Source organism: Roseovarius sp. B08 (assembly GCF_051417955.1).
In the GTDB taxonomy this organism is placed as follows: Bacteria; Pseudomonadota; Alphaproteobacteria; order Rhodobacterales; family Rhodobacteraceae; genus Roseovarius.
The window spans coordinates 2,415,578-2,526,185 of the sequence record NZ_JBPRLW010000001.1 but is presented as its reverse complement, the minus strand read 5'-3'; the positions used below and the strand labels follow the sequence as shown (position 1 = coordinate 2,526,185).

General features: G+C 62.8%; 112 protein-coding genes and 1 tRNA gene (1 of these 113 only partly in view). 67 read left to right on the top strand and 46 right to left on the bottom strand.

Annotated features, from left to right (window positions below):
• The first annotated feature begins 59 nt into the window (after positions 1-59).
• From ACSQ76_RS12790 to ACSQ76_RS12740, 11 genes are all read left to right on the top strand, one after another.
• Positions 60-869 carry an N-formylglutamate amidohydrolase gene (locus tag ACSQ76_RS12790; protein ID WP_437156881.1) on the top strand — a complete coding sequence of 270 codons (810 nt, stop codon included), beginning with the start codon at positions 60-62 and terminating at the stop codon, positions 867-869.
• A complete protein-coding gene (locus ACSQ76_RS12785; RefSeq protein ID WP_437156880.1) occupies positions 866-1,444 on the top strand; it encodes a TRAP transporter small permease subunit in 579 nt (192 codons plus the stop codon). Before ACSQ76_RS12790 ends, ACSQ76_RS12785 begins: the two co-directional genes overlap by 4 nt.
• Positions 1,444-2,769 carry a TRAP transporter large permease gene (locus tag ACSQ76_RS12780; protein WP_437156879.1) on the top strand — a complete coding sequence of 442 codons (1,326 nt, stop codon included), beginning with the start codon at positions 1,444-1,446 and terminating at the stop codon, positions 2,767-2,769. Before ACSQ76_RS12785 ends, ACSQ76_RS12780 begins: the two co-directional genes overlap by 1 nt.
• Positions 2,770-2,829: 60 nt before the next feature.
• Complete coding sequence (locus ACSQ76_RS12775) at positions 2,830-3,867, top strand: TRAP transporter substrate-binding protein (RefSeq protein ID WP_437156878.1); 1,038 nt, start codon at positions 2,830-2,832, stop codon at positions 3,865-3,867.
• Positions 3,868-3,930: 63 nt separating this feature from the next.
• Entirely contained in the window at positions 3,931-5,295 is a 1,365-nt protein-coding gene (locus ACSQ76_RS12770) for a glutamine synthetase family protein (RefSeq protein ID WP_437156877.1), read from the top strand.
• 2 nt (positions 5,296-5,297) lie between these two features.
• Positions 5,298-6,677 carry an aldehyde dehydrogenase family protein gene (locus ACSQ76_RS12765; protein ID WP_437156876.1) on the top strand — a complete coding sequence of 460 codons (1,380 nt, stop codon included), beginning with the start codon at positions 5,298-5,300 and terminating at the stop codon, positions 6,675-6,677.
• A 1-nt stretch (position 6,678) separates the two neighbouring features.
• Positions 6,679-7,824 carry an iron-containing alcohol dehydrogenase gene (locus tag ACSQ76_RS12760; RefSeq protein ID WP_437156875.1) on the top strand — a complete coding sequence of 382 codons (1,146 nt, stop codon included), beginning with the start codon at positions 6,679-6,681 and terminating at the stop codon, positions 7,822-7,824.
• A 149-nt stretch (positions 7,825-7,973) separates the two neighbouring features.
• Positions 7,974-9,038: an extracellular solute-binding protein gene (locus tag ACSQ76_RS12755; protein ID WP_437156874.1), complete on the top strand. Its 1,065-nt coding sequence runs from the start codon at positions 7,974-7,976 to the stop codon at positions 9,036-9,038.
• Between the two features lie 60 nt (positions 9,039-9,098).
• Positions 9,099-10,190, top strand: a complete 1,092-nt coding sequence (locus tag ACSQ76_RS12750) for an ABC transporter ATP-binding protein (protein WP_437156873.1) — start codon at positions 9,099-9,101, stop codon at positions 10,188-10,190.
• Positions 10,190-11,047, top strand: a complete 858-nt coding sequence (locus ACSQ76_RS12745) for an ABC transporter permease (RefSeq protein ID WP_437156872.1) — start codon at positions 10,190-10,192, stop codon at positions 11,045-11,047. The genes ACSQ76_RS12750 and ACSQ76_RS12745 overlap by 1 nt, the downstream gene beginning before the upstream one ends.
• Positions 11,048-11,050: 3 nt before the next feature.
• A complete protein-coding gene (locus ACSQ76_RS12740) occupies positions 11,051-11,899 on the top strand; it encodes an ABC transporter permease (protein ID WP_437156871.1) in 849 nt (282 codons plus the stop codon).
• A gap of 85 nt (positions 11,900-11,984) precedes the next feature.
• Here ACSQ76_RS12740 and ACSQ76_RS12735 read toward each other — a convergent pair whose 3' ends face one another.
• Together ACSQ76_RS12735 and ACSQ76_RS12730 are read right to left on the bottom strand one after the other, a co-directional pair.
• On the bottom strand, positions 11,985-14,459 hold the full coding sequence (locus ACSQ76_RS12735) for a vitamin K epoxide reductase family protein (protein ID WP_437156870.1): 2,475 nt from the start codon (positions 14,457-14,459) through the stop codon (positions 11,985-11,987).
• Between the two features lie 110 nt (positions 14,460-14,569).
• The gene (locus ACSQ76_RS12730; protein WP_437156869.1) at positions 14,570-14,935 is read right to left on the bottom strand and encodes a hypothetical protein; all 366 of its coding nucleotides are present in this window, start codon (positions 14,933-14,935) and stop codon (positions 14,570-14,572) included.
• A 248-nt stretch (positions 14,936-15,183) separates the two neighbouring features.
• Here ACSQ76_RS12730 and ACSQ76_RS12725 point away from each other — a divergent pair, with 248 nt between their 5' ends.
• On the top strand, positions 15,184-15,453 hold the full coding sequence (locus ACSQ76_RS12725; protein WP_306128947.1) for a hypothetical protein: 270 nt from the start codon (positions 15,184-15,186) through the stop codon (positions 15,451-15,453).
• A complete protein-coding gene (locus ACSQ76_RS12720; RefSeq protein WP_437156868.1) occupies positions 15,450-16,811 on the top strand; it encodes an APC family permease in 1,362 nt (453 codons plus the stop codon). Before ACSQ76_RS12725 ends, ACSQ76_RS12720 begins: the two co-directional genes overlap by 4 nt.
• A gap of 104 nt (positions 16,812-16,915) precedes the next feature.
• On the opposite strand, the gene ACSQ76_RS12715 is transcribed toward ACSQ76_RS12720, so the two are convergent.
• The 3 genes from ACSQ76_RS12715 to ACSQ76_RS12705 are packed head-to-tail and all read right to left on the bottom strand — an operon-like array spanning position 16,916 to position 20,570.
• The gene (locus ACSQ76_RS12715) at positions 16,916-19,105 is read right to left on the bottom strand and encodes a xanthine dehydrogenase family protein molybdopterin-binding subunit (protein WP_437156867.1); all 2,190 of its coding nucleotides are present in this window, start codon (positions 19,103-19,105) and stop codon (positions 16,916-16,918) included.
• Complete coding sequence (locus ACSQ76_RS12710; RefSeq protein WP_437156866.1) at positions 19,102-20,073, bottom strand: FAD binding domain-containing protein; 972 nt, start codon at positions 20,071-20,073, stop codon at positions 19,102-19,104. Before ACSQ76_RS12710 ends, ACSQ76_RS12715 begins: the two co-directional genes overlap by 4 nt.
• Complete coding sequence (locus ACSQ76_RS12705) at positions 20,070-20,570, bottom strand: 2Fe-2S iron-sulfur cluster-binding protein (protein WP_306128951.1); 501 nt, start codon at positions 20,568-20,570, stop codon at positions 20,070-20,072. The genes ACSQ76_RS12710 and ACSQ76_RS12705 overlap by 4 nt, the downstream gene beginning before the upstream one ends.
• 319 nt (positions 20,571-20,889) lie before the next feature.
• Between ACSQ76_RS12705 and ACSQ76_RS12700 the strand changes: the two genes are divergently transcribed.
• Together ACSQ76_RS12700 and ligD are read left to right on the top strand one after the other, a co-directional pair.
• Positions 20,890-21,717, top strand: a complete 828-nt coding sequence (locus ACSQ76_RS12700; protein WP_306128952.1) for a Ku protein — start codon at positions 20,890-20,892, stop codon at positions 21,715-21,717.
• Positions 21,714-24,164 carry a DNA ligase D gene (gene ligD / locus ACSQ76_RS12695; RefSeq protein ID WP_437156865.1) on the top strand — a complete coding sequence of 817 codons (2,451 nt, stop codon included), beginning with the start codon at positions 21,714-21,716 and terminating at the stop codon, positions 24,162-24,164. Before ACSQ76_RS12700 ends, ligD begins: the two co-directional genes overlap by 4 nt.
• Positions 24,165-24,231: 67 nt before the next feature.
• On the opposite strand, the gene ACSQ76_RS12690 is transcribed toward ligD, so the two are convergent.
• Positions 24,232-25,086: an SDR family oxidoreductase gene (locus ACSQ76_RS12690; protein ID WP_437156864.1), complete on the bottom strand. Its 855-nt coding sequence runs from the start codon at positions 25,084-25,086 to the stop codon at positions 24,232-24,234.
• A 155-nt stretch (positions 25,087-25,241) separates the two neighbouring features.
• Here ACSQ76_RS12690 and ACSQ76_RS12685 point away from each other — a divergent pair, with 155 nt between their 5' ends.
• The gene (locus ACSQ76_RS12685; RefSeq protein ID WP_437156863.1) at positions 25,242-25,793 is read left to right on the top strand and encodes a DUF421 domain-containing protein; all 552 of its coding nucleotides are present in this window, start codon (positions 25,242-25,244) and stop codon (positions 25,791-25,793) included.
• A gap of 39 nt (positions 25,794-25,832) precedes the next feature.
• Here the strand turns inward: ACSQ76_RS12685 and ACSQ76_RS12680 are convergent, their stop codons facing one another.
• From ACSQ76_RS12680 to ACSQ76_RS12670, 3 genes are all read right to left on the bottom strand, one after another.
• The gene (locus tag ACSQ76_RS12680) at positions 25,833-26,951 is read right to left on the bottom strand and encodes a PqqD family protein (RefSeq protein WP_437156862.1); all 1,119 of its coding nucleotides are present in this window, start codon (positions 26,949-26,951) and stop codon (positions 25,833-25,835) included.
• Between the two features lie 156 nt (positions 26,952-27,107).
• Positions 27,108-27,434: a hypothetical protein gene (locus tag ACSQ76_RS12675; protein WP_437156861.1), complete on the bottom strand. Its 327-nt coding sequence runs from the start codon at positions 27,432-27,434 to the stop codon at positions 27,108-27,110.
• A gap of 72 nt (positions 27,435-27,506) precedes the next feature.
• Positions 27,507-28,847: a S8 family serine peptidase gene (locus tag ACSQ76_RS12670; RefSeq protein ID WP_437156860.1), complete on the bottom strand. Its 1,341-nt coding sequence runs from the start codon at positions 28,845-28,847 to the stop codon at positions 27,507-27,509.
• Positions 28,848-29,028: 181 nt separating this feature from the next.
• Between ACSQ76_RS12670 and ACSQ76_RS12665 the strand changes: the two genes are divergently transcribed.
• Positions 29,029-29,553, top strand: coding sequence for a sigma-70 family RNA polymerase sigma factor (locus tag ACSQ76_RS12665; RefSeq protein ID WP_437156859.1), 525 nt, complete (start codon positions 29,029-29,031; stop codon positions 29,551-29,553).
• Positions 29,550-30,257: an anti-sigma factor family protein gene (locus tag ACSQ76_RS12660; RefSeq protein ID WP_437156858.1), complete on the top strand. Its 708-nt coding sequence runs from the start codon at positions 29,550-29,552 to the stop codon at positions 30,255-30,257. Before ACSQ76_RS12665 ends, ACSQ76_RS12660 begins: the two co-directional genes overlap by 4 nt.
• 769 nt (positions 30,258-31,026) lie before the next feature.
• Here the strand turns inward: ACSQ76_RS12660 and ACSQ76_RS12655 are convergent.
• Genes ACSQ76_RS12655 through ACSQ76_RS12630 form a run of 6 tightly spaced genes read right to left on the bottom strand, consistent with a single transcriptional unit; the run spans position 31,027 to position 42,093 of the window.
• Positions 31,027-32,337 carry an McrC family protein gene (locus ACSQ76_RS12655; RefSeq protein WP_437156857.1) on the bottom strand — a complete coding sequence of 437 codons (1,311 nt, stop codon included), beginning with the start codon at positions 32,335-32,337 and terminating at the stop codon, positions 31,027-31,029.
• Positions 32,334-34,952 (bottom strand): AAA family ATPase, encoded by a 2,619-nt coding sequence (locus ACSQ76_RS12650; protein WP_437156856.1) that lies wholly within the window; start codon positions 34,950-34,952, stop codon positions 32,334-32,336. Before ACSQ76_RS12650 ends, ACSQ76_RS12655 begins: the two co-directional genes overlap by 4 nt.
• A gap of 58 nt (positions 34,953-35,010) precedes the next feature.
• Complete coding sequence (locus ACSQ76_RS12645; RefSeq protein WP_437156855.1) at positions 35,011-35,295, bottom strand: hypothetical protein; 285 nt, start codon at positions 35,293-35,295, stop codon at positions 35,011-35,013.
• Positions 35,295-38,438, bottom strand: a complete 3,144-nt coding sequence (locus ACSQ76_RS12640) for a UvrD-helicase domain-containing protein (protein WP_437156854.1) — start codon at positions 38,436-38,438, stop codon at positions 35,295-35,297. The genes ACSQ76_RS12645 and ACSQ76_RS12640 overlap by 1 nt, the downstream gene beginning before the upstream one ends.
• Positions 38,435-41,026 carry a PD-(D/E)XK nuclease family protein gene (locus tag ACSQ76_RS12635; protein WP_437156853.1) on the bottom strand — a complete coding sequence of 864 codons (2,592 nt, stop codon included), beginning with the start codon at positions 41,024-41,026 and terminating at the stop codon, positions 38,435-38,437. The genes ACSQ76_RS12640 and ACSQ76_RS12635 overlap by 4 nt, the downstream gene beginning before the upstream one ends.
• Positions 41,027-41,049: 23 nt before the next feature.
• Positions 41,050-42,093: a helix-turn-helix transcriptional regulator gene (locus ACSQ76_RS12630; RefSeq protein ID WP_437156852.1), complete on the bottom strand. Its 1,044-nt coding sequence runs from the start codon at positions 42,091-42,093 to the stop codon at positions 41,050-41,052.
• A 153-nt stretch (positions 42,094-42,246) separates the two neighbouring features.
• Here ACSQ76_RS12630 and ACSQ76_RS12625 point away from each other — a divergent pair, with 153 nt between their 5' ends.
• The 7 genes from ACSQ76_RS12625 to ACSQ76_RS12595 all read left to right on the top strand — a co-directional run bounded on the left by ACSQ76_RS12625 (position 42,247) and on the right by ACSQ76_RS12595 (position 56,267).
• Complete coding sequence (locus ACSQ76_RS12625; RefSeq protein WP_437156851.1) at positions 42,247-43,440, top strand: metallophosphoesterase family protein; 1,194 nt, start codon at positions 42,247-42,249, stop codon at positions 43,438-43,440.
• Positions 43,437-46,829 (top strand): AAA family ATPase, encoded by a 3,393-nt coding sequence (locus tag ACSQ76_RS12620; RefSeq protein ID WP_437156850.1) that lies wholly within the window; start codon positions 43,437-43,439, stop codon positions 46,827-46,829. Before ACSQ76_RS12625 ends, ACSQ76_RS12620 begins: the two co-directional genes overlap by 4 nt.
• Positions 46,830-46,910: 81 nt before the next feature.
• The gene (locus ACSQ76_RS12615) at positions 46,911-49,916 is read left to right on the top strand and encodes a BPTD_3080 family restriction endonuclease (protein ID WP_437156849.1); all 3,006 of its coding nucleotides are present in this window, start codon (positions 46,911-46,913) and stop codon (positions 49,914-49,916) included.
• On the top strand, positions 49,913-50,839 hold the full coding sequence (locus tag ACSQ76_RS12610; RefSeq protein WP_437156848.1) for a hypothetical protein: 927 nt from the start codon (positions 49,913-49,915) through the stop codon (positions 50,837-50,839). The genes ACSQ76_RS12615 and ACSQ76_RS12610 overlap by 4 nt, the downstream gene beginning before the upstream one ends.
• Entirely contained in the window at positions 50,836-53,721 is a 2,886-nt protein-coding gene (locus tag ACSQ76_RS12605) for a site-specific DNA-methyltransferase (protein ID WP_437156847.1), read from the top strand. The genes ACSQ76_RS12610 and ACSQ76_RS12605 overlap by 4 nt, the downstream gene beginning before the upstream one ends.
• 1 nt (position 53,722) lies before the next feature.
• On the top strand, positions 53,723-54,130 hold the full coding sequence (locus ACSQ76_RS12600; RefSeq protein WP_437156846.1) for a GIY-YIG nuclease family protein: 408 nt from the start codon (positions 53,723-53,725) through the stop codon (positions 54,128-54,130).
• A 115-nt stretch (positions 54,131-54,245) separates the two neighbouring features.
• The gene (locus ACSQ76_RS12595) at positions 54,246-56,267 is read left to right on the top strand and encodes a 3'-5' exonuclease (protein WP_437156845.1); all 2,022 of its coding nucleotides are present in this window, start codon (positions 54,246-54,248) and stop codon (positions 56,265-56,267) included.
• A 96-nt stretch (positions 56,268-56,363) separates the two neighbouring features.
• Here ACSQ76_RS12595 and ACSQ76_RS12590 read toward each other — a convergent pair whose 3' ends face one another.
• Both ACSQ76_RS12590 and ACSQ76_RS12585 read right to left on the bottom strand, forming a co-directional pair.
• Complete coding sequence (locus ACSQ76_RS12590) at positions 56,364-56,930, bottom strand: hypothetical protein (protein ID WP_437156844.1); 567 nt, start codon at positions 56,928-56,930, stop codon at positions 56,364-56,366.
• A gap of 167 nt (positions 56,931-57,097) precedes the next feature.
• Positions 57,098-59,272, bottom strand: a complete 2,175-nt coding sequence (locus ACSQ76_RS12585; protein ID WP_437156843.1) for a hypothetical protein — start codon at positions 59,270-59,272, stop codon at positions 57,098-57,100.
• A gap of 213 nt (positions 59,273-59,485) precedes the next feature.
• On the opposite strand from ACSQ76_RS12585, the gene ACSQ76_RS12580 reads away from it, so the two are divergent.
• The 5 genes from ACSQ76_RS12580 to ACSQ76_RS12560 all read left to right on the top strand — a co-directional run bounded on the left by ACSQ76_RS12580 (position 59,486) and on the right by ACSQ76_RS12560 (position 64,605).
• The gene (locus tag ACSQ76_RS12580) at positions 59,486-59,854 is read left to right on the top strand and encodes a helix-turn-helix domain-containing protein (protein ID WP_437156842.1); all 369 of its coding nucleotides are present in this window, start codon (positions 59,486-59,488) and stop codon (positions 59,852-59,854) included.
• Positions 59,855-60,119: 265 nt separating this feature from the next.
• Positions 60,120-62,048 (top strand): site-specific integrase, encoded by a 1,929-nt coding sequence (locus ACSQ76_RS12575; protein ID WP_437156841.1) that lies wholly within the window; start codon positions 60,120-60,122, stop codon positions 62,046-62,048.
• Between the two features lies 1 nt (position 62,049).
• Entirely contained in the window at positions 62,050-63,432 is a 1,383-nt protein-coding gene (locus ACSQ76_RS12570) for a hypothetical protein (protein WP_437156840.1), read from the top strand.
• A 397-nt stretch (positions 63,433-63,829) separates the two neighbouring features.
• The gene (locus tag ACSQ76_RS12565; RefSeq protein WP_437156839.1) at positions 63,830-64,231 is read left to right on the top strand and encodes a hypothetical protein; all 402 of its coding nucleotides are present in this window, start codon (positions 63,830-63,832) and stop codon (positions 64,229-64,231) included.
• Entirely contained in the window at positions 64,231-64,605 is a 375-nt protein-coding gene (locus ACSQ76_RS12560) for a hypothetical protein (protein WP_437156838.1), read from the top strand. Before ACSQ76_RS12565 ends, ACSQ76_RS12560 begins: the two co-directional genes overlap by 1 nt.
• A gap of 375 nt (positions 64,606-64,980) precedes the next feature.
• Here the strand turns inward: ACSQ76_RS12560 and ACSQ76_RS12555 are convergent, their stop codons facing one another.
• Entirely contained in the window at positions 64,981-65,679 is a 699-nt protein-coding gene (locus ACSQ76_RS12555; protein ID WP_437158200.1) for a hypothetical protein, read from the bottom strand.
• Between the two features lie 146 nt (positions 65,680-65,825).
• On the opposite strand from ACSQ76_RS12555, the gene ACSQ76_RS12550 reads away from it, so the two are divergent.
• Together ACSQ76_RS12550 and ACSQ76_RS12545 are read left to right on the top strand one after the other, a co-directional pair.
• Positions 65,826-66,935 carry a cyclic GMP-AMP synthase DncV-like nucleotidyltransferase gene (locus ACSQ76_RS12550; RefSeq protein ID WP_437156837.1) on the top strand — a complete coding sequence of 370 codons (1,110 nt, stop codon included), beginning with the start codon at positions 65,826-65,828 and terminating at the stop codon, positions 66,933-66,935.
• A 448-nt stretch (positions 66,936-67,383) separates the two neighbouring features.
• Positions 67,384-67,593 carry an SEC-C metal-binding domain-containing protein gene (locus tag ACSQ76_RS12545; protein ID WP_437158199.1) on the top strand — a complete coding sequence of 70 codons (210 nt, stop codon included), beginning with the start codon at positions 67,384-67,386 and terminating at the stop codon, positions 67,591-67,593.
• Positions 67,594-67,788: 195 nt separating this feature from the next.
• Here ACSQ76_RS12545 and ACSQ76_RS12540 read toward each other — a convergent pair whose 3' ends face one another.
• Positions 67,789-69,621 (bottom strand): hypothetical protein, encoded by a 1,833-nt coding sequence (locus ACSQ76_RS12540; RefSeq protein ID WP_437156836.1) that lies wholly within the window; start codon positions 69,619-69,621, stop codon positions 67,789-67,791.
• 11 nt (positions 69,622-69,632) lie between these two features.
• Between ACSQ76_RS12540 and ACSQ76_RS12535 the strand changes: the two genes are divergently transcribed.
• Positions 69,633-70,007 (top strand): hypothetical protein, encoded by a 375-nt coding sequence (locus tag ACSQ76_RS12535; RefSeq protein ID WP_437156835.1) that lies wholly within the window; start codon positions 69,633-69,635, stop codon positions 70,005-70,007.
• A 200-nt stretch (positions 70,008-70,207) separates the two neighbouring features.
• On the opposite strand, the gene ACSQ76_RS12530 is transcribed toward ACSQ76_RS12535, so the two are convergent.
• Both ACSQ76_RS12530 and ACSQ76_RS12525 read right to left on the bottom strand, forming a co-directional pair.
• Positions 70,208-70,282 (bottom strand) — tRNA-Asn (locus tag ACSQ76_RS12530).
• Positions 70,283-70,352: 70 nt separating this feature from the next.
• The gene (locus ACSQ76_RS12525) at positions 70,353-71,255 is read right to left on the bottom strand and encodes an MBL fold metallo-hydrolase (RefSeq protein WP_437156834.1); all 903 of its coding nucleotides are present in this window, start codon (positions 71,253-71,255) and stop codon (positions 70,353-70,355) included.
• Between the two features lie 46 nt (positions 71,256-71,301).
• On the opposite strand from ACSQ76_RS12525, the gene ACSQ76_RS12520 reads away from it, so the two are divergent.
• On the top strand, positions 71,302-72,606 hold the full coding sequence (locus ACSQ76_RS12520) for an ATP-binding protein (RefSeq protein WP_437156833.1): 1,305 nt from the start codon (positions 71,302-71,304) through the stop codon (positions 72,604-72,606).
• 40 nt (positions 72,607-72,646) lie between these two features.
• Here ACSQ76_RS12520 and ACSQ76_RS12515 read toward each other — a convergent pair whose 3' ends face one another.
• The 24 genes from ACSQ76_RS12515 to ACSQ76_RS12400 form a co-directional block, all read right to left on the bottom strand.
• Positions 72,647-75,700, bottom strand: a complete 3,054-nt coding sequence (locus ACSQ76_RS12515; RefSeq protein ID WP_437156832.1) for an efflux RND transporter permease subunit — start codon at positions 75,698-75,700, stop codon at positions 72,647-72,649.
• A 4-nt stretch (positions 75,701-75,704) separates the two neighbouring features.
• Entirely contained in the window at positions 75,705-76,763 is a 1,059-nt protein-coding gene (locus tag ACSQ76_RS12510; protein ID WP_437156831.1) for an efflux RND transporter periplasmic adaptor subunit, read from the bottom strand.
• Between the two features lie 205 nt (positions 76,764-76,968).
• Positions 76,969-77,274, bottom strand: a complete 306-nt coding sequence (locus ACSQ76_RS12505; protein ID WP_437156830.1) for an SH3 domain-containing protein — start codon at positions 77,272-77,274, stop codon at positions 76,969-76,971.
• A gap of 122 nt (positions 77,275-77,396) precedes the next feature.
• Entirely contained in the window at positions 77,397-78,488 is a 1,092-nt protein-coding gene (locus ACSQ76_RS12500; protein ID WP_437156829.1) for a tyrosine-type recombinase/integrase, read from the bottom strand.
• Between the two features lie 2 nt (positions 78,489-78,490).
• Positions 78,491-78,661 carry a DNA-binding protein gene (locus ACSQ76_RS12495; protein WP_437156828.1) on the bottom strand — a complete coding sequence of 57 codons (171 nt, stop codon included), beginning with the start codon at positions 78,659-78,661 and terminating at the stop codon, positions 78,491-78,493.
• Between the two features lie 240 nt (positions 78,662-78,901).
• A complete protein-coding gene (locus ACSQ76_RS12490; RefSeq protein ID WP_437156827.1) occupies positions 78,902-79,276 on the bottom strand; it encodes a hypothetical protein in 375 nt (124 codons plus the stop codon).
• On the bottom strand, positions 79,276-79,581 hold the full coding sequence (locus ACSQ76_RS12485; RefSeq protein WP_437156826.1) for a hypothetical protein: 306 nt from the start codon (positions 79,579-79,581) through the stop codon (positions 79,276-79,278). The genes ACSQ76_RS12490 and ACSQ76_RS12485 overlap by 1 nt, the downstream gene beginning before the upstream one ends.
• A 152-nt stretch (positions 79,582-79,733) precedes the next feature.
• Positions 79,734-79,925 (bottom strand): hypothetical protein, encoded by a 192-nt coding sequence (locus ACSQ76_RS12480; protein WP_437156825.1) that lies wholly within the window; start codon positions 79,923-79,925, stop codon positions 79,734-79,736.
• Positions 79,909-80,088, bottom strand: a complete 180-nt coding sequence (locus tag ACSQ76_RS12475; RefSeq protein ID WP_437156824.1) for a hypothetical protein — start codon at positions 80,086-80,088, stop codon at positions 79,909-79,911. Before ACSQ76_RS12475 ends, ACSQ76_RS12480 begins: the two co-directional genes overlap by 17 nt.
• The gene (locus ACSQ76_RS12470; protein ID WP_437156823.1) at positions 80,078-80,404 is read right to left on the bottom strand and encodes a hypothetical protein; all 327 of its coding nucleotides are present in this window, start codon (positions 80,402-80,404) and stop codon (positions 80,078-80,080) included. The genes ACSQ76_RS12475 and ACSQ76_RS12470 overlap by 11 nt, the downstream gene beginning before the upstream one ends.
• On the bottom strand, positions 80,401-80,745 hold the full coding sequence (locus ACSQ76_RS12465; RefSeq protein WP_437156822.1) for a hypothetical protein: 345 nt from the start codon (positions 80,743-80,745) through the stop codon (positions 80,401-80,403). Before ACSQ76_RS12465 ends, ACSQ76_RS12470 begins: the two co-directional genes overlap by 4 nt.
• Positions 80,746-80,807: 62 nt before the next feature.
• On the bottom strand, positions 80,808-81,128 hold the full coding sequence (locus ACSQ76_RS12460) for a hypothetical protein (protein ID WP_437156821.1): 321 nt from the start codon (positions 81,126-81,128) through the stop codon (positions 80,808-80,810).
• 271 nt (positions 81,129-81,399) lie between these two features.
• Positions 81,400-82,398 (bottom strand): DUF2303 family protein, encoded by a 999-nt coding sequence (locus tag ACSQ76_RS12455; RefSeq protein WP_437156820.1) that lies wholly within the window; start codon positions 82,396-82,398, stop codon positions 81,400-81,402.
• Positions 82,399-82,433: 35 nt separating this feature from the next.
• Positions 82,434-82,622 carry a hypothetical protein gene (locus ACSQ76_RS12450; RefSeq protein ID WP_437156819.1) on the bottom strand — a complete coding sequence of 63 codons (189 nt, stop codon included), beginning with the start codon at positions 82,620-82,622 and terminating at the stop codon, positions 82,434-82,436.
• Positions 82,615-83,034, bottom strand: coding sequence for a hypothetical protein (locus ACSQ76_RS12445; protein WP_437156818.1), 420 nt, complete (start codon positions 83,032-83,034; stop codon positions 82,615-82,617). The genes ACSQ76_RS12450 and ACSQ76_RS12445 overlap by 8 nt, the downstream gene beginning before the upstream one ends.
• 22 nt (positions 83,035-83,056) lie before the next feature.
• Positions 83,057-83,398, bottom strand: coding sequence for a hypothetical protein (locus ACSQ76_RS12440; protein WP_437156817.1), 342 nt, complete (start codon positions 83,396-83,398; stop codon positions 83,057-83,059).
• A gap of 14 nt (positions 83,399-83,412) precedes the next feature.
• Complete coding sequence (locus tag ACSQ76_RS12435; RefSeq protein WP_437156816.1) at positions 83,413-83,646, bottom strand: hypothetical protein; 234 nt, start codon at positions 83,644-83,646, stop codon at positions 83,413-83,415.
• A gap of 4 nt (positions 83,647-83,650) precedes the next feature.
• Positions 83,651-83,944 (bottom strand): hypothetical protein, encoded by a 294-nt coding sequence (locus ACSQ76_RS12430; RefSeq protein ID WP_437156815.1) that lies wholly within the window; start codon positions 83,942-83,944, stop codon positions 83,651-83,653.
• Complete coding sequence (locus tag ACSQ76_RS12425) at positions 83,941-84,129, bottom strand: hypothetical protein (RefSeq protein ID WP_437156814.1); 189 nt, start codon at positions 84,127-84,129, stop codon at positions 83,941-83,943. The genes ACSQ76_RS12430 and ACSQ76_RS12425 overlap by 4 nt, the downstream gene beginning before the upstream one ends.
• A 233-nt stretch (positions 84,130-84,362) precedes the next feature.
• Positions 84,363-85,034, bottom strand: a complete 672-nt coding sequence (locus ACSQ76_RS12420; protein WP_437156813.1) for a hypothetical protein — start codon at positions 85,032-85,034, stop codon at positions 84,363-84,365.
• Positions 85,031-85,309, bottom strand: coding sequence for a hypothetical protein (locus ACSQ76_RS12415; protein WP_437156812.1), 279 nt, complete (start codon positions 85,307-85,309; stop codon positions 85,031-85,033). The genes ACSQ76_RS12420 and ACSQ76_RS12415 overlap by 4 nt, the downstream gene beginning before the upstream one ends.
• Positions 85,309-85,524, bottom strand: coding sequence for a hypothetical protein (locus tag ACSQ76_RS12410; protein ID WP_437156811.1), 216 nt, complete (start codon positions 85,522-85,524; stop codon positions 85,309-85,311). The genes ACSQ76_RS12415 and ACSQ76_RS12410 overlap by 1 nt, the downstream gene beginning before the upstream one ends.
• 400 nt (positions 85,525-85,924) lie before the next feature.
• Entirely contained in the window at positions 85,925-86,233 is a 309-nt protein-coding gene (locus ACSQ76_RS12405) for a helix-turn-helix domain-containing protein (RefSeq protein ID WP_437156810.1), read from the bottom strand.
• 425 nt (positions 86,234-86,658) lie between these two features.
• Positions 86,659-87,048, bottom strand: coding sequence for a hypothetical protein (locus ACSQ76_RS12400; protein WP_437156809.1), 390 nt, complete (start codon positions 87,046-87,048; stop codon positions 86,659-86,661).
• 77 nt (positions 87,049-87,125) lie between these two features.
• Between ACSQ76_RS12400 and ACSQ76_RS12395 the strand changes: the two genes are divergently transcribed.
• The 31 genes from ACSQ76_RS12395 to ACSQ76_RS12245 all read left to right on the top strand — a co-directional run bounded on the left by ACSQ76_RS12395 (position 87,126) and on the right by ACSQ76_RS12245 (position 108,342).
• Complete coding sequence (locus tag ACSQ76_RS12395) at positions 87,126-87,614, top strand: DUF1937 family protein (RefSeq protein WP_437156808.1); 489 nt, start codon at positions 87,126-87,128, stop codon at positions 87,612-87,614.
• On the top strand, positions 87,611-87,952 hold the full coding sequence (locus ACSQ76_RS12390; RefSeq protein ID WP_437156807.1) for a hypothetical protein: 342 nt from the start codon (positions 87,611-87,613) through the stop codon (positions 87,950-87,952). The genes ACSQ76_RS12395 and ACSQ76_RS12390 overlap by 4 nt, the downstream gene beginning before the upstream one ends.
• Complete coding sequence (locus ACSQ76_RS12385) at positions 87,945-88,256, top strand: hypothetical protein (RefSeq protein ID WP_437156806.1); 312 nt, start codon at positions 87,945-87,947, stop codon at positions 88,254-88,256. Before ACSQ76_RS12390 ends, ACSQ76_RS12385 begins: the two co-directional genes overlap by 8 nt.
• Positions 88,253-89,056, top strand: coding sequence for a DNA-methyltransferase (locus ACSQ76_RS12380; RefSeq protein WP_437156805.1), 804 nt, complete (start codon positions 88,253-88,255; stop codon positions 89,054-89,056). Before ACSQ76_RS12385 ends, ACSQ76_RS12380 begins: the two co-directional genes overlap by 4 nt.
• Positions 89,053-89,445 (top strand): hypothetical protein, encoded by a 393-nt coding sequence (locus tag ACSQ76_RS12375; RefSeq protein WP_437156804.1) that lies wholly within the window; start codon positions 89,053-89,055, stop codon positions 89,443-89,445. Before ACSQ76_RS12380 ends, ACSQ76_RS12375 begins: the two co-directional genes overlap by 4 nt.
• On the top strand, positions 89,445-89,987 hold the full coding sequence (locus ACSQ76_RS12370; RefSeq protein WP_437156803.1) for a hypothetical protein: 543 nt from the start codon (positions 89,445-89,447) through the stop codon (positions 89,985-89,987). Before ACSQ76_RS12375 ends, ACSQ76_RS12370 begins: the two co-directional genes overlap by 1 nt.
• On the top strand, positions 89,987-90,193 hold the full coding sequence (locus ACSQ76_RS12365; RefSeq protein WP_437156802.1) for a ribbon-helix-helix protein, CopG family: 207 nt from the start codon (positions 89,987-89,989) through the stop codon (positions 90,191-90,193). Before ACSQ76_RS12370 ends, ACSQ76_RS12365 begins: the two co-directional genes overlap by 1 nt.
• Positions 90,190-90,522 carry a hypothetical protein gene (locus ACSQ76_RS12360; RefSeq protein WP_437156801.1) on the top strand — a complete coding sequence of 111 codons (333 nt, stop codon included), beginning with the start codon at positions 90,190-90,192 and terminating at the stop codon, positions 90,520-90,522. Before ACSQ76_RS12365 ends, ACSQ76_RS12360 begins: the two co-directional genes overlap by 4 nt.
• The gene (locus ACSQ76_RS12355; protein WP_437156800.1) at positions 90,519-91,121 is read left to right on the top strand and encodes a hypothetical protein; all 603 of its coding nucleotides are present in this window, start codon (positions 90,519-90,521) and stop codon (positions 91,119-91,121) included. The genes ACSQ76_RS12360 and ACSQ76_RS12355 overlap by 4 nt, the downstream gene beginning before the upstream one ends.
• A 192-nt stretch (positions 91,122-91,313) precedes the next feature.
• Positions 91,314-91,895 carry a hypothetical protein gene (locus ACSQ76_RS12350; RefSeq protein ID WP_437156799.1) on the top strand — a complete coding sequence of 194 codons (582 nt, stop codon included), beginning with the start codon at positions 91,314-91,316 and terminating at the stop codon, positions 91,893-91,895.
• Complete coding sequence (locus tag ACSQ76_RS12345) at positions 91,892-92,683, top strand: hypothetical protein (protein WP_437156798.1); 792 nt, start codon at positions 91,892-91,894, stop codon at positions 92,681-92,683. The genes ACSQ76_RS12350 and ACSQ76_RS12345 overlap by 4 nt, the downstream gene beginning before the upstream one ends.
• A gap of 178 nt (positions 92,684-92,861) precedes the next feature.
• A complete protein-coding gene (locus ACSQ76_RS12340) occupies positions 92,862-93,185 on the top strand; it encodes a hypothetical protein (protein ID WP_437156797.1) in 324 nt (107 codons plus the stop codon).
• Positions 93,175-93,597, top strand: coding sequence for a hypothetical protein (locus tag ACSQ76_RS12335; protein ID WP_437156796.1), 423 nt, complete (start codon positions 93,175-93,177; stop codon positions 93,595-93,597). The genes ACSQ76_RS12340 and ACSQ76_RS12335 overlap by 11 nt, the downstream gene beginning before the upstream one ends.
• A gap of 57 nt (positions 93,598-93,654) precedes the next feature.
• Positions 93,655-95,034, top strand: coding sequence for an ISL3 family transposase (locus ACSQ76_RS12330; protein ID WP_437156795.1), 1,380 nt, complete (start codon positions 93,655-93,657; stop codon positions 95,032-95,034).
• Positions 95,006-95,389 carry an XF1762 family protein gene (locus ACSQ76_RS12325; RefSeq protein WP_437156794.1) on the top strand — a complete coding sequence of 128 codons (384 nt, stop codon included), beginning with the start codon at positions 95,006-95,008 and terminating at the stop codon, positions 95,387-95,389. Before ACSQ76_RS12330 ends, ACSQ76_RS12325 begins: the two co-directional genes overlap by 29 nt.
• 174 nt (positions 95,390-95,563) lie before the next feature.
• Positions 95,564-95,983, top strand: a complete 420-nt coding sequence (locus ACSQ76_RS12320) for an HNH endonuclease (protein ID WP_437156793.1) — start codon at positions 95,564-95,566, stop codon at positions 95,981-95,983.
• A 37-nt stretch (positions 95,984-96,020) separates the two neighbouring features.
• On the top strand, positions 96,021-96,509 hold the full coding sequence (locus ACSQ76_RS12315; RefSeq protein WP_437156792.1) for a hypothetical protein: 489 nt from the start codon (positions 96,021-96,023) through the stop codon (positions 96,507-96,509).
• Complete coding sequence (locus tag ACSQ76_RS12310; RefSeq protein WP_437156791.1) at positions 96,509-98,257, top strand: terminase large subunit; 1,749 nt, start codon at positions 96,509-96,511, stop codon at positions 98,255-98,257. The genes ACSQ76_RS12315 and ACSQ76_RS12310 overlap by 1 nt, the downstream gene beginning before the upstream one ends.
• Complete coding sequence (locus ACSQ76_RS12305; RefSeq protein ID WP_437156790.1) at positions 98,250-99,596, top strand: phage portal protein; 1,347 nt, start codon at positions 98,250-98,252, stop codon at positions 99,594-99,596. The genes ACSQ76_RS12310 and ACSQ76_RS12305 overlap by 8 nt, the downstream gene beginning before the upstream one ends.
• Positions 99,593-100,318: a head maturation protease, ClpP-related gene (locus ACSQ76_RS12300; RefSeq protein WP_437156789.1), complete on the top strand. Its 726-nt coding sequence runs from the start codon at positions 99,593-99,595 to the stop codon at positions 100,316-100,318. The genes ACSQ76_RS12305 and ACSQ76_RS12300 overlap by 4 nt, the downstream gene beginning before the upstream one ends.
• 74 nt (positions 100,319-100,392) lie before the next feature.
• The gene (locus tag ACSQ76_RS12295) at positions 100,393-101,640 is read left to right on the top strand and encodes a phage major capsid protein (protein WP_437156788.1); all 1,248 of its coding nucleotides are present in this window, start codon (positions 100,393-100,395) and stop codon (positions 101,638-101,640) included.
• A 74-nt stretch (positions 101,641-101,714) separates the two neighbouring features.
• Complete coding sequence (locus tag ACSQ76_RS12290) at positions 101,715-102,377, top strand: hypothetical protein (RefSeq protein ID WP_437156787.1); 663 nt, start codon at positions 101,715-101,717, stop codon at positions 102,375-102,377.
• A 12-nt stretch (positions 102,378-102,389) separates the two neighbouring features.
• On the top strand, positions 102,390-102,986 hold the full coding sequence (locus ACSQ76_RS12285; RefSeq protein ID WP_437156786.1) for a head-tail connector protein: 597 nt from the start codon (positions 102,390-102,392) through the stop codon (positions 102,984-102,986).
• An 8-nt stretch (positions 102,987-102,994) separates the two neighbouring features.
• Positions 102,995-103,366 carry a phage head completion protein gene (locus tag ACSQ76_RS12280; RefSeq protein ID WP_437156785.1) on the top strand — a complete coding sequence of 124 codons (372 nt, stop codon included), beginning with the start codon at positions 102,995-102,997 and terminating at the stop codon, positions 103,364-103,366.
• Positions 103,356-103,796 (top strand): HK97-gp10 family putative phage morphogenesis protein, encoded by a 441-nt coding sequence (locus ACSQ76_RS12275; protein ID WP_437156784.1) that lies wholly within the window; start codon positions 103,356-103,358, stop codon positions 103,794-103,796. The genes ACSQ76_RS12280 and ACSQ76_RS12275 overlap by 11 nt, the downstream gene beginning before the upstream one ends.
• Positions 103,796-104,203, top strand: coding sequence for a tail completion protein gp17 (gene gp17, locus ACSQ76_RS12270; RefSeq protein WP_437156783.1), 408 nt, complete (start codon positions 103,796-103,798; stop codon positions 104,201-104,203). The genes ACSQ76_RS12275 and gp17 overlap by 1 nt, the downstream gene beginning before the upstream one ends.
• 1 nt (position 104,204) lies before the next feature.
• Positions 104,205-104,639 carry a phage tail tube protein gene (locus ACSQ76_RS12265; protein WP_437156782.1) on the top strand — a complete coding sequence of 145 codons (435 nt, stop codon included), beginning with the start codon at positions 104,205-104,207 and terminating at the stop codon, positions 104,637-104,639.
• Position 104,640: 1 nt separating this feature from the next.
• On the top strand, positions 104,641-105,015 hold the full coding sequence (locus ACSQ76_RS12260) for a GTA-gp10 family protein (protein WP_437156781.1): 375 nt from the start codon (positions 104,641-104,643) through the stop codon (positions 105,013-105,015).
• Between the two features lie 14 nt (positions 105,016-105,029).
• Positions 105,030-105,332 carry a hypothetical protein gene (locus tag ACSQ76_RS12255; protein WP_437156780.1) on the top strand — a complete coding sequence of 101 codons (303 nt, stop codon included), beginning with the start codon at positions 105,030-105,032 and terminating at the stop codon, positions 105,330-105,332.
• A complete protein-coding gene (locus ACSQ76_RS12250) occupies positions 105,329-107,716 on the top strand; it encodes a phage tail length tape measure family protein (RefSeq protein WP_437156779.1) in 2,388 nt (795 codons plus the stop codon). The genes ACSQ76_RS12255 and ACSQ76_RS12250 overlap by 4 nt, the downstream gene beginning before the upstream one ends.
• Complete coding sequence (locus ACSQ76_RS12245; RefSeq protein ID WP_437156778.1) at positions 107,713-108,342, top strand: hypothetical protein; 630 nt, start codon at positions 107,713-107,715, stop codon at positions 108,340-108,342. The genes ACSQ76_RS12250 and ACSQ76_RS12245 overlap by 4 nt, the downstream gene beginning before the upstream one ends.
• A 236-nt stretch (positions 108,343-108,578) precedes the next feature.
• Here the strand turns inward: ACSQ76_RS12245 and ACSQ76_RS12240 are convergent, their stop codons facing one another.
• Positions 108,579-108,908: a hypothetical protein gene (locus ACSQ76_RS12240; protein ID WP_437156777.1), complete on the bottom strand. Its 330-nt coding sequence runs from the start codon at positions 108,906-108,908 to the stop codon at positions 108,579-108,581.
• 43 nt (positions 108,909-108,951) lie between these two features.
• Between ACSQ76_RS12240 and ACSQ76_RS12235 the strand changes: the two genes are divergently transcribed.
• Positions 108,952-109,386 carry an N-acetyltransferase family protein gene (locus ACSQ76_RS12235; RefSeq protein ID WP_437156776.1) on the top strand — a complete coding sequence of 145 codons (435 nt, stop codon included), beginning with the start codon at positions 108,952-108,954 and terminating at the stop codon, positions 109,384-109,386.
• Positions 109,387-110,608 carry the start of a phage tail protein gene (locus tag ACSQ76_RS12230; RefSeq protein ID WP_437156775.1) on the top strand. The gene runs 3,188 nt beyond the window's last position, so the window shows 1,222 of its 4,410 coding nt (coding positions 1-1,222); its start codon is at positions 109,387-109,389; its stop codon lies beyond the right edge, outside the window.

Genomic DNA, 110,608 nt, shown 5'->3' with positions numbered 1-110,608 from the left:
AAGTCTGAAGCAATTGTTACAAGCTATCCCAGTAGCGTAATTTCGTCTACGGAAATTTCTTGACAGTTTTCCGGCCGCTGACACTAATGGCCGGTGTGAATGGATCGACACCATACCAGATTCTGGACGCCGGTGACGGGCCCGTCGCCGAGGTGGTCAACCCCGGCGGGCAGGCGCCACTGTGTCTTGTGTGCGAACATGCCAGCGCCGTCATTCCGCCCGCGATTGGTACGCTTGGACTGGCGCCCGAAGATCGGTTTTCGCACGCGGTGTGGGACATAGGAGGCGAGGCGCTGTCGCGGGCGTTTTCCCTGCGGCTGGACGCGCCGCTGGTTCTCGCGACGGTCTCGCGTCTGGTCTACGACCTGAACCGCCCGCCAGAGGCACCGGATGCGATGCCGTACCAGAGCGGCGAGATCGAGGTGCCAGGAAATCGCGACCTCAGCGACGCCGAGAAAGCCGCGCGCACGGCACAGGTCTATGATCCGTTTCATGAGACGCTATCCGACGTACTTGATGGATTTGAGACGCCGCCCGCGCTCGTCACGATACACAGCTTTGCACCGGTATGGCATGGCACGCCCCGCAGGACGCAGCTGGGCTTGCTGCATGATGCCGACGCGGGGCTTGCGACGGCGATGCTGACGGCCGCTGACGACACGCTGGTCACCCATCTGAACGAGCCTTACTCGGCCCGTGACGGGGTCACTCACACGCTTGCGCGCCATGCCACCGCGCGCGGGCTGAGGAACGTCATGCTCGAGGTGCGCAACGATCTGCTGGGCGAGACTTCGGACGTGGACCGGATCGCGACCTATTTGGCGAATCTGCTGACCATCGCGCTGGCCCGAAAGGCCGCGACCGCATGACCGGGATCATGCTGACATATGTCGCGGTCGTCGACCGCATGAACCGCTGGATCGGGCGGATCGTGATGTACGGGATATTCGCGATGATGGCGATCCTGCTGTGGTCGTCCTTCACCAAGCTTGGCAGCGATATCGGGCTGGATATCAACCCCTCGCTCTGGACGCTGGAAATGGCGCAGTTCGCGATGGTCGCCTATTTCATTCTCGGCGGTCCGTACTCGATCCAGATGGGCTCGAACGTGCGGATGGACCTGCTCTATGGCGAGTGGAGCGACCGGCGCAAGGCGCAGGTCGACGCCTTTACCGTGCTCTTCCTGATCGTCTACCTGGCCTTCCTGCTGTGGGGCGGCTGGGACAGCCTGATGTATTCCTTCCAGTATGGCGGCGAGCGCAGCAACAGCGTCTGGCGGCCTTACCTGTGGCCGATCAAGCTGATCATGGTCGTTGGCATCTTCCTGATGCTGCTTCAGGCCGTCAGCGAATTCTTCAAGGATATCCTGCGGCTGAAGGGGCATGACATGGGCCCCAAGGACGAAGACAGCTCTGACGCCCGGCCCGAGGGGACCCGCACCTGATGCCCTATGAAGCCATCGCCGCGCTGATGTTCGCATCCATGATGCTGATGCTGCTGACCGGCCAGCGGGTCTTCGGCGCCATCGGGTTCGTCGCCGTCATCGCGGCCTTCTTCCTGTGGGGGGACAGAGGCGGGTACGACCTTGGCTTTGCCGCTGCGATCAAGGTGATGAAATGGTATCCGCTGCTGACGCTGCCGATGTTCATCTTCATGGGGTATATCCTGTCCGAAAGCCGCATTGCCGATGACCTCTACCGGATGTTCCACGTCTGGATGGGCGGGCTGTCGGGCGGTTTGGCCGTGGGCACGATCGGGCTGATGGTGCTGATCTCGGCCATGAACGGGCTGTCGGTGGCGGGCATGGCCATTGGCGCCACCATCGCGCTGCCGGAACTGCTCAAACGAGGCTACGACAAGCGGATGGTCACCGGGGTGATACAGGCGGGCTCATCGCTTGGCATCCTCGTGCCGCCCTCCGTGGTGCTGGTGCTGTATGCCATGATCGCCCGCCAGCCCGTGGGGCAGTTGTGGCTGGCCGGCGTGCTGCCGGGGCTGATGATGGCGGCAATGTTCGTGCTTTACATCGTGATCCGCTGCCGCCTGAATCCGACGCTTGGGCCGATCCTGCCGAAGGAAGAGCGCGACATCCCCATGGGCGAAAAGATCCGCCTGCTGGGCGCGGGGCTGCTGCCGCTCTTCATCTTCTTCACCATGATGGTGCCTTTCGTGAACGGCTGGACCAGCCTCGTGGAATCCTCGGCCATAGGTGCCATTGCCGCCTTCCTGGCCGCCGTGGCCAAGGGCCGCATGACGCGGCAGGTGTTCGAGACCTCGGTGCGCAAGACGCTGGGTATCTCCTGCATGTTCATGTGGATCATCCTGGCGGCATTGGCCTTCGGCTCGGTCTTCGACGGGCTGGGCGCGGTCAAGGCGATCGAGAGCCTTTTCACCGAACAGCTGGGCCTCAGCCCCTGGATGATCCTGATCCTGATGCAGCTGTCGTTCATCCTGATGGGCACGTTTCTGGACGACACCGCGATGCTGGTGATCGTGGCACCGCTCTACGTGCCGCTGGTCGGCGCGCTCGGCTTCGACCTGATCTGGTACGGCGTGCTCTACACGATCACCACGCAGATTGCCTACATGACGCCGCCCTTCGGCTATAACCTCTTTCTGATGCGCGCCATGGCGCCGCCCGAGATCACGCTGAAGGACATCTATACCTCGATCCTGCCCTTCGTGCTGGTCATGGTGGTGGCGCTGGCGACAATCATGACCTTCCCCGAAATCGCGCTTTGGCTGCCGGGGTATGTCTATGGAAATTAACAACAGAGACCTTGGTCACAAGGCGTTCGAGCAACTGAACCTAACAGAGAGGGTATAACAATGACGACAAGACGTAATTTCCTGAGAGCGGCCGGTGTGGCCGTACCGGCGACGCTTGCAACCCCTGCGATCGTCAAGGCGCAATCCGCGATCAAGTGGCGCTTCCAGACCTATGCCGGCAGCGCGCTTGGCGAGCAGGTGACCAAACCGGCCATCGACTACATCAACGCCAATTCGAACGGCGAGCTGGAGATCGAACTGTTCTATGCTGACCAGATCGTTCCCACCGGCGAGCTCTTCCAGGCGCTTCAGCGCGGCACGATCGACGGCGTCCACTCGGATGACGACTCGATGGCCTCGCCCACGCCGCTGCGCATGTTCGGCGGGTATTTCCCCTTTGCGACCAAGCACATCCTCGACGTGCCGGTGCTGTTCAACCAGTACGGCCTCGCCGATATCTGGCGCGAGGAATACGGCAAGGTCGGCGTGCAATGGCTGTCGGCGGCAGGGCAGGACCCCTGCAACTTCAACACCAAGAAGGAAATCACCTCGGTCGACGACCTCGACGGGCTGAAACTCTACACCTTCCCCACGGCGGGCCGGTTCCTGGCCAAATTCGGCGTCGTGCCGGTGAACATTCCCTACGAGGACGCCGAGGTCGCCGTGCAGACGGGCGAGCTTGACGGCATGGCCTGGTCGGGCATCACCGAGGATTACACGGTGGGTTGGGCCGACGTGACCGACTACTTCCTGACCAACAACATCTCGGGTGCGTGGATCGGTTCGTGGTTCGCCAACCAGGAACGCTGGGCCGAACTGCCCGATCACCTGAAATCGGTCGTCATGGCCGGGGTCGAGGCCGGGCACACCTACCGCAACCAGTGGTACTGGGGGGGCGAGGCCGCGCTGCGCGCCAATGGCGAGAAGCTGGAACTGCGCTCGGTGCCAGCGTCCGAATGGGCCGAGGTGGAAAACGCCGCCAAGGAATTCTGGGACGAAGTCGCCCAGGAAGGCGAGGTTCACGAGAAGATCGTCGGCATCTTCCGCGAGTACAACTCGGTCATCAACCAGGCCGGCGTGCCCTACAACTTCGAGTAAGCCAGCCCAAAGACCCGGAGCGCCTTTTCCCAAGGCGCTCCGTTCATTTCAAGGAGAACACACATGACCGCCACTCTCAGCTTCGACACTCTCAAGAAGCTTGCCTCGAAAGGCGAGATCGACACGGTGCTCGTCTGCCTCGTGGACATGCAGGGGCGGCTCATGGGCAAGCGGTTCCATGTCTCGAACTTCCTCGACTCCGCGCATGAGGAAACCCATTGCTGCAATTACCTGCTGGCCACCGACCTCGAGATGGCAACGCCCGATGGCTATGCCGCGACCTCGTGGGAAAAGGGCTATGGCGACTACGTGATGAAGCCGGACCTCGCGACGCTGCGCCGCCTGCCGTGGCTCGACGGCACCGCGCTGGTGCTGTGCGATATAATCGACCACCACACGCACGAGCCTGTCCCGCACAGCCCGCGTCAGATCCTGAAGGCCCAGATCGCGCGCGCCGAGGCGTTGGGCTTTACCCCCATGATGGCGACGGAACTGGAGTTTTTCCTGTTCGAGAAATCCTTCGACGAGATCAGCCGCGAAGGCTTTCGCAGCCTGACGCCGATCAGTGGCTACAACGAGGACTACAATATCTTCCAGACCACGAAGGAAGAGCATGTCATGCGCCCGATCCGCAACCTGCTGTTCGAGGCGGGTGTGCCGGTCGAGAACAGCAAGGGCGAGGCGGAAACCGGACAGGAAGAACTGAACATACGCTATGCCGACGCGATGCTCTGCGCCGATCACCACACGATCGCCAAGCAGGCGGTGAAGGAAATCGCGAACCAGCACGGCCACGCCGCCAGCTTCCTGCCCAAGTGGCATGCCGACAAGGTAGGTTCCGCCGCGCATATCCACCAATCGCTGTTCAAGGGCGACACGCCCGCGTTTTATGATGCGGACGCCGAACTGACCATGTCCGACACGCTGAAAAGCTATGTCGCGGGCCTGCTGAAATACACCACCGACATCACCTACTTCCTCGCGCCCTACATCAACAGCTACAAGCGCCTGATGCCCGGCACCTTCGCCCCCACCAAGATCGCGTGGAGCATCGACAATCGCACCGCCTGTTACCGGCTGGTGGGGGATGGCACCAAGGGCGTGCGCATCGAATGCCGCACGCCGGGTTCGGACATCAACCCGTACCTTGCCTGTGCCGCGCAACTGGCCGCCGGGCTCTGCGGCATCGAGGAGGGGCTGGAGCTGTCGCCCCCCGTCACCGGCGATGTCTACAAGATGGACGATGTTCCGATGCTGCCCCACACCCTGCGGGCCGCGACGGAAACGCTGCGCAAATCCGACATGCTGCGCCGGGTGATGGGCGACGAAGTGGTCGACCACTACACCCGCGCGGCCGAGGTCGAGCAGGAGACGTTCGACGCGGTCGTGACCGACTGGGAAATCGCGCGCGGATTTGAAAGGGCATGAGCATGAGCAAGACGGTTGACCTGATCTCGCCGATCGACGGATCGGTTTATATCACGCGGGATGTGATGCCCCGCGACGCGGCGGTGGCTGCCACCGACAAGGCCCGGGCCGCGCAGGCGGACTGGGCCGCAAGGCCCTTGGCCGAGCGTGTGGCCGCCCTTCGCAAGGCCAATGAGATCATCGGGCAGGATACTGACCGCATGGCGCTTGAACTGGCGCACCAGATGGGCCGCCCCGTGCGCTATGGCGGCGAATATGGCGGCTTCAGCGAACGCCTGAGCTACATGGCCGAGGTGGCCGCCGAAGGTCTCGCCGAGGATATCATCGAGGACAGCGACACCGCCCGCCGCGTCATCAAGCGCGTCCCTTGGGGTGTCGTGCTGGTCGTGGCGCCGTGGAACTATCCCTACATGACGGCGATCAACACGGTCGCGCCCGCGCTTATCGCGGGCAACAGCGTCATCCTCAAACATGCCAGCCAGACCTTGCAGGTGGGCGAGCACCTGGCCGAGGCGCTGCACGCGGCGGGCGTGCCCCGGGACGTGTTCCAGAACGTGGTCATCGACCACGACACGACCGACGCGCTGATCGCGGGCCGCCACGTGGATTTCGTGAACTTCACCGGCTCGGTCGGGGGCGGGCAGGCGATGGAACGCGCCGCCGCGGGCACCTTCACGCCGGTCGCCACCGAACTGGGCGGCAAGGATCCGGGCTATGTGCGCGCCGACGCCGACCTCGAGGCCGCCGTCGACGGGCTGATGGACGGCGCGATCTTCAACGCGGGCCAATGCTGCTGCGGGATCGAGCGGATCTACGTGGCCGAACCCCTGTTCGACGCCTTCGTGGAAAAGGCCGTCGCCTGGGTCAAGGCGCAGAAACTGGGCAACCCGCTCGACCCCGAAACCACCCTCGGCCCGATGGCCAATATCCGCTTCGCTCGCGAAGTCCGCGCGCAGATTGCCGAGGCGCTGGAGGACGGGGCGACGGCGCATATCGACCGGATGGAGGCCGATGACGGCGAGAACACCTATGTCACGCCGCAAGTCCTGACGAATGTCACCCATGACATGCGGGTGATGCGCGACGAATCCTTCGGCCCCGTGGTCGGCATCATGTCCGTGCCCGATGACGAGACCGCGATCCGCCTGATGAACGACAGCCGCTTCGGCCTGACCGCCTCGGTCTGGACACGCGACAGCGCCGCGGCGGAACGCATCGGCGACCGCATCGAGACCGGCACCGTCTTCATGAACCGCTGCGACTACCTCGACCCCGCCTTGTGCTGGTCCGGATGCAAGGATACCGGCCACGGCGCGGGGCTGTCGATACTCGCCTACCAGGCCCTCACGCGGCCCAAATCCTATCACCTGAGAAAGATCTGACATGGCTCTTACCGGAAACTGGTCCTATCCCACCACCATGCGCTTCGGCGCCGGACGAATTGCCGAGATCGGCGAGGCCTGCCGCGCCGCGGGCATCGCGAAACCGCTGCTGGTCACCGACCGGGGGCTGAAATCCATGGATATCACGACCCGCACGCTCGACCTGATCGAGGCCGCCGGGCTGGGCCGGGCGATCTTTGCCGAGGTCGATCCCAACCCCTCGGACGCGAATGTCGAGGACGGGCTGAAATTCTACCGCGACGGCGGCTTCGACGGGGTCATCGCCTTTGGCGGCGGCTCTGGCCTCGATCTGGCCAAGACGCTGGCCTTCATGGCCGGACAGACGCGCCCGGTCTGGGATTTCGAGGATATCGGCGACTGGTGGACCCGCGCCGACCCCGATGGCATCCACCCCATCGTCGCCGTGCCGACCACCGCCGGCACCGGCTCGGAAACGGGGCGTGCGTCGGTCATCACCAATTCGGCCACGCACGAGAAAAAGATCATCTTCCACCCCAAGATGCTGCCCGCCATCGTCATCTGCGACCCCGAACTGACGGTGGGCATGCCCAAGCACATCACCGCCGGCACCGGCCTCGATGCCTTCGCCCATTGCGTCGAGGCCTATTCCAGCCCGCATTACCACCCGATGAGCCAGGGCATCGCGCTGGAAGGGATGCGGCTGGTCAAGGATTACCTGCCGCGCGCCTATGCCGACGGCACCGACATCGAGGCACGGGCGAACATGATGAGCGCCGCTGCCATGGGCGCCACGGCGTTTCAAAAGGGGCTGGGGGCCATCCACGCACTCAGCCACCCCATCGGCGCGCATCACCACACCCATCACGGCACGACCAACGCGGTCTGCATGCCCGCCGTCCTGCAATTCAACGCCCCCGCCATCCGCAACCGTTTCGGCCCCGCTGCGGCCTATCTGGGCATCGAGGGCGGGTTCGACGGCTTCTGCGCCTTCGTGGATCAGCTGAACGACAGCCTCGGCATCCCCAGGACGCTTACCGACCTGGGCGTGACCGACCCCGACCTCGACACGCTGGTCGACGCGGCGCTGCGGGATCCGTCAACCGGCGGCAACCCGATCGAGATGACGGCGGAAAATACGCGTAAACTTTTCGAGGCTTGTCTTTGACGCAAAAGGAAAAAGCGACCGGGCAGGGGGCCTGACAAGAAACTGTCAAGAAACTCAGGGATAAGGCACCGAGTCGTCAAAGAGTTTGACCAAATGGTCAATGCTGACCATCCTGCACGCAAACAATCATCCACCAGAGGGGGACACCCATGAAAAAGACTTTGCTCACGACAACCTGCCTGGCCGTGTTCGGCCTGTCGCAGGCCGCCACCGCCGACACGCTGCGCCTGCTGACCTGGGGCGGCTACGCGCCCGACGAGGTCGTCGAGATGTTCGAGGAACAGACCGGCCACACCGTCGAGGTGACCAAGTCCAACAACGAGGAAATGATCGCCAAGCTGCGCGCCACGGGCGGCGGCGGCTTCGACCTTGCCCAGCCCTCACAAGACCGGATCATGGGCCCGCAGATGGAATTCGGCATCTACAAGCCCATGGATATGTCGAAAATCGACGAGTCGCTCTTCATCCCCTCCATGCTGGAAGCCACCAAGGGCAACACCACCGTCAATGGCGAGGTCTATGGCGTGCCGCATGTCTGGGGCACCTCCGGCCTGGTTCTGAACACCGCCGAGGCGGGCGACGTGGTCAAGGACTACACCGACCTCTGCGACCCCGCGCTGGAAGGCAAGGTGTCCTATCGCCTGAAACGCCCCACCTTGATCGGCTTTGCCTTCGCCATGGGCGAGGACCCGTTCGCCGCCTATGACGATGAGGCGAAGTACAAAGAGATCATGGAAAAGGTCGAAGCCAAGCTGACCGAGTGCAAGTCTAACGTCAAAGCCTACTGGAGCGGCGGCGACGAGTTGATGAACCTCCTGCGCTCGGGCGAAGTCACCGCGTCGATGGCCTGGGACACCGGCGGCTGGAAGCTGAACGAGGACAATGCCGACATCACCTTCGTCGCGCCGGAATCGGGTGCGCTTGGCTGGATCGACACGTTTGTTCTGCCCGCCAAGGGCCAGGCCGACGACGTGGCCTACGAGTGGATCAACTTCGTGATGCAGCCCGAGGTATCGGCCAAGATCACCGCGGCGGCGGGCAACTTCACCGCCTCTGCCGGTGCGGACGAGTATGCCGAGGACGCGCTCAAGGCCAAGTACCAGGACAGCTTCCCGCCTGAGGCCGTCGACAACATCAAGTGGTACCCGCCGGTTCCCGCCGGCCTGGAGGCCATTGAAGGCGAGGTTCTGGACCGCGTCCAGGCCGCCAACTGATCGCCCATGAAAACGCGGCACCCTCACACCGGGGGTGCCGCCCTGTGAACGGCCCCCTGCATGACCCCTGACCTTGAATGCGCCGACCTGATAAAGCGTTTCGGCGACACGACCGCCGTCAACGACGTCTCGTTCTCCGTGCCGCCGGGCAGTTTCTTTTCCATCCTTGGCCCCTCGGGCTGTGGCAAGACCACGATCATGCGGATGATCGCGGGGTTTCTGGAACCGACGTCAGGCGACATCCGCATCAAGGGCGGCACGGTTCTGGACACGCCCCCCAACAAGCGCCCGGTGAACATGGTGTTCCAGCACCTCGCGCTCTTTCCTATGATGACCATCGCCGACAATATCGGCTACGGGCTGCGGCGGCAGGGCATGGCCAAGGCCCAGATCGCGCGCAAGGTGGACGAGGCGCTGGACCGGATCGGCCTGCCCGGCATCGGCGCGCGCAAGGTCGATGAGCTGTCCGGCGGGCAAAAGCAACGCGTCGCCATCGCCCGCTGTATGGTGCTGGAACCAGATGTGCTGCTCTTGGATGAACCCCTGGGCGCGCTTGACCTCAAGCTGCGCGAGCACATGAAGATCGAGCTGAAGGCACTTCAGGCGGCCTTCGACACCACCTTCGTCTACATCACCCACGACCAGTCCGAGGCGCTGGTGATGTCCGACCAGATCGCCGTGATGAACGCCGGACGGTTCGAGCAGGTCGGCACGGGCCAGGACCTCTATTACAGGCCCGACACACCCTTCGTTGCCGGGTTCATCGGCGAGGCGAACCGCTGGACGGGGCGCATCGACCGCGTCGAAGGCACAATGCTGGAGATGCGGACCGATTCCGGCCTTGCCATGCGCGCGACCGCGGCCCAGGCGCTGGCCAAGGGCGACACCGCGGAGATCTTCGTCCGGCCCGAGTCCGTCCACATCGCCGCCAGAGCCGAAGCCTTGTCGCAATTCGACAACCGCTTGCAGGGAACCGTGACAAGCCTCCTGTTCAACGGCGCGGCCTCGCGCGTTCTGGTGCAGGACGACGCGGGCGAAACGCTCGAAGTGACGCTGCCCCAGACCGGGGAATTCGCCAACCTGAAACGCGGCGACATGGTGCATATCGGCTGGGGCGCGGCGCAGGCGACCTGCTTTGCCGGGGCGGCCTGATGCGCGCCGAGGCCCGGATCGGGTTCATCCTGCTGCTGACGCCGCTGGTGCTGTGGCTGGGGCTGCTGATCGTCATCCCGCATATCGACATGTTGATGATCTCGCTGCGCGAACGGATCAGTTTCGGGGTCTACGAACCCAGCCTGATGCAATACGACAAGGCCCTGACCGAGCCGCTCTACCTGCGCACCTTCTGGCGCACGGCGGTGATGTCGGTGCTGGCCACGGCCATCACCCTGCTGATCGCCTTTCCAGTTTCCTATTACATCGCCAAGATGGCACGCGGCCGGTTGCAACAGGTGCTGTTTATGCTCTGCCTGATTCCGTTCTACGTCTCGGAACTGGTGCGCACCTTCGGGTGGATGATCCTTTTGCGCGAGACCGGCCTTATCTCGAACCTGCTGCAATGGGCGGGGCTGGCCGATCAGCCGGTCGAGATGCTCTACAACGACGCGGCCATGATGGTGGGCCTCGTCTATACCTCGATGCTTTTCATGGTCGTCCCGCTGGTCACGACGCTGGAAAGCCTCGACGACAGCGTGGTCGAGGCGGGTTACGACCTTGGCGGCAGCGGCCTGTCGGTCCTGCGCGAGATCATCATCCCGCACGCCATGCCGGGCATCGTCTCGGGCTGCATCGTGGTCTTCATGCTGTCCTTGGGCAATTACCTGACGCCGACCATGCTGGGCGGCAAGGACAGCCTGTGGTTCACCGAGATGATCTACAATCAGTTCATCGTCCGCTCCAACTGGGAGCTGGGCGCGGCCTTCGGCTTCATGCTGCTGGTGCTGTCCTCGGTGATCGTGTGGGGCATGCTGCGCCTGACGGGCCGCACCCTGCAGGAAACGATGGGGTAGGCCATGATCCCGACCATCCCCCGCTCCCGCAGCTTTCGCGTCCTCTACGGCGGCTATGTCCTGCTGTTCTTTCTATACCTTGCGCTGCCCCTCACGGTCGTCGCCGTCTTCGCCTTCAACGACAGCCAGTTTCCGTCGCTGCCGTGGGAAGGCTTCACCTGGAACTGGTTCTTCGGAGAGGACCGCCCCCAGATCGGCGTCTTCCACGAACGCGGCATCCTGCGCGCGGTGGGCACCTCGGCCTTTGTGGCGGTCTGTGTCGCCTTTCTGTCGGTGAGCGTCGGGACCACGAACGCCTTCCTGTTCAACCGCTACGAATTCCGCGGCAAGGGTGCGCTCTATGTGCTGATGCTGCTGCCGCTGGTCATTCCCGGGATCGTGCTGGGTATCTCGATCCTGGTTTTCTCCTCGACGCTCGCAAACGGGATCTGGAACGCGGCGGAGGTGGATATTCAGGCCCTGCGCCCCGGCTTGCTTCTGGTGATCCTTGGTCAGTTCTCCTTTATCACCACCATCGCCACGCTGGTCATAACCGCCCGCCTGCAAAAGTTCGACCGCACTCTGGAAGAGGCCGCGCTGAACCTCGGGGCCACGCGCCTGACGGCCGTGCGCACGATCACCATTCCCTTCCTGATGCCCGCTATGGTCGGCGCGCTGGTCGTGGCCTTCCTGATGAGCTTCGAGAACTTCAACACGACGCTTATGCTGGTCGGCTCCGACGCGCCTCTGACCATCGCCATGTTCGACCGGCTGAAAGAAGGCTCGACGCCTCTTCTCAACGCGGTTTCCCTGTTGTTGATGCTGGGCTCATCGCTACTGGCGCTGGTCGTGATCCTGTTCCAGCGACGGTAGTGGTATCGATCGCAAGGACGCGGTGCATCAGTGGGCGCTGAACGTCCGAAGGGTCTTGCGGGTTTCTGCCGATGTTTCCATTCGCTTATACCACCACGCGCGACCAGTCGCCGTAGGTGTGGCGGACCGGCCCGCGTGGCAGGCTGGCGACAATGAGCGCGACACCCGCCGCGATATCGGCCCCGCTCTGCAGCCAGCTCGCCTCCATCACCAACGCGCAGATGACCAGCGCCGCGCCGAGGCAGACGTTGAGCAGGCGCACGGCGCGGATGCTTTCGGCCGTGGCGCTAACGGCGATGGTCACGGCCAGCGCGCCGATCAGGTGGTCGGTGTTGGCCAGTGTGCCGTCTGTCCCCAGCGTCAGCCGGGTGAACATCAGCCAGGTGCCGATCGCCACGCTTGCGGTCAGCCCCCAGGTCACGCTCACACCGCCGCCCAGCATGTCGCGCACGATCGCGCCCGTGGGCCGCTCAAAGCTCTCGTCGCGTCGTTCGTCCGGGCCATCATCGGTATCGCCGGTCAGGAAAACCCGCAGGATCGGTGCGCCGGCCTTTTGGCGACGGCGCAGGAACTGGCATGTCGCGATCAGCTCGTCCACCGCATAGGGGATCTGCAGCAGCATGGCCGCGGCGGTAATCAGGCAAAGGGTGCACCACGTGCCCAGCAACAGAGGCTGGATGATGATGAAGGTGATCGAGACCACGCCCAGCGGCACGATCATGATGCCGAAGATCAGCACCAGCCAGGGCATCGTCCTCCATCGCCGCGCCGAGCCGATGAAGCCGATAAGTATTTCCAGAAGGTAGGTCAGCGCGCCAAGGCCCGCATCCGGCACCGGCCAGGCCTCGGAAATATCGGAGGTGATGATCTCCTCGGTACCGTTCTGCGGATTCTCGGGGCTGCCCGCGAAGAACGGCTCCCATACCGCGTCGACATGGCCCAATTGGTAGGCGGCGAGATAACGCGAGACGAAGAGCCCGATGAACGCCAGCCCGATGACGGGCAGCCGCTGGGTCCAATCGGAAGGAGAGTAATCCCAGCCGGGCGGCACGGTCGGGCCCGTGGTGGCGGCCATTGTACCCACCCCCGGCGCGGGTCGGGTGCAAACCGCGAGGCCAAAGATCGCCGCACCGGCCAGCGTGCCGTTTAGGTAGGCCGCCGCGCTTTCGGTCCAGAACACCAGCGGCGCGGTCATGATCCAGGCGGCCACCGCCGCCACGCCCCAGCGCACCAGAGCAGCGCGCCAGGACAGGGCGAGGAAACTGCCGATCATCACCAGAAAACCCGCGGCGATGTCGCTCACCAGCATCCCGGTCAGGCCGGTGTAGCCCAGGATCACCGGTGCGGTGATCATCCACGCTCCCAGCCCGATATTGAGAAATTGCGCCCAGATATTGCGGGCATGCGCACTTCGGAATTCCTCCTCGCGCCGCTTTCGCAGCGCCTCGGGATTGTCGCGATCCCCGGCCGCCTGAAGCCAGTGTGGTTTGGTCAGTCCGTTGGCGTCGTACCAGCCTGCCGGATCTTCCTTCAGCGCGGCGATCATCGCGGGCAGCTCCTCGCGGAGCGAATGTTTCGGCGTCCACCCCAGCAGGTCCTCGGCGCGGGAGATGTCCAGTTCGTAATGGTCGTCCGCCATGCGGATCATGAACGGCTTGATGAAGGGCGTCTCGCCCTGGTCGAAGTCATCCGGCACCACCGGCTCGGCCTTGACCTGCGCCCAGGCCCCCGCGGCGGCAATGGGCTTGGGGACCGAGAGCGTCTGCCAATTCTCGGTGCCGTGGATCAGCTGCGCGATCCGCCGTTGCAGCGCGTCATAGCCCATGGCCTCGCGCTCGCCGATCAGGATCGTCACCTCCTCCGGTAGGTCGCCGCGGCGGTCGACGGTGCGGGCAAAGGCCTCGAGCATGTCGTCCTTGTGCAGGAAAGCCTGCCCGGTGGAGAGGTCGCCGGAATAGGCGTGGGATTTCGGATCGCGCTCGTAAATACGGCGGATTTGCTCGGCCAGGGTCGGCACGGCCGATTGCTCGTCATAGAGCCCGGCGAGGTGCAACAGAGCATACGGCATTCCGCCATGCGCATCGCGGATCACCTCCTCGGTGCGCGCCTTCGAGGCGGGATAGGCCCAGCCCGGCTCCACCGGGGTATCCTCGGTGATCGGGATGCCTGGCGAAGAGGGGCGGTGCACCAGCATGGTGCCCGAGTAGACAAAGCGCTCGACGTGAAATTCCTGCAATGCGCGTAAGAGGTTGCGGGTGCCTTTTTCGTTGACCTGCTCGTAGAGTGGGCTTTCTTCGCCCGAGAAATCGAAATAGGCGGCGAGGTGGATGACCGCAGCAATCTGGTCGCCATGCTGCGTACGCACCTGTGCCATTGCGCCGTGAACCGAGTCGGCATCCGTGATATCGAAGGCGAAGATGTCCTCGCCGTCTTCGAGGTCCAGGCCGACCACCCGGTAATCGTCGGCCAGCCGCCGTGTCAAAGCGCCGCCGAGATTGCCGGCCGCACCAGTGATCAGAACCAGCGGTTTTTCCGATGCGCGCTCTGTCCTTTCGCTCATTTCGTTCCTCTTGCTGCACCATACGGCAGAAACCTCGACTGCGCCGGATCAGGTGCGCCCACTGTGATCGGTTCCAGGATTCCAACGCGGGGCCGTCCGCCGCGTTCCGATCACGCGGCAATGACCGCGGCCGTCACAGCCGCAAGTGCAAGAATTGCAGTGACGATCAGCCAGGCGCGCGGTCGCGATCCGGCGCCCTGCAGGTCCGCTGGCCCGCGCTTGCGGTCGGCTTTCGCGGAGCGGCTCGCTTCCTGCTGCATGGCGGTGGAAACCTGCACCGCACTCGGCGGTGTTCCCGCCGCTTCATCATCGGTGCCCAGTGGCGCGGCGGCGGGGTCCCGGAAGGCGACCTTGTCGCCACTCGCGCCTCTGTCGATCCGATCGCGCAGTCGTGCCGCGCCTGCCGCGCCAGAGTGCTCCTCGGCCACGGCTGTCTCGCCGGAGTCTCGGTCTTTTTGATCACGTTCGGCGCTCATCAGAACCTCATTCAATCGCGCTAATGCGTTGATTCAGGGAACTGACCTATGCCGACAATGTTCCGATGCCCTGTCGCGCCACAGGCGCGGTTTTGCGCCGGGCCAGGAGCCGATCATCCCCATTCCGGCCTCGCTTTGGCCGCGGATCGTGGCGACTGAGCGGAAAGCTGCCGCCGCGCGTTCGCCTCGCACGCACCGCCGGGAACTGCCTGCACGACCGGCGGTTTTCCCTGCAGGAGGTCTCGGCCATGTCGCAGGAAATCACCCGTCGGTTGCGTACGCGATCCGGAGGCTGGATCGGGCCCCAGGAGTTGCACGAGGTGCTCGCCGAAGAAGCATACTCCGGCGCCGACAGGGAGAGCTTCCTGAACTCCGTGCTGACCGAGTTGGCGGCGGAAAGTGCGGGCCACGGCGCCCCCGGTGATAGCGGTGCGGCATTGCTGGCGGAAGTGCGCGCCATCCTCGAACAGGAACAGGATAAACATGGGCGGCGACCCATTGCGGAGGACCTTCCGTGACCGGCGACGCCGCAAAGGTCGGCGCGGCAGAGCCGGCGGCCGGAAGCGGCAAGCTCAAACGTGCAATCGGCCCCGGTCTCCTGCTCCTGTTCATCGTGGGCGACGTGCTTGGCACCGGCATCTATGCCCTGACCGGAAAGGTCGCCGAAGAAGTTGGTGGCATTGTCTGGATGCCCTTCCTCGTGGCCTTCGTCGTGGCCACGTTGACGGCCTGCAGTTACCTGGAACTCGTCACGAAGTATCCCAAAGCCGCCGGGGCGGCGCTTTACACGGAAAAAGCCTTCGGTATCCATTTCGTCACCTTCCTCGTCGCCTTCGCCGTCATGTCCTCCGGTCTGACATCCTCCTCCACCGCCGCCCGTGCGTTTGCCGAGAATTTTTCGACCGGGTTCGGGCTGGAGCTGGGGGCCTTTGCCGTCACACTGATTGGACTGGCCTTTGTCGGAGCGATTGCCCTGATCAACCTGCGCGGCGTCGGCGAAAGCGTGATGGTCAACGCGGTGTTCACGTGCATCGAGCTGACGGGGCTGATCATCATCGTGGTGATCGGCATGATGGTCTTTGGCGCCGGGCAAGCCGATATCGGCAAGGCCTTCGAATTCGGCGAGAACGAGGACGGGGTCTTCTGGCCGGTGATCGCGGGGACCACGCTGGCGTTCTTCGCCATGGTCGGTTTCGAGGATTCCGTGAACATGGCCGAGGAAACCAAGGAGCCCAGCCGCATCTTTCCCAAGATACTTTTTTGCGGGCTGGCCATCGCGGCGCTTCTCTATGTCGTGGTGTCGATCGTCGCGGTCTCCATCGTCCCGATCGAAGATCTGGCAGAGGGCGACACGCCGCTTCTGAAGGTCGTCGAGGCGGGCGCTCCGGGCTTTCCGCCGTGGGTCTTCGGCCTGATCACGATGGTCGCAGTGGGGAATTCCGCGCTGATCAACCTGCTTATGGCCAGTCGCCTAGTGTACGGCATGAGCGAAGAGGGGGTTCTCCCTCCTGTCCTTGGAAAGGTGAACCGGGCGCGGCAGACGCCGGTGACGGCGATCATTTTCACGACACTCCTGGCGGCGGGGCTCATCACATTCGTCGGCGCGGTGCCGGAACTGGGCGGCACGACGGCGCTTCTGCTGCTCGGCGTCTTCACGGTCGTCAACATAGCGGTGCTGGTGCTGAAGCGCGACAAGGTCGAGCATGACCATTTCCGTACCCCGGTCTGGGTGGCCGTAACCGGCGCCGCGACCTGCGCCTTCCTCGTCGGACCATGGACGGGCCGCGATCCGTCCCAATACCTGATCGCGGCCGTACTGATCGGGATCGGCGTGGTGCTGTGGGTCATAACGCGGCTGTGGATGCGCAAGTCATAGCCCCTGCGCATTGTATCCGGTGCATCATGTCAGACGATCTGCTTCTCCGTTCCGCCGCGCAAGGCAACGACGTCCACAGTGCTAACCGGCGCGGGCCCCGGCTGTCATGTCAGCCCTGCCAAGAGGCGATCAGGTGTGGCGGGCAGATCGCGGACCCTGACGCCACACGCGTGGTGGATGGCGTTCAGGATTGCAGAGCCCGAGCCGCAGATTCCCAGCTCGCCGATGCCCTTGGCCGCGAGCGGGCCGGCCCAGGGGTCGGCATCCTCCAGCAACTGCACGTCCAGGTGCGGCACATCCGCATGGACCGGCACGTGATATTCCGCCAGATCGCGGTTCACGATGTGGCCGTCGCGCCGGTCGTGCGTCATGTTTTCCGTGAGCGCCAGGCCCAGACCCCAGGCCATGCCGCCCTGCGCCTGCGACCGCGCCGTGCGCTGGTTCAGCACACGGCCCACCGCAAAGGTGCCATGCATCCGGCGCACCCGCACCTCGCCAGTAATGTCGTTGACGGCGACCTCCGAGAAGACTGCGCCCCAAGTGGCCTGGCGCACCTTTTCCAGCGCTTCACCGGGCTCGAGCTTGCCACGACCGCTTACGGCTTCGCCCCCAAGCAACTCGACCAGTGATCGCCTGCTGTTGCCGCAGATCGCAAAACCATCGACCAGCGTCAGATCCGCAGCATCGCAACCCATGAGGCCGGCGATGTGCCGCCGGATCTCCTCGCACGCGAGCCAGACGGCGGTGCCTGTGGAGGCCGCACCGACAGAACCACCGGACCCCGAGCCGGGGGGCAGGTCGGTGTCGCCAAGCGTCACATCCACATCCTGCACGGCGAGCCCCAGCCCTTCGGCGGCGATCTGGCCCAGGATCGAGTAGGAGCCGGTGCCGATATCGGTCATGTCCGTCTCCACCACGGCGCGACCTTCCGGCGTAAGCCGCACTTGCGCCTCGGCGTCCATCACCATGTTGACCCGGACGGCCGCGGCCATGCCGGTGCCAATCCACCATTCGCCTTCGCGGTGCTGGCGCGGCTGGGTGGGGCGATCCTGCCAGCCAAAGCTGTCACGCCCCCGTGTCAGGCAGTCCGCAAGCCGGTGCGAGGAGAAAGGGGTGTCGCTAACGGGGTCCGTCTCGGGAAGGTTGCGCAGGCGAAGCTCGACCGGGTCGAGCCCGGTTTTCTGGGCAAGCTCGTCCATCGCAACCTCGAAGGCGGTCACCCCGACCGCCTCGCCTGGCGCCCGGACCGAGCCGGCGGCAGGGCGGTTCAGGCGAACGAGTTCCGAACGCAGCAGCCGGTGAGGCGCCGCATAGGTGAAGTAGCTGCCTTGCAGCACCGGCTCGGCGAAGGCCTCTCCCGGCAGGTTGGAGAGCCGCGCCTCGTGACCGATGCCGGTCAGCTTTCCATCCCGGCCGGCAGCGAGGCGAATGCGCTGCCGGGTCTCGGTACGGCGGGTGTTGACCTCGAAGACCTGCCGACGATGCTGCACCACGCGCACCGGCTTGCCCAGTTCGCGCGCGGCGAGCGCTGCGGCGACGCATTCCGCCGAGATCCCCAGCTTGGAACCGAAGCCACCGCCGACGAAGGGCGCGCGCAGGCGGACTTTATCGGATGCAATCCCAAGGCTGTCGGCCAGTTCGTCGCGATTGTAGCGCAGCATCTGTAGGGAAGCGTGAAGGGTTATGTGATCGCCATCCCATTCCGCGACGGCGGCGTGCGGCTCCATGGCGGCCGAAGTGAGGGCAGGGGTGGTGTAGGTTTCATCGACCAGCACCTCGGCTTCGGAAAAGGCGGCCTCGGGCTCGCCGGTGACGGACTCCTCCTGCATGTCGTCATCCGCCTCGCCATTCTTCGGCAGGACGGGCAGGCTGGCTCCGTTGCAGGAAACCTTGAGACGGTTGGCGGCGTGCCAGGCGGTCTCGAAACTTTCAGCGACGACAAGGGCGACCGGCTGCCCCACGTAGTCTGCCGTTTCAACACCTTGGACCGGCGCTTCGCCCGCGGTGCCCTGGGCGGCGTTGCGGATCATGCGCGCGTCCTGCAGGACCAGCTTGACGCCGGGCATCGCCCGAACCTCCTCCACATTCTCAAGCCGCACGGCACCGAGCCCGGGCGCGCGCTTCAGAAAGCCGTGCAACAGACCCTCCGGCAGATGCTCGGCGGCGTAGCGTGCGGCGCCAGTCACCTTGCTGCGCCCGTCGCGCCGCTCCATATCGGCGCCTATAACGCCGTCTTGCGACGGTTTCGCAAGGTCATCGTTCTCGGGGCCGTCTATCTGATAATCGAGCGTCATCGTGTCACCTCCGTCAGCACCGCTTTCAGCACCCGCTGTGCCAGTGGCTTCTTGAATTCGAGCCCCTCGCGCAGCTCTGCGTTCCGCATCAGCACCTCACCTGCCTTGTCAAAGAGCGCGTCCGAAGGTCGCTCTCCCCTCAGCAGCGTGTCCACCTCGGCATCGCGCCACGGCTGCGTGCCGACGCCGCCAAAGGCAAGCGCGGCACTGGCGATCTTACCGTTCTCCATTCGCAGCACCGCCGCGGTGGAGACCAGGGCGAAGGCGTATGAGGCGCGGTCGCGTACCTTGCGGTAGGCCTGCCTGTCACCCGTAGGCGCGGGTAGGCGGATGGCGGTGATAAGCTCGCCGGGCTCCAGGGTCGTTTCGATATGCGGGGTCTCTCCGGGAAGCCGGTAGAAGTCGGGCAGGCCGGCCGTACGCGTGCTGCCGCCCGAACCGCGGATGACCACCTCGGCGTCCAGCGCCCGCATGGCCACGGCCATGTCGCTGGGATGCAGCGCGATGCAATGTTCCGAGGTGCCGAGCACGGCGTGGTTGCGTAGTTCGCCCCCGATGGCGGCACAGCCAGAACCGGGGTCACGCTTGTTGCAGGCGGCGTCGACGTCCTGGAAATAGGGGCAGCGGGTGCGTTGCAACAGATTGCCAGCGGTGGTCGCCGTGTTGCGGAGCTGCGGCGAGGCACCGGCCAGAAGCGCGCGGGAGAGCACGGACCAGCGGCGACGGATGCGCGAATCGTCGGCAAGGTCGGAGTTGCGCACCGTGGCGCCGATCTCGATCCCGTCGTCGGTTTCCTCGATCCGGTTTAGGCCGAGATGATTGACGTCGACCAGCCTGTCGGGGGTCATGACCTCCAGCTTCATCAGGTCGAGCAGGTTGGTCCCGCCGCCGATGAAGGCGGTGCCGTCGCTGGCGTCGTTCAGGGCGGCCTCGGCGGTGTCCGGGCGGTGATAGTCAAATGGTCTCATTTCGTCGCGGCCTCCTCGATGGCAGCCACGATGCCCGAGTAGCACGCGCAGCGGCATAGGTTTCCGCTCATACGCTCGGTGATCTCCTCGCGGGTCAGACGCATTTCGCCCTCCAACTCGCCGGTGACATGGCTGGCGCGCCCCGCGCGCACTTCCTCCAGCATGGCCGTGGCCGAGCACAACTGCCCGGGGGTGCAATAGCCGCATTGCATCCCGTCGTGGTCGAGGAAGGCCTGTTGCAGCGGCGAGAGGCTTTCACCGTCCGCCAGCCCTTCCACGGTCACGAGTTCAGCACCATCGTGCATGACCGCGAGGGTGAGGCAGGCGTTGATCCGCCGGCCATCGGCGATGACGGTGCAGGCCCCGCACTGGCCATGGTCGCATCCCTTCTTCGAACCTGTCAGGCAAAGGTGATCGCGCAAGGCGTCGAGAAGTGTCACCCGCGGGTCCAGATCTAGCTGATGACGGGTGCCGTTTACGGTGAGGGTGGTTTGCATCCTGATGTCCTTGCTGTCGGGGCCGCCGGCGCGGGGCGCGGGGCAGGGGTGGCGCGGAGGGCTGCCGCAGAGGCGGTCGGTCCCGCGCCGAGACGCAGGACATTGACGAAAGGGAAACAGGCGCGTGGGCGAATTGTTCCGCCGGGGCCGCAGACGGTCGGCATGGCGCAGTTCGGTGCCGCAGGTGAGCGATGAAATCGGCCGGCGCAATTCTCAGGTCTTTTATCCTGCTTTGCGCTTTTTTGAAGTTGAACCCGTGGAAGGGTTCGGGCGTTAAGCCTCGGACGAAGGACGCTTGACTGCAGGAAAGACACGAAACATGGCATCGCGCGCATTGTGGAAAGGACAGCTTCGCCTGTCGCTGGTCTCAATACCGGTGGAGATTCACTCGGCGCGAAATTCCTCTTCGCGCGTGTCGTTCCGGCAAATTCACGGCCCGTCCGGCAAGCCGGTGCGCTACCAGAAAACCGTGCAGGGTGTCGGTCCGGTCGAGAACGATGACATCATGAAGGGCTACGAGACCGAGGGCGGCGATTACATCCTGCTCGACAAAGACGAGATCGACGCCATCAAGCTCGAGACGAAAAAGACGCTGGAACTGGTCCAGTTCGTCGAAACCTCGGAAATCGCGCCTATCTGGTTCGACCGGCCCTATTATGTCGTGCCGTCCGACGAACTGGCAGAGGATGCCTACCGCGTGGTCCGGGACGCGCTGCGACAGACGAAAAAGGCGGGCCTGGGCCAACTGACCATGCGCGGCAAGGAATACCTGTGCGCCATCCGCCCCTGCGGCGACGGCCTGCTGATGGAGACGCTGCACTACGAGGAGGATATCCGCGACGCCGACCCGCTGTTCTCGGGGATCGAGGACGACGCTCCGGACAAGGAACTCCTGGAGGTCGCCACCCAGCTTATCGACAAGAAGACCGCGCCCTTCGACGCTTCGGCCTTTGAAGATCACTATGCGGCGGCCCTAAAGGACCTGATCGCGGCCAAGATGAAATCCAGGAAGACACCCCGCGCCAAGGCCGCGGATGACGGCGGCGGCGCCGATGCCGAGAATGTCGTCGACCTGATGGATGCGCTGAAGAAAAGCCTCAAGCAGAGCAAGGGCGGCAAGACCACCCGCCGCAAGAAGGCCTCATGAGATCGCTCGACGCATACGAGAAGAAACGGGATTTCGACATCACGCCCGAGCCCCGCGCCGAGCTTGTCGACGCCGGGGGAGACAGGCTTTCCTTCGTGGTCCAGAAACATGATGCCAGCCGACTGCATTATGATTTCCGGCTGGAGTGGGGCGGTGTGCTGCTCTCATGGGCGGTCACCAAGGGCCCCTCCGGCGATCCCTCGCAAAAACGACTTGCGGTGCGAACCGAGGATCACCCCGTTTCCTACGGCGACTTCGAAGGCACCATTCCAAAGGACGAATATGGCGGTGGCACCGTCATGCTGTGGGACAACGGCTGGTGGGAGCCGCTGCACGACCCCGAGGAGGGACTGAAGGCCGGCAAGCTGCATTTCCGCCTGCATGGTGCCCGGATGAAAGGTGGCTGGGCGCTGGTGCGGATGCGCGGAAAGAAGAGCGAGAAGCGCGAAAACTGGCTTCTGATCAAGGAACGCGATGATTTCGCCGGGCGCTCGGCCGACGCGCTGATCAACAAGCACCGAACTTCCGTGACCACCGGCCGTGCGATGCGCGCGATTGCCTCCGACAAACCCGCCGCCACACCTGCGAAACACGACAAGCCGCTGCCCCGGTTTCACAAGGTGCAGCTGGCCACCCTGCGCGACGCCCCGCCCGAAGGCGCGGGCTGGCAGCACGAGGCCAAGTTCGATGGCTACCGCTGCGTGATCGCGGTCGGCAAGGGCGGGGTGCGGCTTTTCTCGCGCAATGGTAAGGACTGGTCGGATCGGTTCGGGACCCTCTGCGAGCCGGCGGCAGCGCTGGAGTGTGGCTCGGCCCTGATCGACGGGGAGGTGATCGCCGGGGCCGGGGGAGGCGACTTTTCGACCCTCCAGAGGGCATTGAAGACCGGGGATCCGCTGACCTGTTACCTCTTCGACATCCTCGCCCTCGATGGCAAGGATCTCACCGGCAAGCCGCTGTCGGAGCGGCGCAAGGCGCTGGAAGGGCTCATGGAGGGTCAACCGCCCCGCGGCCCCCTGCGCCTCAGCCCGGTCATCGAAGGCGACGGTGCCGCCGCACTGGCCGCCATGTGCGAGGCCGGGGGCGAAGGTATCATTTCCAAGCGTACCGACGCGCCCTATCGCAGCGGTCGCAGCAAGGGCTGGATCAAGTCCAAGTGCATCCGCCGCGCCGAGTTCGTGGTCGCCGGCTGGTCTCCCTCCGACAAGAGAGGCCGGCCGTTTTCCTCGCTCATCCTGGGAAGCTACGAAAAGGGCGCGCTGGTCTATCGGGGCCGGGTCGGCACAGGCTTTGACGGTGACGACATGACGGCGCTGATGGCCGAGCTTAAGCCGCTAGCCCGCAAGACACCGCCGTTCGACGAAGACTTGCCGGACGAGGCCCGGGACGCCCGCTGGGTGACGCCAAAGCTGGTGGTCGAAGCGGAATATACCGAGTTCACCAGCGAAGGCCGGATACGCCACGGGGTCTACAAGGGGCTTCGCGAAGACAAGGAGGCCACCACCGTGAGTGCCAGCGCCGAAGCAAAATCCGACAGCGGCGACGACGAAAAGACCATTGCCGGTGTCCGCATTTCCAGCACCTCCCGAACCGTATACCCCGATGCGGGGCTGACCAAGGGCGACGTGGCCGGGCACTATGCCCGCGTGGCGGAACGGATGCTCGAGCAGACGGCCGACCGCCCGGTGGCGTTACTGCGCTGTCCCGATGGCATATCGGGCGACTGTTTCTTTCAGAAACACGCCGGCAAGGGCTTCCCCGATGGGGTCAAATCCTTGCCCATCGAGGAAAAGGACGGCGATACGGCGGATTACATGTATGTTTCGGGGGCCGAGGGTCTCCTCGGAGCAGCACAGATGGGCACGCTGGAGTTCCACGTCTGGGGCGCCCGCCGCGACCGGATCGAGCGTCCCGAGAGGATGGTCTTCGATCTCGATCCCGATGAAGGGCTTGCCTTCGACGTGGTCAAGGCGGCGGCACAAGAAGTGCGCGAAGGCCTCGAAGCGTGTGGCCTGGACGGTGCCCCAATGGTGACGGGCGGCAAGGGCGTGCACGTCATCGTACCGCTGCGTCGCATCAGTGAATGGGAGACGGTGAAATACTTCGCCAAGACGTTCGCCACCGTGCTTTCCGAACGATATCCCGATCGCTACACCGCCACCATGTCCAAGGCAAAGCGCAAGGGACGTGTGTTCATCGATTGGCTGCGCAACGAGCGCGGCGCCACCGCCATCGCACCGTACTCGCTGCGCGCCCGCCCCGGCGCCGCGGTCGCGGTGCCGGTCACCTGGGCCGAGCTGAAGGACCTGAACCGGCCCGACGGCTTTCATGTCGACGACATGAGTACGCGTTTGAAACGCCCGTGCCCGCTGCAATCGGCAACGGCGCGCGGCATCGGAACCGAGGCGGTGGAAGCGCTGGAAGACTGGTCGCGCGGCGGCGCCTGACAATCCGATGTCGCGGTTCTGTTGCTCTAAGGCCTGCCCGCCAATGGCGGCAGATGGGGCGCGTCCCTCAGATCATCGGAATGCCGCCGGTGACCTCTACCGTCGCGCCGGTCGTGTAGCTGGACAGTGGATCGGCAAGCATCACGAAGGCAGTGGCGAGTTCGGCAGGCTGCGCGGGCCGGCCGATCGGCTTGTCCTCACCGAAATGAGCTGCGGACTCCTTGGGCAGCGTCGCCGGGATCAGGGGCGTCCAGACCGGGCCGGGGGCGACACAGTTTGCGCGGATACCGCGCGGCGCCAGCATCTGCGCCAGCCCCACCGTGAAGTTCTGGATCGCCCCCTTGGTTGCGGCATAGGCCAGCAGGCCGGGGTTGGGCTTGTCGGAATTGATCGACGCAGTGTTTATGATGGAACTACCCTTTTCCATGATCGGCACCGCCGCCTTGCAAAGATAGAACATCGAGTGGATGTTGGTGCGGAAGGTCATCTCCCACTCCTCATCGGGGATGTCTTCCAGCGTGTCGAAATGCATCTGGTGCGCGGCGTTGTTGACCAGGATGTCCAACCGACCGAAGGCCTCGTGCGTGTCGCGTACCAGCGTCCGGCAGTGATCGGCGCTCTGGATGTCGCCGGCCATGACCTGCCCGCGCCGTCCGGCCTTTTCCACCAGCGCACGGGTCTCTTCCGCGTCCTCGTGTTCCTCCAGATACGAGATCATCACGTCGGCGCCTTCGCGCGCGAAAGCCAGAGCCACCGCGCGCCCGATGCCGCTGTCGCCGCCGGTGACGAGGGCGGCCATACCGTCGAGCTTGCCGGACCCCTCGTAGCTGTCCTCACCGTGATCCGGGCGGGGCTCCATCCGATCGGTGCGACCGGGCGTGCTCTGGGGTTGTTCGGGGAAGGGGGGCTTGGGATGGGTCATGGGAGTGCTCCGTGGTGGGGTCTTTGAGTCAACAGCCGCGATCATCCAATGTTCCCGCCCAAGCTGCGTTTGCCCGCATGTCGGGTCGAAAAGTGCCAAGGCCAGGAAAAAGATTAGGTAGGAGGCACAACCGAAGTCAGGAGAGGGCGAATATCATGGACTGGTCGGAAATGTTGTTTCAGGGGTGGAGCGGGATCCTTCGCACCGCGATCGTCGGCACCCTTGCCTATGCGGCGCTGATCGTTGCATTGCGGTCTTCCGGGAAACGGACCCTCGCAAAGCTCAACGCGTTCGATCTGGTGGTGACGGTGGCTCTTGGCTCGACCCTGGCGACGATCCTGCTCAGCAAGAATGTGGCGCTGGCCGAGGGCGTGACGGCTTTTTTTCTGCTGATCGCCTTGCAATACGGCGTGACGGCCCTCTCCGTGCGCTCGAAATCGTTCGCCCGGGTCGTCCGCTCGGAACCGACATTGCTGCTGCGCGATGGTGAAATCCTGCCCCGTGCGATGAGGCAGGCCCGGGTTACGCAGGAGGAACTCGAAACGGTTGTGCGTACCGAAGGGCGGTTTGATCCGAAGACCGTGTCTGCCGTCATTCTGGAATCCGACGGCTCCTTTTCGGTCATCGAAGGAACAGAGGCGACCGATAGCGCGGTATCACGGCTTTCTCAGTCCGGGGTCGCGACGCCCGAAAAACATGCCGGATAGCTGGTGTTCTCGGCACCGCTCAGAAGGTGACGTCGCCAATCAGGTCGGATTGGGCAATGGGCCGGGTTCCATCGTCACCAACCCTCTTTGCTTCATCTGACCAAGCAGCATGGCGACATCCCGTCCGATCATCTCCACAGGGGTTGTGGGAAAGGCGTCGTGCAAGGCGCGCACGATGCAGGTGCCGGTCTGATCCTGTTCCAGAAGAGTCCAGATTGCGCCACCTACAGCATTGAGCCTGAAGAAGTTCCGATCCGCCATCTGCCAGAGAAACATATCCTCGCCAATTTGCCGGGTCACCACGTCAGAAGCGCGGACAACGCGAAGCGAAAGGTCTGCCGGAGGTGCATCGGCATCAGGATCGCTCAGGGGCAAGGCCGGGGCCAACGGCGCTTTCAACCGCGGAATCCCGGCTGCTTCGAATGTCTCTCGGATCAGGGATACGGCGTCTTCCAGGTCGGAATAGACGAGTGTGAGACAGACAAGGTTTTCCGCCATCGCGGCGACCCGGTCGTAGTGCGATCCGGCGTCACCGGGATCTGCAATGTTCTGACGGATCAGAAACCCGGCTGCATCCGCGGTCGAAAGCTCGTGAAATCGCGCGCGCCTGCCGTCCTGACGGCACAGCACGATCATTGCGGCCAAGGGCGCACGGGCGCCCAGCGACGCCTGGTGCGGAAGTTTGAGGAAGCCGTAGCGTTCATCGCTGACAGTCAGGTTCGCGGCCACATGGTTTTCGAACGCGCCGCTCAGCCCCTCGGGCAACGGCAGGCGCAGTCGCGGCTGCACCCCAAGCGCCGTGGCGACGCCATTCTCGTCTACCGGCAGGATGTCGTCACAGAAAAGCGCGCAATCCGGCTCGGTTCCAAGCCGCGCGACAAGGGTTGTCTTTCCGGCCCGATAGGGGCCTGTAAAGGCCACGAGGTGCCCGTTGACCTGCACAGCCCCGCAGTGGAAGCCGAATATGCCGGGCCGTGAATCAAGGTAGCCTTGCAAGATATCGGCCACCGCTCCGCAGGTGACCCCGGCGGGGCCGAGCTTCGTCAATGGCCTGTCCGACCACCACGACTGGAACTGGAATGTGCCGCCCTCATCGCGTCGCAGGACCGTCGCGGGCGTGTCGGTATCACCTGAGGCGGCAATCTCCCAGTCGGGCATGACCGTTCGGATAGCATCATGTATCGAGGGGCATCCCTGCAATTCGACGGCATGCGATGCGGCGGGAAACACCATGCGTGAAACAGAACTGTCCGGGGCGCACGGCGTGCACGCCCCGGTACTTGGCTGTTTGACGAACCATCCGACCATCGAACCCTAGAGACCGAGATCGCGGAGAGCCCCGCGCACTGCATTGCCGAAGCTTATGCCCCGGCCGGAACGACGTCCGCCGGACGGACCCGAGCCACGGCTGCCACGGCTTCCGCCAAAGCCACCGGATCCCCGGGATCCGCCGCCAAAGCCGCCGCCGGACCCGCCGGAGCCGCCTCTTCCACCGCCAGAGCCACCGCCGCTGCCGCCGCCAGAGGCATGCGCGGCGCCGAGATGCATCATCACGGGGGCGACATAGGCCGCGCCTGTGGCCAGCCCAAGCCGCGTCAGCATACGGCGGCGCGAAATTTTGACGTTCTTTTCATCTGCCATGGTTCCTCTCCTTTGCGTTTTCCGTCGACCGCTCATGGCGGCCACGTAGGGAAAACGGAAGGCGCCGGATCTTTATTCCCCGGAGACCGGGAGAAACTCCGTATCGTGGGCGAAACATTGCCCGGGGGCTGCGACCAACCCATCGCCGAACACGGTGTCGCGCCCCGGCGCACCAAGGTCCTTGGCGCAGCGCACCATCTCTGCGACGGTCCTATCCAGCGAAACAGCCGGCGCGCGCGCACGCTGCACCGCGAGCGAAGCGGTCACGAACGGCGCAGCATAGGACGTACCCGACTTGAGCCGCCCTCCGGAAACCGAAGCGGCCGCCCAGATCCGCACACCAGGCGCGGCAAAATTGATGTACGGCCCGTGATTGGCCTGACGATACACGTCCTCTTCGCGATCGATCGCCGTCACGGCGATGACCGCCTCGAACGCGGCCGGGTAAGCCGGCTCGGCTCCCGGGCCATCATTGCCCGCCGCGGCAACCAGCGCCGTCTCGACCGCGGCTGCCCGGCTGATCATCTCCTCGAGGATCGCGTTGTACGGTCCGGAAAAGCTCATGTTGATGACATCCACATCAGCCGTCATCAACAAGTCCATCGCCGAGGCGAGTGAATAGACGTCCGCCTGCTCGCCAAGATAGCCGCGGTGGAATGCTTCGACCGCGACCAGTTCGGCGTTGGGCAGCAGTCCCGGCACGCGATAGTCCAGCCGCCCGATCAGCATCGCCGCAATCGCCGTACCATGCTTGCGCCCGGCCTCCGCCCGTTCGCCCAAGTCCGCCTGGTGGACGACGAGCTTCTGACCGCTGAGCGCTGGATGATCCTGATTGATGCCGGTATCGATCATTCCGATCCGTGGTGCATAGATGCTGGGCCAACCGGACCAGCCTATCATTTCATGCGCATCGCAGCCCTCTTCGTCACACAGAAACGCGTCTGGCGTGTAGAAGTGGTTCTCATCCATCAAGGCCCCTGGCAACAAACCGCCAAGATCGGCCAGCGCGTCCTCTATCGAACGTCCGGTCGGCGGATCCAGCCGGTACAACCGGCCCTCCAGCAGGTCGTTCGAGGCAGTGGCGCGAACTTCGTAGCCAGCGTCGATCGCAGGCGTGATGCTCATGCCCGCCGGCAAGAGCAGCAGGATTTCCGGAGGTGGCGGCGGCGATTGCGTGGGTCGAGCTGCACGCGGCCGGTTCGCCCGTGTCCTTGTCTGGCGTCGGGCCGGTCGCCAGGACTCCCTGCCGCCGCTTCCGCCACTGCCTGCGCCGCTTCCGCCTCCCAATCCGCCCGATGCATGTGCCATGCCCAGATGCGTCAGGGCCGGTGCAGTATAGGCCGTGGCACCGGCAAGCCCGATACGTTTCAGAAGCCGGCGGCGGGTCAGGTCCGGGCGGTCATCGTAAGTCATCGGCCAAAAGCTCCTGTTCAAAGGCTTGGGGACAGCACAAAAAGAGAGAACGTGCAGCGCAAGCTGATTATTCCAGACTGAATATAGATTTTCGCGCGCCGGGAGGGAATAAATCCCGCCACGGCCCGTTCTGGTTATGTAATACAGCTTGCAACCGCTCCCGCCCACAGGACACCCCCGCATGACTGACGATGTCAGACAGCAAATCATCGAACTGCTACCCAGGCTGCGGGCTTTTGCGCGGTCCCTCGCGCCAGGCTGGGATCAGGCGGATGATCTCGTGCAGCTCACGGTCGAAAAAGGTTTGCGCAATCTTTCGGGCTTCACCGAGGGCACCCGGCTGGACAGCTGGCTTTTTCGTATCATGCGCAACGCGTGGATCGACCAGCACCGCGCGCGGCGGGACGCCGTCGAAATCGGCCAGGTGGATATGGCACAGCAATTGGTGGGAGAGGACGGACGTCGGGTCACCGAGGCGCGGCTGGAACTGGTACGCGTTCGTAGGGCGATGGACGCCTTGCCTCAGGAACAAAGAGAAGTCCTCATGTTGGTTTGCGTGGAAGGGTTGCGCTACCGCGAAGCAGCGGACGCGCTGGATATTCCCGTGGGGACTGTCATGAGCCGGTTGGCCCGCGCCCGCGCTACGCTCGCATCCGAGCTGGGCATGCAGCCCGAGACCGCGCCGAAAAAAGGAGAAGCGCGATGAACACGCCAAATCACGTAGAGGTAAGTGACGAGATGCTGATGGCCCTTGCCGATGGTGAACTTGATGGCGCAACGGCTGATGACCTGCGCGCAAGGATCGAACAGGATTCCGATCTTGCGGCGCGCTACGCCTTGTTTGCCGAGACGGCCGCATCGCTGCGCGCGGCCTTTGCTCAGGGTGCCGTTCCCGAGCATCTTGTCAGGGCTGTTCGCAGCACCGCCATCACGGAAAGCCAGGACCGGTCCGGGGCCACGGTCGTGCCAATGCGCCGCCGCATCGCGTGGCCCTTGGCACTTGCGGCGTCGCTGGCAACCGGCATCGGGTTCGGCTGGACCCTGCAGGACAGGTTTGCTCCAGCCGGCGCGGCAACGCTCGAACATGCGGCCGCGGCCCTGTCCGACGTGCCTACCGGACAGACCCGGGACGTTGCCGGTCTCGGACCGGCACGTGCGCTTGCCAGCTTTGAGACCGACCAAGGCCTATGCCGTCTCATTTCGGTGCAACCGGTGGTCTCCATGCCCCGAAGGATCCTGGCATGCCGAGAAGCGGGCGGGTGGACTGTTGCCGTGAGCGTCGCGGAAGGTTCAGGCGATGGGTTCTCACCGGCAAGTGACGCGGCGACAGAAATGCTGGATCTGTACCTGGATACGATCGGTGCGGGCCAGCCCCTGGATGCGGCAAGCGAAGCGAAGATCTTGAAATAAGGATGGATGAGAGTTCTCGGGTCCTTTCATCAAGCTTATCGTCGCTTGTAAGGCCTTCTGCCGGTCGCTCTGTTCGCGATCACCTCCAACCGCCCACCGGTCATCGCTTCGCCGGATCAAGTCAGCCAAGGTTCGCCTCGAAATCATGCGATCCTGCGCGTGAGATATGCGAAGCGATACGCGCCCAAAAAAGGAAAACGGGACCTAATCAGCGACTCCGCAAATGAGCGCTATCGGGGCAGAGCTCCAAGTGAGCGTCGAGGAGCTGATTTGCTGGAAATTTGGCTCCGGCGGTAGGGGCGGGTGCCGGCCAGCAAACACCTTTGAAATCAAAGGAAAATTTCCTCCGAGTCCGGATCGAATCCGGCGGTGTGGCAACACGTGTGCCGTACGCTGTGCACGTAGTCAACAGGTACACACGTCGGCATGGCTTGTGGTGCGAGCGCTCAATGCTGCGCTCATGTTTGCACACCGTCTGCCACTCCGCCACGATGACCAACCGATCGGAGAAGACATGTAGGGGGGCGGTTCACGAAGCTGGTGGGTACGTTGTATTGGTTAAGTTCAAACCTCGCCAAAGACGTCGATGGTACACTTTTGCCTTGCTCGACAAACCCGTCGAATGCGGGAGGCAATTTGTACAGAATCGTGACGTACTTCGGCGACCAATTCGGGCAACAAAACTCAATCCCTACATATCCGGTATTGAGCCAGTTCGAGGAGTCCAGAATGACACGGCTCGACAGGTTGCTCAATCTGACTTCCGGTTTCAGATGGCCGTTACATTCGTCTGTGGGAGGAACCTCGACACGAGCGACGCCAAAGCGCCGGCAACAGATGAGTGGCTGGCCGAGACGTCGATAGTCGAGACGATGAGACGGTCCGTCCCCGCAGCCAGCGCGATGTCATACTGCCTGCAGATCAGCTCCGGCGGTAATCCATGGTGGTGGGGATAGAGCAACATGACCCGATCGCACTCGTAGATCCGCGAATAGGCCATGAGCTGATACACGTCGGACTGGCTCACCCCCTGTTTCGGGTCGTCGATCCGGGGCGTCATGCGTTTCCACTTCGTATCCAAAACCATAGCGATCCCGTTTCCGTCACGGATCAAAATGTCTGGTCGCGTGCGGAAGCGACCCGTGCCGTCCTCGTACAGGCAGTCACGGTGGCCGCCCTGCGTGGTCGCCCGAAACGCCGTGCCGGCCAAGGCGCGCTGCAGCAGCCTTGCGATATATTCCTCAAAGAGCGTGTTCATCTCGAACAGAAGGGCGTGCCCCTCTGAATGTCCGGCGCTTGTCATTTGGTAGCGTTCTCCCAGAAGTAGCCGAGCGAGAGACAACAGTTCCCGCCAACGCCCGCTGGTTCGATCGAGGACGATGCGGTCCCAGCGCAGCGCCGAGGGGGGCACCGGAGTGACGCCGGCATAGGTGAAGGACAATTCCCGCAGGCAGCGCTGGTTGTCGGCTGACGTAGACAAGCGGACAAGATGTGAGATCGCGGCCTTCATTACCTGGTTCAAGGCGATATCGGCTGAAAGCTCGTCATAACGGCAGGCGAGCCTTTGCGGCTGCGCCGCCAGCGTCGAGAACTGCCGCGTCACGTCCAGACTTCCGCGAAGCGCCGGAAGGTAGTCTTCATGCGCAATGTAGCGTCGCGGTATACCCTGCCGCACGGCTACCAGCATCTTGCGGCAGAACAACCGGATCAGGATCTCAAGCAGGGTGTCGCGCTGCCAGTCGAGGCTCGCCGCGTCCTGCGCGTCTATCCGGATATCCCGGGCGATGGCCAGCATGTGAACGAGCCTGCGGCGCAAGGTTTCGTCGGCCACATCGGCCTCGTCCATCGCCTCGATTTTGGGGAGGATCTCGAGTTGGCATCCGGGGACAGAGATCACGCCGACGACGCCACGCGCGCGCAGGTGTGTGCGCCGGTGTTCCAACACACCCTCGCCGCCGCGCCCTGCGAAGGAAGAGCGCCGCGAGGCTTCCACCAGCCGGGCGGCGTCCGCTTCGGCTATGGTCGCGTCATCCTCGCCATAGGCGATTTTCTCCCATTCCCGAAGGCTGCGGCGGATCATTCGCCGCCCAGTCCGGAATAATCGAAGCCGCCGTCGCATAGCGACCAGCGATAGCGGGGGGCGCCGTCACCGTCCTCCATGCCGGGCGGCACTTTCAGAACGTCCCGGATCATGAAGCCCCCGCGCAACATCTGCTCGTCGGAAGAAGCGTCGCCGAGCACGGCGGCGACCTTGCTCCAGTCCTCAAAGAAGTATTCGGCCAGCAGCGGAATGACCTTGTGACGCATCGCCGCGTCGACGTCCTCGCGGCTGGTGCAGTTGATGAAATAGGCGTGTCCGATCTGGTGCTCGCGGTCGTAGAGATATTCGATGCGTTCGTTGAGGACGGTCAGGATGCGCGGCAGGTCGAGTCCACATTCTCGGGCCGCATCCCGCAGTGCCTCCGGCTCCGGGAGCATCTCGCGGAACTCGAACCGGCGACGCAGGGCCGTGTCGAGGAGCGCGATCGAACGATCGGCCGTGTTCATGGTGCCGAGGATGTGGAGATTGGCCGGAACGCCGAATTCCTCTCCGGAATAGGGCAGACGCGCGGCCAGTGCATTCGGCATCCCGATCCTCTTGTCGGGTTCGATCAGGGTGATCAATTCGCCGAAAACCTTCGAGATGTTGGCACGGTTGATCTCGTCAATGATGAGGACGTGAGGCTTTGCCTCTCGCGAAATGGGCCCGCTCTCACTGTTCAAGTAGCTTTCGAGCGCTGCGACATCCAAGCGCGCTCGGTCGAGCGGATAGATTGACCGCATCGTGAATTTGCTGTCGTAGATTTCGCTCGCGGGCACCCCGGTCCTGTCGACCCAGAGCCACCTCACAGACCGGCGGTGGCAGTATTTACGGTTTTCGCGCTGGCGGTATTCGTAATCGCCGGTGATTTCACCGATCGCCCGAAACAGGCTGTTCCCCTTGGTCACGACGATGATGTCACCGATTTCCATCTGATTGCGAAAGGTGTCCATCTGGGCGACTTGGCCCGACGACAGGGATACTTCGCCCTCATCGCGACATGCCTGCAGGATCTGCTGGATGTCGGAAAATTTCTCGTCGGTGAAGTCTATGTCTTCCCAGCCGAGCAGCGTGTGGCCTTCGTTCATGGCCTCTCCGAAAAGGTAATTCTGCGCGGCGTCATTCGCTTGCGCGATCGACATCTTGAAGACCTGCCGGCCCTCGAGTGAGAGGGCATTCTCGTCCAACTCCGGCGGCGTCCCTTTCTGGGCGCGGGCCGCGATCCGGCGGAAGATTCCCGGCACGGTCTCGAGCCGGAAGCCCGATCCGGAACCCTCCTGCGTGCCCTCTGTCGTCGGCTGCCGGCCTTCGATGAACTCCTCGTAGGACATCGACTGGTGGAAGGTGACGAATTCGATCCGGTTTTCCGCGCGGAGCCGGTGATAGGCCTCTATGAGATCTTCGCGTTTGTTCGGCACTGGCTCCTGGCAAAGGCGCAGCGCCTCGGCCGCAGTCTGATAGGTTTTTCCAGTGCCGGGAGGGCCGTAGAGAATGAGGTTTATCGCTGTTTGCGGCCTACCCTCGTCATTTGTTGCGGCAATTGCGTTTTCGTTCATGGGGTCTTCGACCTCGTAATTGTGGACTACCCAAAGCGCGCTCTGGACATCGATGAAATCTCGGGGAGCCAATCCCCTTTCGGTAAATGCTTCGCGCACCGCCCTCATGAAGGCCTGTTCCAAGCGATATGTTTCGGCCAAGTTGTGGGGTGCCGGAAACTTCTCTCCGACCGCGTCCTGCCACAAGTCATCGCGAACTGTAGCCCTGATGTAGGTTCCAACGGCCGGCGAGAGATGCATCAAAAGGAATTCTCCTATCTGTCTTGCACTGTCGCGCTGATTTCCCGGAACTGCTTCGCACCAGCTATCGACAAACCTTGCAAGGGCCGTACCATGCGCCTCTTGCGGGCCGCTGGCTGCTTCGGCCATTGCAAGAAGAGCTGGACCAGTCAGGTTACGATCCGCTTTTCCATTCGGCGTTAGAGGAGCGGTGACACGCCAGTTGAGAAGGTTGCCATCGCTAAGAGCATTGACGAGATCAGCAACCCGCGCTTCAGCGTCCTGATTGCGGAGGCTTTCTTCGATGAGACGCTTGGTTGCCAGCTTGTAGGCTCTTTCACTTTCGTCGAATTCTCTGCAAGGCGGATCGAATGACTGAAAGTTCGGGAAAGCTGTCTTTAGCTTGAGTACCCAACGGTCGATTGTGTTCGGTATAAGTGCCAGCGTCAGTCCGTGCTGTTCGGGCTCCTTCGCGGCGAGATAAGGGGTGATCAATGCCTCGCCTTTCTCTGTCGGGGACATGAAGCCGTCTTCCATCCGAAGATACCCGAATTTGTCCAGCCTGCGCATGACGGCACGATCAAGCCAGATATAGCCGTCCGTCAGCTTTAAACCATCCATCGGGATCCGCCCGTTGGCGATCTGAAGGTAGGAGACGAACAGGGCGATACCGCGAGTTTTGGGCTCGCTGTCCCGACCGATGTCTCCCTCATACCACCAGTCCCGATCAAGAGCAGCGGAGTTGGGCTTCGGTTTTCTCTGCCTGCTGGCCGAGTTGGGCTTGCCGTCGATGTGAATGCAATTTTTTCTTAAAATTTTTTGAGCGTCTTCGAAGTTCAATTGGAAGGCCCTTGGTTCGATTGATCGGATTGGTGTGTTTCGGCTGTGAATTCGTATATTACGATCCCTTTGCGACACGATATATTTGCATGCCGCATTCTACGTTGGGAGCATCCGTCATGAGGTCCGCCATGAACGGCATGTTATCTTCTATACTTCCACACATGTCACGGAGCTGATCACCTTTGAATTCGGATTTCCATGTCTCACCATCGTGCATGAGGTGGTTGCGACGCAGGTAAATGCAGTTGAACTGCATTGATTGAATGGGGACAATTTTGCCAAGCCTGAGGGCGGCAACGACAGGCCGTTTGGCATCGCCGATCCATCCAAAAAAGGACATCAGGCGGGCTCTTCGATCGGCGCATCTGCGAGGCTCAGTGCGCCTTCGCTCATCCAGTGAATGGCAAGGCCTTGCACTGGTTTGTCGGGCCAGTACCTCCGGACAATCACGGCATAGGCGTCCAGCTGTGGCCGGTAGCCTGCAAAGCGCGCGTCGGGGTCGGGGCAGGGGCCGGATTTGTGATCCACGATCAGCAGGCCCTTTGGGCCCTCGGCGAGGCAGTCGAGGATTGCGTTCGTCTCCGACCCATCGGCCGCGATCTCCTGCAGGGGCAACTCGAAGTGGAGCTGGTCATAACCCTGCCCAGCCAGCCAGCCGGTCAGTGCCTCTGCCTGTTTGCCGATCTGGGCAATAGCCGCCTCGGGCAAGCCGGTGGCCGAGGCGATCCGATCTGCCAGGTCGGGACGCTCGGCAAGAACGCGGAAAGCCAGGTGCCAGGCCGTGCCACGCTCGGTTGCGCTGCCTGTGCGGGTCTCGGCGACGCCGTCCGCCAGCTGGACGGTCTTGAGTGGCGCGGCGGGCACCGGTTCGGTCTCCGCGATGGTCGAGGGGCTGCGGCGCCATGGCGTCCGGGGCATGTCCGGCCCGTCGCGTGGGACGCCGAACTGGTGACATGTGTTGGTGGCAACCTGCACAGGTTGGTCAGGTTCGTCAGGGAAACCTTCTGCGACCCGCACGGCAAAGGACTGGCCCGCGACGGTCAATGCGTCTTCTGATGTATCGAAACCGGCGCGGTCGCGCAGTAAGTCGACCATGCGCTCTGCGGTGTCGCGCGGTTTGGTCCTTTCCCGCGGCAAGACAAGGATCAGCCGATCCCGCGCGCGCGTCAGCGCGACATAGAGCTCGCGGGCCGCGCAGCGTTCATCCTCCGGGCGACGGGCCTCGGTGAATGGGGCCTGGGATTCCGGCGCGGCAAAGTCGGGCAGGTAGCCCAGTCCGGCATGGTCGAGCACGTTGTCCAGATCGTCGAAACCATCGAATTCCGCGCGCATGGTGCCGGGGCGTTCAGCGATCTTCTTGTCCAGCCCGGCGACAACGGTGATCGGCCATTCGCGACCCTTGGCGGCGTGCCAGGTGCAAATCTCGATGCCGGAGGAGGACCAGCCATCCGGGTCGGGATGGCGATCCCAGTCCTTGGCAGACTGGCCGGCGATCCAGCCGAGAAAGACCTGCGACCCTGCGCCGTGGAACCCGGCTGCGGCGCGCAGGTCCAGCGCCATGGTGTCGAATTCCTGCGCTTCGGACTCGAGGCGTGCAAGATCGGCCAGCGCCTGCGCGGGTTCCGCCAAGCCGGCCGCCCAGTCGCGCAGGGCGCCGGCGTGCAGGACGGCGGCGACCGTCTCGGCGACAGGACGTGTCGCCGCGCCTGCAGTCAGGTTGCGCAGGGCCGTGAGCGAGACGTGCGCGCCAAGCACTCCATCGACCGAGTTGCGCAGTGCGTCCTCCAGCGGCACGCGCGGCGGGCCGAGGGTCAGCCAGGTCAGCGCGGCGTTCAGGTCGTCAGGATCTGCGGCGTAGGCGAGGGCGGCGCGAGCCGCGCGCATCGCTGGCGAGGTCAGCCAGCCGTCCTGCTGGATGCGCACCGGCAGGCCGTGTGCCTCGAGTGCGGCGGCGGCGGCGCTGGCCTTGGCGTGGGTGTAGGTCAGCACGGCCACGTCGCTGGGCCGGGCGGGACGCATCACCTTTCGCGCCTTGTCCCAGACTTGCGTCCCGGCCTCCAGGATGTCGGCCACGTGATTGGCGATGCACTCCGGCGTGGTGTCCTTGCGGCCTTTCGGCAGGTGCAGCGCTTCCAGCGCGGTCTCACCTGTTGCAGCGCGTTGCGGGGTCAGCGGGTCATAGTGGTCGAACAGCGTCGGGCCGAGCGCGTTGACCATTTCCATGATGCGCGCCTCGGAGCGCCAGTTGCGGTAGAGGGGCGTGACGGTGTCTGGTCTGGCGGCCTGCAAGGCGTCGCTGAGGCGCGGGTCGGCGCCTTGGAAACCCATGATCGACTGCTTGGTGTCTCCTACGATCAGGGCTCGTTTTGCCCCGCGCGCCAGACGCCAGAGCAGGGCAAATTGCACCGGGTTGGTGTCTTGGAACTCGTCGATGACGACGCAATCGATCTCGCCCAGAACGGCCTGCAGGATATCGGGCCGAGTGCGCAGCAGGCCCTCGGCTTCGGCGATCATGTCGGCGTAGTCGATCAGCCCGGCCTTGCGCTTGGCTGCCTCGTATGCGGCGAGAACCTGCTGCGCTCCGGTGACAAGCGCGGTGAGATGGGCGCGGGCATCGGAAAGCGGGCCCGGGTGTCGTGGTAGAGCGTCTGCGGCCTCTATGATGGCTGCCGCAAGCGCGTCATAGCCTTCAGGCGTCTCGGCGCCTCGCTTGGTCAGGCGGAGGTTGCGCAGTTTCTGCCAGAGGGCCCAGTCCCGCTCCAACACCCGATCGGTTGCGCCTCGGCGCAGGTCGCGATGGTTATCCGAGAAGGATTTCACGGCCGAGCCGTTGCCCTCGAATAGAGGGGCGAGGCTGTCGGGGAAGGCGTCCAGCAGATCGCGGATCGCGCGTTGCAGTGTTGCCGTCAGCGCTGCGCCATCAGGTTCAACCGGGCCATATCCTTCGGCCAGCGCATCGAGCGCGGGCTTCAGGATCTCGGACGATTGCCCGCGAGCGCCAAGGCCACGGATCAGGTCGACCGTCTTCAGAACATTGGCGCGAAATCTGTCTTCGGCGCTGGACTGGGTAAGGAAATCCCAAGCGTAGCCGAACCTCCCCAGATCCTCCATCAGGGGCTCAAGCGCCGCGCAGCGTGTCATCTCGAGCCGGATCAGCAGATCGCGTTCCGGCTCGCTCAGCAGGCGGTTGTCGGGTGAGCGCCCGGCGGCGAAGGCGTGTTCCGTCAGCAGCCGCTGCCCCAGCGCGTGGATCGTCCCGATGTAGGCGCGGTCGATGTCCAGGGCGTCGTGAAGCCGTCCGCGGTCCATCAGTTCGCCGCGCACGCGGTCGCGCATCTCGGCAGCAGCGGCCTCGGTGAAGGTCACTGCAAGGATGCGACCGGGCGCGACCTCGCCCAAATCGACCCATTCCCCCAGCGTCTTCTGGATGTGGTATGTCTTGCCGGCGCCAGCCCCGGCGGGCACAAGGGACAGCTGCGTCATTGCGCGTCCTCCTCTGTTGCGGTTTCCGGAAGGCTGAAAGCCGCCACCAATGGCGTGTCGAGCGCGTAGGCCTTGATCCCGCGGTCCTTGTCGAAGGTTCCTGCATCGTCGGCATGGTTGAGGCGGATCGTGCCTGCGCCAACCTCGGCCAGCACCTGTGCCAGATGGTCCATTGCGTTGACAGAGGCGTCCTCACCCGCAGTTTCCACTCTTGGCACATCGCCGCCTTGTGAATCCGACAGGACGGTGCCGTCGCGCAGCATGTGGTAGGCCGTGACGATCTGTGCACCGTCGGCGACGAGCCGGGTCAATGCCGTCTCTTCCGTGGGCCGTTCCAGCATGGCCCGGTAGAGTGCGACCTGCAGGTCCCAGCCCCTGGTCATCCGGTCGCGTCGTCCGCCCGCACTGGACCGTTTGTGATCGACCACCAGGATACGCCCGTCGGGCAATTTCAGCAGGCAGTCCGCCTTGCCGTGCAGCAGCAGGCCGCCATGCTCACCCTTCAACGCGATCTCGTTGTGCAGGACACCGGCGCCGGTCTTCCGGAGGAAATCTGCCCATGCTGTGCAAATGTCGCGCGCCTCGCGCAGCAGGCTGCGGCGTTCGGTGGCCCAGGCGGCGTCAGTCAACCAGGCGGCATGACGACGGATCGCAGCATCGAGGTGGCCCGGAATCGCTGCGTCGAGTTCGGTTGCCTCAGGCACCGGGGTGCCCTCTGCGAACGTATCTTCAAGCACCTGGTGCATCAAAGTGCCGAGGGTCATCACGTCCAGCGTCTCGGGGGCCCAAGTCAGATCCTTCGCACCCAACTCGTCCAGAAGCCATCCCAGCGGGCTGACCAGCATGGTTTCCAGCCGCGACGGCGAATGCGGCAGGGGGCCGTCCTCGGTTGCCCGCAAGCTCAGGAGATCGACGCCGGGCCTATCGGGCGTGCTGACGCGACGCTGGATACGGATCAGGCCGTCTTCTGGCAACTCGGGTGCGCCGCCGTTCGGGACAGGGGTGGCGCGTGAGGCGGCGACGGGCCAGTCCTCATGCGGCTCCGAACGTAGGTCGACGACAAGATCGGCCGGCTCCTCCGCGCCCAATATGTGCGCGATCAATGCAAGGCCGGTCGAAGGCGTCAACCGGTCGCCCTTCAGGTCCAATGCCGGAACAAGCAGGGTCAAACCCTCGGTGGCGACTCCAAGTTGCCGGCGGAACAGTTCCAGTCCCCGGGCAAGTTTCTGCTGTCGTCCGTGCAGCATCAGGCCGGCATCGCGCATCATCGCGATCTCGCCCTCGGTGAAGAACGGGCCAGAGCCGGGCAGGCGCGGCCAGTGCCGTCCGGCCATGCCGAGCACGATCAACTGCCGGACCGGGCGCCAAGGCAGGGCAGCCTCTGTAAATAGCGACACGCCTTCGGCAAATCGGTCGTTGCCTTCCGCCGCGACAGATCCAGGTGCGGCGAGGCGATGCAGCAGCGGCCAGTCGAGCGTGTCGCCGGATGCGGCCTTCAGGGAGGCGATGCCCGGATGCAAACCGGCCTCGGGCGTTGCCCGGGCGATGGCCCCAAGCCGACCGAAGAGTTGCTCCGGCGTGTGGCATGGACGCAGGGCATCCAGCAGATCGCGGGCCGTCCCGGTGAGATTCGAGGCCGTGCGCGACCAGCCCCGGTCGATCACCTCACGCGCCATTTTGCGCCCGGTCTTGGGCGGCCAGGGCATCCCGTGTGAGATGTAGAGCGAGGCCAGGGCGGTGCGCGGTGCCGGGCCGGCGAGCGTGACGAGCAGAAGCGATAGCACCTCGCCCGGACCATCGCGCCTGGCCCCCTGGGCAGGCAGACCCGAAATCGGCAGCCCGACGCGGTCGAAGGCCGTGCGCAGAGCCATAGGGTAGGCGGCGCTATCCGGGACCAGGAGGCCGATTTCGCCTGGGTGATCCACGCGTCCCTCGTCCAGCATTGACTGTGCTCGGGCGGCTGCGAACCCGGCCTCCTCGTGTGGGTCGCGCAGACCGTAGCACGCAACAGACGCATCTGGCGCGACCGGATCCGAGCCTTTCCCGAAATGATCCTGCAGGTACCGCAATGCGCTTCCCTCGGTGGACTGGGCATGCGGTGAAGGCCCGTCTGCGTGACCGTGATGCGTGCGCAGGGCTTGTTCCAGCGCGGCTTCTACAGGCGTGGCAAATGTGCATTCCTGACCAATCAGGGGCAGGGGTTCCAATGCGTCTGCGGCCCGGCTCTGCAAGACGTGGCGCCATGTGTTCAAAGGGCCGGGCAGTGTGCCGAGGTTCCGCCAGAGATCGCGCAAGGCCGTCACATGGGAGCGGGCGCGACCTGCGGGCAGACTGTCGAGCACGACATCGGCGGGATCGAGAGACGGTGTGGCATTGGCAAGGGCCAGCAGGCTCGCCTCGACGGCTTGGGCGGTCTCATCCGGGGCAGCAGTAAAGCTGTCGGACCAAGGCGCTCCCGAGCCGAGGTGATCGCCGAGGTTCAGCTCCGGCCGCCGCGGTGCCAGATAAACCTCTGCCAGCAGATCTTCGGTGACGGGGCGCAAAGCGCCGGTCGCCGGAGAGCGGGTCATCAGGGGATCGATGCGCATTAGAAACCTTTTCGAATCATTAACTATCGTCTCCACCACCGTGGCGCCGTGAGGTGGCAAAATCTGTCATGGTCAGGGTAGTGCGAGGAAATCGGCGCGACGATGCGCGGCGACCATCTCTCGCAGGGGGGAGGGGACAGAACCTCGACCTGGTCGCCCCATTGATACAGATGCCAGGCCATTTCCATGTGGCCCGACGCGTTGAACCTCACGGTGAGTGCTCCGTCGGGCTCTTCAAACATTTCCTGTCCCGGGTGAAAGACGAAATGGCGGGCGACGGGCGCAGCCTCCGGCGTGAAACGCCATAAGACCGGGCCATACTCGTCATCCGAATGGAACGAGCCGAATGCCAGCGCTGAGAATTGGGCGAGGTCAAAGTCCGGTGCGGGGACGAAACCCTGGCCGGTTATTCGGACCTCGCGGATGCGGTCGAGTCGAAAGCGCCGCATCTTGCCATCGCCTGCAACCGGCCGGGCGACGAGGTAGCGCCGGATGCCGAGCAGCAGACCATAGGGTTCCAGCAGGCGATCGGAGATAGTGCCATTTCCAGACGTGTATCTGACCTCGATCGTGAAGGGCGCGCGCAGCGCCTCGGTCAGCACCCCCAGCGTGTGCGGGTCCAGCACGACACGCGGACCCGGACGCGAAGCGAAGCCCTGCGCCTCGAGCAGTGCATCGGCGTCGGCTTCGGCCCGTCGGGCCTGGGATGACGGCATAGCGGCGAGCAACCGGTCTCGAAGCGCACGCAGCCGCCTTGCATCATCCGGCGCACCGTCCCGCTCCGCGCGCTGAGCCGCCAAGTCCAGCGCGGCCAATTCATCGTCACGGATCCCCTGGGCTTGGAGCCAGCGCGGGTCGGAGCGGGGAAGGCGCCACCGTCGACGGCGATCCTCGTCATCTTTCACCTCGGCCTGCGGGAAAGCGGCTTCGAAGGCGCGTGTCATCCGCTGCGCCGTGCGATGGTCGCATCCGAATTCCTCGGCGATCTCTTGCAGTGATACACCTTCGAAACGCGCAGTCGCCATGTCGGCGAGGCGAAGCAGGTCGTTGGCCTTGCTGTAAGACATTTGGGGCTCCGAACGGGTGACAGGTTTTGACATCCTTCTCCGTTTCACTGAACCTGTCAACGAATCGTTGGCACGTCGCGCGACGACGGCATTGATATTCATTCGGAGAGTGCCCGGCTGCGTGTCGGAGGCCCGGAACAAAAGGATACGGGTATGAAGTTCCTGCACGTTGCAGACCTCCATCTCGACTCCCCGCTCAGGACGCAGGCGGCGCGCGACAGCGCGATGGTTGTGAGCCTCCGTGCGGCGTCCAGGCAGGTGCTGGCGCGGCTCGTAGATGCGGCGTTGGCTGAAGACGTGGACGCAGTTCTCTTCGCAGGGGACACCTTTGACAACGGTGTAGCCGACGTGGCGAGCCGAGCCGCGCTGGCGACGGAGCTTTCGCGGCTCGCCCGTGCCCGCATCCCGGCTGTCCTGATCCAGGGAAACCACGACGCGCTGCTCGACCTCGACCGCTATGGTCCGGTTTCCCATGCGCTGACGGTGCTGACGCCGGACGCGCCCACGTGCCGCGTCGGCGAAGCGTCCGTGCACGGTATGGGCTTCACCGCCGCGCACGTGACCGAAAGCCTTCTGCCCCGCTACCCGCGGCCCGAGCCTGGGCGCTGGAACATCGGGCTGATGCACACCTCGCTCGACGGTGCCCCCGGACACGACCCATATGCGCCCTGCGCGCTGGCCGACTTGGTCGGGCACGGCTTCGAATACTGGGCGCTCGGCCACATCCACAAGCGCGCGGTGTACGAGTCTGAAGGCACGCTTGTCGTGATGCCGGGCATCCCTCAGGGCCGCAGCATCCGCGAGACGGAGGGCGGGTCGACCACGCTGGTGGAGATCGACCTGGCCGGCGTGCGCGCGCGTGAGGTGCCGCTGGAACTGCTGCGGTTCGCCCGGGTGCCGGTGGACTTCGCGGGCGTCGCGGACCAGGCTGGGCGCGATGCGCGGCTGCGCGCGGAGCTGGAGGCGCTGGCGGAGGGCGACGTGATGATCGCGGCCCGGCTGGAGGCGGCGGGTAGTCCTGCCGAAATGGGCGATCCGCGCATGCTGGAGGCGCAGGCGCGCGAGGCGGCGGAGGCCTTGGCGGGCGTCTTCGTCGACCGCGTGAGGCTCCGCCCGGTCGGCCGCGCACCGGACGCGGAGGCGGCCGAGGACATTTCCTCGCTGATGCGGGCCGACGCCGCCACGCTGGGCTTCCGCGACGAGGTGCAGGCGCAAATGGCCGAACTTCGCGCCGCCCTGCCGCCTGAAATCCGCGATGTGCTGGACGACGACCGGCTGGACGAGCTGATCGAGGTGGGAGTGGAGACGATGGCGCTGCGCCTCGGCACGGGGAGGGCGGAGCAATGAGGCTGCGCCATCTCGACCTGATCCGCTACGGCCGTTTCACCGACCGGCGACTCGACTTCGGGCCCGGCGACGGCGAAACCGATGTCACGATCGTCTACGGCGAAAACGAGGCGGGAAAGAGCACGGCTTTCTCGGCTTGGCTCGACCTGCTCTTCGGCCTGCCGCTACAGCACCCTTACGATTTCGCGCATGCCCGCAAGGACCTCATGGTGGGCGCCTCGCTCGACACCGACGAGGGGCCGTTGACGCTGCGCCGGACGGGCCAGCGGCAGGGCTCCCTGACCGACGAGAACGGGCGCACTGTGGACGAGCGGCGCCTCTCTCTATTGCTCCAAGGCCTCGACCGCGACGCATATCGCACGCGCTTTTCGCTCGACGACGCCGTGCTCCGCCAGGGTGGTGAGGAAATCGCGCGCGCCAAAGGGGACCTGGGCCAGCTGCTGCATGCCGGTTCGTCGGGACTGTCGGGATTCGCCGATCTGCTGAAACAGGCCGAGGACGAGGTTGACGCGTTCCACAAGCCACGGGGGCGGACAACGACCCTCGCCGAGGGACGCAACCGGCTGAAAGAGATCGACGCGGCGTTGGCGGTGGAGCGACTGGATCCGCGCGAGTTCGAGGCGTTGCGCCGGGAGGTCGAGAGCGCGGAGCAAGCCTGCCGCGACGCCACCGCGCAAGGTGAGGACGCCCGGCGTCGACTCGCGTTGCGCGAGGCCGCCGACCGTCGACGCGAGCTTGCCCGCCTGATCGAGAAGGCGCGAGCGGTGCTCGAGGACTGTCCGGCAGGCCCCGACCTGCCAGAGGACGCGAAGACGCGGGTGAGCGTCGCCGTCAATGAAGTCGCGGGAGCCGAGGAAGCGAAGGCAGAAGCCGAGACCGAGATCGCGCGGACTGGCACACTGCTCTCCGAGCTTGCGCCGGACCCCGAGGGCACGGCCGTCGCCGAGATGCTGGCCATGCTCGAAGCGGCTGAGTTCGACGACGGAGAATCACTCGTGGCTCGCGCCAGTTCGGCCGATGCCGATCTCGGCCGGCGCCGTGCGGAACGGGATGCGGCCCGCTCGGAGGCGCGTCGCCTCGTCACGACCCTCGCCGGGGATGGCGCGGAGCCGGCGGAGGTTGTCCTGCCGCGCGAGGTGCGCAATGGCCTCCGGGAGGCGGCGCAGGACGTCAACGAGACCGCACGCTCCCTTGATCAGGCAAGGCAGGCGCTGGAGGCGGCGCGCGCCAACCTCGGCGAGCCCGAGGAGATGCCGAATGGCGCAGAAGCGCTGGCAGATGCCCTCGACACGCTCGATGCTCTGCCCGACGATCCCGAAACGCTGGCCCGCGGTCTGAAGGATCGGGAGGCCGAGGCGCGTCTCGTGTCGGCGGGACTGCCGCCCGGATGGCGCGTCCTCGCCGATGCGGGGCTGCCGACGGCCGCCGAGCTGCGCGACGCGGAACGGGCGCTGAAGGTATCGGACGACAAGGTTGCCGCGGCCGGCGAAAGGCTCCGCGAGGCGCGGGAGAAGCTGTCCGGCCTCGACGCCACGCTGGATGGTGAGTGGCGCGCCTTGTCGGTTGTCACCGATGATGAGATCGCTGCCACGCGCGCAGAGCGGGAGCGGCTTTGGACTTCTCACCGATCCGATCTTCAAGACGATACGGCCGAGGCATTCGAGGCGGCGATGCGTAAAGACGACGACGCCCGCCGCCGCCACGTGCGCAGTGCCGAGGGCCGCGCCCGTCTTGGCCGCATAGAGTCCGAGCGCGGATCGATTTCGGCGGAATTGGAGCGCCGGCGGGGTGACCTCGAGGTCGCCCGGGAGGAGCACGCTGGCCCGTTGCAAGCCGCGCAAGTGCTCGCCGGGCGGCTCGGGCTGGAGCCGTGCACAGGTCCCTTCGCGTTCGGCGAACGTCTGGAAGCGCTGAAGGCGGCTCTCGATGCCGCGATCGCGGCGGAGCGCGCGACCGAGGATCTGCGGGCGGCGCGAAAGAGCCGGTCGAAGGCAGAGGGCCGTGTCGTCGAGGCGGCCGCAGAGATCGCCGGCGATCCGTCAGAAGGTCAGGATGCCGTTGCCGCCGCCCGACGCCTACGCAGGGATCTTGACGCGCGGCAGGCACGGATCGCGAGCAGGCTGGAGTCCGAAAATCTAATCTGCGGCCTCGAAGCACAGAGGAAAGCAAAAGAGAACGCTCATAGGGACGCCTTGAGGGCCTACGAGACGTGTGTCGCCGGGTTGTGGTGCGCGCAAATGGGCGTCGAAAAAGTGCTTCGGATTTCCGACGACCTTGCCGAGCTGGCCGAGTTGCAAGGCAGAGCGCAGGACTTGAGCCGCCGCGTCGATCGGCTGGAAGCTGCAAGGTCCGCTTTCGATGATCGCGCCGGGATGCTACGCGACACGCTCGGTCTGCCTGCGGATCGCCCGGTAGACGAGACGCTTCGCCGCGCCCGCCAGCGTGCCGGGCAGGCGGCGGAAACCGCCCGTCGAATCGAGGAGGCACGCAGGGCACGCGAAAACGCGGTGGCAGAGTGCGACCGCCAGACCCGCAAGGCGACCCGGGCCACCGACGAGATCGCCACCGTTTTCCGAGGCCAGGAGATCGCCCCGGGCACTGATCCACTGGCTGCACTGGGTCGCCTTCTGGAACGGGACGAGTTGCGGGCCGAGATCGCCGGGCTGGACGCGGAGCGCGCCGGTGCCGCCGAGGGGTTCGAGGCAGACCAGCTTGCCGCCGAGGAGGCCGATCCTGACCCGGTCCGCACTGACACCTTGCGCGAGGCCGTGGAGGATGCCGTGGCCGAGCGGGACGAGGCCGTCGGCCGGCGCGGCGAGGCGCGGCAGGCGCTGAACGCCGCACTCGGCAAGGCGGGGAGCGTGGCGCAGGCTCAGGAACGGGCTGCCCTTCTGGAAGAACTCCGCGAGGATGCCCGCCGCGCCGCAATGGTCCGGATTGGCCTGATGGCGGCATCCGGCGCGCTTCGTCGCCTGCGCGAGGACCGTCGCGACCCGATGCTCGAGTCGGCAGAACGCGCCTTCGCCCGCATGACCGGCGGAGAATGGCCGCGGCTGGAGGCCCAGCCGACGGGTGCGGGCGAGCGGCTCGTCGGCATCCGCGATGGCCAGCCGGTCGCCGCCGACGCCATGTCCACCGGCACACGCGGCCAGCTCTACTTGGCTCTGCGAGTGGCAGGCCATGCGGACTTCACCGCCCGCTACGGGGCGCTACCGTTTTTGACCGACGACATCCTCGAAACTTTCGACGACACTCGCGCGGCTGCAGCCCTGTCTCTGACCGCCGAGATGGGGCGAACCGGACAGGCGATAATGTTTACTCATCACCGGCACCTCGTCGACTTGGGGCGCGAGGTGATCCCTGACCTGCATGTCGTTGAAATGGTGTGAGTTGGTTGCTGATAACGCAGACGTATCCCTTCCCCCGCCTGATTACGCTGATAGTGTGCGATTCAGAACAGGAGTCCTTTAATGTCGCAGAGCTTTTTTGACGCGCCCATCCTGAATTCGCCCTACCGCGTTCCGGAGCGGAACTGGGAATTGGACAAGGATGGTCGTCCGACCGACCGCATCATCGAGCGGCGAAGAAAGTCAGATCTGATTTCGGCGATGCCGGGGGCGAAGGCGAAGGTCGCCAAACAGGCGAGCCTGACTTTCGATGACCTGTCGACGGAGGATGTGGATTACAACCCGACGCCCTACATCAACGAATTGCGGGAGGCCGTCGACACGTGGCGCAACCTGCCCAGTCCTTCACAATGGCGAGTGTCTCCCGTCACTCAGAGGCTCCTGCAGCACTGGCGGGCGATCCAAGCGGACGAGACCGTTCCGATCCGGCCCTTTTTCTGTCAGCTCGAGGCAGTAGAGGTCGCGATCTGGCTGTCCGAGGTGGCGCCGAAGGACGGTAAGCGCGGCAAACGGTTCCTCGAATGGCTGAAGGCGTCGAATGCGGCGGCCAATCCGGACCTTTTCCGCATCGCGCTCAAGCTCGCGACCGGGGCGGGCAAGACCACTGTCATGGCGATGCTGATGGCATGGCAGGTCCTAAATTCCGCGCGCTCACCGTCATCCAAGAGCTTCGGGAAGGGCTTCCTGATTGTCGCGCCGGGCATTACTATCCGTGACCGCCTGCGCGTTCTCAAGCCCTCAGAGCCGGACAATTATTATGGCAGATTGAACCTTGTGCCTTCCGATCTGATGACGGAAATGCAGACCGCCAAGATCGTCATCACTAACTATCATGCATTCAAGCTCCGGGAGAAGATCGCCCTGGCCAAAGGCACGCGGGCGGCGTTGTCTGGACATGGCGACGGGCCGCAGACGCTCGAGACCGAAGGTCAGATGCTCGCACGCGTGATGCCCGAATTGATGTCCTGCGGTCAGATCACGGTGATTAATGACGAGGCTCATCACTGCTATCGAGAACGTCCTGACGCCGAACAGGAGAAGTTGACCGGCGATGCGAAGAAAGAGGCGGAAGAGAACAGCGAGGCCGCAAGGCTCTGGATCTCCGGCCTCGAGGCGGCCAAGCGCCACCTGGGTATCCGAACGGTGTATGACCTGTCTGCGACACCGTTTTTCCTCGCCGGTTCCGGTTGGGTGGAGGGCACGCTCTTTCCTTGGGTGGCCAGTGACTTCTCTCTCATGGACGCAATCGAATGCGGGATCGTGAAGCTGCCTCGTGTCCCAGTCGCCGACAACGTCGCAGGCCAGCCAGAACCGCTTTACCGCAACCTCTGGAAGGCCATCGGAAAGAAGATGCCGAAGAAAGCGCGCGGCGAAAAGAAGCCTGACCCTCTGAAACTGCCTCTGGAATTACAGACCGCGATCGACGCGCTCTACGGCCACTACGAGAAGACCTACCGGGAATGGGAGAAAGCGGAGGTAGGCATTCCTCCGGTTTTCATCGTGGTTTGCAACAACACCACGAATTCCGAACTCGTGCGGGATTACATTGCCGGGTTCGAGCGCGAGGACGAGGATGGCGTCATCGACACGGTTCAGGGCCGCTGTGCGCTCTTTCGTAATTATGCCGACGACGGCGAGCCCCTCGACCGACCGCGTACGATCCTGATCGACAGTGCTGCCATCGAATCTGGCGGCGATGTCGACAAGGGCTTCCGCGAAGCCCATGCCGCCGAGATCGAGGCCTTCCGCCGCGAAAAGGCCGCGCGCGGCGAAGGTGCCGACCAGATCGACGAGTCCGAAATCCTGCGCGAGGTGATGAACACAGTAGGGAAGAAAGGGAGGCTCGGCGAACAGGTGCGCTGCGTCGTGTCCGTCTCCATGTTGACCGAAGGCTGGGACGCCAACAACGTCACCCACATCCTGGGCCTGCGGGCTTTCGGCACGCGCCTTATCTGCGAACAGGTCGTCGGGCGCGCCCTGCGCCGCCTGTCCTACGATGTGAACGAAGAGGGGCTCTTCGCCACCGAATACGCTGACATCATGGGCATTGACGGGCTGAACTTCTCTGACGGCCCTCGCGTCGCGCCACCCACGCCGCCGCGCGAGGTCGTGCAGGTCCGTGCCGTCTCGCCGGAGCGCGATCACCTCGAGATCGTATTCCCACGGGTCGAGGGCTACCGGACGGACCTGCCCAACGATACGCTTGCCGTCGACTTCTCCAAGGTTGAACCCTACGAGCTGACCCCGGCCAAGGCCGGAGCGACCGATGTCACCATGCAGGGCATTGTCGGCGAGCCCGCCCACATCACACTCGCGCATCTCGGCCAGATGCGCTCTTATGAGATCGCAACGAAGATCGCCTCGCACCTCGTCATGCACAAGCTCCGCGACGCGGGCGAGGCACCGAAGACCCACCTCTTCCCGCGCGCCAAGCGCATTGTGCGCCAGTGGCTCGACAGTGACCGCCTGATCCTTACCGGCGGCACCCAGAAGGCGCAGCTGACCTACAAGCAGATCGCCGACGAGGTCTGCGATACGATCCTTCACGCCCTCACGGTCGGTCGCGAGGGCGATGCCGTCATTCGTGCCGTTCTGGAGCCCTATAGCCCCATCGGGTCGACCATGGATGTGTCCTTCAACACCTCCAAGGCCACGCGGTTCTGGCCACGCACCGACCGGTCGCACATCAACTGGATTGTCACCGACAGCGACTGGGAGGCGAAACTGGCCAAGGTGATCGAGGACCACCCGATGACCCGGGCCTACGCCAAGAACCACAACCTCGGCTTCGAAATTCCCTACCTCGTCGAGGGAGAGCCCAAGCAATACCGCCCTGATTTCCTGGTCACGCTGGACACGCCCGAACCCATTACTCTGATCATCGAGGCCAAGGGCTTCCGCGATGCCAAAGACCGGCTGAAGGCAGAGACCACGCGGCACCAGTGGGTGCCGGGGGTCAACACGCTCGGGCGCTATGGCCGCTGGGCCTATGCCGAGCTTCTCGACCCCTACCGCTATGCAGAAGATCTCGACCGGCTGATCGGTGAGGCCTTAGGAGAGCCTGCATGACGGATATCCAGTTCGGCCGCCTCGAAGACCTTCCCTTGCGCGAGGCCTGGAAGCACGAGGCTCTCCAGTTCACCCCGTGGCTGGCCGAGAATATCGAACACCTGTCGGAGGCTATCGGTGTCCAACTCGAACTGACCGGCACCGAGGTCGCTGTCGAGTCCTTCTCGGCGGACATCCTGGCACGCGACGAGGAAGACAACGTCGTCCTGATCGAAAATCAGCTGGAGACTACCGACCACACCCACCTCGGCCAGATCATGACATACCTCGCGGGGCTCGAGGCACAGACCGTCATCTGGATCGCGCCGGCCTTCCGCGAACCGCACCTGTCCGCCATCCGATGGCTCAACGAGCACACGGCGGACGGGTTTTCGTTCTTCGCCGTAAAGGCGCGTGTCGTCCGGATCGGCAACAGTCCTCTGGCCCCCGTTTTCGAGGTTGTCGAGAAACCCAACGACTGGGAACGCAGCCTGCTGCGCAAGGCGCGCCAGTCCAGCGCCCCGTCCGAGGTCGGTGAGAAGCGGCGCGCCTTCTGGCAGGCCTACCTCGACCGCGTGCCCGGTGCGGCCGAATGGGGGCTGCGACCGCTACGCCTGTCCTCGGCCTGGGTGCCCATCGAAGGGCTGGGCGAAGAAGCCTACCTGTCCCTCTGGGTGGGCAGCGAAGACTGCGGCGCGTTCATGCGGGGCGCGCGTGGATCGGACGGACAGAGCCTGATCGACAAGCTGCATCCGGATGCCGAACGGCTGGCCGCCACGCTCGACGCGACCTTCGAAGGATCGAACGGCCACTTCCTGTGGAAACGCGCCGGGATGAGCTACAGCGATCCGGCGCGCTGGCCGGACCTGATCGACTGGATGGAGCACACCCGAAAATCATTCGAACAAGCGATCGCCGAGATCGTGATGAGGCGAGCACAATGACCGACAAGCGTACCCAAATCGATCCCATCACCCACGACGACCAGCGCGTGAACATCCCCACGCCGGAACTCGCGCCTATGATGGATCCGAACGATGCCCGGCCCATCAAGGTCGCCTACGACCAGCGCAACCCAGATCTCGATCCGCAACTCATCTGGCGCGGCAAGGACATCGACCAGACCGAGATCACAGTCGATGCGCCGCCGATCTACCTGCAGGAACAGGTGCACCCCAAGGCGATCATCGAGGATCTGCGGGCAGGGGGCCAGCGTAACGGGCAGGGCGGCGGCGTCGACCTCTTCGACCATTTCGGCATCACCGACGACGACCGCGAGGCGGAGATCGAGTTCTACCGCCACCACCGCAAATGGTCGAACCGGATGATCCTGGGCGACGGGCTGCAGGTCATGGCGAGCCTGGCCGAGCGCGAGGGGCTCAAGGGGCAGGTGCAGGCGATTTACATCGACCCGCCCTATGGCATCAAGTTCAACTCCAACTTCCAGTGGTCCACCACCTCGCGCGATGTGAAGGACGGCAAGCTGGAGCACCTGACCCGCGAGCCCGAGCAGGTGAAGGCCTTTCGCGACACCTGGCGCGACGGCATCCATTCCTACCTGCAATACCTGCGCGACCGGCTGGTGGTGGCGCGGGACCTGCTGACCGAGAGCGGGTCCTGCCTTGTCCAGATCGGCGACGAGAACGTCCATCGGGTGCGGGCGCTGATGGATGAGGTTTTCGGAGAGGAGAATTTTGTTTCAAGTATCACAGTCAGGAAAACATCGGGGTTTCCTTCGGCCACATTGGCAAACGTCTGCGACTATGTGCTTTGGTATGCGAAGAAATTGGACAGTATCAAAGTTCGGCAACTCTACGATGAGCAGCCATTCGAGTTAGGCACAGGCAACGCCCGTTGGCTCGAGATTGATTACTGCGACTACCGTGGCGTGACCCGCAAAGAAGCAATCGGCGAAGTCTCCATCCCCGCAAACTCAAAGCCTTATAAACCGGGCGATCTGTCATCACAGGGACGAGCCAGTGAAAATCAACCTTTTTCATATGCAGGTATTCGCTCGGACCCGTTTAAGAAAAACGCGCACTGGAAAGCACGATACCCGGACGGCATGGGGCGTTTGCAAAAAGCTGGGCGGGTGCACGTTGCAAAGAACAGCTTCCAGTACAAGCGGTTTCATACCGATTACCCGTATACGACGCGCGACAATATCTGGGCGGACACCGGAACGGGCAGTTTTACAGATGAGAAAATCTATATTGTCCAAACATCATCTAAACTTATCGAGCGCTGCCTCCTCATGACCACCGATCCCGGCGACCTCGTGCTCGATCCCACATGCGGCTCCGGCACCACCGCCTATGTGGCCGAGCAATGGGGCCGGCGCTGGATCACCATCGACACCTCCCGCGTGGCCCTCGCGCTCGCCCGCGCGCGGATCATGGGCGCGAAATACCCTTGGTATCTTCTCAAGGATTCCGAGGCAGGGCAGAAGAAGGAGGCCGAGGTCACCCGCTCCGCCCCCTCGACCGCCGAAACCTACAACGACATCCGCCACGGCTTCGTCTACCACCGCGTGCCCCACATCACTCTGAAAAGCATCGCCAACAACACCGAGATCGACACGATCTGGGAGGCGATGCAGCCCGCCGTCGAGGACGCCCGCGCCGCGCTCAACGCCACCTTGCAGGGCTACCCCACACCCTTCGAGGTCGAAACCGGCGGCCGCAAGTGCAAGAAAATCGACTTCACCGCGTCGGGTGAGGTCGAATTGCCCAGCGGAGAGACGGCCCCGGCAAACGGCTTCATGGAATGGGAGATCCCGCGCGAGGCCCCGGACGACTGGCCCGACACTGCCCACGCGGCGCTGCAAGACTTCTGGGAGGCCCGCATCGCCCGCCAGAAGGAGATCGACGCCAGTATCGCCGCCAAGGCCGATCACGAATACCTCTACGACAAACCCTACGAGGACAAGAAGCGCGTCCGCGTCGCCGGGCCGTTCACGGTCGAAAGCCTCTCGCCCCATCGCACCCAGGCGGTCAACGAACATGGCGAGCTGATCGACGAGCACGACGCCGCCGCTGGCCGCCGCGGGGCAGGGGAGCAGGAGGCCGAAAACTACCGCACCGCGATCCTCGAAAACCTCCGCAAGGCCGGGGTGCAGCAGGCCGGGCGCGAGGATCGCATCGACTTCACCTCGCTCTCCGCCTGGCCTGGCGAATGGCTCGCTGCCGAGGGCCGCTACATGGAGGGCGAGACCGAGCGCCGCGCCGGCATCCTCATCGGTCCCGAATACGGCACCCTCCAGCGCGCCGACCTCGTGGCCGCCGCGCGCGAGGCGGCGGATGCCGGGTTCGACCTGGTGATCGCCTGCGCCTTCAACTTCGACGCGCATACGGCCGAGTTCCAGAAGCTGGGCCGCATCACCGTCCTGCAGGCCCGCATGAACGCCGACCTGCATATGGCGGGCGACCTGAAGGCCGGCGGCGGTAACCTCTTCGTGGTCTTCGGCGAGCCCGACATCGAGATGATCGAAGAGGGCGACCGACTGCGCGTGCGGCTCCTCGGTGTCGACATCTTCCGCCCCGCCACGGGCGAGGTGTCGTCCTCGGACCCCGAGGACATCGCCTGCTGGTTCATCGATACAGATTACGACGAGCAGAGCTTCTTCGTCCGCCACGCCTATTTCCCCGGGGCCGAGATCCCCTACAAGCAACTCAAGACGACGCTGAAGGCGGAGATCGATGAAGAGGCCTGGGAGAGCCTGAAACGGACGGAGTCGCGCGCGTTTGCCCGGCCGAAATCCGGGCGGATCGCGGTGAAAGTGATCAACCACCTCGGAGACGAGGTGATGAAGGTGATTGGCGTTTAAGATGATTGAAAACTATGGGCTATTTTGGAAAAGGGTTGGTGTCTATTTCGGAGAAAGAGGTCCGAACAAACCAACACAGCTATTTGGTGAAATCAACCTAAATCGTGAAAAGCGCTGCGTAGATTTGAGTAAGCAGATTGGCATTTACTGCCTGTATGATGATAACTTTTCACTTCTCTATGTTGGACAAGCAGGAGGTGGAAAGAACGCCATTCTTTATAGGCTGCGGGATCATATTGGCGACAATTTGGCTGAGCGTTGGTCGATGTTCTCTTGGTTTGGTCTGAGACCAATCATTGAAAAGGACGGCGAATATGTTCTCGGTAGTGTCAATCGGGAGGCGTGGAATGAGAGCTCGCTTATATCGTCTTTGGAGGGGTTTTGCTTCTGGGGGCAGAGCCGCCACTGAACCGGCAAGGAGCAAGATTTGGTGAAGGAAATAAATTGAGCCAAGTTTGGGATTCAAGAAGAGATCCGCCGCAGGCGTCGATGATTAGCGATATCTGGAGAAGCTTACCAAATAAATGACCTTCCGCATCGCAGACACCTTTTCCGACGCGCTCTCCAAGCTCTCAGGCCAGGAACAGAAGGTTGCCAAGACCGCAGCCTTCGACGCGCAGATGAACCCCGAGAACCCGGGCCTGCAGATGCATCGGGTCGACCGGGCCAAGGACCCGCATTTCTGGACCGCGCGGGTGAACCGCGATGTTCGGCTTGTCCTGCACAAGAAGGACGGCGCCACGCTACTTGCCTGGGTCGGCCACCATGACGACGCCTACCGTTGGGCTGAGCGGCGCAGGATTGACGTGCATCCGCGGACGGGTGCGGCGCAGATCGTCGAAATCCGCGAGACCGTCGAAGACGTGATCATCCAGCGCTACGTCGAGGAAGCGGTCAAGAAACCCCGTCTCTTCACCGACGAGGACGACGATACTCTGCTGTCCTGGGGCGTGCCCGAGGATTGGCTGGGCACGGTGCGCGATGCCACCGAGGATACAGTGCTGGACATCGCTGGCCACCTTCCGGCGGAGGCTGGCGAGGCATTGTTGCAGGCAGCCACGGGCGAACGGCCAGCGCCCGCGCCCCACGCCGAGGATCCCTACGAGCATCCCGACGCCGCGCGCCGCTTCCGCCTCACGACCACAGAAGCTGATCTCGCCGCCGCGCTTGAGGCACCCTGGGAGAGATGGGCCGTCTGGCTGCACCCGGCGCAGAAAGAATTCGTGGACCGGGGCTTCAACGGTCCGGCTCGGGTGATCGGCTCGGCCGGGACCGGCAAGACGGTCGTTGCCTTGCACAGGGCGGCCCGGCTGGCCCGTGAAGATGCCAAGGCGCGCATCTTGCTCACCACGTTCAACCGACGGCTCGCCGATGGGCTTTCGGCGAAACTGCCCATGCTGCTGCCAGACACGGCAGTTCGAGACCGTGTCACGACCCGCGCGTTGGGAGAGCTGGCACAAGATTTGTACGTCGACGCCTTCGGCCCTGTCGAGGAGGCGACACCCGACGATGTCTCCAAGGCACTGGCCGACGCCGCCGCGGCGGCAGACGTGAGCGTGGACCCCGGTTTCCTCCAGGACGAATGGCGTCTCGTCGTGGATGCTTGGGCTGTGGCCGATCGCGATGCATACCGCGATCTTCCTCGCCTGGGCCGGCTGACGCGCATGGCGGCCTCACGCCGGAATGCGCTATGGGACGTCTTCTCCGATGCGCGCGCCGCGCTGGAGACACAGGGCAAGCGAACCCGCGCACAGATGCTCCACTCTCTCGCAGTGCATTATCGCGGAGGCGCGCCGCGGCCGTTTACCCATGCGGTGGTGGACGAGGCCCAAGACATTTCTGTGCCGGAGCTGCATTTTCTGGCTGCCATGGCAGGAGACCGGTCGAACGGCCTCTTCTTCGCTGGTGACATCGGACAGCGAATCTTCCGTGCGCCATTCCCTTGGAAGGCGGCCGGAGTGGACTTACGGGGACGATCACGCAGTCTGAAGGTCAACTACCGGACCTCGCAACAAATCCGTAGCCAGTCCGACCGCCTATTGCCCCTCAGCTTGACCGAGGCAGACGGAAACGAGGATCGGCGCACCGGCGTCGTGTCGCTCTTCGACGGTCCGGCACCAGAAATCGCCGAATTCCCTGATGCTGACGCAGAGATCAAAGCTGTCGCCGGCTGGCTTGCCGGCTTGGTTGAGGAGGGTTTCACAGGGTCGGAGATTGCGCTCTTGGTTCGCAGCGAGGACGAACTCCCCCGTGCGAAGGCCGTCCGGGACGCCTTGCGATCGCTGATAGGCCGCGATGCAGGACCGGAGGTCCGGGTCATGCACGATGCAAAGGGCGCCGAGTATCGCGCCGTCACAGTGATGGCATGCGACGAGGATGTAATCCCCAAAGAGGACCGCCTTCTCGAAGCGCGCGACGAATCGATGATCGAGGAAATCATGGCGACGGAGCGCCATCTTCTATATGTCGCGACCACCCGAGCGCGGGAGCGTTTGTGGGTTTCGGGCGCAGGCCGCGTCTCGGAATTCCTTGAAGACCTCGTTTGATCGCCTTTGACCCGGTCGGTCCGGCATGTCGATTGTGTGCCAGACTGGTCCGCTTGCTCTGATCGTGGTTTTCGCCAGCATCAGCCCGGGCTTCGCCTACGGGTTCTCGGGCAGTTGAGGAGCATGCTGGGCCAGCGTATCTTTCATGAACGCAAGCATCTCCTCCCTGAAATCCTGACGTTTTTCGAGCTCTGCGATGCGGGTCAACGATGACGTATTTCGCTCATTTGTCTCATGGAGCTGCTCTTTCATGGCTCGCGCCGCGTCTTCGAGTGCGGCTATCTCTTCGGCCTGATCATCGAGTTTCACCAGCAGGTCTCGGATTTGCGCCCGCTGGTTCGATAGGTCCATGTCCTTCTGCGCAACCTTTTGTTCATTGAGCCGGCGAAGCTCATCATGTTCGCGTCCCAAGTGAAGCAAGATCGCAGACTCCACGGTTGCGCCTATCTCCCTGACAGCATTTCTGGTTGTTTGAGGCAAGGCCGCGATCAGCCGCGTGGAATGCTGATGTTCTCGCTCGTCGAGGATGCGCTGAACCTCCTTGTCCAGGCTTTGAGCGTTGATCCCAGCGGGTACGTCGAGGTGAAGGCACATCGCCTTCTTGACAGCCTCTCCGGTCGGAGTGTCGCCATTCTTTTCGACGATGCCGATGCCATCGAGCACCTGCGCCTCGGTGTATTTCGGGGGGGGCCAGTCTTCTTTTCAGTCATTGTCATTCCTCTTTGGGTTTCGCAAAGTCTTTGCGAAAGTGGGTTTGTGAAAGTGGCAGCGAACTCCGCCTTCGGAGAAGATTGGTCCGATGACCGCGATCCGAAGAAATTTCTTGTGGTTCAAGCCAGATGCGGGGTGAAACCCGGCCAGAGACTCCGGGCGATCGGGAGCGTTGCATCAGGATCCGCAAGAAGGATCGCGGGCACAGACTTGCCCCCCGTGGGCTTGTTCAATCGAACCGCAGTGATCGGCCAGTTGTTGGCCGCCGCGATACGCTGGCAGAGCGCGATAAGATGCGACGTAGACCGTCCTCTGCGGAAACGCTTCGCTCCGGGTTCCGTTTCGAAATCCCTTGGAAGATCCGCGACCAGCCCGGAAGCCGACAGCCGGGTTCCGCAAACAGGCCTCCTGCGCAACGCACGCAGGGCCGCCTCCATTCGAAGGTACCCTGCGGGGTCGGGCTCGTGCTCGAGGCCCTGGGCGAGCTGGTTGAAGGCGACAATTCGGGAGATCGGAAATCCTGGCAGGGGCACGTTGCTCAGGATCACGACGCGTTTTCTCCGATCCGGGGCAACGAGGCGCAGCCGGGCGATCGCTTGCAGCGTGCCGCGCTCGCGTGTCTGGGCGATGACCGAGTGGACCCGGGTATCCGGGTGTATGTAGCTCTTTGCCGGCCCGTCCGCGTCGTCGCGCATCAGGTGAAAGGAATTCTGCGCGGGAAGCGGACCTTTGTCATGCGAGACGATCGGAAGCGGGTCCTTTCCGAAAATCGCACGGGCTGAGGCCTCCATGTCAGAAACATTGGGCTGAAGGCGGCCTATCACGACGATCGCCGCGAAACTTTCAAAGTCGTTGACGCCTTGCGTCCGTGGCCCGAACCAACGGGGGACAGCCCCGAGGAGCGGTTGTTTCAGCCCGGCGTCGTCCTTCGGGGCGATACCGGTCACGTCTGTATGGAGAGCTCCAAGAACCGTTTTCGTCGCGACAACGAGCACGCCTCCTCCGGCAGCCCGACCGACTTCACGCTTGAGGATGCCCAGCACGGCAGCGCGCCTTCCGGCCCCCTTTTCCTCATCGAGCAACCACGTGTCGGAGAGGGTAAGGTCCTTGACCTGGACAATGTCTGCATCCGGGGGAGACTCGATAGCGATGAGTTGCGATCCCGGGACCATTCGTTCCGTGATCTCCGTGTCAACGTCGGCATCGAGCAGCAGCATCGGGGCGTCGCGCGGGACGTGTTCCATGGTGAACAACTCTATCGACTGCCTCGGAGCGCCATCAACATCGGTCTCAACAAGTCTGAGGTTGTTGCAGTGCCCGCTGTCCTTTTCGGACAACAGGGAAAAAATGCGCTGTCGGCGCCGTGAGGCGAGGAAAGCCTGGCGATCAAAAGTGGCTATCCGAAATTTCTTAGCTTCGATATCCTGTGTAGGGTTGAGGATCAGATGCTTCCGCGCGTTGTCTTCAGTGTCAGCAAGAACGCGGATGCTTTCGGTCGTGAGGCCATTTCTCTTCAGATGGTCGTGGAGCGGCAGGTGTCGTTGGAGACCGTTGACCACGAGTGCCTTGGCCTTTGCCATTGTGTCGAGAAGCTCCTCGTCGACGGCTGTAGGCGGGGCGCGCATGAACTCCTCGAGGGTAATACGCGAGATGCGTGTCAGGGTTGGCCAGACCTTTTCGTCGACGACGCGTAGCGCGACATTATAATCGTTGTCGATGGGCGGCCGCGTCGTCAAATATGCGTGTGAGAGGAACACGACATGCGGCCCGGCGACGTCTTTCTGCTCGAGATACGGACACCCGGTCGCGCAGGAAGACTGGACGAAATTGCCCTCGGCATCCATTCCTCGGCATAGCGCTTGCGTGACTGAGGTCACAAAACCGGAAATCTTTTTTGCCAGGTCGGAATTTTCGCACATCTGTCGTGATCCGTCGTCCGGGCGAAGGGCCTCACGGCCCCGGATAACACGGCTCGGAACATTGGGTGCCAGTCTCAGAAACTCGCTGTGGGCCCGCTCCGCGAGATCGAGAGTGGGGACGTAGACCAGCACATGCCCGCGTGCCAGCAGCGCTTCACCGTGACGTGCGATCATGCGAAGCGTGGTCGCCGTCTTGCCCAGACCGGCGGTCACCTTGAGGGCGAGTACAGCGCAACCCTCGTCGGATGTATTCGAGCCGGACGTGGCCGCGTCAACGAACCCACCGATGATCTGGTCGAGCTTTTCCCGCGCGTGGGCGGCGGTGTGCCATAATGGGACATTCCCCATCGCGGCCGGAATCGGATCTTGTTTCATCTGCTGCCTCCTTTCGGAGGAACTGGGCGTTCGCGTTGTCGCGCAGAAACGCACCTGATCACAGCTGCGTGAGGAGTGGCGCGACATCAATGGTGTCGCCGCCCAATTGATCCTTCTAATTGAGGCATGGCACCTTTGATGGTGGCGCCACGCATTTCATAACCACGCTTACGGGGACTAATTCCTTCTCAGGAACAATCCGATGAGGAAAAAATGCTTTCAGTGGAAGATGTTGCCCGCCATTTTGGTCTGCGGCCGGACACCGTGCGAAGAAAGATCCGGACGAACGATATCGATGCAATCCGCATCGGCAGGGTCTACCGCATGGACTGGCCGAACGTCTGGGCCTGCGAAGACGGTCCGATGCCGAAACGCGCACGGATCACACGCTACCAAGAAAATCTTCTATGCAAGAAGAACATTGCTGGAGCGCTCCGTGTCAGCGTGCGCACCGTCGAACGGTGGATGGATGAGGGGCTTCCGACACGGAACGTGTTCGGGGTTGTCCGCTTTAATCCTCATGACGTTACCGACTGGCTCAAACTGCGCGGTGTCGATCTCCCCGCGGGATGGTGGACGTGATGGCCTCCGAGCGTCGCACAGATGCCATAGGCATCATCCCGACACGAGCGGGAGGATGCTTCGCGTCGCACATCCGCCCCCGAACATAAATCGGCGTTATGCTTGGGGGCGATCCTGCTAAACGCGGTAAAATCACGACAGCCTGTGCGAAGCGACCCACTGGGCGCGATCTCCTGAAGGGACCGAATGAGGTCCATGGCCCGGTCCGCACGAGCCGCCTTTCCTTGTGAAGCCGGCCCGAGCGGCCCCGAAACTGGAGATTGAAATGATGACTCATGACAGAACACAAACCAAATCCGCAGGCGCAAAGTTCTCGGATCTTCTTGCCTGGGCGAAGACCTCCGGCGAGAGCCGGGATACAATCTACGAGATCGAGAAGGTCCCGGCGCGCCTCGAGATTACGGCCGAGGAATTGGACCTGATCCCGGCCGACCTCAATTATTTCGAGAAGGTGATCGCGGTCTCGGCTTATGGCGCAGTATCGCGGTCCAAAGACCTCGAGAAATCCCGCAACCGCGGAAATTCCCGCATCCGCGGCGCTTTGGGGCGATTCCTCGCAGAACACGGGCATGAGACCCCGGACGCAGCTGTCCGCACGAGCTATGACAAGGCGATCCAGTTCATTATCGAAAATGAGGGTTTCATTGACAACGGGACCCTCTTCACCTCCGGAACTCACCAGCCGTTCCTGCTGGTGCGGGCGCGCGCCCGGATCGGCTTGCCGGAGCTCGACCAGGCGGAATTTGATCGGCTTTGGCACGATGCGACACCGGATGGTCGGAAGTCCCTGCGGAAATTCACCCGGCGCATTGCCATGCTCCGGCGGGGTCACAACCGCTGGCCGCAGCTTTCCAACCTGTTGCCGCGGCACGACTTCGTCGTGCCGGTGTCGGCGGAACGTGCGAGGCGCATCGAGTGGATGTCACTGCCGGCATCGTTTCGGTCGGATGCCGAGGAGGTGTTCCAGCAGACATTGCGTCAGCCCACAGACCTCAAGAAATGGGCAAAGGAGCAATTGCGCCTCGGTCGGTCAGCCAGCGACATCGATGCGGAGATCGCAGCTCGGATAGGCAACAAGAAAAAGAAGCTGCCAAAAAACACGAAAAACGCACTGGCTGGTTATCGACAGGCCACGACGTGGCTGCTTCGCGAGAGCTACTCGCCTGAAACCGGGTTCGCAGGGCTGGAAACGTTGCGTGATCTCTTCACTACCGACGCGTTGGACGCGGCCTGTCATGCGCAGATCGAACGTTCCAAGGCAGCGGTAGCTCTGAAAGACGCCGACAAGAGTTCGACGCTCTGGTCGCGCTTCACCAATCTCACGACGATTGCACGTCACGGGCTGCGGGACCCCGAAATCCTGGCGCGGATCGGTCTCGTACGCATGTTTCATGCAGATTACGTGCTGTCACCTATAGAGATGACCGAAGATGCTGAAGCGATTTGCGATCGCTTGCGAAGATCACCCCATCTCGCGGCGGCGTTCGTGAATGCGCCCGCGCGCCTTGGCGACCGGTCCCGAATGGAAATAGAGGCAGCGACGACCGCTTTCACGAAGGAGCGCGCGCTGCGGCTCTCGGCTTGCGCCGCGGCCTATGCAGTGCAGGTCAGCCGGGCGTTGCGGCCCGCCAACCTGTTCATGATCCGGCGCAGGGCAACGCAGGGCTGTCCGAGGAGCCTGACCTGGATCGTAGACCAGCAGCACGCAGAGATCCGGTTTTCCGGGGGCGAGGTCAAGAACGGTCAGACCTTGATCGTGAACGTGCATGGGGACGATGCCCGCATTCTCTGGGAGTGGGACCGGGTTCACCGGCCTGCGTACATGAAGCTCCGCGGCATCGAGGCATCGCCGTACCTGTTTCCCGGGACCGCCGCGCCGCGATTGCGCAAATCTGCACTGAACCTGCCGACGGGGTGCATGTCCGTCGCGTCGATCTTGGAACTGTGGGATCTTGGTGACCGGCAGCTGGGGCTGGGTCTCACCCCGCATCAATGCCGCCACGCGCTCGCGACGCTGATGCTCGCCGTCCGGCCGGGCGATTTCGCGACCGTGGCCTCGGTTCTGGCAAACACCGAACAAGTCGCGAAGCGACATTACGGAAAGGACAGTGGCGAAGCCGCGGCCGTGGCCGTGCGCGAGTCCTTGTTGGCGCACCATCCCGACATCTTCGCCCGTATGAAAAGGAGGGCCTGATATGAGAGGCAATCTCAATATGATCCTGAAGGACGCGCCGGCGGCCGTTCGGCGCGAGATGATCGAGGATGCGCCCAACCTCGCGCCGGGCGCGGCCCATGTCATGGGGCGCTTCTGGACCGAGGTTTGCGCGCATAGAGGTAATCTGTCGATGCCTCCCGCGGAAGCGTACCGCGCCGCCGCGGGTTCGGAGTCGACCTTTCGGTGTCTCCTGCGGGCGCTTGGGAAATACGCTCCACATGTCTCGACCGCACCGGCAAGGGCTGTCAGCGATGAATGGTATGCCCGACGGCCGAAACCGACCGCAAAGCCCAAGAAGACAATGGAGGTGTCTTCCAGAGCGACATGGCCCAATTCGTGGCGGCGGATGAAACCGACGCTCGAGGCCGCGCCGATCGGTTGCAGTAGCCGAACGCGCTACCTGGCCAGCATCGATCGCTGCGCGGCCGTCGTCGCGGAGGGACTGGCGTCTGACACGCATGGCTTCGTTGCCGCGTGCGAGTTGGCGGAGGCCTTTCTGTTTCATCCCGACACGTCTCGACGCGTGAAAGCCGTTACGGCGGCCAACTACATTGAAGGGCTGATTGCCCTTGGCGCGAGTGGCAACGTTGCAGAGGCAAGCCTGACGGCGATGCGGGTCATAACGCAAGATCTCCGGGATCAGGCCGAACTCTGCGAGAAGAACAAGCATGAGAGGCTTTCCGGTCTCATGGAGCGCGGAGGCTATGGTCATGTCGCGGACAGGATCGGAGAGCTCAGAAATCGCGCCAATGATTTGCCGTCACACTCTGCGGCCTGGCGCCGTTGCATGCAACAAATCGTCGTCTGCGCCGTCATTCTCAACAAGCCGCCGCGGAAAGGTGATCTGGTGTCCTGGCGTCTTGGGTATGAGATTGTCCGGGACGTCGACGGGACTTGGCGCGCGGAATGGGAGCAGGAAAAGACTGGGCGCGCGACGGAAACCGGCGCGCTCTGGCCCGAGATCTGCGAGATCCTCGATGAGTGGATACTCGATGGGCGTCCCGATCGACTGATCCACGTGCGCTACCAAGAGCTATTGGGCAAGAACTGGCTTACCTTTGAAGACCGCGCTCCATATCGCAATCTTCCAACAGAGCTGACCAAGGCCGCGATCGGCGTCCCATCGCATGATCTGAGGACACTCGCAGCGGACTACATACGCCGTCATGATCCTGGGCGTGCGGCCGATATCATTGCGACGCATCTTGGACACGGGACCCGGAAAGCCGGCGAAGCCTATCGGGCGGAGTGCGACGGGGCGGGCGCTCAGGCGATCTGGGCCGAGACGAGGAAAATCATCGCAACACAGTCAGGCCCGCGTGCCAGGCGAAAGACGCCGCAGATGTGTTCTGCGAACGGGTGAGCAAGTCGTCATCGAGGTCAACGGCGTGAGAGCTGTTCTCGGATCGGGCCAGCTACGATCGACGGGTTGTGCGATCCAATCGTGCGGCAGCTCATCGAGAATGACGTTGTCGCGCAGGAGCAGTGCACCGCAATGAACGCGGACATGTCTTGCACAACGGCCTGGCGCGCTGTCCTCAATCGCAACCCAGTCGCGGTCCGGCGCGCGCCCCTCGGATGAGGGCGCGCCGGCCGGCGCCTGGGGGCTTTGAAGGCCTCGAACCAGTTGTGAATGAAGCGTCAGATGAGCTTCGAGAGTAAAGAGGGCAGAACAAACGACCGATTACGTCCAACTTCGCAGCGGGGATACCTGACGCGGCCCATTTCGGGTTCGCGCATCACAGAGAGTGAGTATCCCAATGAAACACGAACCGAATATCGACTCCCTGCTGCGGAATACGAAGATTGCCTGCGCCTTCAGGAACTGGCTTCGCAAAGACGGCGACAGCCTCGTCGCCGCGGCCGAATTACTCGGCGGTCAGCAATGGGCGCGGCGCGCCAGCGCCGTCGTCACCTGCGCTCGGAATGGCGGCGATCTGCAGACCCGCCGGCGGGACATTGCACGACTTGCACGGCTCTTGCGCCTTGAGCTCGTCGACGATCTCTCACGACCCGAAGCCGCCCGTTTTGCCGCTCTCCATCCCGACGATCCTCGGGCCACCAAGGCCATGTACTGTGCCGAGGCGGTCTCACGCGGTGGTCGGGCGCTCGAAGCGCTCTGGCTTGCAGGGCTTCCCGGTCGCGGTCCGGAGGTGGTCTGATGGAGTCAGAACAAGAATTCCGCCTCAGGACGGCGCGTCTCCAAGCGGAGCTGGCGGCACAATGGCTGCACCTGATCCGCTTCGCCGCTTATCCCGGCGCGCCCACTTTCTCGCCGTGCATGTGTCACTACCACGCCCTGCTCGATCCAAAGGCCAGCGACCCCTCGCGGCTGGAGTCTTGTCGCGCCATGCTGAGCGTCGTCCGGCAGCGTCTTCCGATCGAAGAGCTTGAAGGCCTCGCGCAATATAAGGCCGAGCGACCGAAGGATCCGTATGGCAACGCGTGGAAAACGACGCGCTCTGGCGCGGAACTTTGGATGATCGCACATCTTTTCGAGATTGCGATCGCAGGGTTTGAGGAAGGCGTTGCATAGGTCAGAGGCTGGGGCCGCCCTCGGGCGGCCCCAGCCTGCATATTTTGGCGTCACGTCTGGACTGCCACGAGAACTCCAAGCCTGGGTCTCAGCTCAAGTCTTCGCGCAGACAAGCACGGTGTCGCGTCGTCAGATCGTGTGCGCCGTGTGTGGGGATACGCAGAAATTTTCCCCATTATCCACAAAAGAAGCACAAGCGCGACGGACTCGGGCACGAACGCTTAACAGGATTTAATCCCATTCTCTGCAAGGTTTCGCCTTTCGTCGCGAATGTGAAGGCCATTCGAAGGTAGGGGGAAACTGGACATTCGTTGCATGTTCAACGAACGGCTGATTTAGTTTGCGCCCGCCGACTGCTCAAAACGCAAGGTCCCACTATTTCTCGAGGATTGGCTTGTGCTCTTGCGCATAGAGCTGGAGCGACTTTTCGCGGCTCCCCTTCGCTGTCACCTTTGTAAGCCCCAGGATGCCAGCTGTGTTACGTCCAGTCCGCCAGGCGCGCCTCGTCCAGTAGGTCCCTTCTGCACGGTGATAGTCCTCGGCTACCAGTTCGAGGTCCGCGGCGCCGAGGTGCGCCTCCTCGTCGGTGATCGCGTGGTTTGGTGTCTGCTGCCGGTAAACATATGACAGATGTATCCGCCCGGTATGCTGGTTCCTCCACGGCTTCGCGGTGATCGAAAAGGACTCTCCGTTGGTGGAACTCAAGCCAGCTCTAACCTGCAATTTGAAGAGTGAGTTAGTGAACCTCACCGCCATGGCGTCCTGTTGCTCCGGCAGGTCGTGGAGCTCCTGCTCCGTCGTCCTGTCGTCGGATTGCGCCGCCTCGACTAACCTGTTGATGGTCGGCCAGTTGGAACGCGTGCTACCCACCCAAACTCCGTTCAGATCGGGGAACCAGTCGTTCAGCTTCGGGATCCAGCGCCACAGGATGCGCCAGGGTGCCCAATAGCCGGTCGGACCAAAGAAGCTGCCGAGGATGAGCAGCACCCCGAGAGGCAGATAGCGAACGACATATCGATCCGGTATCGGCACCCCGGTAAATCGCTGCACTTCGTCGGCGTAGACGGCGAGCATCGTGACCAAAGTGAGGCCTCCCCCGATCCATTTCCAAGGCAGTAGTGGATACACGATTCGTTCTCCGATTCGAAATTTGGTTTTGGCCCTTGAACGGTTGAGTCGTACACCCCACATCTAACCCCACGAAAGAACGAGGGCGCAAGATGTATGATTTCTCGAAGCGAATTTCCAAGTTCCATCAAGACCACGTTAGACTGACGAACGGCCAGCGGGCCGATATGCGGCGTCGGCGCGAAACCAATCTTGAACGCATCGAGAATGGGCTGGAAGAGACCAACAAACCATCCATTGCCGAGACAATCAATCAGGGTGGTTACGCGCAGAAGACAATGACGCAGCCTCCTGAGAACGACGAGGAGAGCCGCTACGACATTGATCTTGGTGTTGCCTTCGAAGAGGACGATGCCGCCGGGCCGAGGACGACCCGTAACTGGGTCAGGGACGCCATCGCCCGCATGGCGACCAATCTCAAGAACGACCCGGACACAAAGAAAAAGTGCGTTCGCGTCGTATACGCGGACGGGTATCAGTGCGACTTCCCCGTCTTTCGCCGTAAATGGTCCGAGGTGGGTTGGAAGTACGAACTGTCGTCCGGCGACGAATGGGTCGGTTCTGATCCTGCCGCGATGAACAAGTGGATTGAGACGACGGTTTCGGTAAAGAGCCCGGAGACGTCGGGAAGCTACCAGCTTCGTCGGATCATCCGGCTGGGCAAGTTCTTTTCGAAGACCCATTCAAGCCGGCTGAACCGGAAATTCCCCGGTGGCCTTGTCGCCACTGCCCTGTTCATCGAAGCTTACATCTCTGCGGAAGGCCGTGACGACGAAGCCTTCCGGAAGACGCTGCGGGCGCTGTCCAACCGGTCCAAGTATTCGCCGGTTTACGCCAACGGCATCCAAGTCTCTGACGACAAGGACACCGACCGGATCGGGCGTCTGATCGATCTGGCGAAAGAGTCGGTCAAGGAGCTCGACAAGCTCGACGCCGAAGACGCGACGGAGACTGATGCCAATAAGGCCTGGAAGTCTGTCTTCCGCCACAACTTCTTCGAAGAAGAGACCAAGGAAGCGGTGAACAATGCTTCTGCACCCTTGGAGAAGAAAAGCGCGCTCGGGGCAGCGGGACTGGCCGCGCCGTTCTTGGCCTCGCAGGCTGCGGCAGCCCTGCCGGACAGCGAAAAGCATTCGCGGATGGAAGCGGCAGTGAGCGCCCGGCAAGAAAGCGGGAGTGGCGGCAAACCTTGGTCGAAGTGACGATTTCGGACAATTTCTATACTGAGGTCCAGCAAGCGGTAGCCAAACATCAACCAGAGCTATCCGTTGCGAGGACAGACCGCCTGATAATTGTTGAGGGGCAGTTCTTGGTCTACGGTGCCGATGGGCCGACAGACACCCGCAATGGCGTGTTTGACTCCTACCAGATCAAGGCAGGGGTTACCGCGAACTTTCCTGAAGAAGAGCCAGTGGTTTTCGAAGAAGGCGACCGTATTCCCCGGACCGCTGACCGTCACGTTTTTCCAAAAGACGGAAATTGTTGTTTGGGTGTCTGGGAGGAGTGGCTCTTAACCGCCCCGGATCACCGTTTCGCGGCCTTCCTCACTGGACCGATGCACGATTACTTTGTCAGCCAGACGTACTACGAGGCCCACGGTGCGTGGCCTTTCGGTGAAAGGTCGCACGGAAAGCTCGGTGTCTTAGAAGCATACGGGGATATTCTGGGGCTTCCCCAGACGAAAAGACCATCGCTGATTACCTGCGGCTACTCTCGCGGCAGACAATCAAAGGCCATTCAATATGTCCATGCGGGAGCGGGCGCCGCCTCCGTAAATGCCACGAGGACGACCTCGAAAACCTACGCCGAATGATACCGCCCGTCATTGCCAAGAGAATGCATCGCACAATTGTCCCATGAAAAAATCTTGACAGTCTACTAAATCCTGTCGCCGAGCTGTTGGCTGACTTTCACATTGCACGGAACGAAAGTCAGCTGTGGGCCGGAAGCGGTCCTGAGTGACCCAGCCCCGGTCTTCTGCATTGCTTGGTGGATAGGACACATAATTTGCGCGTCCTTATACTGTGGCCGCTGCGCAGAGCGGTGAGAATGCTCCTATCCGACAACCCGCAATCCCCGACCCCGGGCAAGCGCATTGGTGCTGGCGGAGGGCTCGTCGAAGGGCCGCCGGATCATGGAGATGTCGACCACGACGGATTCCATCCGTTTGGCGAGTTTCTCGATCTTGAGATTCTGGCCGTAGGACCGGTCACCCTCGTCTGTGTATGTGTGCCCCATGAGGCGGCAGCGAATGGCATCCGATTTGTCATCTCCGAGAAGATCATGGTGGAAGGTCGTGCGCAGGGCATGGAAATCCAGACCCGGCCAATAGCAGTCGTTGGTTCGACGATAATACCCGAAACTCTTCGAGAAATTCGCCGAGAATGTGCCTTTCTGCTTGCCGCGATTGAGGAACGGGAAGAGGCGGATGTGTCCCTCTTTCTTGCGCAACGCGACCAGTTTCAACAACCCGAGCTCGACCAATTGCGGGTGCACCGGCAGCGTCCGGGCGCTGCTGAGCGTCTTCACGCCGTTGATGATGGTGTGACGAATGCGCAGGTAGGGGATACCCTTGTCTGTGCCGAAGTCCTCGGGACCAAGCTGAAGGATCTCCTCCATCCGCATGCCCTGGTGTCGTGCGATCAGCGGTGCCCAGAAGAGAGGATCGCCAATATCGTCAAGCGGCTCCTGGAACTTCGGAGATCCCCAGAGGTCGTTGATCCGGTCGTCCCAGGCTTCCCGCCTGCGCTGGCCTTCGGAACTTTTGAGCTCATTCTCCTCGTCGTTGGTCCAGTTGCAGATCGTGAAGGGGTCATAATCAATGAGCTGCATGTCCCAAAGCATCTCGCCGATGGCGCGCAACACGCGCCCATGCTTGATGAAGGTGGTCACCGAGATCCGCTGTCGATGGCCTTTGAGACGCATCTTGTCGATCTCCTCGGCCCCGGCGCCACGAGCTTCGGCGGCCGCGATGTCCTTGTCGAGCTGGGCCTCCGCGGCGTCAGCTTTCTCGATCTTTTCGACGAGGTTGTATTTGCCGCGGTCCTTCGCGGACCGCCCGTGATTGGCCGGGACGTCCCAAAAACGTTCAAGCGCATCGTTGAGCTCGCCGACACTGATCTCGTCCACGGGTTCATCCCCGATCACGGATGGCCAGAAATCGAGGGCAAGGCGAAGTTTGCCGCGGTGGTCCTCGTTGAGACGTTCCTCGACGGTCGCGCTTTTCAGTTTTTCCGGAATCCTCTTGCGCTTCTGGTCCTGCGAGAATGGCGCACGGTATCCCCAGCTCAAGAGCTCGAAATAGAGCTTGATGGCCTCGACCAGCGTGATGCCGCGCTGCTTTTCAAGGGCCGCCCGCGATTCCTCGGACAGCAGGCTGCGATCGACCAGAATGCGTGGCGGACGCGCAATGATCCGGGCCTGCTGCCAGGCGCGTTCGTCGTAGCCCTCCGGGCATTCGAGGCCGGACGGCACCACGATCGGCGTCAGGAAGGTGGTGTTGTTGAGCGCCCCGCCGATTTGAGGGGACGATTCCGCCTCCTGAACGGGCTCTTCCTGCGTCGTTGGAGGCGTTGTCGCATGCTCTTCAGGTGCGACCGCCGCAGCACTGATCACCGGCGCGGCAGGCGGAGATGCCGGCGCAGGATCGGTCAGGGCGAAACTCGCCGGAGCAACGGGCGACGCTGTTTGCGCCGGGCTTGGCGCCGCATCGCGGCCACCGGCCGTCTCGACGGCACGACGGAAGAATATGGATGGCTGGTCGTAGAGGCCCTGTTGGCGGCGTGCGCGCTCCAGGCTGACATCAAGCAGCACTTTGGTGGCCTCGTAGGCAAGGGCGGTCCAGCCGTCATCGGCCTCGTCGAGATCGAGCCCGAGATGGGTGGCCACATGGCGCAGGGGTGCCGGGCCACGTCCCGATCCCCGAGATAGAGGGCCTGACGCAGGGTCGCCTGAAGCGTTTCCTCGCGCCGAAGATCGATCGCGGCGGCCTCCGGGCTGCGGGGCGCGGCCACGGCGCGCATACGCTCGAAGGCCTCGATCTCGAAGCGAGCGAGGCTTTCCAGCATCCTGACCTGAATTTCGGGCGCAATCGCCATCATCGTCTCCGCGTCTGCGGCGAAGACCAGGTCGCTCATCTCGGTGAGGCGGCGGGCCAGGATCTTCGCGTCGCGGAGGACATGTCTACGAAGGGAAAAGCACAAAAAAACTTTTTTCGGCCTGATCGCGATTTCTTTGTCCGGCCGGTCGGAGAGGGCGTGGCCCCGGTCCCGTAGGGACCGGGGTAGGCGTCTGCGCCAGTAGTAGCCGGCGCGGCGGATTTCGAGGTGGGGCGGCAAGCTCCGATTCCGGGGCATGAAAATGCCCTCCTGTGCACACGTTGTGCACCGCCGGGTGCACCTGAATGTGCACCTCGTCGTCGAGCTCCGAGTCCGGATCTCGGAAAACCAATGTTTTCAAGGGCTTGCGGGATTATTGGCTCCGGCGGTAGGGATCGAACCTACGACCAATTGATTAACAGTCAACTGCTCTACCGCTGAGCTACGCCGGAATACCGGGGGCGGATATAGCAACCTCGTCTGGCGGCGTCCAGAGGGATTGTGACAAATTTTTCTGCACCGTCAGATTAATGCGAACCGCGAGGAGGCGGTCAGTTTTCCATCCGGCGCAACCAAACTTCTTCCATGAAGATCAATGAGATGTGACAGGACGTTGCGGGCCGCCGCTGGCAGTAGCGCCGCTGGCGTGTCGGTATAGATGCGTCGCGCCAGCGTCTGCGCGTCCGCCGGGCCGTCGCGCAGCGCTTCCAATATCGCCGTCTCGCGTCCCACCCGGTGCGCGATCAGCCAATCAAGCCGCCCCATCGGGTCGGTGATCGGTGCGCCGTGGCCCGAATGGAACACCTTCGCCCCGCGCGCCCTCAACCGTCGGCAGGAGGCCATGAAATCCGTCAGGTCCCCGTCGGGCGGCGCCACCAGCGAGCTGGCCCAGCCCATCACGAGGTCGCCGCAAAACACCGTGTCGCCCATGGCAAATGCCAAGTGGTTGCCCAGGTGCCCCGGCGTCCAGAGCGCTTCCAGCGCCCATCCCTCCGCTTCGATCACCGTACCGTCGCGCAACGTGACGTCCGGCGCAAACCCGGCCTCCACGCCTTCGCCGGCATCCTCGAGCCCGGCGGCAGCCAGCCGCGTCATGATCGCGCTGCGCCCCGATCCCGACGGCCCGAAGGCATGCACCTGCGCCCCTGTCTCGCGCGCCAGCCGAGGCGCCAGCGGGGAATGATCCACATGGCTGTGCGTGACCAGCACGTGGCTCACCCTTTGCCCCGCCTCGAGCGCCCCGAGTATGGCCGCCAAATGCGCCGCATCGTCGGGGCCGGGGTCGATCACGGCGATGTCCGTGTGGCCCACCAGATAGGTGTTCGTTCCCCAGAACGTCATCGGCGAGGGGTTGTCGGCCAGCACCCGTCGCAGGCCGGGAGCCAGGTCCTCGGCGATGCCGGGGGTAGGGCGGTCGTCATTCATCTGCTTGGCTCTTTCCGATCGGGATCGTCGCGGATAGGTTTAGCCCATGTCGTTTCGCTGGCTCAAACCCTATATGCCCCGGTCGCTTTACGGCCGCGCCATCGCGATCCTGCTGCTGCCGGTCATCACCCTGATGCTGGTGGTCTCGATCGTCTTCGTGCAGCGGCATTTCGAAGGCGTGACCAAGCAGATGACCCGCACCGCCAGCCGCGAGGTCGAGGTGCTGCTCGACGCCGGCCTTCCGCCGTCCGAAATCGGCGATTCGCGACTGGCGCGAAACCTGCGCATCTCTGTCGAGGAATTGCCTCTCGACGCGCTGCCCGCCGGCGACAGCCGCCGCTGGTACGACTTCACCGGCGGCTACGTCATCGCCGAGTTCAACCGCCTCCTGCCCATGCTGCATGCACTGGAACTGCCCGATGACCAGGTCGTGCATCTTTATTTCGCCTTGCAGGAAGAGGGTCTGCGCATGACCTTCGACCGGCGCCGCGTGTCGGCCTCCAACCCGCACCAGCTCCTGGTCTACATGTTCTTCTTCGCCGCGTTGATGACCGTGATCGCCTATTTCTACCTGCGCAACCAACTGCGCCCGATCACGCGTCTGGCCAGCGCGGCGCAGGCGTTCGGTCGTGGCCGCCACGTCGATTACTGGCCGTCCGGTTCGACCGAGGTTCGCGCGGCGGGGGCCGCCTTCATCGATATGCGCGCCCGGATCGAGCGGCAGATCGAGCAGCGCACGCTCATGCTCTCGGGCGTCAGCCACGACCTGCGCACGCCGATCACCCGGCTGAAACTGGCGCTCTCCATGCTCGACGCCGAGGATCGAGAGCCGTTGGAACAGGACGTGGCCGACATGGAGCGCCTGATCAACGAGTTCCTCGATTTCGCCCGCGGCGCGCAGGAAGCCGCGCCCGAATCCACCGATCCGCAGGCGCTGGTCGCCCGGATCGTCGAGGATTTCCAGCGCGGCGGAAAATCCGTGCAGCTTGGCCCCTGCGAAGGGAAGGGCGAGGTACTGCTGCGCCCCGGCGGCGTCCGCCGCGCTATCGAGAACCTGCTCGGCAACGCGGTGCGCTATGGCACAAGGGCAGAGATTTCGGTCCTGATGACCGACCGTGCCCTGCGCATCCGCATCGAGGATGACGGCCCCGGCATCCCGCAGGCACAGCGCGAAGAGGCGCTCAAACCCTTCGCTCGGCTGGACGAGGCCCGCAACCAGAACCTCGGCACCGGGGTGGGGCTGGGCCTGGCCATCGCGATGGATATCGCCCGCGCCCATGGCGGCACATTGCGCCTGGGTCAGAGCGACCGGCTGGGCGGGCTGCAGGTCGATTTCGTGATCGGCCGCTGACAGACGCCGAGCCGGGTCAGGGGCTGTGCCTGGAGGGACTTCAGGCTTCGGCGGCGGCGTCGGCCTTGCGCTCCTTGGGAAAGAAGCTGAAATAGAACACCGGCGCCGCCACCAGCGTCAGCACCGAGGCAAAGCCCAGCCCGCCCATGATCGTCACCGCCATCGAGGCAAAGAACGCGTCCCACAGGAGCGGGATCATCCCCAGGATCGTCGTCGCCGCCGCCAGAACCACGGGGCGCAGACGCGAGGTCGAGGCATCCAGCACCGCCTGCCGGAACGGTACGCCCTCGGCACGCACAAGGTCGATCTCCTCGACCAGAACGATGCCGTTCTTGATCAGCATCCCCGACAGGCTCAGCAGCCCCAGAAGTGCCGTGAACGAAAACGGCAGTCCCGTGCCCAGAAGGCCGATCACCACGCCGTTGACGCTCATCGGCACCAAGAGCCAGATGATCACGGGTTGGCGGATCTTGCCGAACAGCAGCACCGAGATCAGCACCATGATCAACAACGACACCGGCAGCTGCTTGCCCAGGGCCGTCTGCGCCTCGGTCGAGCTCTCGTATTCGCCGCCCCATTCCAGCGCATAGCCCTCGGGCAGGTCCATCGCCTCGACCGCGCCGCGCAACTGACCAAAGACGCTGGCGGCATTCTCGCCCGCGGGCACCCCGGCCTGGACCGATATCGTCGGCACCCTGTCCCGCCGCACGAGGAACGTGTTCTGCGCCTCCCAGCCGAACCCGTCTGTGATCTGCGCCACCGGGATATAAGCCTGCGCCGCGTCCGAATAGACCGGCAGGTCGGCCAGGTGCTCGGCGCCCTCACCACCGGCGCTGTCGGCCCGCATGATGATCGGGATCAGCCGGTCGGCCTCGCGGTAAAAGCCCACCTGCACGCCTTCGGTTCCGAACTGAAGCGCCTGAGCCAGGTCGTCACGCGCCACACCCGCCGCCTTGGCCCGCTCATCGGCGAAGCGCGGCACCAGTGTCAGTTCCCGCTCGCGCCAGTTGGTGCGCAGGTCCATCAGCCGGTCGGACGCGCCGACCATGATCTCTTCCGCCTCAACGGCCAGTTGCCGCAGCACGTCCGCGTCCGGCCCCGAGAACCGCGCCTCGATCGGCGCCCCGCCACCGGGGCCAAAGGCCAGCCGCTCGGTGCGGAACTCGCCCTCGGGCAGGGCGTCGCGCCCGAAGGCCTCGACATCGGCCCGCAGGGCCGGGATCTGCTCCAGCGTCTCGGTACGAATGATCAGATGACCATAGGTCGGCAGCGCCTCCTCGGGCGCGTAGGTCAGCATGAACCGCGTCGCGCCGCCGCCGATGAAGGTGGCAACCGACACCACGTCGTCACGATCGGCCAGCCACGCCTCGACCTGGGCCATGTCCTGCGACACGCGGTGAATGCTGGCCCCCTGCGGCAGCTTGTAATGCACGTAGAACAGCGGCGTGTTGGAATCCGGAAAGAACTGCTGCTTGACCTGGGCAAATCCCATGTAGCACAGCACCGTCACCCCGATCAGCCCCAGGATCACCAGGTAGCGCACCCGCAGCGCGCCCGACAGCACCGCGCGATAGGCGCGAAAGAGCGGGCCGGCATAAGGGTCATGCCCTTCGCCGCTGCCCACTTTGAAAAAGTAGTGCCCCAAAAGCGGCGTCGCGGTGATCGCCAGCACCCAGGACAAAAGCAGGGATATCCCGATCACCGCGAAAAGCGAAAACAGGAACTCGCCCGTGGCGTCGGGGCTCAGGCCGATGCCCGCAAAGGCCATGATCCCGATCACCGTCGCGCCCAGCAACGGGATCTGCGTCTTGCTGGCCACATCCTCCGCCGCGTCGCGGGCCGACTTGCCGCCCGCCATGTCGCCCTGCATCCCCTCGGCCACCACGATGGCGTTGTCCACCAGCATCCCCATCGCGATGATCAGCGCCCCCAGCGAGATACGCTCCATCTCGATCCCGAAGACGGCCATCAGGAACACCGTGCCCACCACCGTAAGAAGCAGTGTCGAGCCGACCACAACGGCCGACCGCCAGCCCATGAAGACCGCCAGCACCAGCACCACGATCGTCACCGACATCGCAAGGTTCAGCAGAAAGTCGTTCGAGGCCTCGTCCACCACCACGTGCTGCTGGTAGATCGGGTGCAGTTCCACCCCGGCGGGCACGTCGCGCATCAGTTCGGCCAGCCGCGCATCCACCCGCTTGCCCACGTCCACGATGTTCAGGTCCGCCTTGCCGGCCACCCCCAGCGTGAACGCTTCCTGGCCCTGGAACCGGATGATCTCGGTCGGCACCTCGACGCGGTCACGCTCGACCTGCGCGAGGTCCAGAAGGTCGATCACCTCTCCGCCCACGCCGATGGTCAGGTTGGCGATCTCGTCCACCGTGTCCGAGCCCACCGGAGCCTGGACGCGGATATCCTGCCCATTCTGCCGGAAACTGCCCGCCGGCGTGCGCGTGTCCGCTTCAGACAGGGCGCCGGCGATGGCGTCCGGGCTGACGCCCAGATTGGTGATGATCGGAACCCGCGCATTGACGTAGATCGCCTCCGACGGCAGCCCCGCCACCGCCACGTCCGCGACGCCCTCGACCGCCAGCAGTTCACGCCGCAGGTATTCCGAGATCTCGTGCACTTCGGCATCCGAAAAACCCGGCGCGGTCAGCGCGTAGAACACGCCGAAGACGTCGCCGAAATTGTCGTTCACGATGGGTTGCCCGGCCTCGGACGGCAGGTTGCGCGTCGCGTCCTCGACCCGGTTGCGCAGCTTGGTCCAGATCGCCGGCAGTTCCGTGCCGTCATAGGTGCTTTCGATATTCACCGAGATCCGGCTGACCCCGGGCTTGTTGGACGAGGTGATGAAGTCGATCTCGCCCATCTTCTGGATTTCCGACTCGATCGGCTCGCTGACCTCCCGCGCCACCTGTTCGGCCGAGGCGCCGGGATACTGCGTGATCACGATGGCGTTCTTGATGGTAAAGGCCGGGTCTTCCAGCCGCCCGATGGTGGCAAACCCCCAGATCCCGCCCAGAAGGCAGCTCAGCATCAGGATCCACGTGATGAGCGACCTGTCGATCGAGGCCCGCGCGATGGACATGGGCCTACTCTCCGATGCCGGTAAAGCGGCGGACGCGCTGGCCGTCGCGCAATTGCGCGGCGCCGGTCTCGACGATCTGCGTGCCGTCCTCGGGGCCCTCGCTCATGTAGATGCGGCTGTCCTCGTGCACCTCGATCTCGACGGGGTGTGCCGCAACCTTTCCATTTTCGTACACCATCACCGCGGCGTTGCCCTCGGGGTCGAAGACAAGCGCGGTCTCGGGCAGCACGATCCCCGTTTGCTCCGGCCCGGCGACAGCGGTATAGACCGTGACCGACGCGCCCGGAAAGACGAACGCGCCGGGATCTTCGGTAAAAGCCAGCGTGATCGTATAGGTCTGCCCGGTGGCCGAGGTCTCGGTCTCGAATTCCCGCAACGCGAGGTCGTAGCGACGCGGGTCGCCGGGAAGCTCGGCATGGAACGCGATCTCGTCATCGGCCCCGGCCTGCCGGAACAGAACCTCCGGCACCTGGATATCGACACGGATTTCCGACACGTCATGCAGCCGGACCACCGGTGTACCGGCTTGAACTGTCTGGAAATTCGACACCAGCCGCTTGGCGACCAGGGCGTCGAACGGCGCACGCAGCGTGGCGTGTTCCAGGTCTTCGCGAGCACCGTTGAGCGCGATCTCGGCCAGCCGCAACTGGGTCTGCGCGTCGCTGACCTGCACCTCGGTGACGGCCTGGCCGCGCAACGTTTCAAGCCGGTCGAAATCACGCTGCGCCTTGTCATAGTTCGTCTCGGCCTCGGCGACGGCGCGCTCGTACCCCGACAGGTCCAGCTGTGCGATCTCCGTTCCTGCGGGCTTGCGCGCGCCTTCCTCCGCCTCCAGCATCTCAAGCTTGCCCGGCACCTGGAACGCAAGTTCGACCGTCTGCCGCGCTGCCACCTGACCGAAGAATTGCCGCCGCACCGTGACCGGCTCACGCGACAGCGTCATCAGTTTTACGGGTTTGGGCGGTGCCTCGGCCTCCGCGACCTGGTCTTGCGCCTGCACGGGGACCAATGTGGCGATCAGCAGGCAGAGCACACAAGAAAGAAATGCGAAGAGGCGGCGCATGGACAGGGCTCCTGGCGAGGGAACGGAAGATTTGGGAGGTCACATAGCGCAGGTGAAAACTGAAACCAACAGTTTAGTTTTTTGCACGGCTCGTTTTCTTCAAAAGAAAATGAACCGGAAACCTACGAGGTTTCCGGCATGGAAAATACGCATTTTCTATCCCGTTCTCTGAACAGAAAACGGCCCCGCATCAGTGCCTCAAGGACTAGGATCGTGACCGCAGATAGGTCTCGGAGGCGTATCCCGTCAGCCCCGGGGCCCGGTCCAGAGCCACCTCGCACCAGCGCGTGCCACCGACCCGCGCACAGTCACGCACCCGTACGAGCGTACCATTGGGCAGCCCCACGCGGGTTTCGAATCCCAGACCCGGCCCGCCGCGCAGCTTCAGCATGTCGCCGTCTTCAACGCCGTACACCTCATAGATATCGGACGTGAACGCGGTCACCGGGCTCGTGTCGGAGCAGGCAGCGAGCATGCCAAGAGCGGCAAGGATCGTATAAGGTCTGCGCATGGTGCCTCTCATTCGGGGTCGTTCTGGTAGGCCCGGAGGGACGTGAGCCGGGCAATCTATGGTATTGCGATCAGGCGGTTTTTTCGGATTGTGGACCCGTTTCTAACTGGGTTGGGTCCACATTACCAGTCCAAACCCGCCAGTTTCGATGCGCCCATTTCGCCCAAGCGCATCCGTTCGACCGTTTCCGTGTAGACCTGTGATGTCGCTGCGTTCGCGTGGCCGTGTATCGACATGATTTCGTATTGCGTCGCGCCATGAAGGGCCAGCAGATGTCCGGCGGCTTTGCGGATGCCGTGCGATGATCTGTCGGGCAAACCGGCGGCGACGCACCATTTCTTGAAGCGGTTGCGCAGGGCTTCGGCGCTGGCAAAGGGTTTCCCGTGTTCGGTCATCAGGTAAGTCGCGCCTATCACGTTGCGCAGCTGCAGCGCTTTCTCCAGCGGCGGCAGGATCGGGATTTGAACGAACCTTGATCCTTTCTTTGACGGTTGCCACGCAAGCCATTTCTGATCGGCATGGCGCTGTTCGTGTTGCCGTCCCAGCTGGTACGCGTCGCCGATCCGGCAGGCCGTGAACATGAACAGGGTCAGCGCAAGGTGCGCGGTCGTGCCGGTCGGGTGTGCTTCGCGGTAGCGCGACAGGTCATCGATCGACCACGGCTGCGCCCCGCCTTGCGACCTGTAGGCCGGGCGCGGGACCGCGCGGAACGGGTTGACCGTGACGTGACCGCGTTCAAGGCCGAAGTCATAGGCCGCAACTCCAAGCTTCCAGACATTCCGCGCCTTGCCTGGGGTCGCCGCCATGCGATCCTTGAAGGCCGTCAGTTCGCCCGCCGGGATCGTCGCGGGCAGAGTCGCATAGGGTCGGCCCCGTGATCGCTGTTGTTCCGATGTCTGGTCAAGAACGAAGCGCGTCAGGTTGCGGCGTTCCTTCAGCGTCAGCGGGGAGGCCGCGCCCGCGTCGACCTGGCGCGACAGGTGGTCGAGATAGAGGCCGAACAGCCAAGCCATAGACCCGCGATCGGGGCTGGCATCCTTCGGCGCGTCCAGTTTGTAACCGGCGCGGGCGGCGGCGTAGTGTTCGGCGAAATCGGGATGATCCGGCCCGACCGAAATCGTGATTTTGCGGTTCGGGTTGCCTTCGACGCGGACGCGCCACGCGGTTTTCGACCCGCGCTTGCGGGCCGTCAGGCCGGGATAATTCAGCTTCATTTTCACCATCCGTCTACGGGCGCCCCGCCTTCATAGGGCAGATCGCTGGCGTAGGCGTCAAGGTCGAAACGGTCGTAAAGGCGTTTCGATCCGAGTTCCCGGCGCGGGATGTCGAGGGTGCGCAGCGTCGATTCCGACACGCCGATATAGCGCGCAGCGACGGGCGCAGGCATCAGGCGTGGGGGAAATCGAGTGCATTCATTTTTTCGGGCGTGGTGCTGGTTGCGGGAGTTCTGATTCCGGGCAGGGTTCGTCATGGTAATATTCCCATTCCTCGCGGGCCTTTCGACGTTCTTCGGATATCTCGACACAGCCTTCGCAGAGGTCGACAACGACATCGCACCAGAAACCATCTTCGTCCTGATAGCGCTCAGGGATAAGGCCCCGGTCAGTTCCACAGTATCGGCATCGGATCACCATCTTATCAGGACTCCGTTGAAGGGCAGGCCGTGGGTTTTTTGGAACCAATCGCGCATGTCCTGCCAGTCGATGAAGCCGTCCGCCTGGGCGAAAATGTCCATTAGCATTTCATCGCCCGCGATGCCGATCGCCCGCAAATCGGTGTTGCCGACCGTCAGTCGCTGTGTCTCGATCCTGACAGGGATCGTCGCGGTGCAGGTTGCGTCGCGCAGCTTGCGACAGTTCTTCGTTCGCATCCCTTCGTATAGCTGCAAGGCGTCGCCCGGTTTAGCGTGGCGTCCGTCCTTGCGGTGTGCGCGGATCGTCTGCCGTTTGCGGCCGATTTCGACCGGGGACGCGAACATGGGCCGAAAGTTATAGGCAACCATCAGTCGGACCTTTCGCATGGGATTTCAGGATGCGGCGTGAAATGCGTATGGTATCCGGGCCAATCTGAATCGTTGGGCGTTCCGATCCACGCGGGTTCATCGACCGGAAATTTCCACCAGACGACAAAACCCAAATCTTCGTGCCAGTCTTCTAGTGGTCGGGCGCCCGGCGTCAGTCTTTCTTTTCGGACATAGCCAACGGCATGATCCGGGTAACGCGTCGTCGCCCATGTGCCGATGTGCGTCAGGTTCGGTGTGCTGTGCCAGACCATGATTTCGGCGGGAAGTTCAGGGCCGTTCTTCATAGTAATCATCCTCCGGGAAAAAGTAGCCGTCACCGCAGCATTCCTCGCAGGGTTCGTAGTCGAATCCGCAGATGCAGTCGCCGGGCCAGCAGCCGCAGTGGATATAGCCACGACCTTGACACATCGGGCATCGTGTACGTCCCTGTGCGTCGTCACTCATCGTCACTTCCATTGATCGCCTTGCAGATCAGTGTCGCCAGTTCGTTCTGCAGGTCTTCATTGCGCAAATCGTCGGTGTGGCAGAGGAAAGCAACTTGGCCAATCATCCGCCCATCTTCGGACAGCAGGTGCACGCTTTTCCCGACGATGCTCGAATACGCACCCATTTCAGCTTTGATCTTCATATTCACCAGCCATGTGTTCCAAGCAGGCTTCCTTCACGCCGTCGATACGTTGAGCGGACCCGCTCAGAATGGCCCTGATGTCGTCTTTTAGCTGGGGGTCCATCGACATTCCGCGCAGGGTGTTCGCCACGCTTTCTAGGGTTTCGATCTGTTCATCGTTCATTGCAGGGTTCCTTTTCGTTGCGGTTGTCAGACCACCATTCCGCCGGGATGCTGATCGCGGCGGGACCGGGCTTGCGCAGCATGTCAGCGACGGCGATCTGCCCTTCGGGACGCAGGCCGTAAAATTCTCCGTCCGGCGACAGAAACTGCGCGATCTTCATGCCGTCGAGGCCATCGAGAAAGGCCGGCACCTTGACGGGATCGGCGCGGAACACGCGATCCGGCGCGCTGATGCGCTTCGTCGTGGGCCTGTCGCCGTGGTAGAGGCACGGGGTCCAGTTCCCGACGATGCCGCGTTCTTCGACAAACCAAATCATGCCGAACCCGCCGGTTTCGACATTTCAAGATCGAGTTGCGCGAAAATCCGGTTCACGGCGGCTTGGCGTTTCTTTTCGGCGCGTCGCTTTTTCGCGTCGTTCGATGCGGGGTCGAACAGATCGGCGAGGGATCGCAGCATTTGGGCCGTCGCCTTGCCGTCCAGTTCCGCAAGTTCGGCGGTCCAGATGCCCATGCCCATCACGACGAAGCTTGCGCCGGTCGTGTTCAATGCTTTCGCGCCTTCGCGGGTCGCGATCATCAGGACATCGTGCGCGATGACGCGCGATTGTTCTTGTTCGTCCTGGTCGGGCCGGTAGATGGGTTTCCGGGGGTCTGACATCGGTTGTTCCCTTTCCTGGTGTCCGTCGCTGGCCCCGCGCTTGGCGGGGCCAGAAAGAGGCATCAGCGCCGGGGGTGATCGGGACGTTCGCCGCCGTTCGTGATCGCGGTGATGTTCGCAGGTTTCCGCGCGACCTTGCCGCGCTGGATCACGCGCAATTGCTCGATGTCGAACCATCTGTCTTCGACAAATTTCCCTTCCTTATCGACCGGCGGCGACACGCAAGCGCGTCTGCATCCGTTCAGGAATTCGTTTTTCGCGGTCACGATCCCGGCGAAGCCGGACACCACGTCTTGAACTTCGTCGCCAAGCTGGGCGTCGTCGGAATTGGTCATGATCTTTCTTTCTGCTTGCGCCGTTTGGCCCGCATCGGGGCGTCCCATGCGTTGTGGCACCTTTGGCAAAGGGCACGGCAACGCGGCGGATCGGCATGGGTTTCGTCGTGGTCCATGTGGGCGATCGTCAGAATAACCCTGGACCCTGTTTCGGGGTGCCGCTGACCATTGGGGGCGCGGCAAGCGGGGTTTTGCGGGGTGCCTTCGCAACGGTTTGCAGCCCGGAACAGAATGAACGCGCGAAAGGCTTTCCCCTCGGCGGATTGGATAGACTCGCCGGGGTAGAGTTTCATTCTGTCCGGGCTGATGGGCATCGCGATCAGGCGCTTTCCGGCGATCCCTTGAACAGCGGCAGTTCGGTTTGTTCCTTTGCCGTGTCCAATGCTTCATCGAAGGCCAGATCGAACGCCTTGTGCGGGTTGTAGATCGTCAGGATGAAGCCGACCGTGGATCCGCTCTTGCGGTAGCGGAACCGAACCGGCATCCGAAAGAGCGCCCCGTTTCGGAATACCGGAATCGCAATGATGATCAGGTTCGGCAGCTTCAGCGGTTTGCCGTCCGGCGTTCGGTGTTCGTTCAGGAACTGGATTTCGCTTTCTCCGGTATCGCGATTGGTCGATGCCTTCAGGTTCGAGGTTTCGAAAACCTGGAAGTTTTTCGTCAGATCGAGCAGCTGGCGCAGCTGGCCGAACTTGCCTTCGATCTTCATCGCGGTTTCGATCATCCGGTTTTCCCACGCTTCGGCCTTTGCGTCGGGCTTGCCCTTCAGGATGGCCGGGGTCGGGTCCTGAATGTCCTTCGCCTGTTCCTCGATGAATTCGCCGAGTTCGTCCTTGCCAAGCGGCTTGCCCGAAACCTGCATCCAAGCTTTCCATTCGTCGGATAGTGGAAAGTTGTAGATCGCGCGGTGATGCAGGTGGCGGGCCGTGGAATCACCTTCGGGGTCGAGAATTTCCGCCGGGCCTTCGCCGTGATAGTCGGCGATGCAGGTCAGGGCCGGGCTTTCCATGTCCGGTTTGGCGAACATTGCGGACGTGTCGCCTTTGAAGCGGTTGGCCCACGCGATGAAGCTGTCGAGGTCCGACATGTGCGCCGTACCCTTGCGGCGGGCCGGTTTGAAGAACTGCGCGGCGTTCCGGCGCTGTTCCGTGAGGTCGTGAATCTGGCGATCCTTGGCGGTTTCGACCTGGTGCGGCGTGGTGAAGGGGTTGCCGTTCGGTTCCTCGATCGGTTCATGCGGCATCAGGTTCTGCATCGTGTCGCGCATCGTCTGTGCGATGTTTTCGCGGGTGGTGTCGTCTGTTTCTTCGATAGCCATTTCGGGACTCCTTTTGTGGCTGAGGTTTTTCGTGTTCACGTCCAGTCGGTTTCGTGCTTCCAGATGGTGATCCAGCAGAGGACGAAACGCGTCACTAGAACCTGATATTCGGTGCGGGTTTCAGTGAATGCAGACGCGGTGCGGGCGGTTATGGTCGGATTGCTTTGGCGGCGCTCGACGTGGCGAAGTATGCCAAACGCCGGGCGCTTCAGCCGATCAGACATCCTTGATTTCCCCTGTCTCGGGGTCGTATTCGGACACGTCGCGGACGCCGCCCTGCATCCGCTTCATAAGCGGGCTGTAAAGGGTCAGCTGGCCTTGTCCGTCCACATAGGCGGCGGCGCGGCTGGCAGGCTTTTTCGGGCCGTTGAAATCGGCCTTGGCCGACATGCCGAGGTCGCCCGCGCCGCCAAGTTCATAGTTCAGGTTCAGGCTGATCGAGCCTTTCGCGCCCTTGTGGCCGAATTCCTCGTTATGGTCCTGCATCTTCTGCATCAGTTCGCGGTGCTGGGCCATGAAGCTGATCAGGAATTCGCCGCCGTCGAACAGCGTGAAAAGCTGTTCGATGCTGTGGATGGCGAACGGGTCGTGTTCTTCGACCACTTCCGCCGGGGGCGGTGCTTTCTTCTTTGTCATCACGTTCGGGACTCCTTTGTGGTCAGATTCTGGGTTTCAGGAAATTGTGAACTGCGCGAAGCTGTTCGTCGGACACGGCTCCATCGCAGTAGAGGTTGATCGTTTGATCGCTGAAGGCATCGCGACCAACGCCGTGAACAAGAAGGTCGGTCTGAAACAGTTCTGACGGCCAGCCCATCAGGTGATGCTTAAGGGCTGTTCCTATGCGGGCTGCAACTTGGCAGTGTGCGCTATCGACGCCGAAGGTTGTGACGTGTTCATTGCCGTCTGGATCGACTTTTCGCGCCACGATAACGACCTGGTCATACCCGTATTCCTTGGCTATGCGTTTTGCTGCAGCTATCGGAATTGGTTTAGTTCCCATGGGATTGATCCTGATCATTGGGTTTCGAGGAAATAGACGCCTGCCGCCGTCAGCCGGACGAAGGCCCCGCGGCGACGCTCGACATCGCCGGGGCGGCTGTCGCAGGGTTGCATCAGGCCAAGGCGGCTCATGCGTTCCCAGAACCTGAGTGCGGCAATCCCTTCAGGCTCGATCGCTTCTTTAGATTTCAGGACGTGCAGCAGCATCAGGTCGGAATCGGTCAGGTCATAGAGCGGTTTCGATGACATCGGGTCAGATCCTTTCGGGTCGGGCGATGCGGCCCGTGAAGGCGTCAAACTCCGTGCGCAGGGCGTCGAAGCGTTGCGCGGCGGCGTGATCGGTGGCGAGGTCGCGGCGGCTGTCGACCTGGCATTCGGTGCGGATGAATTCGGCGGCGGCGCTGGTGTTGACCGTGACCGTTCCCGCGCCTTCGCGGGCCAGATGCAGGCGGACGGCGACGAAGCGCTTGAACCGGATGTCATTGGCGAGGATTCCCGCCTGTTGCGGTCGCGGCATCCGGTCGAAGGGCTGGGGCGCGATGGTCATCCCTTCAACGCCTCGATCATGAACATCATCATAACGAACGCGGTGGTTCCAACCCCGGCAATAAGGAACAGCCAGAACAGACGCGGACCGAACATGCCGTCGCGCGTCGGATTCGACGTTCTGGGCGGCGCGCTGTCGAGGTTGACACCGCGCCGGGCCTTCAGGCCGGGGCAGGCGGGGTGCATGGTGCCTGGCGGGCATCCGCAAACGGGCCACAATGGGCAATGGAATGTTGCGGGTGCCCGCCTGTCCGCGAGTGGCGGGGCGGTGTCGGTGTTTTCGCGGTCCTGATCGGGTGAAAAGGAGCGGCAGGCGCTGGGGCCTGCCGCCAGTTCGCCGGCAGGTTTCACGGCACCGGCATTCTGTGAAAGGGTTTCGAGTACTGGGACAAGTTTCCCGTGTTGGTCGCGAGTGAATTTCATTGTGTCAGGTCCCGTTCAAGATGCTTTGAGGCAAATTCGCCCCATTGGTCGGCCATTGCGTTTGCGATGCCGGGGAAGGTTTTCGATCGAAATTTCCATCTGTCGGGGCCGGGCGGGGCGCGGTGGATTGCCGACCATTCCTTGTGCGCCTGGGTTCCGGGGCGCGGTGGTGTCAGGCGCTTTGTCGGGGTCAGGCCGGGAAGGTTGCGCAGGTAAAGGCCAGTCGCCTTGAAGGCTGGGTCGCCGAACTGGTGTGGCTGGACAGTCTGGGCGGCGGGTTTGAAGCCCTCAATCAGCGCCTTTGCGTGTTTGTGCATCACCGGGTTTTCGATCGCGACGCAGGGGATCTGGGCATTCCAGCAGGCGGAAAAGAGCGCGGCCCCTTCGTGTAGTTCCTGCCACATGTCGTCACGGGTCCGGCCCGCTGGCGGGGTATGCAGCCAGCGGACGCCGGAATTGCAAAGCCGGGTGCAGGGCGGGTGCATGACGGCCAGAACGTCCCAATCCATGTGCAGCACGTCACGGATGTCGCAGATCATGTGCCGGTTCGTCTGGTCATCGCTGGGCAGCAGGTCGCAGGACCACGCGTCATGCCCGCGATCGAGGAACGCGTTGCGCACCATGCCAGACGTTTCACATCCGATCAGAATTCGAAGGCACCGGGTCATGCGATCGGCCTTGCGGTTGATGCCTCATGTTCGGCTTGCGCCGCGTCGATCCACGCTGAAACGGCGTCATCTTCGGTCGCGCCCGTTGCGCGGATGTCGTGCAGAACGACTTCGAAAACGAAGCGCCCCGATCCGGTATCATCGGGCGGGGCCGCGTATACGCCGCCGGTTTCAAGAACTTCGTTTATGAATGCTTCGCGCCGGGCGATCGGTTCGAGCCTGTCGAGGCGCGAGAGGAACGCGAAGGCGCGGTCGTGAAGGGCAAGCGCCAGCATCAGAACAGCCCGCCTTGTGAACGATCTGCCGGGTGGATGATTTCGACAGCTTCGAGGATGACGAAATCAGCGTTGTTCTGTTCCGCGAGGCGCGTCGCGGCTGTCACGGCGTCGCCGTGATGCGAATAGCGCTGGCGCGGCTCGGTCTTGTGATGCTGGGCTGTCGGTTTCCGGCAGACCATCCAGAAGCGGGCGAAGGCGGGCATCGTTCCCATCAGGCGACTCCCTTCGCGGTTCGCTGCAAGCGGTGCTGGCAAACCGTCTGGCCGCGTTCCGCCTTTAGGATAGCCCAGGCGAGAATGCGAAGCGCGGGGGTGTGCTGTGCGTGGGGTTGGCCGATTACTGCTCGGGCGTCTGATTTTAACGTGCTTTGGTTTTGCATTGTCGCCTCCTATTTGAGACGACCTAAATATGAAAAAATCAGATTGTAAAGGAAAAAAGTATGAAATATTCAGATTGGTGATGCATGTACGCATTAAATCTAGGGTTGACTGAGTGAGATCAAACCAAGAACATCGGGTGCGTTGGAGATTGTTATGCGATTAATCGGGAGGGCGATTCGACGGAAGCTGACGGATCTTGGGGTAAATCTGAATTGGATTTTTGCGCCGCTTATTAGTTGGTCGCGGAAAGAGCCTTTTCTAAGGCAGCCTGAACATCGCCGGGCAGTTGAAGAAAGTCGCCGTTGTAAACGAAATTAAAATCAATCCGGTGATTTCTATATAGAAATCGGACTGTGGACGGACTCGGCCTGCCTTTCTTTTCTTGCGAATGGTAGGTCTGGTAGTTCAGATCGAGCGCTTCAGCGAAGTCGCGCTGTTTCTTGTAACCTGCTACTTCACGAGCGGCGCGTAGCCGCAAAGCGACGGCTTCGTCAGAGTCATCGTTTAGTCGAAACAGCTGTTCACGCTCTTCTATCGTCATGATCTTTTTCTAGCTTAGCTTCTGCGAAATCGGAAGATTTCCGATTCTGCCAATTGACAATATGAAATTTTCATACTTTTCTCCGGTGCCATGTATAGGACGCCGCGAGAGTTCATCGATAAGCTGGGGGGCTACCGAGAGGTCGCCGCCCGTGTCGGTGTGAGTGAGAAAACAATGCACTCGCACCTGATGTCGAAAAAGTTGCCGACGCGCTGGTATGTGGCGTTCTGCAGATTGGCTCAGGAATTGGGCGTTCAGGTTCCGTGTGTTGATCTTTTTGCATTCGTTGAATTGCCGCCGCCGCCAGCGATCGACTTGCCCGAAATCGGAGATGTCGCATGAAGCGGAGAGGGAGCGATTTGACATGCGCAGATGCATTCCGCGTCTTTGCGGCGAAATTGCGTTATGGTCGCGGTTTTCTCGGGTCAACGTTCGGCGGCATAGCCCGTCAGAAGCTGCATCGCCGTTCGGCTGTCATCGGCCGCACAATCGGCGCGCAAGCGCTGCAGGATCGTTTCGTGCGTTCCGCGAATGCCGGGGTTGGCGGTCTCGACGCCGAGAAGATGGCCCCAAACCATAGCCTGAACGGCCATTTCCTGACTGCCATTTTCGACTCCGTCCGAGAAATCCGGCTGACTGTCGAGGATGCGAATAACCTCGCTGCAGGACTCTTCAAGGTAAATTCGCTGAACTTCATGGTTCTGAATGTCGCCGGACGCCTGCGCGGTGCTGGCGATCAACAGCGCCGCAATCGCGGCAATGGAATGTTTCGGTGTCATGCGCCGAACCATAGCCCGGCGGGGTGCGGCGATCAATGCCGCGTCGGTCGTGGTGTTCTTCCTGACCTGGGCTGCGCTTCGGCGCGGCCCCTTTTTCCTGAAAGGGTGTCGCTTTGACCGAAAGCGCTTGTTTCGAAACGGTATGGCCTGCGCGGGCCTATCAACGGACGGACCCGGTGAATTTCCGGGTCGATGCCACGATGTCGGAGGTCGTGAGCGAATGCCGGGGGCGGCTTTGCTACTTGGCGACACCTTATTCGAAGGTGGTGCTTGACGACGCGGGCCGATGGTCGCGCGAAAAGTCGATCACGGCGGCGATTCTTGCCGGGCGTTGGGTGCGGGATTTCGCGCTGGACGGCGTGACGGCGATTTCGCCGATTGCGCTTTGTTGCGCGGCGCTCGATGCCGATCATGTGACCGGCTATCTCGATCCGCTGGACGCGGTGTTCTGGGAAAACTGGTGTCGGCCCATGCTGAACGCGTCTGGCGCGGTCATCGTGCCGCCCTTACCGGGCTGGCAGGAAAGCGTCGGGATCGGTGTCGAGGTACGCGCGGCGCTGCAGATCGGCCTGCCGGTCTATGTCATGGGGTCGGTCGCATGACCGCCGAAGCGCTGATAAGTCAGCGGTCGCGCGATCGTATTTTCACGCATTTCGCCTGCCGCCTGAAATCCCGGTTCGGGATCGAGGGTGTCGCGCTGAAGCTGTGGCGTCATCTGGCGATGCTGCATCATAGGCAGGATTGGGCGCAGTTGGTGCCGGTCGTGCGGCTGAACAGCACGGGTCGCCGTCTGTTCTTTGTCCGGCTGGCCGATGGGCGTCCGATGTGGGTCGTGTTCGATACGCGGCTGGGGGTGCCGATCACGGTCTATTGCGCGGGCATGGATATTCAGCCGCAAGGGTTCGAGCCGATCCTTTTGACGGACCCGGCCCATGCGTAATCACAAGAACCAATATCCCGAAGCCGTTGTTATTGGCGGGCCGGTCAATCGTGACGTTAGTGCAGAGGCGTGTCGTCAGCTATGGTGTGCGGTTCTGCAGCACGCCGTTTCGATGGCGTTGCGGTCCCTGCCGCGCACCGAACGGGCGCTTGTGACAAGCCTCGAAATCCAGCGGGCGCGAAACTGGATCGGGACGCCTGATTTCAAATTGGTCTGCGAACTGGCCGGGATCGATCCGGCCTATGCGAAGGCCCGCATCAAGTCGCGCATGGCAGAATCCGCGCCGGAAAGCGGTGAAGCATGACCGGGATCGAACGCGATGTCATAATCGGCCCTTGCCGGTTGATCCTGGGCGACATGCGCGACGTGTTGCCGAAGATCGAGGCGCGGGCCGACATGATCATGTCCGATCCGCCCTATCGGCTGACATCAGGCGGTCGAAACGGATTGATGAGCGGATGCCTTGGCGCGGAAACATACGACAATTCGGGTGCGCTGTTCGAAATGGTCGAATGGACGGACATGGCCCCGCTGATGTTCGCCGCGATGGCCGACGATTCCGATGCGATCATCATGACATCAGATAGAGAAATGCAGGACGCGCGGGCGGCTTTGCAGGCGGCGGGGTTCGGGTTTCACCGCGTCCTTGTGTGGGACAAGATCACGGCGACGCCAAACCGATGGTTCATGCCCGATTGCGAGTTCGGACTGTATATGTGGAAGGGGCGCGCGCGGGCGATCCGGGATTGTTCCACCAAGGCGAAGATCAGGTGTCCGCAACGCGACGTGTCGCAGCATTACCTGCCCGCCGATCTGCCGCCCGGCGAACGCGCGGCCCATCCGACAGAAAAGCCCGTTCCGCTGATGGCGTCCTGGATTGCCAATTGCACCGATCCCGGCGGCTTGGTTCTCGATCCCTTCATGGGGTCGGGGTCAACGCTTGTCGGCGCGGTTCGGTCGCGCCGCCGGGCGATCGGGATCGAGCGTGATCCGAAATGGTTCCATGTCGCCTGCGAACGGGTCCGCGAAGCGGTCGGATCGGGCGAAGTCGATGCGCCGCTGTTCGCCGCCGAGACAGCGGAACAGGAGGGTTTCGCGCTGTGAGTATCCTGCAGGACATTACCGCAAATGCCGTGGCACGGGATTTGACGCCGGAAGATTTTCGGACCTATGCCCATCCCGAAATTGAGCGGTCGCCCTATTGGGAACGCGGCGTTTGTTTCCTGCCGGAATGTTCACGCCGGTTCGAGCCGTCGCGCGATTGGCAAATGTACTGCTGCACGGAATGCGAACGCGCCGGGACAAACGAATTGCGCAAATGGGGGCATCGGATGGCCCTGTCGGCGCTGGTCTGGCGCATGGGCAAGTATGAGGCCGAAAACGAGGCGTTGCGCGACCTGGCCCGCGCCGCCCGGCGGCATGTGACGCATGTACAGTCATCGTGGTTCGAGGATCGCAAGGCGCGGGCTGCAGCGGCACGGGGGCAGGGCTGATGACGGATCATTCGGTCGAGCGTTTCAAGGAATATTCGACATCGGGTGCCTTCAACCTGTCGCTGTCTCGGGCGCAGGTGTCGGCGCTTTCGATGATCGCGGAACATGGCGATGCCGTAATCGGCGGGCATACGCAAAGGGCGCTGCATCACAAGGGCCTGATTTCCGACATTCGGGCGAATGATGGACGCTTGGAATACCGCCTGACGCCTGCCGGTGCCTACGCGTTGCAACTGGTCCGCATGGCTGACCTAGTGCAAGGCCCGGCGGATACTGTTGCGGCGGAAATTACCGCGCTATCCGGTCAGCTGGGCGAAGCGCGGGCGGCGGCGCAGGACGCGTTGACCTTTGCCCGATCAATGCAGGCGCGGGCCGAAGCGGCGTTTCGTGCGATCAAGAGATTGCGGCGTTTTATCAAGTCGGGTGCGCCGCATCCGAAACCCATGATCAGCTTGAAGGACCCGCGCCGGGAACTTGGTTTTTCGGCGATGGTTCGGGCGCTCGATGACTTGGAGCGCGAATTGAACGGGGGTGACGGCTAATGACTGACCGTCGCAGGCAGTGCCGGGCATCGCCGCCGGATCGGATTGGTCGCCCTGTCACGGTGCATCTGAGCGCCGACGATTACCGCGACCTTTACGAACTGACGATGACGCGCGGCGGGTCGATGTCCGATGCCCTGCGCGACCTGGTACGCGCCGAAACCGCAAGGAAACCCACGGTATCAGATCAGGGGGAAAACCTTTGAAATACAAAGCTATGAACCGAAACAGCCCGGCGAGTGACATTGCAGGCACGATAGTAGATGAGGCAATTGCGCTCTTGTCGCGCTACATCGGCATTTCGCGGTTGAACGCGCATACTTGCATTATCGATCTGCTCTTGGCGGCTGTCGGGCGGATCAGTCCCGAAGGCTCAATTCAATACATCGAAGTTCTGCTTGAACAGGCTCACGCGCGCAAAAGTGGCGATCAGGCCGCGTATGAAGCAACCTATGACGCGATGAAATCCGCCCTCGCCAAGATGGAGTCGGATCGTCAGGTTCTGGCCGCGACCGGGAAGGTCACGCGGCAATGACGGGGCAGGCAGCATATCTGGTCGAGGCCGAAGCGATCGAGGAATATCCCATCGCATCCGCCGAACGGCTGGAAAGTCATTTTTACATGGAATGGCATTTCAGGCGCTGGCGCAAAAGCCGGTTTCGCCAGCTGGTCGATCCCGAATGCGGCTGGTATGGCTTTCTGTTGTTTAACGAGGCGCAGGACGAAACGCCGGTCGGCACGTTGCCGGTCGATGATCGGCTTCTGGCGAAGGCGTTGGGCCTGTCGCTGGAAGCGTGGCAATCGCTTCTGAAGCGGGAAATCACGCCCTTGCACGGCTGGCACAAGGTTCGCACCGATACGGGCGAAATCCGGCTGGCGCATCCGGTGGTGACGGAAATGGCGCTGAAGGCGCTGGCCGGAAAGCGCCGCAATTCCGAGGAACGCGAACGCCGCCGGGCGGCGAAGCGATTGAAGGACCTGGCCGCGATGATCGAGCGCGTCGGTGCGTCGCAGCTCTTGCGCCGGGCCGGTTTGGTCGAAGCGGTCGATCAGTGGCTGATGGACAACGCGCAGGGCCGGAACCGGACAGAGGCGCTTGTGCGCGAGGCGCTAGACGCGGTGTGCGGCGGGTGATGCCGGGTCTGTGCGACTTTGTGACGGTTACAGAATGTTCCGTAACGGGAACGGAAAAGTCACGGAATGGAACGGGAAAATCACGGGTTCGGTCTTTTTTGCGCCGGTTTCGTGACCGCTGAAAAGAAAAGACACGAAAAGAAAAAGAAATGAAATCCACGAACCGCAACCGAACCGCCAAGGGGGAAACCGATGGAAGGTGATCAGCTGAAGCAGGGCAAGGAAAGGGTCAGAAAAAACCTGATCGAGCCGCTGGAACGGGCAAGGATGAAGCGCAAGGCCGGATGGACGGTCGATCAGCATCAGGCGATGATGTCGAGCCTTGAAGCGCGTCTGGCTTACATGAACGCGAAGAACCTGCAGGCGCTGGCCGAATGCTGCGAACGCCACGCGGGCGGCAAGCTGAAGGATGTCTGGCCTGCCGAAGTCTCGATCTGCAATTGGGCGCGGCGTCTGCAGGAACCGCCTGCATCGGAAAGCCGTCTTGTGCGGTCCTATTTGCAGTCGGGCGCGGGCGTTGCGGCGCGGGCCGGGGATTACCTGGTCGAACTGTTCGTCTATCTGAAGCGCATGGGTGTTCCGCCGAACGATTACGTCCTGAAGGAACTGCAGCAGCGGGCGCAGGACAGGGCGCGGGCGCATGACCGGATCAAGCGCGGCATCGCGTCTGGCGCGGCGACATCGGCAGAACGGGCGCAGCTTGACGGCTATCACGCGACGTTGCGGCGGTGTGAAGGGATCATCGAAGCGGGCAAGCAGGGGGCAGAGGCATGACGAAGAACGGCAACGGGATCGAGGATGTGATTGCGCGGATGGATCATCGCGCCGAGGTCCGGCAGGCCGAGGCCGACCGGATCGCGGAGGTTCGGGCGCGTGGGTTCGTTCCCGCCGATGTCGGATCGCGGACGATCGAGGCCCCGGCGCGGGGGCCGGTGCGGATGTTCGAGGGGATGAAGCTTTATCCCGATGGTGACGATGGGTTCCAATCGAAGCCGTCCGGTTACAACGGATGGAAAACGCTTCAATGCGCGGATGCCTTCGACGTGATGCGGGCCAAGTCGCGCGGGCGCGGCGGCGCGGAACCTTTCACGGCGGCGCAGGTCCAGATGGGCCGGTTCTATGGCGAGTTATTCCGCAAGCATCAGGCGGCGGGCGTCAAGTGTTCTAGCCTGGAAGGGCGCGTTTCAGGCGGCGGCAAGGGCGGCGAGTTCATGGACGCAGTGCTGCGCGACCGGCGGCGGCTCGATCTGCTGCAGGCGCGGATCGGCGCGGGCGCTGCCATGCAGGTCCGGCGCATCCGTCCGAGTGAGCGCGGAACGCGGGTCACGATCCTTGATCGGCGTCTGGTCGATGCCGTGTGTATCGAGGAACAGACATTGACGGATGTCTTGCGGGCGCATGGCTGGGCCGGGTCCGGTCGCGGGCCGTCATCGAAGCATGTCAAGGCGCTGTCGGCGGCGCTGGCGGCTGCGCTTGAAAGGATGATGGGGCCGGTGCGCGGGCGCGGGTTGCGGGCTTCGCATTTCGGCGATGGGCCGGGGTCGATTTGGGGGAACGGGTGATGTTGGATAAGATGCCGATCTCTTTGGCGGAAGCAAACGCGTTCGTCTCGACGCATCATCGTCATCATGGGCCGGTGATAGGTCACAAGTTTTCTGGCTATTCGGATTTCTGTGTTGAAACGGCATCTGCTGTAGCTTACCCTATTTCGGACTATCGTGTGGAATGGAGATGCCAAAGATGGCTGAAGCGACGAGTGACAACACGGCCCCGCAGGACTTCGGATGGGTGCTACTGGAACTGATGGGGCATCGGCAGCGGATAGGCCGCGCCCGCGAGGAGTATGTCGGCAGCGGCAAGATGATCCGGATCGACATCCCCACCGAAGAAGACGGCGAGGTGACCGAGTTCTATGGCACGAACGCGGTCTACTCTCTTCGTCCGATCTCGGAAGAGGTCGCGAAGGATCACTGGGCAGCCCGCGACCCGAGGCCCGTGCGCCCTGCCGAATATCGCCCTGCATCGCAGATCGAACACTACGAGGATGACGACGATGAGTCTTGAGGCATGGGGTGATGAAAACCCTTTCGACGCCGACTATGGCGGCTGGTCTGAGCGGGCCGCGGAGGCAGGGTGGATTGACCCGGCCGACTATTCGCCGGGCGTAATCGCAATCCTTCAAGAGCGGGAGCGTCAGGAAACCGAGGAAGGCTGGACGCCAGAGCATGATGACCAGCACACCGACGAAACTCTCGCCTTGGTGGCCGCGCTCTACGCCACTCCGTTTCGCCTGTTCTCCCAGGAGAGCGCCGAGGATCACTTCCTCTTCGAAGATCCTTGGCCGTCGGAATGGGACACCAGTTGGGACAAGCGCGATGAGTTGGATCGTCGCAGAAAGCTGGTGATTGCCGGTGCATTGATCGCAGCAGAGATCGATCGGATTGACCGCGCAGCGATGCGGGACTCCACATCCTAATCCGAAACGTGCCACATCGGCACTATGTCGAATCTGCTTTACCTTCCGGACTGGACCGTGACCGAATACGAGATCGACAGCGACGGCGCTTACCGCATCCCGGCCAGCTATAACACGGCACCGGAGCACTGCGAGAAGTGCGGCGCTGTCGGCAACCTCTACAAGCACGGCACCAAGAAGACCGTCTTCGTCGATGCCCCGGTTCACGGGCGTCAAACCTTCATCGAGGTCACGCGCCTGCGCTTCCGCTGCCGGGACTGCGGCGGCACCTTCATGCAACCCCTGCCGGACATGGATGATACGCGGCGCATGACCGTTCGCTGCCGCGACTACATCGCCAGGCAGGCGCTCCTGAAGCCGAACACCCACGTCGCCGAGGATGTCGGCGTCAACGAGAAGGTAATCCGGCAGATCAGCAGCGAGAACAGCGAGGTCCTGCTGGCGGAGCACTTCGAGACCCTTCGCGCGCCGCGCGTCCTCGGGATCGATGAGCTGAAGATAGGCAAGGAGATGCGGGCCATCTTCACCGATGTCGAGACCAGCTGGCCGATTGAGCTTCTGCCGGGCCGGTCCAGCGAGGAAGTGGTTCACTTCCTGGGGAACCTGCCGGGCCGCAAGGAGACCGAGGTCGTCACCATCGACATGTGGCGTCCATACCGCGAGGCGGTGTCCTACGCGATGCCGCAGGCGGTGATCGTGGTCGACAAGTGGCACGTCCTGAGGATCGCCAACGACGCCATGGAGACGGCGCGCAGGCGCTATCAGGGGCTGCTGAAGGACAAGGACCGGCGAGAGCTGAAGCGCGGGAAGGCGATCTTCCTGAAGGCGCCCTACAACCTGACCGACTCCGAGCTGCTGAACCTGGACGGCTGGCTGAAGAACGTGCCCGAGCTGCGCGGGGCCTACGAAACGAAGGAGGCGTTCAAGGCCATCTGGAAGCACAAGAACTCCGACGACGCCAGAGAGGCCCTCCACGCCTGGCGCGCGGGCGTTCCGAAGCATCTGCTCAACCTCTTCCGCCCGGCCATGACGGCCACGAAGAACTGGGAGCGCGAGGTCCTCAACTACTTCGACCACGGGCGCTTCACCAACGCGCCGACCGAGGCCCGGAACCGGGTGATCAAGATGACCAACCGCCTCGGCGCTGGCTACTCCTTCGACGCGATCCGGGCGCGCGCGCTGCTTGGGAAACGACCTGGACGGGTGAAGGCAGAGAAGGTTGCCGCCGAGAAGGCGCGCAAGGCGTCCATGGTCGAGTGCGACATCTGCAAGGCCCTCTTCGAGCCGTCCGGCCTTGAGGTCTCGCACATTACGCCGATCTCGGCGGGCGGCTCGGCTGGCCCTGAGAACCGGCTGAGCGTGTGCCCCCAGTGCCACCGATTCCACACGAAGGAGTGGTTCAAGCCTCATGACGATTCCACACCTTTATCCGAATAGCCAGTTTTCTATCGCGGCTTTGTCCGGCGAAAAGGTTGTCGGTGTTGTCATCGTTGGCAGGCCCGTTTCGCGGCATCGGGATGATGGAACGACACTCGAAGTCACGCGGCTTTGTACCGATGGAACGAAAAACGCTTGTTCGTTTCTGTATGGGGCGGCGGCAAAGGCTGTGTTTGCTTTGGGGTTCAAAAGGTTGGGAACATATATTGCCCCATCTGAAGGCGGCGCTTCATTAAGGGCGTCGGGCTGGCGTTTGATCGGGGAAAGTCACGGTCGTTCTTGGGACGCGCAAAGCCGACCACGCGTCGATTCTCATCCCTTGGGTGTTAAGGAACTTTGGGAAGTCTCACATTGAACTGGAAAATTGCTTTTGTTTCCAACATCTTAATCTGTTGCTTGATTGGTTTAGATAGAAACTGCATTGACGCTTAGTGCATCGGCGGAGTACCGAATAGGCATCATCAAGAACTGCGCCCACGGGAAACCGGCGGGCGCTTTTTCGTTGATACCTGGACAGTGAAGGGTCGCGGTGCCGAAGAAACCTTGCGCCTATGCAGGTTGTCACAAGCTGATCGACCTGGGCGAAACATACTGCGCGGCACATGCCGGACAGGACAAGGGGCATCGCGATCAGCTGTCGGATGCGCGGCGTCGGGATAAACCGTCGCGGCGCTGGTACAATCTCAAGGCGTGGCGCGGGCCGGGTGGTCGGCGGCTGCGCCAGCTTGAAGCCGAACCGCTCTGCGAACTGTGCCCGGCGTCGTCGCGTCGCGTGGCAACCGTTGCCGACCATGTTGAACCGCATCGCGAGGATCATGGGCGTTTTTGGTTCGGTAAGCTTCAATCGTTGTGTGCGCATTGCCACAACAGCAAGAAACAGCGCGAAGAAAAGCGGTCAAGGGGGGGATCAAAAGTTCAACCCGGCCCCGTCGCCGACCGGCGGGGGTAATCAGATTTTTTCGCGTGTAATTTTTAGGGGGGGTGTCGTGGCCGATCCTGTTTCACAGATGGAACGGCTTGTGTGCCTCTTGGGCGGTTGGCCGGATCACTTCAGCGACAAGGCCGAACGGTTTGGCGAAAGCATCCTGCAGGTGCTTGTCGCCCGGCGGACGATCGATCAGGCGGTGTTCGGCCTGGTCGTGCGCTACGCGGAACACCGAGCCGCGTTCGATCGGCTGTCGCAGGAAATTGCGGATGAAGACTTCCAGGCGTCGGCGGCGAACTACCTGTCGGGGAAGGAACAGCGCCGAGCGTTCCATGAAAACCGGCTGGCGGCGCTGGAAACGCAGCTGCTGGCGACGCCGTATGCGCGCGCCAAGTCGGGCGAGAAAGTCCAGACGGATTTTCTGGCGCTGCTGGATGAGTCGCCGGATCCCGATGACGGCGGAAAGGAAACGCCGGCGGCAGACGGCAAGCGGCGCATCGTGCCGTTCGAGCCGATTGCCCGAAAGGGACGCGGTAGCGGATCCGCGTGATGCGGGATGCAGCTTTGGAAACCCCGATCACGCTTCGCGCAATGGATTGGGTCGAAGCGATCCTGTCGAACAAGGTTCCATCCTGTCGGCGGGTGAAGCTGGCCTGCAAGCGGTTCAAAAAGGATCTGAAGCGGGCCGGAACAGACGGCTTTCCGTTCGTGTTCGACGTGGAGGCGTCCGAACACATGTGCGCGTTCCTGGAAGCGTTGCCGCATACGGAAGGGCAATGGGCGGCGCGCGGCGAGACGATCAACCTGATCGGCTGGCAGGCGTTCATGATTTCGCAGATCGGCGGCTGGCGGCACATGATCACCGGCCTGCGCCGGTTCCGCACGGTCTATATCGAAGTGCCGCGCAAGAACGGCAAGTCGACTCTGCTGGCGGGCGTGGGACTGTATTTCCTGTGCGTCGATGGGGAACCTGGCGCGAAGGTCTATTCGGCGGCGTCATCTTCGGATCAGGCGCGCGAGGTGTTCGACCGCGCCCGCGCGATAGCGCTGGCAGAAATGCCGGACGGAACGACGCTCGACACGCGGCTGAATTTGAAGGTCGAGCAACACAAGATCAAGACAACGGACGTTGCGGCGATGTTCCGCCCGGTTGCCAGCCAAACGAAATCCAAGGATGGCAAGAACCCGCATTGTGCGATCATCGACGAATTGCACGAACATGAAAAACGCGATGTCTGGGACTCGATGGATCAGGCGATGGGGTCGCGCGAACAGCCGCTGTTGATCGCGATCACCACGGCAGGCCACAACACGGCGGGCATCTGTTACGAACAGCGCAAATACCTGCAGCGCGTTCTTGACGGCGTGTTCGATGATGAAACCTATTTCGGCCTGATCTTCGAGGCCGACGAAGGCGACGAACCGGGCGATCCCGAAACCTGGGCGAAAGCGAATCCCAGCATGGGTATCGCCAAGTCGCAGGACTACATGCGGCAACAATGGGTGAAGGCATCGGCCAGCCCGGCGGCGATGGGCGAGTTCCTTCGCAAGCATCTGAACGTCTGGACAAGCGTAGGCGCGGCAGCGCTCGACATGGACGCCTGGCGGGCCGGTGAAAAGCTGGCGGTGCCGATGCTGAAGGTTGCGGGGCGCAAGGCGCTCATCGGGGTTGACCTGGCGACGCGCCTCGATCCCGCCAGTGTCGTTCTGCATGTGCCGGATGACGATCTGCACCGGCTCTACAGTTGGCATTTCCTGCCGCACAAGATTGTCGAGACGGAAGGCAACGAACACCTTGCCGGGTGGTATCGTGAAGGGTTCCTGCATTCGACGCCGGGGGCCGAACTGAACCTGAACATCGTTGAATCGCTGGTCGATCATCTTGCGGGTGTAGGAGATGGGGCCTGGGGCTGGGCCGATCTGCCAAGCTTCGATGTCGAGATGGTCGTTTATGACGCCATGTTCGCGGCGCAGATGGCGGCGAATTGGGAAACCAAAGGGATCAACGCCGTCGAATTACGATCGAGGGCGGCAAACCTGAATGAGCCGTTTCAGAAACTGATCGCGCGGGTCGATGACGGGCGCGTGATCAACGACGGCAATCCGGTTCTGACCTGGATGGCGGGCAACACTCTGATGCGGCAGGTGCAGGGCGGGGATTACATATTTCCGGGCAAGCTGGCCCCGGAAGATAAGATCGACGGGATCGTTGCCGCCTGCAATGCGATGTGGCCGATCCTGCAGGTCGCAGACAGCGAGGAAAAAGGCGTCGTGACACAAGGATTCGTGGATGTTTGATCGTCTATTCGGAAGCCGGGCGACGGCTGCAGAGGCGGTGCGCGCCGAACCCGTCCTGAAGCGGGACGAAGAACGCCGCCCGATGAACTTGCAATCGGGCGCATCGTTCGAGGAATGGCAAGAGTTTTTCCCGTTCCTGGGCGCGTCATCGGTCAACCGCGACACGGCGATGAAGCTGGTCGCGAATTACGCCTGCGTCACGTTGCTGGCCGGGACGATCGGAACGATGTCGGTGCGCGTCGTGCAGAAAAACGACCGGGGCGGCACGGATGTTCTGTCGGATCATCCGGTTCACGCGCTGGTCAATGACGAACCGTCGCCAGTGTGGTCGCCGGAAGTGTTTTTCGAGGGCGTTGGAGCGGTCGCGTTTCTCGACGGCAATTCCTACGCGGAAATCGCGCGGAACCGGCGCGGCGATGTGGTCGAGCTGCGCCCGATGTTCGATGCGCGGGTGAAGCCGTTCAAGAAAGGCCGCGACCTGTTCTATTCCGTGACCGAGGACGGGGAGACGCGCGGTTATGTGCAGGATGACGTTCTGCATCTGCGCGGTTCGGCGACGATGCAGGGGTTCGAGGCGCTTTCGCCGCTGAAGTGCTTCGCCCGGTCAATCGGCATCGGTCTGCAGGCCGACGAATACGCCGAAAAGTTCTACAAACAGGGTGTCAATCCGCCGGGCTATATCTCGTTTGAAGGCCGGGTCGATGAAAATATGGCGAATGAAATTCGCGATTACTGGACGAAGAAATTCGGCGGTGTCGCGAATTCGCACATTCCGGCGGTGCTGTCGGAAAAAGGGATGTTTCACAAGCTGGTCACGGACCCGGAAACGGCGCAGTTGTTCCAGTCGCGCAGCTTTCAGGTTCTGGACGTGGCGCGGGCCTACGGTGTTCCGCCCCATCTGATCGGGGAAACGGATAAATCGACCAGCTGGGGGACCGGGATCAACGCGCAGACAGCGCAGTTCTACATCCTGGGCCTGCGCCGCCATGTGAAGCGGTTCGAGACGGAACTTTCGCGCAAGCTTTTGACGCGCGAGGAACGCCGCCAAGGGATTTCGGTCGAAATCAACATGGACTCGCTTTTGCGGGCCGACCTGGCGGCACGGTACGACGCGCACAAGGTCGCTGTCGGCGGAACGCAACATCCGGCATGGCTGACCGTCAACGAGGTCCGCGAAATGGAAGGCCGGACGAAATCGGACGATCCCGACGCCGACAAACTCTATCGCCCGGTCGCGAAATCGGCCGGAACCGACGCAGGCGAGGATCAAGGCGGCGGATCGTCTGCGCCGCAACCGGGAACGCCGCTGTTTCTGACAAGCCGCGAGGGGCAGGAATGAAATTCAACGAAATCATCGCGCGGGCTTTCCGCGCCAAGGACGGTCAGCGCGCGGCGCTGAAGGTTCGGAACGCCGATGAAGATGGGGCGGTCGAGGTTCTTTTGTATGACCAGATTGGGTTCTGGGGGATCACGGCAGAGGAATTCAAACGCGAACTGAACGCGATCGATGCGGACACAATTCACCTTCGCATCGACAGTCCCGGCGGCGATGTTTTTATGGCCCGCGCGATGAAAACCGCGCTGGAACAGCACAAGGCGAAGGTGATCGCCCATGTGGACGGTCTGGCGGCATCGGCGGCGTCGTATATCATGCTTGGCGCGGATGAAATCGAGGCCGCGAAAGGCGCATTCATCATGATTCACAATGCCTGGATGATCACGCTCGGCGACACGCGCGATCACGCGGCGTCGGCGCAAATGCTGGACAAGATCGACGGGTCGATCCGCTCAGACTACGCGCAGAAAACCGGCAAGCCCGCCGATGAATTCCGTCAGTTGATGGATGATGAAACCTGGCTCGATGCCGATGAAGCGCTGGAAATGGGGCTGATCGATCGGGTGTATGAAAAGGACGGCGGCGCGGAAAACCGCTTTGACGTGTCGATCTTCGAAAACGCGCCGGACGCGCTGACGAAGCCCGCCGAACCTGAACCGGATTGGGCGGCGACAATTGCCGCGCATCAGCGCAGGCTGGAATTTTTCGAGCGCTGCGCGCCCTGAGCGCGGTCTATCCCGCAACGTGAACCGGCCCGCCCCTGGCGGGCCTTTTTTATGGACGAAACAGGAGAAACCCCATGTCCAACATCAAAAAGCTGCGCGAGAAGCGCGACGCGAAGGCCAAAGAGGCGCGCAACATCCTGGACGATGCGACCGGCACGTTCGATCAGGCCGCATCCGAAAAGGTCGATGCGATCTATGCTGACATCGACCTGATCGACAAGCAGATCGCGCAGGCGCAGCGCCTGCTGGATGACGAAGCCCGCCTGCAGTCCGAAGCCGACGATCCCGACACGCCGTCGAACGGAAATGGCGGCGGTCTGCCGGGCCTGCCGGGGGACGAAGTGCGTCAGCGTGTGTTCGATGCGTTCCTGCGCAACGGTCAGCGCGGCGTGAACAGCCTGCCCGAAGATGTCCTGGCGGCGTATTCGCGGGACGTGCAGAACGCGCAATCGACCGGCACTGACAGCGAAGGCGGCTACCTGGTGCCGACCGGGTTCGGCGGTCAGTTGTTGGAAAAGATGAAAGCCTATGGCGGCATCCGCAACCGTGCCACGGTGATCAGCACGGAATCCGGCAATGTGATCCCGTGGCCGACCGTCGATGAAACGTCCGAAGAAGGCGAATGGGTCGATGAAAACGTGGAAGCGGCGGATGGCGACATCGCGTTCGGCACGGTGTCCATCGCCGCACACAAGGCGTCGTCGCGCGTCGTGACGGTGCCGATCGAACTGTTGCAGGATTCCGGGATCGGCAACCTGGAAGGCATGATCGGCTCGATGCTGGCAACGCGTCTGTCGCGCACCACGAACAAGGGTTACACGGTCGGCAACAACGTGGGTAAGCCGAACGGCGCAATCACGGCGTCCGCCCTGGGCCATACCACGGCGGCGGGCCTGACGGATTCGTTCGGCTGGGATGATCTGGTCGAGTTGGAACACTCGCTGGATCCCGCCTATCGCCGCAACGCGACCTGGCAGTTCAACGATGCGGTTCTGAAAGCGGCGAAGCTGATGAAGGACTCGGACGGTCGCCCGATCTGGATGCCTGGCGTGTCGAACCAGGCGCCGGCGGAAATCCTGGGCTATGAATACGACATCAACCAGGACATGGCGGTGCCTGCCGCCGGTGCGCGATCGATCGGCTTCGGCGACTTTTCCAAGTACCTGATCCGCGACGTGATGAACATCACGCTGTTCCGGTTCACGGACTCGGCCTACGCGAAGAAAGGTCAAGTCGGGTTTCTGGCCTGGTTGCGCACCGATGGCGAACTGATCGACGCGTCGAACGAGTCGATCCGCCACATGCTGCAAGCCGCCGCCTGATCGGCGGCGCTAATTGAAACCGCGCCCGGCCCGGCGATCTGGCCGGGCGCTTTCATTTTCTAGGGGGCCGTGAAATGGCGAAGAAACCGACGAAGAAAGCCGATGTCGCGGCTGACGATCAGGCGCAGGCCGCGCCGGTGGTGGCGTTCGAGTATTTCGAGCGCGAGAATGAAGCGACAGGCGAAACGCTGCAGGACTGGCGGCGTCTGGAATTGTCCGAAGATGAATTCGAGGCATTGCCCGCCGACACGACCATTCATCGCGGCGTGTTCGTGGAAATGCTGACCGGGATCGAGGGTGGACGTTTCAGCCTGAAGCCGGGGCAGAAGCAGTGGATTCCGCCCCATGCCTATGAGGAATGGAAGGCGAAGGGGAAATGCAAGCCGACCGATGACGATCCGCAGGTTCTGCAGGCGCTGGAAGATCGCGGGGCCGCGATGCGCGCGGCGCAGCACGGCGAAGCGCAGGCGGTGGCAAAATTGGAAGCGGCGCGGGCCGCTCTGCATGATATGCAGCTGACGGTTCTGGCTGCGCGTGATGCGCTTCAAAGTGTCCGTGAGGCGCTTCAGGCCGCGCGTGAGCGTCTTGAAGCCGACATCGCGGATGATGACGCCGTGACGGACCCGAAAGCCGCCCTGAAGGACGTGCAAGAGGTTCAAAAGGATCTGCAGGCGGTTCTGAAGGTCCTGCCCGATGTCGTGATGACGGCACCGGAGACTGACGGCGACAAAGCGTAAGGGGCCGGGTGAATGTGGCTGGAAAGGGCATCGGGCGCGACGCAGCGTCTGATCGATCTTGCGGATGCCAAGGCATATCTGCGCGTTCTCGATGATGACGGGGATTTCGACGCCGAAATCGAACGCGCGATCGATGCGGCGTCGACGTTCCTGAATGTCGATGATGACGGGTTCGGCGGCTTGGGGTTTCCAATCGTCGCGGAGTCCTGGATCGTGCGGGATCGGGGTTTCACGTCCGATGTTCTTTCCCTGCCATTCCAGCGGGTGACGGCAGTCGACTCCGTCGAATACACCGACGCGCAGGGCGTGGCGCAGACCATGCCCGCGGAAGATTACGTGTTGACCAAGCGCGGGCGGCGGTTCTGCCTGGTTCCGATGCCGGGCAAGTACTGGCCGGGCGTGGGAACCGCGCCCGATGCGGTCCGCATCACGTTCACGGCGGGCTTTGCCGATGTCGGAGCCGTGCCGGATGACATCAAGGCTGCGGCGCGGCTGTTGATCGGGCATTTCTATGAAAACCGGCTTGCGGTCGGCGACGCGGCGATGTCGCGGGAAATCGCGCTTGGGGTCGATCGTCTGACGGCGCGGTATCGCCGCATCTGCGTTTGAGGTCCGGCATGAACCCGGCGGACCTTGATCAGATCATCGGTTTCGAGCGGTCGGAACCGGCGGCGCGGAACGGATTCAACGAACCTCAAAGCGGCTGGCGCAGGCTGTTCACCACATACGCCAAGCGCGAGGACGTGCGCGACGCGGAGAAAGTGGCGGCGGGGTCGCAGCTGGGGGCGCTGGTCGCGCGGTTCGTTGTGCGCAGCACGCCGAAAACTCGCGATCTTACATCCGAGGATCGTCTGATCACATCGCCGGTCTGGAATGAGGCGGGCGAACTGCAGACGGGGCAGGCGTGGAACATCAAGGGCAGAAAGCGGGCGCGGCTTGGGCGTCATGAAGCGTTGGAACTGACGGCGGTGCGGGTGCATGAAACCTAAGATGAAGGTGGAGGGCTTCAAGGCTGCTGAACGCGCCCTGATGCAGTTGCCGAAGGCCACGGCCAAATCGACCGTGCGGCGTGTCCTGAAGAAAGCGGCGCAGCCGATCGCCGATGCGGGCCGGGCGAACGCGCCGTCGCGCGAAGGCAACCTGAAGGCCAGTTACGGCGTCGGAACACGTCTGACAAAACGGCAGGGCCGCATGAGCCGCAAGGAAAGCGAAGTCGAGGTTTACGCCGGGCCAAACGATCCGGCGGCGGTACAGACCGAGTTCGGCAATGATCATCAGGTCGCCGAACCGCATCTGCGTCCGGCCTGGGACTCCGAGCGGCGCGGGGCGCTCGACTTGATCAAGTCCGAGCAGATGGCGGAAATCGAAAAGTCGGTCGCGCGGTATGCCAAGCGGCAGGCCAAGGCGGGGCGCAAGTGATGGAAGAAGAACTGACCGTGCTGATCCTGGATGACGCGAACGTATCGTCGTTCGTCGGGGATCGGGTGCATTGGCTGCGCCAGCCGCAATCGGTGAAAGTCTTTCCGCATTTGAACCTGCAGGTCATTTCCGACCCGCGATCCTATCACATGAAAGGTCCGTCCGGCGTGGTCAAAACGCGCATTCAGGCGGATGTGCGGGCGGAAACCTACGGCACCGCAAAGCAGACGATGCGGGCGCTTTATGCGCGTTTGTCGGGGTTCAAGGGGCTGCGCGGATCGATCGAGTTCATGGGAATTTTCGTCAGCGCGGGTCGCGATCTGAACGAAGAAACGGCGGAATCGGAACGCCAGCTGTTCCGAATTTCCGCCGATCTTGAAATCAGCTGGAAAGAGACGGGAGTCTGACATGAGTGATGGAATGATCGGCTTTGGAACCGAATTGCATCGGTCGAGCGACAGCGGTGCGACGTATAACGATACGGGCATGGAGGTGAAGGAAATCAGCCCGCCCAACATGTCGAAGGATACGGTTGACGTGACGCACATGAAGTCGCCGAACCGCTTTCGCGAGTTCATCGCAAGCCTGCGCGATGGCGGCGAATTCAGCCTGGTGGTGAACTATGTCACGGGCGATGACACGGGCATCGCGGACCTGATGGCCGATTTTGCCAGTGACGACGCGGGCTATTACAAGATCGTTTTTCCCGACACGACCGAATGGGAGTTCCGCGCGCATGTCACGGAACCCGAATTCGGCGTTCCGCTGGAAGAGGAAATCGAGGTCACGTTTACCGGCAAAGTGACCGGCGAACCTGTCCTGACCCTGGCGGCGGCGGCGTAACATGGCGAACGCGGTGAAAGGTAAGGTCGATTTCACATCGGGCGACGAAGGCTATTCCCTGCAGTTCACGACGAACGGGATGTGCGCGCTGGAGGAAGAATCCGGCGAAACGATGATGGCGTTCATTCAGCGCCTGGAACAGAACGCGGAAACCGACATGTCGATGAAGGACGTGCGGATTCTGTTCTGGGCAGGGCTGCAGGAACATCACGAAGGCATCACGCTGAAAGAGGCCGGGCGGGTGATGACCGGCGTCGAAGGCGGGTTCATGGGTGCGGTCGCGCTCTATGAGCGCGCGTTGCAGCTGGCGTTTCCCGATGCGGTCGAGGGTCAGGGCGACGCGCCGGGAAAGGCGAAGGGGAAAGGTCCGCAATAGACTGGGCGGGCCTTTTGGCATCGTGGACAGAGGCCGGGCAGGACCCGGCCCTGTTCTGGCATCTGACGCTTCGCGAAATCAAGATCGTGATGACCGGCGCGGCGCGCCGGATCGAACGCGAGGTCATGCAGAGCGAGGTCAACGCATGGCTTGGCGCGAGGCTGGTCATGATCGGCTATCACAAGCCGAAGAAATTCCCGAAATTCAGCAAGGTTTCGTCGGTCAAGACGAAACGGCGCGAACAGTCCTGGAAGCAACAGAAAGCGCTGGTCGAGGCGCTTAACGCCGCGTTCGGCGGGAAGGTCATTCGCAAATGAGCAGTTCGGTCATCGGTGCGCTGCGCGTCATCCTGGGGATGGACAGCGCGGCGTTCAACAACGGCGTCGGCGAAGCGCAAAAGCGCATGGCCGGGCTGCAGAAGCGCATGAAGCGCATGTCGCAGAGCATGACCAAAATCGGCCGGAACATGTCGCTTGCGCTGACAGGCCCGCTTGTGGGTATCGCCTATAAATCGGTTGCGGCGCAAAAGGCGCAGGAACAGGCGATCGCCAAGGTCGAGGCCGGGCTTGCCAGCATGGGGCAAACGGCAGGCTTCACGTCACAGGAACTGCAGGACATGGCGTCGAAACTGCAGGAAGGGACGCTGTTCGGCGACGAAGATATTCTGTCGAAGGTGACGGCGAACCTTCTGACCTTCGGCAATGTGCAAGGCGACGTGTTCACGCGGGCGCAAGCACTGGCGCTCGATCTGTCGGCGCTGTTGGGGCAGGATTTGCAGTCGTCAACGATCATGTTGGGCAAGGCGCTGAACGATCCGGTCAAGGGGCTGTCGGCGCTGTCGCGTGTGGGTATCCAGTTCACGAAACAGCAGGAAGATCAGATCAAGGCGATGGCAACGGCGGGCGATGTCGCCGGGGCGCAGGCGCTGATGCTGGCGGAACTTGAACGGCAATACAAAGGTCAGGCGCAGGCTCTGGCCGACACGGACTCGGGCAAGATCACGCAGGCGATGAACGCGCTTGGGGACGCATCGGAAAAGGTCGGCGCGATCATCCTGCCGATCCTTGCCGACCTGGCCGGGTATCTGAAGCGGGCGGCAGAGCGGTTTCAGGATCTGTCGCCGAACGTGCAGCGCCTGATCGTCGTGGGCGGTGCGCTTGCCGCCGGGCTGGGGCCGCTGATCGCGGGTTTTGGCCTTCTGATCGGGGCGATGGCCCCGCTGATCCCCGCGTTCCTGGCGTTGGTGTCGCCGATCGGGCTGGTGGTCGGCGCGGTTGCCGGGGCCGCGCTGTTGATCTGGCGGAATTGGGATGGTCTGAAACAGCGTTTTCCGGGGATCACCGGCTTTATCGGTGCCTCGATCGATGGGCTGAAAGCTGTGTTCGGGCGTCTGGGCGCGGCAAGTGCGCGGATCGGGCGCGGCGTGGTCGATGTTTTTTCAGGTCTGGCGGATGCGGTCGATGCGGCGCTTCAAGGGGATTTGAAAGGCGTTCTTGGTGCCGGGAAAGGCGTTTTCCTGTCGTTCAATGCGATGGTCAACGACACGTTTCGCATCCTGTTCGGTGACATCGTGAACAAGGCGCTGTCGTTCGGTCGCGACGTGGTGGCAAAAATCAAGCTTGGCCTCGATGAACGCTGGCCGGGTCTGACGAACAAAATCACCACCGCGATGACCACGTTCACGAACGGTTTCAGCACCGGACTCGCCACGGTGACGCGCATTTTCGGGGATCTTCTGGTTCACATCGGCAACGTCATGTCATGGATCGGCGATGATCTGGCGGCGTTCTTCAGTGGCGAGTTTTCGACCGTCTGGCAGCGCGGCGTCGATGCCGTGACCGGGTTTGGGGCCGATGTCCTGGCGGCGCTTGCGCAGATGCTGCAGGACGTGATCGCGAAGGCGCTAGAAATCGGTCAGGAAATAGTCAACGGCATCAAGGAAGGTCTGCAGCAAAAGTGGGCCGAACTGAAAGCGTACGTCGCCGGTCTGGCGTCCGATCTGGCGCAGGCGTTTCGCGAAACCCTTGGCATCAAGTCGCCGTCGCGAGTGTTCATGGGGTACGGCACGAACATCGCGCAGGGTTTGGAGCGCGGGATCAGGGGCGGGCTTGGCCTGATCACGAGCGCGATGGACGCGATGACCGGGGCGTTGAACGTGGGCGGTCTGAAATCCGAAGCCGAAAGCCTGGGCGACGGTCTGGAAACGCTGGGCCAGAAGGCGGCGGATTCGATGGGCAGCATCGGGGCGCGGATCGGGCAGGCAATCGGGCAGGCCGGGTCCCTGAAAGGGGCGCTGGCGGGAGTTCTGAAGGTCCTGGGCGATGTCCTGATCAAACAGGGGCAGGCTGCAATCGGCGGCGCGGGCGGTGGCAGTTTCTTCGGATCGCTGTTGTCTGGCGCGATTGGCGGGTTGTTGGGCTTCGCCGATGGCGGGTCGTTCAACGTGGGCGGCGTCGGCGGGATCGACAGTCAGGTTGTCGCGTTCCGGGCCAGCCCGAACGAAAACGTCCATGTCACGAAGCCGGGGCAGGGCATGTCGGCGATGCCGCCCCTGGTCTATGCGCCGCAGATCGACGCGCGGGGCGCGGATGCGGGCGCTGTCGCGCGGATCGAGGCGCAGCAAAGACAGATGCAGGCCGAGTTCCCGGCCCGCGTGGTCGAGGCGTACCGCATGGCGCAAAAGCGGAGGCAGTTGCCATGACGATTCAATTTCCGCGCACCGACATCATCGACGGGCTTAAGATCGTGGACGGGGCGCTGCAGCCCATGTGGCGGCACGATTATTCGGCGTCGCCCGCGCGAACGATCGTGAAGGACCTTGCGCCGATGCTATGGCGGGCGACATATCGCACCGCGCCAATGTCGCATGACGAAGCTGCAGAGATCGAAGCGGACCTTTTGACGTTGCAGGGCGGGGTCAAGCTGTTCGAAGGGTACGATCCGCGTCGGCCCTTGCCCTTAGACAATGCAGAAGATGCGCTGGACGGCGTGACAGTGTTCGTTATCAGCCCGGATCGGTTGCGCTTGCGTTTGACCGGGGTTCCGGTCGGATTCAAGATGACGAAAGGCGATTACGTGTCGATCGATGACGGGACAAACCTGTTCCTGATCCGCGCCGCAACGACAGCCCCGATTGCGAACGCGGCGGGCGAGTCGGGGTGGTTCGACATCGCCCCGGCGCTGCATCCTTCGATCACTGTCGGAATGCCCGTCACGCTGCGCTTTCCCTGCGCGCGTTTCATGCTCGATCCCGGCGGCGTATCCCGTCAGGCGACGGGCATTTTCGAAGAAACCATTTCCATCAGCGCAACGCAGGTCATCGAATGAAACAAGGTATTCCGCCGGAGGTCATCGCGGCGCTGAAATCCCGCGCCGTGCGGGCGCGTGACATGGTGTCGTTCACGGTGCGGGACACCGAAACCGGCGATCCCGTGAAACGGCATTACTGGTCGGACGTTGGGCAAGCGTCGCTGGACGTGATCAATCCGACATCGCAGCTTGTCGAGACGCGGGTTTTCAAAGGCGCGGGCGGGCTGATTTCCGTGTCCGACATCCCGCAGGTTTCAAACCTGACAGTGCAGCCCGTCACGATCGAAATCAGTCATCTTGCGGACACGGCGCAGCTCGTGCGGGAACTGGACGCAAAGCAGGGCCGTGTCGAGATTTTCAGGGGCGTGTTCGCGGTGGATTCGCTGTTGCAGATCGCACCGGCCCGCGCCCGGTTCATCGGTTTCATTGATGAGGCGGATGTCGAGGAGTCGACGGAAACCGAGCCGGGCAAGATCACGCTGACTTGCGTGTCGCACCTTCAGGAAATCACGCGGTTCAATCCGGCGACGCGCTCGAACGCCTATCAGCAGCGCCGCGCGCCGGGCGACGATTTCCGCAAGCATGTCGCGGTCGTGGGGACCTGGGAACAGCGGTGGGGGAAGCCTGATGATCCGACACGCGACCCGGCGCGACGTGCCGGAAATGGTGCGCATGGGGCAGGATTTCGTCGCGACGTGCGGCGTTCCCCTGCCGTTCGATCCTGTCTATGCGACGCATGTTCTGAATACGCAGATCGACGCGGAAGATCGCCTGGCGTTCGTGCTGCATCTGGACGGTCGCGCCGTGGGGATGTTGTGCGCCTGCGTCGTGACATCGCCTTTGGCCCCGGCTCTGTTCGCGCAGGAACAGGTTTTCTGGATAGATCCTGACCATCGCGGCGGCAGGTGGGCGCTTGGGTTGATCCGCGCCTATGTGACCTGGGCGAAGAAAGAGGGCTGTTTCATCGCGGGGATGTCGGCGATCGGCGACAACCGCGCGGCGGCGCTATATGAGCGGTGCGCGTTCAAGCCTGCCGACACAAATTATTTGCGGGTTCTGTAAATGGCGTTTTTCACGGCGATCGCAGCGGCGATCGGGAGCACCTTCATCGGGTCGCTGTTCACCGGCGTTCTGAAAGCAATCGTCGGCATCGGACTGAACAAGCTTGCCGCCAAACTGGCGGGTAAAAAGGCACCATCCGGCCCCAGCTTTTCGATCAAGGGCGAGTTGCAGCGCGGGGCGGACCTGCCGCAGTCTTACCTGACGGGCCGGGCCGGAACCGCCGGTTCGCTGGTCTATGCGAACAGTTGGGGTTCCCAAGACGGATTTACGCCTAACTCATATCTTACGCTTGTGATTGCCCTGTCCGATCTGCCGGTTCAGGGCCTGACCGGCATGTTCGTTGATGGGGCGCCGGTGACGTTGCTCGACCCGTCCGAAGCGCATCCCGATTTCGGCATCCCGATCAGTGAATATCGAAAAGATGTCATGCGGACGCGCACCGAAACGGTCGGCACCGGCGAAGATTCTTACACCATTTATGAAGAATATGCCGACTCCGATGATTACCTTTGGGTCAAGTTCTATGACGGGACGCAAACGCAGGCCGATCCGTTCCTGATTGAGAAGGTTTCGACCGACGAAAGGCCCTGGGGAGCATCGCATGTCGGCACGGGCGTCGCGTATGTCGTCGTCACCGCGCTTCTGAACCGCGATCTGTTCAATGGGTTTCCGGCGTACATGTTCGAGGTCGAGGGCGTTCCGCTGTACGATCCTTCGCGCGACAGCAGCGTGGGCGGAGAGGGACCGCAACGCTGGGCAAACCCGGCAACTTGGGGTGGTGACGGCGATCACCTGCCTGCCGTCAAGATTTACAATTTGTTCCGGGGCATGTCGTTTGGAAGCGATTGGTTCTATGGCCTTCAGGGTCTTTCGGAAGCGCAGTTGCCCGTAGATCACTGGATTGCGCAGATCGAGAAATGCCGTGCCACGGTGAACGCGCAGGGCGGTGATGAACCACGCTACCGCAGCGGTGGCGAAATTGCGGTTGCAAACCCGGTCGGAGACGCGATTCAGGCGGAACTAGACGCCTGCAACGGGCGCATTGCCGAGATTGGCGGCGTTTTCAAACTGTTCGTTGGCGGCGCGGATGCGCCGGTCAACCAGTTTTCGGATAAAGACATTCTGACAACGGAAAAGAAGTCGCTGACGCCATTCTTTGGACTTGCGGATACGATCAACGGGGTCAGCGGAAAGTTTCCCGACCCTGGTCAGGCATACCAAA

What these genes read in the sequence shown, in the direction of transcription:
- ACSQ76_RS12340 (WP_437156797.1), top strand. Translation starts at nt 92,862, where the DNA reads ATGGCTGAAGCGACGAGTGACAACACGGCCCCGCAGGACTTCGGATGG.
- ACSQ76_RS12750 (WP_437156873.1), top strand. Translation starts at nt 9,099, where the DNA reads ATGACCCCTGACCTTGAATGCGCCGACCTGATAAAGCGTTTCGGCGAC.
- ACSQ76_RS12680 (WP_437156862.1), bottom strand. Translation starts at nt 26,951, where the DNA reads ATGCCCGACTGGGAGATTGCCGCCTCAGGTGATACCGACACGCCCGCG.
- ACSQ76_RS12660 (WP_437156858.1), top strand. Translation starts at nt 29,550, where the DNA reads ATGAACACGCCAAATCACGTAGAGGTAAGTGACGAGATGCTGATGGCC.
- ACSQ76_RS12280 (WP_437156785.1), top strand. Translation starts at nt 102,995, where the DNA reads ATGAACCCGGCGGACCTTGATCAGATCATCGGTTTCGAGCGGTCGGAA.
- ACSQ76_RS12440 (WP_437156817.1), bottom strand. Translation starts at nt 83,398, where the DNA reads ATGGGAACTAAACCAATTCCGATAGCTGCAGCAAAACGCATAGCCAAG.
- ACSQ76_RS12455 (WP_437156820.1), bottom strand. Translation starts at nt 82,398, where the DNA reads ATGGCTATCGAAGAAACAGACGACACCACCCGCGAAAACATCGCACAG.
- ACSQ76_RS12380 (WP_437156805.1), top strand. Translation starts at nt 88,253, where the DNA reads ATGACCGGGATCGAACGCGATGTCATAATCGGCCCTTGCCGGTTGATC.
- ACSQ76_RS12480 (WP_437156825.1), bottom strand. Translation starts at nt 79,925, where the DNA reads ATGAAGATCAAAGCTGAAATGGGTGCGTATTCGAGCATCGTCGGGAAA.
- ACSQ76_RS12310 (WP_437156791.1), top strand. Translation starts at nt 96,509, where the DNA reads ATGCGGGATGCAGCTTTGGAAACCCCGATCACGCTTCGCGCAATGGAT.
- ACSQ76_RS12685 (WP_437156863.1), top strand. Translation starts at nt 25,242, where the DNA reads ATGGACTGGTCGGAAATGTTGTTTCAGGGGTGGAGCGGGATCCTTCGC.
- ACSQ76_RS12495 (WP_437156828.1), bottom strand. Translation starts at nt 78,661, where the DNA reads ATGCCTGCGCCCGTCGCTGCGCGCTATATCGGCGTGTCGGAATCGACG.
- ACSQ76_RS12450 (WP_437156819.1), bottom strand. Translation starts at nt 82,622, where the DNA reads ATGTCTGATCGGCTGAAGCGCCCGGCGTTTGGCATACTTCGCCACGTC.
- ACSQ76_RS12740 (WP_437156871.1), top strand. Translation starts at nt 11,051, where the DNA reads ATGATCCCGACCATCCCCCGCTCCCGCAGCTTTCGCGTCCTCTACGGC.
- ACSQ76_RS12520 (WP_437156833.1), top strand. Translation starts at nt 71,302, where the DNA reads ATGTCGTTTCGCTGGCTCAAACCCTATATGCCCCGGTCGCTTTACGGC.
- ACSQ76_RS12630 (WP_437156852.1), bottom strand. Translation starts at nt 42,093, where the DNA reads ATGTCTTACAGCAAGGCCAACGACCTGCTTCGCCTCGCCGACATGGCG.
- ACSQ76_RS12525 (WP_437156834.1), bottom strand. Translation starts at nt 71,255, where the DNA reads ATGAATGACGACCGCCCTACCCCCGGCATCGCCGAGGACCTGGCTCCC.
- ACSQ76_RS12505 (WP_437156830.1), bottom strand. Translation starts at nt 77,274, where the DNA reads ATGCGCAGACCTTATACGATCCTTGCCGCTCTTGGCATGCTCGCTGCC.
- ACSQ76_RS12490 (WP_437156827.1), bottom strand. Translation starts at nt 79,276, where the DNA reads ATGGTTGCCTATAACTTTCGGCCCATGTTCGCGTCCCCGGTCGAAATC.
- ACSQ76_RS12345 (WP_437156798.1), top strand. Translation starts at nt 91,892, where the DNA reads ATGACGAAGAACGGCAACGGGATCGAGGATGTGATTGCGCGGATGGAT.
- ACSQ76_RS12260 (WP_437156781.1), top strand. Translation starts at nt 104,641, where the DNA reads ATGGCGAACGCGGTGAAAGGTAAGGTCGATTTCACATCGGGCGACGAA.
- ACSQ76_RS12275 (WP_437156784.1), top strand. Translation starts at nt 103,356, where the DNA reads ATGAAACCTAAGATGAAGGTGGAGGGCTTCAAGGCTGCTGAACGCGCC.
- ACSQ76_RS12405 (WP_437156810.1), bottom strand. Translation starts at nt 86,233, where the DNA reads ATGACGATAGAAGAGCGTGAACAGCTGTTTCGACTAAACGATGACTCT.
- ACSQ76_RS12580 (WP_437156842.1), top strand. Translation starts at nt 59,486, where the DNA reads ATGCTTTCAGTGGAAGATGTTGCCCGCCATTTTGGTCTGCGGCCGGAC.
- ACSQ76_RS12755 (WP_437156874.1), top strand. Translation starts at nt 7,974, where the DNA reads ATGAAAAAGACTTTGCTCACGACAACCTGCCTGGCCGTGTTCGGCCTG.
- ACSQ76_RS12510 (WP_437156831.1), bottom strand. Translation starts at nt 76,763, where the DNA reads ATGCGCCGCCTCTTCGCATTTCTTTCTTGTGTGCTCTGCCTGCTGATC.
- ACSQ76_RS12295 (WP_437156788.1), top strand. Translation starts at nt 100,393, where the DNA reads ATGTCCAACATCAAAAAGCTGCGCGAGAAGCGCGACGCGAAGGCCAAA.
- ACSQ76_RS12370 (WP_437156803.1), top strand. Translation starts at nt 89,445, where the DNA reads ATGACGGATCATTCGGTCGAGCGTTTCAAGGAATATTCGACATCGGGT.
- ACSQ76_RS12615 (WP_437156849.1), top strand. Translation starts at nt 46,911, where the DNA reads ATGTCGCAGAGCTTTTTTGACGCGCCCATCCTGAATTCGCCCTACCGC.
- ACSQ76_RS12300 (WP_437156789.1), top strand. Translation starts at nt 99,593, where the DNA reads ATGAAATTCAACGAAATCATCGCGCGGGCTTTCCGCGCCAAGGACGGT.
- ACSQ76_RS12555 (WP_437158200.1), bottom strand. Translation starts at nt 65,679, where the DNA reads ATGCTCGCCGTCTACGCCGACGAAGTGCAGCGATTTACCGGGGTGCCG.
- ACSQ76_RS12445 (WP_437156818.1), bottom strand. Translation starts at nt 83,034, where the DNA reads ATGACAAAGAAGAAAGCACCGCCCCCGGCGGAAGTGGTCGAAGAACAC.
- ACSQ76_RS12730 (WP_437156869.1), bottom strand. Translation starts at nt 14,935, where the DNA reads ATGAGCGCCGAACGTGATCAAAAAGACCGAGACTCCGGCGAGACAGCC.
- ACSQ76_RS12715 (WP_437156867.1), bottom strand. Translation starts at nt 19,105, where the DNA reads ATGACGCTCGATTATCAGATAGACGGCCCCGAGAACGATGACCTTGCG.
- ACSQ76_RS12770 (WP_437156877.1), top strand. Translation starts at nt 3,931, where the DNA reads ATGACCGCCACTCTCAGCTTCGACACTCTCAAGAAGCTTGCCTCGAAA.
- ACSQ76_RS12690 (WP_437156864.1), bottom strand. Translation starts at nt 25,086, where the DNA reads ATGACCCATCCCAAGCCCCCCTTCCCCGAACAACCCCAGAGCACGCCC.
- ACSQ76_RS12710 (WP_437156866.1), bottom strand. Translation starts at nt 20,073, where the DNA reads ATGAGACCATTTGACTATCACCGCCCGGACACCGCCGAGGCCGCCCTG.
- ACSQ76_RS12550 (WP_437156837.1), top strand. Translation starts at nt 65,826, where the DNA reads ATGTATGATTTCTCGAAGCGAATTTCCAAGTTCCATCAAGACCACGTT.
- ACSQ76_RS12435 (WP_437156816.1), bottom strand. Translation starts at nt 83,646, where the DNA reads ATGTCATCGAAACCGCTCTATGACCTGACCGATTCCGACCTGATGCTG.
- ACSQ76_RS12575 (WP_437156841.1), top strand. Translation starts at nt 60,120, where the DNA reads ATGATGACTCATGACAGAACACAAACCAAATCCGCAGGCGCAAAGTTC.
- ACSQ76_RS12475 (WP_437156824.1), bottom strand. Translation starts at nt 80,088, where the DNA reads ATGAACGATGAACAGATCGAAACCCTAGAAAGCGTGGCGAACACCCTG.
- ACSQ76_RS12735 (WP_437156870.1), bottom strand. Translation starts at nt 14,459, where the DNA reads ATGAGCGAAAGGACAGAGCGCGCATCGGAAAAACCGCTGGTTCTGATC.
- ACSQ76_RS12705 (WP_306128951.1), bottom strand. Translation starts at nt 20,570, where the DNA reads ATGCAAACCACCCTCACCGTAAACGGCACCCGTCATCAGCTAGATCTG.
- ACSQ76_RS12605 (WP_437156847.1), top strand. Translation starts at nt 50,836, where the DNA reads ATGACCGACAAGCGTACCCAAATCGATCCCATCACCCACGACGACCAG.
- ACSQ76_RS12640 (WP_437156854.1), bottom strand. Translation starts at nt 38,438, where the DNA reads ATGACGCAGCTGTCCCTTGTGCCCGCCGGGGCTGGCGCCGGCAAGACA.
- ACSQ76_RS12290 (WP_437156787.1), top strand. Translation starts at nt 101,715, where the DNA reads ATGGCGAAGAAACCGACGAAGAAAGCCGATGTCGCGGCTGACGATCAG.
- ACSQ76_RS12625 (WP_437156851.1), top strand. Translation starts at nt 42,247, where the DNA reads ATGAAGTTCCTGCACGTTGCAGACCTCCATCTCGACTCCCCGCTCAGG.
- ACSQ76_RS12485 (WP_437156826.1), bottom strand. Translation starts at nt 79,581, where the DNA reads ATGAAGAACGGCCCTGAACTTCCCGCCGAAATCATGGTCTGGCACAGC.
- ACSQ76_RS12460 (WP_437156821.1), bottom strand. Translation starts at nt 81,128, where the DNA reads ATGGGACGCCCCGATGCGGGCCAAACGGCGCAAGCAGAAAGAAAGATC.
- ACSQ76_RS12645 (WP_437156855.1), bottom strand. Translation starts at nt 35,295, where the DNA reads ATGTCCTTTTTTGGATGGATCGGCGATGCCAAACGGCCTGTCGTTGCC.
- ACSQ76_RS12325 (WP_437156794.1), top strand. Translation starts at nt 95,006, where the DNA reads ATGACGATTCCACACCTTTATCCGAATAGCCAGTTTTCTATCGCGGCT.
- ACSQ76_RS12665 (WP_437156859.1), top strand. Translation starts at nt 29,029, where the DNA reads ATGACTGACGATGTCAGACAGCAAATCATCGAACTGCTACCCAGGCTG.
- ACSQ76_RS12285 (WP_437156786.1), top strand. Translation starts at nt 102,390, where the DNA reads ATGTGGCTGGAAAGGGCATCGGGCGCGACGCAGCGTCTGATCGATCTT.
- ACSQ76_RS12655 (WP_437156857.1), bottom strand. Translation starts at nt 32,337, where the DNA reads ATGATCCGCCGCAGCCTTCGGGAATGGGAGAAAATCGCCTATGGCGAG.
- ACSQ76_RS12570 (WP_437156840.1), top strand. Translation starts at nt 62,050, where the DNA reads ATGAGAGGCAATCTCAATATGATCCTGAAGGACGCGCCGGCGGCCGTT.
- ACSQ76_RS12595 (WP_437156845.1), top strand. Translation starts at nt 54,246, where the DNA reads ATGACCTTCCGCATCGCAGACACCTTTTCCGACGCGCTCTCCAAGCTC.
- ACSQ76_RS12305 (WP_437156790.1), top strand. Translation starts at nt 98,250, where the DNA reads ATGTTTGATCGTCTATTCGGAAGCCGGGCGACGGCTGCAGAGGCGGTG.
- ACSQ76_RS12675 (WP_437156861.1), bottom strand. Translation starts at nt 27,434, where the DNA reads ATGGCAGATGAAAAGAACGTCAAAATTTCGCGCCGCCGTATGCTGACG.
- ACSQ76_RS12745 (WP_437156872.1), top strand. Translation starts at nt 10,190, where the DNA reads ATGCGCGCCGAGGCCCGGATCGGGTTCATCCTGCTGCTGACGCCGCTG.
- ACSQ76_RS12245 (WP_437156778.1), top strand. Translation starts at nt 107,713, where the DNA reads ATGACGATTCAATTTCCGCGCACCGACATCATCGACGGGCTTAAGATC.
- gp17 (WP_437156783.1), top strand. Translation starts at nt 103,796, where the DNA reads ATGGAAGAAGAACTGACCGTGCTGATCCTGGATGACGCGAACGTATCG.
- ACSQ76_RS12780 (WP_437156879.1), top strand. Translation starts at nt 1,444, where the DNA reads ATGCCCTATGAAGCCATCGCCGCGCTGATGTTCGCATCCATGATGCTG.
- ACSQ76_RS12560 (WP_437156838.1), top strand. Translation starts at nt 64,231, where the DNA reads ATGGAGTCAGAACAAGAATTCCGCCTCAGGACGGCGCGTCTCCAAGCG.
- ACSQ76_RS12765 (WP_437156876.1), top strand. Translation starts at nt 5,298, where the DNA reads ATGAGCAAGACGGTTGACCTGATCTCGCCGATCGACGGATCGGTTTAT.
- ACSQ76_RS12350 (WP_437156799.1), top strand. Translation starts at nt 91,314, where the DNA reads ATGGAAGGTGATCAGCTGAAGCAGGGCAAGGAAAGGGTCAGAAAAAAC.
- ACSQ76_RS12785 (WP_437156880.1), top strand. Translation starts at nt 866, where the DNA reads ATGACCGGGATCATGCTGACATATGTCGCGGTCGTCGACCGCATGAAC.
- ACSQ76_RS12775 (WP_437156878.1), top strand. Translation starts at nt 2,830, where the DNA reads ATGACGACAAGACGTAATTTCCTGAGAGCGGCCGGTGTGGCCGTACCG.
- ACSQ76_RS12725 (WP_306128947.1), top strand. Translation starts at nt 15,184, where the DNA reads ATGTCGCAGGAAATCACCCGTCGGTTGCGTACGCGATCCGGAGGCTGG.
- ACSQ76_RS12265 (WP_437156782.1), top strand. Translation starts at nt 104,205, where the DNA reads ATGAGTGATGGAATGATCGGCTTTGGAACCGAATTGCATCGGTCGAGC.
- ACSQ76_RS12355 (WP_437156800.1), top strand. Translation starts at nt 90,519, where the DNA reads ATGACGGGGCAGGCAGCATATCTGGTCGAGGCCGAAGCGATCGAGGAA.
- ACSQ76_RS12610 (WP_437156848.1), top strand. Translation starts at nt 49,913, where the DNA reads ATGACGGATATCCAGTTCGGCCGCCTCGAAGACCTTCCCTTGCGCGAG.
- ACSQ76_RS12410 (WP_437156811.1), bottom strand. Translation starts at nt 85,524, where the DNA reads ATGGGAACGATGCCCGCCTTCGCCCGCTTCTGGATGGTCTGCCGGAAA.
- ACSQ76_RS12670 (WP_437156860.1), bottom strand. Translation starts at nt 28,847, where the DNA reads ATGACTTACGATGACCGCCCGGACCTGACCCGCCGCCGGCTTCTGAAA.
- ACSQ76_RS12365 (WP_437156802.1), top strand. Translation starts at nt 89,987, where the DNA reads ATGACTGACCGTCGCAGGCAGTGCCGGGCATCGCCGCCGGATCGGATT.
- ACSQ76_RS12565 (WP_437156839.1), top strand. Translation starts at nt 63,830, where the DNA reads ATGAAACACGAACCGAATATCGACTCCCTGCTGCGGAATACGAAGATT.
- ACSQ76_RS12430 (WP_437156815.1), bottom strand. Translation starts at nt 83,944, where the DNA reads ATGACCATCGCGCCCCAGCCCTTCGACCGGATGCCGCGACCGCAACAG.
- ligD (WP_437156865.1), top strand. Translation starts at nt 21,714, where the DNA reads ATGAGATCGCTCGACGCATACGAGAAGAAACGGGATTTCGACATCACG.
- ACSQ76_RS12250 (WP_437156779.1), top strand. Translation starts at nt 105,329, where the DNA reads ATGAGCAGTTCGGTCATCGGTGCGCTGCGCGTCATCCTGGGGATGGAC.
- ACSQ76_RS12420 (WP_437156813.1), bottom strand. Translation starts at nt 85,034, where the DNA reads ATGACCCGGTGCCTTCGAATTCTGATCGGATGTGAAACGTCTGGCATG.
- ACSQ76_RS12415 (WP_437156812.1), bottom strand. Translation starts at nt 85,309, where the DNA reads ATGCTGGCGCTTGCCCTTCACGACCGCGCCTTCGCGTTCCTCTCGCGC.
- ACSQ76_RS12620 (WP_437156850.1), top strand. Translation starts at nt 43,437, where the DNA reads ATGAGGCTGCGCCATCTCGACCTGATCCGCTACGGCCGTTTCACCGAC.
- ACSQ76_RS12385 (WP_437156806.1), top strand. Translation starts at nt 87,945, where the DNA reads ATGCGTAATCACAAGAACCAATATCCCGAAGCCGTTGTTATTGGCGGG.
- ACSQ76_RS12470 (WP_437156823.1), bottom strand. Translation starts at nt 80,404, where the DNA reads ATGATTTGGTTTGTCGAAGAACGCGGCATCGTCGGGAACTGGACCCCG.
- ACSQ76_RS12240 (WP_437156777.1), bottom strand. Translation starts at nt 108,908, where the DNA reads ATGCTTGCGGAAATCGTCGCCCGGCGCGCGGCGCTGCTGATAGGCGTT.
- ACSQ76_RS12585 (WP_437156843.1), bottom strand. Translation starts at nt 59,272, where the DNA reads ATGAAACAAGATCCGATTCCGGCCGCGATGGGGAATGTCCCATTATGG.
- ACSQ76_RS12600 (WP_437156846.1), top strand. Translation starts at nt 53,723, where the DNA reads ATGATTGAAAACTATGGGCTATTTTGGAAAAGGGTTGGTGTCTATTTC.
- ACSQ76_RS12425 (WP_437156814.1), bottom strand. Translation starts at nt 84,129, where the DNA reads ATGCACCCCGCCTGCCCCGGCCTGAAGGCCCGGCGCGGTGTCAACCTC.
- ACSQ76_RS12500 (WP_437156829.1), bottom strand. Translation starts at nt 78,488, where the DNA reads ATGAAGCTGAATTATCCCGGCCTGACGGCCCGCAAGCGCGGGTCGAAA.
- ACSQ76_RS12235 (WP_437156776.1), top strand. Translation starts at nt 108,952, where the DNA reads ATGATCCGACACGCGACCCGGCGCGACGTGCCGGAAATGGTGCGCATG.
- ACSQ76_RS12515 (WP_437156832.1), bottom strand. Translation starts at nt 75,700, where the DNA reads ATGTCCATCGCGCGGGCCTCGATCGACAGGTCGCTCATCACGTGGATC.
- ACSQ76_RS12700 (WP_306128952.1), top strand. Translation starts at nt 20,890, where the DNA reads ATGGCATCGCGCGCATTGTGGAAAGGACAGCTTCGCCTGTCGCTGGTC.
- ACSQ76_RS12465 (WP_437156822.1), bottom strand. Translation starts at nt 80,745, where the DNA reads ATGTCAGACCCCCGGAAACCCATCTACCGGCCCGACCAGGACGAACAA.
- ACSQ76_RS12335 (WP_437156796.1), top strand. Translation starts at nt 93,175, where the DNA reads ATGAGTCTTGAGGCATGGGGTGATGAAAACCCTTTCGACGCCGACTAT.
- ACSQ76_RS12760 (WP_437156875.1), top strand. Translation starts at nt 6,679, where the DNA reads ATGGCTCTTACCGGAAACTGGTCCTATCCCACCACCATGCGCTTCGGC.
- ACSQ76_RS12635 (WP_437156853.1), bottom strand. Translation starts at nt 41,026, where the DNA reads ATGCGCATCGATCCCCTGATGACCCGCTCTCCGGCGACCGGCGCTTTG.
- ACSQ76_RS12390 (WP_437156807.1), top strand. Translation starts at nt 87,611, where the DNA reads ATGACCGCCGAAGCGCTGATAAGTCAGCGGTCGCGCGATCGTATTTTC.